General features: G+C 34.9%; 113 protein-coding genes and 4 pseudogenes (1 of these 117 running past the window's edge). 46 read left to right on the top strand and 71 right to left on the bottom strand.

The window, feature by feature from the left end:
* Positions 1–125: cold-shock protein (locus tag AC1DEF_RS23315; RefSeq protein WP_251532221.1), on the bottom strand; the 125-nt coding region annotated here is incomplete at its 3' end.
* Between the two features lie 857 nt (positions 126–982).
* Here AC1DEF_RS23315 and AC1DEF_RS23310 point away from each other — a divergent pair.
* A pseudogene (locus tag AC1DEF_RS23310) lies at positions 983–1,180 on the top strand (MerR family transcriptional regulator); the annotation flags it as partial.
* Positions 1,181–1,810: 630 nt separating this feature from the next.
* Here the strand turns inward: AC1DEF_RS23310 and AC1DEF_RS23305 are convergent.
* Entirely contained in the window at positions 1,811–2,239 is a 429-nt protein-coding gene (locus AC1DEF_RS23305) for an ArsI/CadI family heavy metal resistance metalloenzyme (RefSeq protein WP_097823746.1), read from the bottom strand.
* A 50-nt stretch (positions 2,240–2,289) separates the two neighbouring features.
* Entirely contained in the window at positions 2,290–2,619 is a 330-nt protein-coding gene (locus AC1DEF_RS23300) for an ArsR/SmtB family transcription factor (RefSeq protein ID WP_043981853.1), read from the bottom strand.
* 407 nt (positions 2,620–3,026) lie between these two features.
* Between AC1DEF_RS23300 and AC1DEF_RS23295 the strand changes: the two genes are divergently transcribed.
* From AC1DEF_RS23295 to recA, 5 genes are all read left to right on the top strand, one after another.
* On the top strand, positions 3,027–3,374 hold the full coding sequence (locus AC1DEF_RS23295) for an ArsR/SmtB family transcription factor (protein ID WP_028410070.1): 348 nt from the start codon (positions 3,027–3,029) through the stop codon (positions 3,372–3,374).
* 18 nt (positions 3,375–3,392) lie between these two features.
* Positions 3,393–4,691, top strand: a complete 1,299-nt coding sequence (locus AC1DEF_RS23290) for an arsenic transporter (protein ID WP_097823747.1) — start codon at positions 3,393–3,395, stop codon at positions 4,689–4,691.
* 24 nt (positions 4,692–4,715) lie between these two features.
* The gene (arsC, locus tag AC1DEF_RS23285) at positions 4,716–5,138 is read left to right on the top strand and encodes an arsenate reductase (thioredoxin) (RefSeq protein ID WP_097823748.1); all 423 of its coding nucleotides are present in this window, start codon (positions 4,716–4,718) and stop codon (positions 5,136–5,138) included.
* Between the two features lie 300 nt (positions 5,139–5,438).
* A complete protein-coding gene (locus AC1DEF_RS23280; RefSeq protein ID WP_141425872.1) occupies positions 5,439–5,633 on the top strand; it encodes a hypothetical protein in 195 nt (64 codons plus the stop codon).
* Entirely contained in the window at positions 5,630–6,667 is a 1,038-nt protein-coding gene (recA, locus tag AC1DEF_RS23275; protein ID WP_097823749.1) for a recombinase RecA, read from the top strand. The genes AC1DEF_RS23280 and recA overlap by 4 nt, the downstream gene beginning before the upstream one ends.
* A 302-nt stretch (positions 6,668–6,969) precedes the next feature.
* On the opposite strand, the gene AC1DEF_RS23270 is transcribed toward recA, so the two are convergent.
* On the bottom strand, positions 6,970–8,292 hold the full coding sequence (locus tag AC1DEF_RS23270; protein WP_097823750.1) for a DUF1565 domain-containing protein: 1,323 nt from the start codon (positions 8,290–8,292) through the stop codon (positions 6,970–6,972).
* A gap of 175 nt (positions 8,293–8,467) precedes the next feature.
* On the opposite strand from AC1DEF_RS23270, the gene speG reads away from it, so the two are divergent.
* Entirely contained in the window at positions 8,468–8,992 is a 525-nt protein-coding gene (speG, locus tag AC1DEF_RS23265) for a spermidine N1-acetyltransferase (RefSeq protein ID WP_013056444.1), read from the top strand.
* 300 nt (positions 8,993–9,292) lie between these two features.
* On the opposite strand, the gene AC1DEF_RS23260 is transcribed toward speG, so the two are convergent.
* From AC1DEF_RS23260 to AC1DEF_RS23250, 3 genes are all read right to left on the bottom strand, one after another.
* On the bottom strand, positions 9,293–9,886 hold the full coding sequence (locus tag AC1DEF_RS23260; RefSeq protein WP_097823751.1) for a hypothetical protein: 594 nt from the start codon (positions 9,884–9,886) through the stop codon (positions 9,293–9,295).
* Positions 9,887–10,264: 378 nt separating this feature from the next.
* A complete protein-coding gene (locus tag AC1DEF_RS23255; RefSeq protein ID WP_097823752.1) occupies positions 10,265–11,071 on the bottom strand; it encodes a carbon-nitrogen family hydrolase in 807 nt (268 codons plus the stop codon).
* A gap of 11 nt (positions 11,072–11,082) precedes the next feature.
* A complete protein-coding gene (locus tag AC1DEF_RS23250) occupies positions 11,083–11,742 on the bottom strand; it encodes an MBL fold metallo-hydrolase (RefSeq protein ID WP_097823753.1) in 660 nt (219 codons plus the stop codon).
* Positions 11,743–11,844: 102 nt separating this feature from the next.
* On the opposite strand from AC1DEF_RS23250, the gene AC1DEF_RS23245 reads away from it, so the two are divergent.
* Entirely contained in the window at positions 11,845–12,228 is a 384-nt protein-coding gene (locus AC1DEF_RS23245) for a winged helix-turn-helix transcriptional regulator (protein WP_097823754.1), read from the top strand.
* 206 nt (positions 12,229–12,434) lie between these two features.
* On the opposite strand, the gene AC1DEF_RS23240 is transcribed toward AC1DEF_RS23245, so the two are convergent.
* From AC1DEF_RS23240 to AC1DEF_RS23225, 4 genes and pseudogenes are all read right to left on the bottom strand, one after another.
* Positions 12,435–12,908, bottom strand: a complete 474-nt coding sequence (locus AC1DEF_RS23240) for a stress protein (protein ID WP_097823755.1) — start codon at positions 12,906–12,908, stop codon at positions 12,435–12,437.
* 138 nt (positions 12,909–13,046) lie between these two features.
* Positions 13,047–13,169 (bottom strand): annotated as a pseudogene (locus AC1DEF_RS23235) (TetR-like C-terminal domain-containing protein); the annotation flags it as partial.
* Between the two features lie 201 nt (positions 13,170–13,370).
* A complete protein-coding gene (locus AC1DEF_RS23230) occupies positions 13,371–13,766 on the bottom strand; it encodes a cupin domain-containing protein (protein ID WP_097823756.1) in 396 nt (131 codons plus the stop codon).
* A 17-nt stretch (positions 13,767–13,783) separates the two neighbouring features.
* Entirely contained in the window at positions 13,784–14,104 is a 321-nt protein-coding gene (locus AC1DEF_RS23225) for a carboxymuconolactone decarboxylase family protein (protein ID WP_097823757.1), read from the bottom strand.
* Positions 14,105–14,348: 244 nt separating this feature from the next.
* On the opposite strand from AC1DEF_RS23225, the gene AC1DEF_RS23220 reads away from it, so the two are divergent.
* Positions 14,349–14,753, top strand: a complete 405-nt coding sequence (locus tag AC1DEF_RS23220; protein WP_176521243.1) for a MerR family transcriptional regulator — start codon at positions 14,349–14,351, stop codon at positions 14,751–14,753.
* A 173-nt stretch (positions 14,754–14,926) separates the two neighbouring features.
* Here AC1DEF_RS23220 and AC1DEF_RS23215 read toward each other — a convergent pair whose 3' ends face one another.
* From AC1DEF_RS23215 to AC1DEF_RS23200, 4 genes are all read right to left on the bottom strand, one after another.
* Complete coding sequence (locus AC1DEF_RS23215; protein ID WP_097823759.1) at positions 14,927–15,688, bottom strand: class I SAM-dependent methyltransferase; 762 nt, start codon at positions 15,686–15,688, stop codon at positions 14,927–14,929.
* Positions 15,689–15,914: 226 nt separating this feature from the next.
* Positions 15,915–16,742 carry a mechanosensitive ion channel family protein gene (locus tag AC1DEF_RS23210; RefSeq protein WP_230184391.1) on the bottom strand — a complete coding sequence of 276 codons (828 nt, stop codon included), beginning with the start codon at positions 16,740–16,742 and terminating at the stop codon, positions 15,915–15,917.
* Between the two features lie 220 nt (positions 16,743–16,962).
* Positions 16,963–17,991: a serine hydrolase domain-containing protein gene (locus AC1DEF_RS23205; protein WP_097823760.1), complete on the bottom strand. Its 1,029-nt coding sequence runs from the start codon at positions 17,989–17,991 to the stop codon at positions 16,963–16,965.
* An 87-nt stretch (positions 17,992–18,078) separates the two neighbouring features.
* Entirely contained in the window at positions 18,079–18,648 is a 570-nt protein-coding gene (locus tag AC1DEF_RS23200; RefSeq protein ID WP_097823761.1) for a MarR family winged helix-turn-helix transcriptional regulator, read from the bottom strand.
* Positions 18,649–18,908: 260 nt separating this feature from the next.
* Between AC1DEF_RS23200 and lgt the strand changes: the two genes are divergently transcribed.
* The 3 genes from lgt to AC1DEF_RS23185 all read left to right on the top strand — a co-directional run bounded on the left by lgt (position 18,909) and on the right by AC1DEF_RS23185 (position 22,488).
* Positions 18,909–19,724: a prolipoprotein diacylglyceryl transferase gene (gene lgt / locus AC1DEF_RS23195; protein WP_034653022.1), complete on the top strand. Its 816-nt coding sequence runs from the start codon at positions 18,909–18,911 to the stop codon at positions 19,722–19,724.
* A 281-nt stretch (positions 19,725–20,005) separates the two neighbouring features.
* Positions 20,006–21,052 carry a YeiH family protein gene (locus AC1DEF_RS23190; RefSeq protein ID WP_318331384.1) on the top strand — a complete coding sequence of 349 codons (1,047 nt, stop codon included), beginning with the start codon at positions 20,006–20,008 and terminating at the stop codon, positions 21,050–21,052.
* 476 nt (positions 21,053–21,528) lie between these two features.
* Positions 21,529–22,488 (top strand): aldolase catalytic domain-containing protein, encoded by a 960-nt coding sequence (locus tag AC1DEF_RS23185; protein WP_097823763.1) that lies wholly within the window; start codon positions 21,529–21,531, stop codon positions 22,486–22,488.
* A gap of 147 nt (positions 22,489–22,635) precedes the next feature.
* On the opposite strand, the gene AC1DEF_RS23180 is transcribed toward AC1DEF_RS23185, so the two are convergent.
* The 20 genes from AC1DEF_RS23180 to nikA form a co-directional block, all read right to left on the bottom strand.
* Positions 22,636–22,971 carry a L,D-transpeptidase gene (locus AC1DEF_RS23180; protein WP_097823764.1) on the bottom strand — a complete coding sequence of 112 codons (336 nt, stop codon included), beginning with the start codon at positions 22,969–22,971 and terminating at the stop codon, positions 22,636–22,638.
* Between the two features lie 119 nt (positions 22,972–23,090).
* Positions 23,091–24,353, bottom strand: coding sequence for a glycoside hydrolase family 18 protein (locus AC1DEF_RS23175; protein WP_097823765.1), 1,263 nt, complete (start codon positions 24,351–24,353; stop codon positions 23,091–23,093).
* Positions 24,354–24,695: 342 nt separating this feature from the next.
* Positions 24,696–26,150: a GntP family permease gene (locus AC1DEF_RS23170; protein ID WP_097823766.1), complete on the bottom strand. Its 1,455-nt coding sequence runs from the start codon at positions 26,148–26,150 to the stop codon at positions 24,696–24,698.
* 201 nt (positions 26,151–26,351) lie between these two features.
* Positions 26,352–28,340 carry a YjhG/YagF family D-xylonate dehydratase gene (locus AC1DEF_RS23165; RefSeq protein ID WP_097823767.1) on the bottom strand — a complete coding sequence of 663 codons (1,989 nt, stop codon included), beginning with the start codon at positions 28,338–28,340 and terminating at the stop codon, positions 26,352–26,354.
* 277 nt (positions 28,341–28,617) lie between these two features.
* Positions 28,618–29,544 (bottom strand): MFS transporter, encoded by a 927-nt coding sequence (locus AC1DEF_RS23160; RefSeq protein ID WP_255255757.1) that lies wholly within the window; start codon positions 29,542–29,544, stop codon positions 28,618–28,620.
* A 182-nt stretch (positions 29,545–29,726) separates the two neighbouring features.
* Entirely contained in the window at positions 29,727–31,193 is a 1,467-nt protein-coding gene (gene gucD / locus AC1DEF_RS23155) for an alpha-ketoglutaric semialdehyde dehydrogenase GucD (RefSeq protein ID WP_097823769.1), read from the bottom strand.
* A gap of 110 nt (positions 31,194–31,303) precedes the next feature.
* Positions 31,304–32,197 (bottom strand): fumarylacetoacetate hydrolase family protein, encoded by an 894-nt coding sequence (locus tag AC1DEF_RS23150; RefSeq protein ID WP_097823770.1) that lies wholly within the window; start codon positions 32,195–32,197, stop codon positions 31,304–31,306.
* 75 nt (positions 32,198–32,272) lie between these two features.
* A complete protein-coding gene (locus AC1DEF_RS23145) occupies positions 32,273–33,037 on the bottom strand; it encodes an IclR family transcriptional regulator (protein WP_034653033.1) in 765 nt (254 codons plus the stop codon).
* Positions 33,038–33,688: 651 nt separating this feature from the next.
* Positions 33,689–35,017 carry an MFS transporter gene (locus AC1DEF_RS23140; protein WP_230184381.1) on the bottom strand — a complete coding sequence of 443 codons (1,329 nt, stop codon included), beginning with the start codon at positions 35,015–35,017 and terminating at the stop codon, positions 33,689–33,691.
* Between the two features lie 112 nt (positions 35,018–35,129).
* Entirely contained in the window at positions 35,130–36,518 is a 1,389-nt protein-coding gene (locus tag AC1DEF_RS23135; protein ID WP_097823772.1) for an aminotransferase-like domain-containing protein, read from the bottom strand.
* A gap of 504 nt (positions 36,519–37,022) precedes the next feature.
* Positions 37,023–37,454 carry an anti-sigma regulatory factor gene (locus tag AC1DEF_RS23130; RefSeq protein WP_043981829.1) on the bottom strand — a complete coding sequence of 144 codons (432 nt, stop codon included), beginning with the start codon at positions 37,452–37,454 and terminating at the stop codon, positions 37,023–37,025.
* A 117-nt stretch (positions 37,455–37,571) separates the two neighbouring features.
* The gene (locus tag AC1DEF_RS23125) at positions 37,572–38,261 is read right to left on the bottom strand and encodes a Na-translocating system protein MpsC family protein (protein ID WP_043981828.1); all 690 of its coding nucleotides are present in this window, start codon (positions 38,259–38,261) and stop codon (positions 37,572–37,574) included.
* A 141-nt stretch (positions 38,262–38,402) separates the two neighbouring features.
* Positions 38,403–38,618 carry a hypothetical protein gene (locus AC1DEF_RS23120; RefSeq protein WP_097823773.1) on the bottom strand — a complete coding sequence of 72 codons (216 nt, stop codon included), beginning with the start codon at positions 38,616–38,618 and terminating at the stop codon, positions 38,403–38,405.
* 177 nt (positions 38,619–38,795) lie between these two features.
* Positions 38,796–39,491: a Na-translocating system protein MpsC family protein gene (locus tag AC1DEF_RS23115; RefSeq protein ID WP_043981826.1), complete on the bottom strand. Its 696-nt coding sequence runs from the start codon at positions 39,489–39,491 to the stop codon at positions 38,796–38,798.
* Positions 39,492–40,068: 577 nt separating this feature from the next.
* Complete coding sequence (locus tag AC1DEF_RS23110; protein ID WP_013056426.1) at positions 40,069–41,385, bottom strand: MATE family efflux transporter; 1,317 nt, start codon at positions 41,383–41,385, stop codon at positions 40,069–40,071.
* Positions 41,386–41,492: 107 nt separating this feature from the next.
* The gene (gene nikE, locus AC1DEF_RS23105; RefSeq protein WP_013056425.1) at positions 41,493–42,314 is read right to left on the bottom strand and encodes a nickel import ATP-binding protein NikE; all 822 of its coding nucleotides are present in this window, start codon (positions 42,312–42,314) and stop codon (positions 41,493–41,495) included.
* A 32-nt stretch (positions 42,315–42,346) separates the two neighbouring features.
* Positions 42,347–43,174 (bottom strand): nickel import ATP-binding protein NikD, encoded by an 828-nt coding sequence (nikD, locus tag AC1DEF_RS23100; protein ID WP_013056424.1) that lies wholly within the window; start codon positions 43,172–43,174, stop codon positions 42,347–42,349.
* A 16-nt stretch (positions 43,175–43,190) separates the two neighbouring features.
* On the bottom strand, positions 43,191–44,024 hold the full coding sequence (gene nikC / locus AC1DEF_RS23095; protein ID WP_013056423.1) for a nickel ABC transporter permease subunit NikC: 834 nt from the start codon (positions 44,022–44,024) through the stop codon (positions 43,191–43,193).
* A complete protein-coding gene (gene nikB, locus AC1DEF_RS23090) occupies positions 44,021–44,965 on the bottom strand; it encodes a nickel ABC transporter permease subunit NikB (RefSeq protein WP_013056422.1) in 945 nt (314 codons plus the stop codon). Before nikB ends, nikC begins: the two co-directional genes overlap by 4 nt.
* Before the next feature lie 16 nt (positions 44,966–44,981).
* Positions 44,982–46,607 (bottom strand): nickel ABC transporter substrate-binding protein, encoded by a 1,626-nt coding sequence (gene nikA / locus AC1DEF_RS23085; protein ID WP_097823775.1) that lies wholly within the window; start codon positions 46,605–46,607, stop codon positions 44,982–44,984.
* Positions 46,608–47,272: 665 nt separating this feature from the next.
* Here nikA and AC1DEF_RS23080 point away from each other — a divergent pair.
* Together AC1DEF_RS23080 and AC1DEF_RS23075 are read left to right on the top strand one after the other, a co-directional pair.
* A complete protein-coding gene (locus AC1DEF_RS23080) occupies positions 47,273–47,452 on the top strand; it encodes an H-type small acid-soluble spore protein (RefSeq protein WP_013056420.1) in 180 nt (59 codons plus the stop codon).
* Positions 47,453–47,569: 117 nt separating this feature from the next.
* Positions 47,570–47,740, top strand: coding sequence for a hypothetical protein (locus AC1DEF_RS23075; RefSeq protein ID WP_176521245.1), 171 nt, complete (start codon positions 47,570–47,572; stop codon positions 47,738–47,740).
* A 242-nt stretch (positions 47,741–47,982) separates the two neighbouring features.
* On the opposite strand, the gene AC1DEF_RS23070 is transcribed toward AC1DEF_RS23075, so the two are convergent.
* From AC1DEF_RS23070 to AC1DEF_RS23060, 3 genes are all read right to left on the bottom strand, one after another.
* A complete protein-coding gene (locus tag AC1DEF_RS23070) occupies positions 47,983–48,300 on the bottom strand; it encodes a DUF3243 domain-containing protein (RefSeq protein WP_053487096.1) in 318 nt (105 codons plus the stop codon).
* A 453-nt stretch (positions 48,301–48,753) separates the two neighbouring features.
* Positions 48,754–48,942, bottom strand: coding sequence for a hypothetical protein (locus AC1DEF_RS23065; RefSeq protein ID WP_013056416.1), 189 nt, complete (start codon positions 48,940–48,942; stop codon positions 48,754–48,756).
* Between the two features lie 258 nt (positions 48,943–49,200).
* Positions 49,201–49,575: a cupredoxin domain-containing protein gene (locus AC1DEF_RS23060; protein WP_013056415.1), complete on the bottom strand. Its 375-nt coding sequence runs from the start codon at positions 49,573–49,575 to the stop codon at positions 49,201–49,203.
* 317 nt (positions 49,576–49,892) lie between these two features.
* Here AC1DEF_RS23060 and AC1DEF_RS23055 point away from each other — a divergent pair, with 317 nt between their 5' ends.
* Positions 49,893–51,323 (top strand): PQQ-dependent sugar dehydrogenase, encoded by a 1,431-nt coding sequence (locus AC1DEF_RS23055; RefSeq protein WP_097823776.1) that lies wholly within the window; start codon positions 49,893–49,895, stop codon positions 51,321–51,323.
* Positions 51,324–51,663: 340 nt separating this feature from the next.
* Positions 51,664–52,224: a hypothetical protein gene (locus tag AC1DEF_RS23050; protein WP_057274718.1), complete on the top strand. Its 561-nt coding sequence runs from the start codon at positions 51,664–51,666 to the stop codon at positions 52,222–52,224.
* Between the two features lie 60 nt (positions 52,225–52,284).
* Here AC1DEF_RS23050 and AC1DEF_RS23045 read toward each other — a convergent pair whose 3' ends face one another.
* Complete coding sequence (locus tag AC1DEF_RS23045; protein WP_063671193.1) at positions 52,285–53,880, bottom strand: acetolactate synthase large subunit; 1,596 nt, start codon at positions 53,878–53,880, stop codon at positions 52,285–52,287.
* A 336-nt stretch (positions 53,881–54,216) separates the two neighbouring features.
* Positions 54,217–55,011 (bottom strand): DUF2935 domain-containing protein, encoded by a 795-nt coding sequence (locus tag AC1DEF_RS23040; protein ID WP_097823777.1) that lies wholly within the window; start codon positions 55,009–55,011, stop codon positions 54,217–54,219.
* Positions 55,012–55,538: 527 nt separating this feature from the next.
* Here AC1DEF_RS23040 and AC1DEF_RS23035 point away from each other — a divergent pair.
* Together AC1DEF_RS23035 and AC1DEF_RS23030 are read left to right on the top strand one after the other, a co-directional pair.
* Positions 55,539–56,183: a glycosyltransferase gene (locus AC1DEF_RS23035; RefSeq protein ID WP_097823778.1), complete on the top strand. Its 645-nt coding sequence runs from the start codon at positions 55,539–55,541 to the stop codon at positions 56,181–56,183.
* 744 nt (positions 56,184–56,927) lie between these two features.
* Positions 56,928–57,128 carry a cold-shock protein gene (locus tag AC1DEF_RS23030; protein ID WP_097823779.1) on the top strand — a complete coding sequence of 67 codons (201 nt, stop codon included), beginning with the start codon at positions 56,928–56,930 and terminating at the stop codon, positions 57,126–57,128.
* Between the two features lie 295 nt (positions 57,129–57,423).
* Here AC1DEF_RS23030 and cshA read toward each other — a convergent pair whose 3' ends face one another.
* Complete coding sequence (gene cshA / locus AC1DEF_RS23025; protein ID WP_097823780.1) at positions 57,424–58,824, bottom strand: degradosome RNA helicase CshA; 1,401 nt, start codon at positions 58,822–58,824, stop codon at positions 57,424–57,426.
* Positions 58,825–59,108: 284 nt separating this feature from the next.
* Here cshA and AC1DEF_RS23020 point away from each other — a divergent pair, with 284 nt between their 5' ends.
* Positions 59,109–59,312 carry a cold-shock protein gene (locus tag AC1DEF_RS23020; protein ID WP_043981801.1) on the top strand — a complete coding sequence of 68 codons (204 nt, stop codon included), beginning with the start codon at positions 59,109–59,111 and terminating at the stop codon, positions 59,310–59,312.
* 283 nt (positions 59,313–59,595) lie between these two features.
* Here AC1DEF_RS23020 and AC1DEF_RS23015 read toward each other — a convergent pair whose 3' ends face one another.
* Positions 59,596–59,799 carry a cold-shock protein gene (locus AC1DEF_RS23015; RefSeq protein ID WP_013056405.1) on the bottom strand — a complete coding sequence of 68 codons (204 nt, stop codon included), beginning with the start codon at positions 59,797–59,799 and terminating at the stop codon, positions 59,596–59,598.
* Positions 59,800–60,747: 948 nt separating this feature from the next.
* On the opposite strand from AC1DEF_RS23015, the gene AC1DEF_RS23010 reads away from it, so the two are divergent.
* Entirely contained in the window at positions 60,748–60,894 is a 147-nt protein-coding gene (locus AC1DEF_RS23010; RefSeq protein ID WP_013056404.1) for a BH0509 family protein, read from the top strand.
* A 298-nt stretch (positions 60,895–61,192) separates the two neighbouring features.
* Here AC1DEF_RS23010 and AC1DEF_RS23005 read toward each other — a convergent pair whose 3' ends face one another.
* Entirely contained in the window at positions 61,193–62,086 is an 894-nt protein-coding gene (locus AC1DEF_RS23005) for a LysR family transcriptional regulator (protein ID WP_097823781.1), read from the bottom strand.
* A gap of 184 nt (positions 62,087–62,270) precedes the next feature.
* Between AC1DEF_RS23005 and AC1DEF_RS23000 the strand changes: the two genes are divergently transcribed.
* Positions 62,271–62,609, top strand: a complete 339-nt coding sequence (locus AC1DEF_RS23000) for a DMT family transporter (RefSeq protein WP_016766376.1) — start codon at positions 62,271–62,273, stop codon at positions 62,607–62,609.
* On the top strand, positions 62,609–62,920 hold the full coding sequence (locus AC1DEF_RS22995) for a DMT family transporter (protein ID WP_047932960.1): 312 nt from the start codon (positions 62,609–62,611) through the stop codon (positions 62,918–62,920). Before AC1DEF_RS23000 ends, AC1DEF_RS22995 begins: the two co-directional genes overlap by 1 nt.
* Before the next feature lie 237 nt (positions 62,921–63,157).
* Here AC1DEF_RS22995 and AC1DEF_RS22990 read toward each other — a convergent pair whose 3' ends face one another.
* Together AC1DEF_RS22990 and AC1DEF_RS22985 are read right to left on the bottom strand one after the other, a co-directional pair.
* Positions 63,158–63,670, bottom strand: coding sequence for a DIP1984 family protein (locus AC1DEF_RS22990; RefSeq protein ID WP_097823782.1), 513 nt, complete (start codon positions 63,668–63,670; stop codon positions 63,158–63,160).
* A gap of 41 nt (positions 63,671–63,711) precedes the next feature.
* A complete protein-coding gene (locus tag AC1DEF_RS22985) occupies positions 63,712–64,506 on the bottom strand; it encodes a hypothetical protein (RefSeq protein ID WP_097823783.1) in 795 nt (264 codons plus the stop codon).
* Positions 64,507–64,720: 214 nt separating this feature from the next.
* Here AC1DEF_RS22985 and AC1DEF_RS22980 point away from each other — a divergent pair, with 214 nt between their 5' ends.
* Positions 64,721–65,218: a DinB family protein gene (locus AC1DEF_RS22980; RefSeq protein WP_097823784.1), complete on the top strand. Its 498-nt coding sequence runs from the start codon at positions 64,721–64,723 to the stop codon at positions 65,216–65,218.
* Positions 65,219–65,609: 391 nt separating this feature from the next.
* Here AC1DEF_RS22980 and AC1DEF_RS22975 read toward each other — a convergent pair whose 3' ends face one another.
* Entirely contained in the window at positions 65,610–65,816 is a 207-nt protein-coding gene (locus AC1DEF_RS22975) for a DUF1272 domain-containing protein (protein ID WP_080781682.1), read from the bottom strand.
* 144 nt (positions 65,817–65,960) lie between these two features.
* Here AC1DEF_RS22975 and AC1DEF_RS22970 point away from each other — a divergent pair, with 144 nt between their 5' ends.
* Entirely contained in the window at positions 65,961–66,383 is a 423-nt protein-coding gene (locus AC1DEF_RS22970; RefSeq protein WP_016766370.1) for an Lrp/AsnC family transcriptional regulator, read from the top strand.
* Between the two features lie 266 nt (positions 66,384–66,649).
* On the top strand, positions 66,650–66,862 hold the full coding sequence (locus AC1DEF_RS22965) for a hypothetical protein (protein WP_016766369.1): 213 nt from the start codon (positions 66,650–66,652) through the stop codon (positions 66,860–66,862).
* A gap of 305 nt (positions 66,863–67,167) precedes the next feature.
* On the opposite strand, the gene AC1DEF_RS22960 is transcribed toward AC1DEF_RS22965, so the two are convergent.
* The 4 genes from AC1DEF_RS22960 to AC1DEF_RS22945 all read right to left on the bottom strand — a co-directional run bounded on the left by AC1DEF_RS22960 (position 67,168) and on the right by AC1DEF_RS22945 (position 69,748).
* Positions 67,168–67,929, bottom strand: coding sequence for a PAS domain S-box protein (locus AC1DEF_RS22960; protein ID WP_097823785.1), 762 nt, complete (start codon positions 67,927–67,929; stop codon positions 67,168–67,170).
* Positions 67,930–68,638: 709 nt separating this feature from the next.
* Entirely contained in the window at positions 68,639–68,983 is a 345-nt protein-coding gene (locus AC1DEF_RS22955) for a YflT domain-containing protein (RefSeq protein ID WP_097823786.1), read from the bottom strand.
* A 259-nt stretch (positions 68,984–69,242) separates the two neighbouring features.
* Positions 69,243–69,533 carry a spore coat protein gene (locus AC1DEF_RS22950; RefSeq protein ID WP_013056394.1) on the bottom strand — a complete coding sequence of 97 codons (291 nt, stop codon included), beginning with the start codon at positions 69,531–69,533 and terminating at the stop codon, positions 69,243–69,245.
* A 17-nt stretch (positions 69,534–69,550) separates the two neighbouring features.
* Positions 69,551–69,748: a hypothetical protein gene (locus tag AC1DEF_RS22945; RefSeq protein ID WP_016766364.1), complete on the bottom strand. Its 198-nt coding sequence runs from the start codon at positions 69,746–69,748 to the stop codon at positions 69,551–69,553.
* A gap of 271 nt (positions 69,749–70,019) precedes the next feature.
* Here AC1DEF_RS22945 and AC1DEF_RS22940 point away from each other — a divergent pair, with 271 nt between their 5' ends.
* A complete protein-coding gene (locus AC1DEF_RS22940) occupies positions 70,020–70,232 on the top strand; it encodes a hypothetical protein (protein WP_141425873.1) in 213 nt (70 codons plus the stop codon).
* Positions 70,233–70,446: 214 nt separating this feature from the next.
* On the opposite strand, the gene AC1DEF_RS22935 is transcribed toward AC1DEF_RS22940, so the two are convergent.
* Together AC1DEF_RS22935 and AC1DEF_RS22930 are read right to left on the bottom strand one after the other, a co-directional pair.
* On the bottom strand, positions 70,447–71,220 hold the full coding sequence (locus tag AC1DEF_RS22935) for a TerC family protein (protein ID WP_097823787.1): 774 nt from the start codon (positions 71,218–71,220) through the stop codon (positions 70,447–70,449).
* Between the two features lie 330 nt (positions 71,221–71,550).
* Positions 71,551–72,171 (bottom strand): TetR/AcrR family transcriptional regulator, encoded by a 621-nt coding sequence (locus AC1DEF_RS22930; protein ID WP_043980773.1) that lies wholly within the window; start codon positions 72,169–72,171, stop codon positions 71,551–71,553.
* A 135-nt stretch (positions 72,172–72,306) separates the two neighbouring features.
* Here AC1DEF_RS22930 and AC1DEF_RS22925 point away from each other — a divergent pair, with 135 nt between their 5' ends.
* Both AC1DEF_RS22925 and AC1DEF_RS22920 read left to right on the top strand, forming a co-directional pair.
* Positions 72,307–74,529 (top strand): MMPL family transporter, encoded by a 2,223-nt coding sequence (locus AC1DEF_RS22925; RefSeq protein WP_097823788.1) that lies wholly within the window; start codon positions 72,307–72,309, stop codon positions 74,527–74,529.
* Between the two features lie 150 nt (positions 74,530–74,679).
* On the top strand, positions 74,680–74,901 hold the full coding sequence (locus AC1DEF_RS22920) for a hypothetical protein (RefSeq protein WP_043980769.1): 222 nt from the start codon (positions 74,680–74,682) through the stop codon (positions 74,899–74,901).
* Positions 74,902–74,993: 92 nt separating this feature from the next.
* Here the strand turns inward: AC1DEF_RS22920 and AC1DEF_RS22915 are convergent, their stop codons facing one another.
* On the bottom strand, positions 74,994–76,490 hold the full coding sequence (locus tag AC1DEF_RS22915; protein ID WP_097823789.1) for a class I adenylate-forming enzyme family protein: 1,497 nt from the start codon (positions 76,488–76,490) through the stop codon (positions 74,994–74,996).
* Positions 76,491–76,923: 433 nt separating this feature from the next.
* Between AC1DEF_RS22915 and cax the strand changes: the two genes are divergently transcribed.
* The 6 genes from cax (at position 76,924) to AC1DEF_RS22885 (ending at position 85,625) form a co-directional block, all read left to right on the top strand.
* The gene (cax, locus tag AC1DEF_RS22910) at positions 76,924–77,967 is read left to right on the top strand and encodes a calcium/proton exchanger (RefSeq protein WP_097823790.1); all 1,044 of its coding nucleotides are present in this window, start codon (positions 76,924–76,926) and stop codon (positions 77,965–77,967) included.
* A gap of 434 nt (positions 77,968–78,401) precedes the next feature.
* Positions 78,402–79,916 carry an arylsulfotransferase family protein gene (locus tag AC1DEF_RS22905; RefSeq protein ID WP_097824370.1) on the top strand — a complete coding sequence of 505 codons (1,515 nt, stop codon included), beginning with the start codon at positions 78,402–78,404 and terminating at the stop codon, positions 79,914–79,916.
* Between the two features lie 492 nt (positions 79,917–80,408).
* Positions 80,409–81,302: an AraC family transcriptional regulator gene (locus AC1DEF_RS22900; protein ID WP_477727562.1), complete on the top strand. Its 894-nt coding sequence runs from the start codon at positions 80,409–80,411 to the stop codon at positions 81,300–81,302.
* Between the two features lie 473 nt (positions 81,303–81,775).
* Complete coding sequence (locus tag AC1DEF_RS22895) at positions 81,776–83,278, top strand: spore germination protein (RefSeq protein ID WP_097823792.1); 1,503 nt, start codon at positions 81,776–81,778, stop codon at positions 83,276–83,278.
* Positions 83,279–83,308: 30 nt separating this feature from the next.
* Positions 83,309–84,502 (top strand): Ger(x)C family spore germination protein, encoded by a 1,194-nt coding sequence (locus AC1DEF_RS22890; protein ID WP_477727561.1) that lies wholly within the window; start codon positions 83,309–83,311, stop codon positions 84,500–84,502.
* Positions 84,503–84,521: 19 nt separating this feature from the next.
* Complete coding sequence (locus tag AC1DEF_RS22885; RefSeq protein ID WP_477727560.1) at positions 84,522–85,625, top strand: GerAB/ArcD/ProY family transporter; 1,104 nt, start codon at positions 84,522–84,524, stop codon at positions 85,623–85,625.
* A 9-nt stretch (positions 85,626–85,634) separates the two neighbouring features.
* Here the strand turns inward: AC1DEF_RS22885 and AC1DEF_RS22880 are convergent, their stop codons facing one another.
* From AC1DEF_RS22880 to AC1DEF_RS22865, 4 genes are all read right to left on the bottom strand, one after another.
* Positions 85,635–86,030 carry a YczF family membrane protein gene (locus AC1DEF_RS22880; protein ID WP_477727559.1) on the bottom strand — a complete coding sequence of 132 codons (396 nt, stop codon included), beginning with the start codon at positions 86,028–86,030 and terminating at the stop codon, positions 85,635–85,637.
* 521 nt (positions 86,031–86,551) lie between these two features.
* On the bottom strand, positions 86,552–86,674 hold the full coding sequence (locus tag AC1DEF_RS22875; protein WP_280559401.1) for a hypothetical protein: 123 nt from the start codon (positions 86,672–86,674) through the stop codon (positions 86,552–86,554).
* 315 nt (positions 86,675–86,989) lie between these two features.
* Positions 86,990–87,688 (bottom strand): polysaccharide deacetylase family protein, encoded by a 699-nt coding sequence (locus AC1DEF_RS22870; protein ID WP_477727558.1) that lies wholly within the window; start codon positions 87,686–87,688, stop codon positions 86,990–86,992.
* A 1-nt stretch (position 87,689) separates the two neighbouring features.
* The gene (locus AC1DEF_RS22865) at positions 87,690–88,892 is read right to left on the bottom strand and encodes an MGDG synthase family glycosyltransferase (RefSeq protein ID WP_097823797.1); all 1,203 of its coding nucleotides are present in this window, start codon (positions 88,890–88,892) and stop codon (positions 87,690–87,692) included.
* Positions 88,893–89,376: 484 nt separating this feature from the next.
* Between AC1DEF_RS22865 and AC1DEF_RS22860 the strand changes: the two genes are divergently transcribed.
* The 3 genes from AC1DEF_RS22860 to AC1DEF_RS22850 all read left to right on the top strand — a co-directional run bounded on the left by AC1DEF_RS22860 (position 89,377) and on the right by AC1DEF_RS22850 (position 92,811).
* Entirely contained in the window at positions 89,377–90,669 is a 1,293-nt protein-coding gene (locus AC1DEF_RS22860) for a VTT domain-containing protein (RefSeq protein WP_176521247.1), read from the top strand.
* 92 nt (positions 90,670–90,761) lie between these two features.
* On the top strand, positions 90,762–91,481 hold the full coding sequence (locus tag AC1DEF_RS22855; protein WP_097823799.1) for a response regulator transcription factor: 720 nt from the start codon (positions 90,762–90,764) through the stop codon (positions 91,479–91,481).
* A complete protein-coding gene (locus tag AC1DEF_RS22850) occupies positions 91,459–92,811 on the top strand; it encodes a sensor histidine kinase (RefSeq protein ID WP_097823800.1) in 1,353 nt (450 codons plus the stop codon). Before AC1DEF_RS22855 ends, AC1DEF_RS22850 begins: the two co-directional genes overlap by 23 nt.
* A 217-nt stretch (positions 92,812–93,028) precedes the next feature.
* Here AC1DEF_RS22850 and AC1DEF_RS22845 read toward each other — a convergent pair whose 3' ends face one another.
* The 3 genes from AC1DEF_RS22845 to AC1DEF_RS22835 form a co-directional block, all read right to left on the bottom strand.
* On the bottom strand, positions 93,029–93,268 hold the full coding sequence (locus AC1DEF_RS22845; RefSeq protein ID WP_025749171.1) for a hypothetical protein: 240 nt from the start codon (positions 93,266–93,268) through the stop codon (positions 93,029–93,031).
* A gap of 704 nt (positions 93,269–93,972) precedes the next feature.
* Positions 93,973–94,764 (bottom strand): aminoglycoside phosphotransferase family protein, encoded by a 792-nt coding sequence (locus tag AC1DEF_RS22840; protein WP_097823801.1) that lies wholly within the window; start codon positions 94,762–94,764, stop codon positions 93,973–93,975.
* 284 nt (positions 94,765–95,048) lie between these two features.
* Positions 95,049–95,825, bottom strand: a complete 777-nt coding sequence (locus AC1DEF_RS22835; RefSeq protein WP_097823802.1) for an SDR family oxidoreductase — start codon at positions 95,823–95,825, stop codon at positions 95,049–95,051.
* A gap of 441 nt (positions 95,826–96,266) precedes the next feature.
* On the opposite strand from AC1DEF_RS22835, the gene mle reads away from it, so the two are divergent.
* Entirely contained in the window at positions 96,267–97,106 is an 840-nt protein-coding gene (mle, locus tag AC1DEF_RS22830) for an alpha/beta fold macrolide esterase (protein WP_043980736.1), read from the top strand.
* A 230-nt stretch (positions 97,107–97,336) separates the two neighbouring features.
* Positions 97,337–97,924 carry a DUF4825 domain-containing protein gene (locus tag AC1DEF_RS22825; RefSeq protein WP_097823803.1) on the top strand — a complete coding sequence of 196 codons (588 nt, stop codon included), beginning with the start codon at positions 97,337–97,339 and terminating at the stop codon, positions 97,922–97,924.
* An 87-nt stretch (positions 97,925–98,011) separates the two neighbouring features.
* Here the strand turns inward: AC1DEF_RS22825 and AC1DEF_RS22820 are convergent, their stop codons facing one another.
* From AC1DEF_RS22820 to AC1DEF_RS22805, 4 genes are all read right to left on the bottom strand, one after another.
* Positions 98,012–98,701, bottom strand: a complete 690-nt coding sequence (locus tag AC1DEF_RS22820; protein ID WP_097823804.1) for an alpha/beta fold hydrolase — start codon at positions 98,699–98,701, stop codon at positions 98,012–98,014.
* Between the two features lie 165 nt (positions 98,702–98,866).
* Positions 98,867–99,790: a LysR family transcriptional regulator gene (locus AC1DEF_RS22815; RefSeq protein WP_176521284.1), complete on the bottom strand. Its 924-nt coding sequence runs from the start codon at positions 99,788–99,790 to the stop codon at positions 98,867–98,869.
* A 391-nt stretch (positions 99,791–100,181) separates the two neighbouring features.
* A complete protein-coding gene (locus AC1DEF_RS22810; RefSeq protein ID WP_097823806.1) occupies positions 100,182–100,757 on the bottom strand; it encodes a hypothetical protein in 576 nt (191 codons plus the stop codon).
* An 11-nt stretch (positions 100,758–100,768) separates the two neighbouring features.
* Positions 100,769–101,074: a hypothetical protein gene (locus AC1DEF_RS22805; protein ID WP_097823807.1), complete on the bottom strand. Its 306-nt coding sequence runs from the start codon at positions 101,072–101,074 to the stop codon at positions 100,769–100,771.
* A gap of 130 nt (positions 101,075–101,204) precedes the next feature.
* Here AC1DEF_RS22805 and AC1DEF_RS22800 point away from each other — a divergent pair.
* A pseudogene (locus AC1DEF_RS22800) lies at positions 101,205–101,309 on the top strand (GNAT family acetyltransferase); the annotation flags it as partial.
* Between the two features lie 199 nt (positions 101,310–101,508).
* Here AC1DEF_RS22800 and AC1DEF_RS22795 read toward each other — a convergent pair.
* Entirely contained in the window at positions 101,509–102,012 is a 504-nt protein-coding gene (locus AC1DEF_RS22795; RefSeq protein WP_162213981.1) for a DinB family protein, read from the bottom strand.
* Positions 102,013–102,108: 96 nt separating this feature from the next.
* On the opposite strand from AC1DEF_RS22795, the gene AC1DEF_RS22790 reads away from it, so the two are divergent.
* The 3 genes from AC1DEF_RS22790 (at position 102,109) to AC1DEF_RS22780 (ending at position 103,420) form a co-directional block, all read left to right on the top strand.
* Positions 102,109–102,384 (top strand): hypothetical protein, encoded by a 276-nt coding sequence (locus AC1DEF_RS22790; protein WP_477727557.1) that lies wholly within the window; start codon positions 102,109–102,111, stop codon positions 102,382–102,384.
* 6 nt (positions 102,385–102,390) lie between these two features.
* Positions 102,391–102,543 (top strand): hypothetical protein, encoded by a 153-nt coding sequence (locus tag AC1DEF_RS22785; protein WP_477727556.1) that lies wholly within the window; start codon positions 102,391–102,393, stop codon positions 102,541–102,543.
* Between the two features lie 262 nt (positions 102,544–102,805).
* On the top strand, positions 102,806–103,420 hold the full coding sequence (locus AC1DEF_RS22780) for a DUF998 domain-containing protein (protein WP_043980720.1): 615 nt from the start codon (positions 102,806–102,808) through the stop codon (positions 103,418–103,420).
* Positions 103,421–103,532: 112 nt separating this feature from the next.
* On the opposite strand, the gene AC1DEF_RS22775 is transcribed toward AC1DEF_RS22780, so the two are convergent.
* Entirely contained in the window at positions 103,533–104,129 is a 597-nt protein-coding gene (locus AC1DEF_RS22775) for a YdcF family protein (RefSeq protein ID WP_043980719.1), read from the bottom strand.
* Between the two features lie 845 nt (positions 104,130–104,974).
* Between AC1DEF_RS22775 and AC1DEF_RS22770 the strand changes: the two genes are divergently transcribed.
* A complete protein-coding gene (locus AC1DEF_RS22770) occupies positions 104,975–106,144 on the top strand; it encodes an FtsW/RodA/SpoVE family cell cycle protein (protein WP_097823811.1) in 1,170 nt (389 codons plus the stop codon).
* A gap of 75 nt (positions 106,145–106,219) precedes the next feature.
* Positions 106,220–107,329, top strand: coding sequence for an FtsW/RodA/SpoVE family cell cycle protein (locus AC1DEF_RS22765; RefSeq protein WP_318331396.1), 1,110 nt, complete (start codon positions 106,220–106,222; stop codon positions 107,327–107,329).
* A 228-nt stretch (positions 107,330–107,557) separates the two neighbouring features.
* On the opposite strand, the gene AC1DEF_RS22760 is transcribed toward AC1DEF_RS22765, so the two are convergent.
* A complete protein-coding gene (locus AC1DEF_RS22760; protein ID WP_318331397.1) occupies positions 107,558–108,469 on the bottom strand; it encodes a C40 family peptidase in 912 nt (303 codons plus the stop codon).
* Positions 108,470–108,784: 315 nt separating this feature from the next.
* Here AC1DEF_RS22760 and AC1DEF_RS22755 point away from each other — a divergent pair, with 315 nt between their 5' ends.
* Positions 108,785–109,297 (top strand): DUF2062 domain-containing protein, encoded by a 513-nt coding sequence (locus AC1DEF_RS22755; protein ID WP_162213978.1) that lies wholly within the window; start codon positions 108,785–108,787, stop codon positions 109,295–109,297.
* Positions 109,298–109,462: 165 nt separating this feature from the next.
* On the opposite strand, the pseudogene AC1DEF_RS22750 reads toward AC1DEF_RS22755, so the two are convergent.
* The 4 genes and pseudogenes from AC1DEF_RS22750 to rpiB form a co-directional block, all read right to left on the bottom strand.
* Positions 109,463–109,789: pseudogene (locus tag AC1DEF_RS22750) on the bottom strand (hypothetical protein); the annotation flags it as partial.
* The gene (locus AC1DEF_RS22745) at positions 109,785–110,174 is read right to left on the bottom strand and encodes a YkvA family protein (protein WP_318331398.1); all 390 of its coding nucleotides are present in this window, start codon (positions 110,172–110,174) and stop codon (positions 109,785–109,787) included. The gene AC1DEF_RS22745 and the pseudogene AC1DEF_RS22750, both read right to left, overlap by 5 nt.
* Before the next feature lie 104 nt (positions 110,175–110,278).
* Complete coding sequence (locus tag AC1DEF_RS22740) at positions 110,279–110,716, bottom strand: NUDIX hydrolase (protein ID WP_477727555.1); 438 nt, start codon at positions 110,714–110,716, stop codon at positions 110,279–110,281.
* A 284-nt stretch (positions 110,717–111,000) separates the two neighbouring features.
* A protein-coding gene (gene rpiB, locus AC1DEF_RS22735) for a ribose 5-phosphate isomerase B (protein WP_280559387.1) crosses the window boundary here: on the bottom strand, positions 111,001–111,073 show its 3' end. 392 nt of this gene lie beyond the right edge of the window; only the last 73 of its 465 coding nucleotides appear in the window; its start codon lies beyond the right edge, outside the window; its stop codon occupies positions 111,001–111,003.

The following is a 111,073-nucleotide window of genomic DNA, read 5'->3' as shown; positions in this document are numbered from 1 at the left end:
TCTAATGATTTGAAACCTTCACCTTGAATAGCACTGAAATGAACGAATACATCGTCTCCGCCTTCGATTTCAATGAAACCGAAACCTTTGTCTGCATTAAACCATTTTACTGTACCTTGTGTCATAATGTTGCCTCCTGCTGTGGAATATTCCACAAATGTATTACCTTTCTTGCCCAATCATACTATTTCAAGATAAAAACTTCTGTTTAAGGTTTTTTCTTCTCTCAATCTTATACCGAACAAAAACAAGTTAAACATAGTGTAACACATAGAGATATTGATAGCAAATAATTGCTTTTTTCCTTTCTTCACTAAAAACAGTATTATGAGAAACGCTCAGAATTGGAACGAGTGGACAATCACCCGCGAAATAAAGAATATCTTCTTCTGATAGCTTCTCAGTACAACATTTCAACACTTATGCACCAGAATCCCCTTAACTATGTATAGTTAATTTATGGTTAAGTTTTTCCAATATAGATAGTCTTAAAAAGTACACTTTTTGGGATTGTAAAAAAATGACTTAAAAAACAGCTATCCCATTCGAAAAAATATACTTTTACGGACTCCTAATTTTTAACTTTATTCAAACACTAAAGGAATAAAGTTAAAAAATTTATTGGAATTAATAAAATTGCTTTAACGAAACTCAAACAAAAGGTTAATTAATACTTTTAATGAATTAATTTACTTTTAATTTATTTTTAACCATATTTTAATGATTCACTATAATTATTGGATTATAATGGAATCACCAAAGTGATTATCCTTCTTTCAACTTGCTTTTTGAAATTAGTTAACCTAATGTCACTCTCAATAACTACAAACGCCTTTCATCAAGAAGTGTTTATAATGTGGTATTTTTAATAAACTTCATTTCTATATACAAACCAAAAGTTAATAACATATATACTGATAAAGAATGGAAATAGGAGAGGATAATCTTGACTAAAAATCATCCATATTTAGATGAGAAAGTTATGACTATAAAAATCGTTACTGAAATGACAGGTTTATCAGAAAGACAAGTTCGTTATTATGAAGAGCGAGAGCTTATTTTTCCAAAACGAAACTCTTCAGGTACCCGAATGTATTCCTTTTCCGACATTGAAAGGTTAATGGACATTGCAGAAAAAATTGAAGATGGTGTTAGAACACGGGAAATGCGTAAGGATTTATTTTAAAGTAGGTGAATTTGATTTGTTCTTTTAGTCTTTGTTCATGCTTACTCAATCTCTATATTCAATATTTACTGGGTTATTTTTATTCGGATTTTTTATAAATGTATATAAGATAAGACTTTTATGCACTCCATTATTATTTAGCCTAGAGAAAAACATTGATACATAAGGGACGTATAAAGATGTCTATATTTTATAAAAATCATTCTGTTAGAACCCTTATTCCCATAAAGGTTCTCTTTTTCATATGTTCCTGAAAGAGTGATTATGGTAACTAGCATATTAAGTAAGCCCCTTTGTGTTAAACTGTACACAGAAACATGTATGAGTCTGGGGGCAATATAATGAAATGTGCAATAGGGATAGTTCTTATTGCTCAATCTTTATTAACGTACTTAACTATTAAGACAGCATATACTCCTTACACCGTTAGAATATTAGATAGAAATACTGGAGTTATGAAAGTTTCCTATAGTTTCCCTTTAACGTACTGGTTAATCTTTATAGGTTTGGGCATCATGTTTTTAGTGGGAACATATTTAGTCTTTGCTAAAGAAAAGAAGCAGATCTTTAATTAAAGGTCTGCTTTTTATTTTTACCAATAAATGGTTTTATGTTAACTAATGATTAACAACAAGCATTAGTTACAGGTAGCTTTTCATTTGGCCCATCGCTGTTCTTGTGAACCTCACTATCAGATTTCGTATAAAAGAATTCCCATTCGTTTCCGTCCGGATCTGTTACCCAAAACTTATCTTGCACAGCATAGCAGCAAGTTGTATCCATTTCTTCACGAGCAAAGAAGCCTTCTTTTTCTAATCGTGATTTATGAGAATGAATTTCTTCAGGAGTTTCTACTTGGAAGCCGAAATGATTCACTTGATTACCTTTTACTTCGTCTCGTACGTTTAAAGTAAAATTTAATCCTGCCTCATCTACTAAGAATTTAGCGTAATCTACTTTCGTTTTCACAGGTTGAACGCCAAATACCTTTTGATAAAACTCCATGGACGCCTCTAGATTCGTTACATTAATTCCTACGTGAACATATTTCATTTACACTTCCTCCTTCGCATTATAAACAATATTATTTTAAATATATTAATTTAAGAGCAGGAGCCGCTTTTACTTGTATCTTTTCTAAACAAGCAGCAAAGCTCCTCAGATAACAGGTGATTTACCTCTTTATCATGTAAATCATAATAGCTCCATGTCCCTTTTGTTTCTTTTGTGATAAGGTTTGCTTCTAATAAAATTTTTAAATGATAGGAAAGTTTAGATTGAGACATCCCAAAGAATTCAGTTAGGTCACATACGCATGTCTGTCCCCGCTGGCAGAGCTCATACATAATTTCTAATCTCTTTTGATCAGCAAGTGCTTTAAATTTTTGTTCGTACTGTTTAAATGGGTGCTTTCCTTCCTTAACTGTTTCCATTGTCATTCTCCTTCATCAACTTTTTTTGATTTAATGATCGAAGCTTTCGGCAGCTTTTTTAAAGTTACTATATGTAGTTTCCCCTCTTAGCATAGGATCTTGATGAAAAAAACGCTGAAAGATTAGGTTTTGTGCTTCCTTCTGGTCCATCCCTTGGGTGTTCATAACTAAATGAAAATAGGCTCGAAAGTACGTAACAGATAAGTTTCCAGAGTTGTTGACTCTCACTGCTTTCATCCTCACTTTCATAAATCAATTTTTTTTGATGTATTCATCATATCTGGAAAATTCAGATAAATCAAGACATTAATCAACTTTTTTTGATTAATGTTTAAAATGTATATTTTCGTTGAATATATAATAAAATACTTATATAATTATATTTGAAAATAAGGAGGTGAGTCATAATGGATGTAAAAGCGCAGGTAGAAGTGGAAAAAGCAGTACAGATACTGAAGCTGCTTGGAGATAAGACAAGATTGTCAATGATGAAGCTGCTCCAAAATAACGAGTGCTGTGTTTGTGAGCTAGTTGAAATTTATAAAGCAAGTCAACCGGCTATTAGCCAACACTTGCGGAAGTTAAGAGCTATCGAACTCGTAAGTGAAAGACGAAAAGGACATTGGATCTTCTATTCCTTAAATAAAGAAAACAGCTATTATCAGTTTGTCCTTGATATACTCGATTCTTTACCAAGCGAAGATGAACGATTAAAAGAACTAGAAAAGCAAGGTTTACGTATTAATTGTTGCTAATAATAGGAGGTCTGTAAAGTGATATCAGTTATAGTAGCCTCCCTCATCTTCTTAGTGACATTGATTTTTGTCATTTGGCAGCCAAAGAACTTGTCTATTGGTTGGTCAGCATGTGGAGGCGCAGTATTAGCTCTTTTAGCAGGTGTGGTTGATTTCCATGACGTGCTGGATGTAACTCAAATTGTATGGAATGCAACATTAACGTTTATTGCAGTTATTATTATTTCCTTAATTTTAGATGAAATTGGATTTTTCGAGTGGGCAGCTTTACATATGGCGCGTACTGCAGGAGGCAATGGCGTTCGCATGTTCGTTTATGTATCCCTCCTTGGAGCTGTAGTAGCAGCATTATTCGCAAACGATGGAGCAGCCTTAATTCTAACACCTATTGTACTTGCCATGGTACGAGCACTTAAATTTGAAGATAAAATGATCTTCCCTTTTATTATCGCCAGTGGATTCATTGCAGATACAACATCGTTACCTCTTGTAGTAAGTAACTTGGTCAACATTGTATCAGCTGATTTCTTTGGTATTCGCTTTTCTGAATTTGCATCACGTATGATTGTGCCAGATCTGTTCTCACTTTTGGCAAGTATTGTTGTCTTATATTTGTACTTTCGTAAAAGCATCCCTAAGAAATACAATCTAGATGATTTACAGAAACCGGTTGAAGCCATTAAAGATAAGAAAATGTTCCGTTTATCAGGAATCGTTTTATTCATTTTAGTTCTTGGTTACTTTATTGGTGAGTTTTTCGATATTCCTGTTTCTATTATCGCAGGTATTATTGCGATTTTATTCTTAGGAATAGCAAGAAAGAGTCCCGCTGTTCACACTAAAAAAGTGCTAGCAGGAGCTCCGTGGGCGATTGTTTTCTTTTCGATTGGTATGTATGTTGTTGTCTATGGATTACGTAATGTAGGGCTAACTAAAGTATTAGCAAGCCTCATTCAAGCAACGGCTGACCATGGATTATTTGCTGCAACCATTGGCATGGGATTCATTGCAGCCATACTTTCATCGATTATGAACAACATGCCAACCGTGATGATTGATGCTTTGGCCATTGATGCAACTTCTGCAACAGGTACAATTAAAGAAGCCTTGATTTATGCAAATGTCATTGGTTCGGACTTAGGACCAAAAATTACACCTATTGGCTCTCTAGCCACTCTCTTATGGCTCCACGTTCTTTCGACAAAAGGAGTTAAGATTTCTTGGGGAACCTATTTTAAAACAGGTATTATCTTAACCATCCCAACATTGTTTATTACGCTTGTTGGTTTATATATTTGGTTATCAATTATTTCTTAACACATCACAAAGGAGATTTTACACATGTCTAAAAAAACACTTTATTTCTTATGTACAGGTAACTCTTGCCGTAGCCAAATGGCTGAAGGATGGGCAAAAAAATATCTAAATAATAATGAATGGGATGTACGCAGTGCAGGGTTAGAAGCTCATGGATTAAATCCCAATGCTGTAAAAGCAATGAAAGAAGCTGGTGTTGATATCTCAAACCAAACATCTGATGTCATTGACCCTGAAATTTTAAATAATGCGGATTTGGTCGTTACATTATGTGGCCATGCAGCAGATCACTGCCCAGTAACGCCTCCCCATGTGAAACGTGAACACTGGGGATTTGACGATCCTGCAAAAGCTGAAGGAACAAATGAAGAGAAATGGGCGTTCTTCCAGCGTGTACGTGATGAAATCGCTGAACGTATTCAGCGTTTTGCTGAAACAGGTAAATAATTAATCAAAAAGCAGTCTATTTGTGTAGACTGCTTTATTTCTTCTTAAAATCTGTTTTATAGTAACTAGGAATATCAGGAATGCGTTATTAGTCTAACCAGATTTATAGATTCATATATATCCAAATTTAAAAATGTAGATGGTAATCGATTCTACTTATATAAAAAGCTACCTTTCCCCTAATTTCTATCATTTGATAAGTAAATGCTAAAGTATAAACTTACTTTTTATAAATATAAGATATTCTTTTAGCTAGTTTGCAGAAAAACTTTCGCCTTTACAATTAGATGCGTTTATTGTATGATTACACAACAGGAACATTTGTTCGACACTAAGGGTTTAGAGATGAATAAAGGAACGCCAGAGCAAACTAAGACAGTTAAACACAAAATTTTCTCGCACGGAGCAAAAACATTTGAGCCAACTCTTATTCTTTATCGAAATACCTGGGCGTTTATTGTAAACGTAATAACAATCGGAGGTTTCAAATTATGAATGATAAAAAAGCAGCACTAGATATGGCTCTAAAACAAATTGAAAAACAATTCGGTACAGGATCAATTATTAAAATGGGAGAAGGCACACATACAAAAGTTGAGGCATCTAGCTCAGGCTCATTAGCTTTAGATATAGCTCTTGGAATTAATGGTTATCCCAAAGGAAGAATTATGGAAGTTTACGGGCCCGAAAGTTCAGGTAAAACAACCGTTTCCTTACACGCAATTGCAGAAGTACAAAAAAATGGAGGTCGAGCTGCCTTTATTGATGCTGAACACGCACTGGATCCAGTTTATGCAAGAAAACTAGGCGTAGATATTGATGAGTTACTGTTATCTCAACCAGATACTGGTGAACAGGCACTTGAAATTGCTGAAGCATTAGTTAGAAGTGGTGCTGTAGATATTATTGTTGTTGACTCAGTAGCAGCATTAGTTCCACAAAAAGAAATTGAAGGAGAAATGGGAGATTCTCACGTCGGTTTACAAGCTCGTTTGATGTCTCAAGCTCTTCGTAAACTATCTGGAGCAATCAATAAGTCTAAAACCATTGCCATCTTCATCAACCAAATCAGGGAGAAAGTAGGCGTTATGTTTGGAAATCCAGAAACAACGCCAGGTGGAAGAGCACTAAAATTCTATTCTTCCCTTCGTCTTGAGGTTCGCCGTGCTGAACAACTTAAACTAGGAAATGACATAGTTGGTAATAAAACAAGAATTAAAGTAGTCAAAAATAAAATGGCACCTCCTTTCCGCATTGCTGAAGTAGATATTATGTATGGAGAAGGTATCTCGAGAGAAGGAGAAATCTTAGATATCGGTTCTGAAGTAGATATTGTTCAAAAGTCTGGATCTTGGTTTTCATATAATGAGGAGCGTTTAGGACAGGGACGAGAAAACGCTAAGATTTTCTTAAAAGAAAACCCTGAAATTAGAGAAGAAATTAGAAAAAGAATTATTGATTTCAAATATAGCGATAATATTAACAACGATAATGTTATAGATAACGATAGCGAAAACGAAAACAAATAAAGGCATAAAACACCTTTCCCACGGCTTGAACTGCACCCCATTATTAGATAAAAAAACTCTAATAATGGGGGTGTTTTTATGTCAAGGCTATTGATTTGTACCTAAATAAACACTACTCATATAGAGAAACAGCATGAATCTTCTTGCAATCCATTTGTATATTTACAATGAACGCACCTTTCTCTTTGTTTCAATGAAATAAAAAGTATAACCAGCAGATAGTGAAGTGAATAATTTTTTGGCCTTAAATAGAATCCCAGCGAGCAACTAAATAAAGAATATCTTCTAAAAAGAAATTTTCATTAAAAAAGCCTAGGTGATACGATAGTAGAACTTTCTATTTCTTTCCCCTTCCATATCCATCGATCCGCTTTATCTCTACTTTTATTTAGGTACACATTATGATTAAGTTGATTATATTTATTTGAGTAATGAAGATTGGCCAGAAGCAAATTAGATTTTACTGAAACCATAACATTATTGTTAATAGCGTTATGAGTTGCATGATATTGCATCAGTAATTGGCCACCATCCATGTTCATCGTATCATTTCCATATAAAATATTATGTTCAATAAGAGTATTTATCGTCCCTCCACGTTTTTTATCATAGCCTCCAATTGAAATTCCTGTAAAACGATTCTTATAAATCATATTCCGTATAACTTGAACATTGCTAGTTTGTTTACCATAGTGTTCACTTGCGATTTCTATTCCTAGATCGTTATGACTTGAAACGTTATGCTCAATAATAACATCTTTTCCTCCGTCTACGTAGATTCCCCCAGCGGAGTATTCATGTTTGTAAGCAGGATTTGAATAACTGCTGACGTTGTAAATATGGTTTTCACTAATGAGTCCTTCACGAGCTCGGTCATATTTCTCAATAGGAGCTACTTTTTCAAAGCCAATTACGTCAATCCCCATATTATCAACGTTTCGAATTGTATTGGCATTGACGATAAAATCTTTAACATTTCCATTTAGAGTTAGTGCTTCACTAAAACCTAAGGTCAGGTTTTCAAGTAGGTTTCGCGATATTTCAATGTTTTCTAACGAACGCGGCGCTTTGGATCCATAAAAAGCTATTCCATGAGCGTTTCCATTTTTATGTGCAGTCTTAATATCGAAAATATGATTATTAATAATTCGAAGGTTCTTTCCACTTCCTTCTACTAAAATACCACATGGTGTATTTTGTTCCTTAGAAGTAGACGAATGACCTATATTCAAACCTTGAATTGTTATGTAGCTCTTATTTTTTATGCTAACTAGCCCTCCATCTGTAGAACGGCTTTTTATTTTTTCTCCACTAATAAGAGGCTTTTCACTTTTATAGTTCCTGAAGATAATAGGCTTTTGTTTAGTACCTGAACGGCTAATAATTAATTGTTCATAGTAGATACCGCCTCTGATGTAAACGGTAGTTCCGGGCTGAGCTACTTCACTTGCCTTTCTTAATGTTCTAAAAGGTTTGCTTTTAGTACCCAGGTTTTTGTCATCCCCTGTAGGAGAAACATAAATTTCATGATGTATTATAGGAGCTGCTGAAGGTTGATTAGCTGCCTCAACCCTTTGGTTTATACAGCATAGTAAAATAAGAAGAATACCAACTGCTTTTTTCATAAGATCCTCCTTAAAGTTAATGAATTTTACTTGCGAGATTTTTAAATTATACTATGGTTCTTTTCATAAGGATGTAAATAATTGCACTATGTCTTATTATTTTTTAAAACTACAGCAATTTTTACATTTAAAACGGAAAGTGCTAAAGTAATGCTAGAATGTGGAGGTTTGAGAAATGAATAAGGAACTTAAGTTACGTCCTTTGGAAAGAGAAGATTTAAAATTTGTCCATGAACTCAATAATGATGCAAACATTATGTCTTATTGGTTTGAAGAGCCTTATGAAGCTTTTGTAGAGCTACAGGACTTATATGATAAACATATTCACGATCAAGGTGAGCGTCGTTTCATCCTTGAAAAGGACGGGGATATGCTGGGATTAGTGGAATTAGTCGAAATTGATTATATTCATCGTAGAGCAGAGTTTCAAATTATCATCGACCCTACGTATCAAGGTCATGGCTACGCCATGGTTGCCACAAACCTAGCAATGAATTATGCCTTTTCGGTATTGAATATGCATAAACTTTACTTAATTGTAGACAAGGAAAATGAAAAAGCAATTCATATCTATAAGAAGGTTGGTTTTTCTATTGAAGGTGAGTTAAAAGATGAATTTTTTGTTGATGGAAGCTATCATAATGCTATAAGAATGTGTATGTTTCAAAAAGAATATTTACAAACCAAAAATAAAAACTAAGGTTGAACTAGTATAAGAGTCCTGGTCACCAAAAAAAGAAGAAAGAATGAAATTGGGCTTCTATTATAGGAGTAAAAAATCCTGAAGGAGAAATGTGCAAACCATTTAAATATGATAACATTGTAAATTGTAAATTATAGAAACCATAAGGATGGTATTATGAGTACATTTAATCCAACAGGATTGCTATTATTCTTAATAATTATTGGTTTAATAGGATTCCTAGCTTTTAAAGTTGTTAAAAGGTTAAAAAAGAAATAAGTAACAAAAAGAACCTGCTATCAAAACAGCAGGTTCTTTTTAATAAGAAGATACATAATACCAGTTTTTATGTACTTTTTTTATTTGTTTAAAATCCCCGTTAAAATCGCTTTTTGAAGGTTTGTTATCGTATGGGTTATATACAAACCCCGAAAAATTGTCTAGCATCCCACGGTATGTAAAGAAAAGAATTGATTTAGCCTTTCCTTTTGTTTCTACTACGATGTCGCCCCCACCTTTAGACAATTGAGTATACTTTTTAGGTAATTGAATAAGTGATGGACTATCAGATACATTAGGTTTAATAACACCATTTTCTATTTGAGTTGCAACCTCTTCTCTCTTATCTTGATGGATTTTAAAGTTGAGATCTAAGTTGACTTGATTGAATGGAAAGAAAAACCATAATGAGATAGTAATGAGCTGAATAACAAACGGCTGCCACTTTCTCTTTTTAAAAAGATGAATTAATGTCCATATAGTCATTATGATAAAGAAAGCATATACAAATAACCAAATAGGTAACATTAAAAATTCTGTTATCATATCAACCAGATCCCACTGGAACAAGGACACTAAAATAACGAACAAACTACTAATTAGCGATAAAAGCAACAATCGACTACGTTTCACACATTTTCCTCTTCCTAAAATAATTCTTTTTTACCTTAAGTATAATTATATATTAAACTCCTTATAAAAGCGTATGTATAATTCATACATAATTTGTTAACACAATCACTCTTCCAGAAAACATTATAAAAAAGGACCCTTGACGAAGGATAGTTCTTCCAAGGATCCTTTTTCCGGAGTATGCAGCTTTTTATACATTGTTGACTGATCAACGTTTTCTCAGTAGGTGGATGAGAAACTAATGTATAAGAAGTGCACCTTTTATACATATGTTAATTTTAAAAAATATAGTATTTTCAGGTGAAACTGCCTCTTTTTTTTAGTAAACCTTCATAAGATATTCTGATAACATCCAAATTTAAGATGATATACAAATTTCTATTCTGCATGCTTATAAACATCCGGTCTCAGGCTTTCAAATATTGGAATGTATGTTTGTTGTTCTGTAACTTTCTGTATATCAATTTCCGCTGTTATAATCTCTTCTTGATCTCCCCCCTCTTCTACGATGTTTCCATTGGGATCAATGACCATTGAATGCCCCGCGTATGTGTTGCCGACATGATTTTCATTACTCACTTTTCCCACGCTGTTACATGCAATGACATAAACACAATTTTCTATAGCTCTTGCCCTCAATAGTGTTCTCCAATGGTCTATATTTCTGGTAGTCCATTGTGCAACGTAGAATATGACTTTTGCACCTTGAGACGTTGGGTAGCGTGTGATTTCTGGAAAACGTAAATCATAGCATATAATTTGACTGGCTTTGATATTGTTAATCTCAAAGACATCTGGGACTTCATCTCCCCCTGTTAAATAATGATGTTCATCCAACATCGGCACGAGATGTATCTTATCTTTTTGATAGAGGAGCTTACCCGTTTTTGATACAGCAAAGGCTGTATTATAAATATTTTCATTTCTTTTATTTGAAACTGAACCTGCAATGATATTCACTTGATGGTTGATTGCTAAACGTTGAATAAAGGGAAAAGCTCTCTTTAAATCAATATCTGCTTTTTCTGCTACATTTTTTAAATCATAACCTGTATTCCACATTTCAGGTATCACAACAATCTCAGTATCTATATGCAGCTTTTCTTCAAATAAGGACTCAATGCGGTTTTCGTTTTGCTTAACTTCACCTTCTATAATCTCTGTTTGAAATAATTGTATTTTCATTTTTCTCCCTCTTATTCATATATAAATTTATAAATAGGATATAAATCACAGTTGTATTTGACATCTTCGCCATGTGATGAAGAAATAATAGAAGGTTTAATTTCATCTATAATTCGTCCGCTATTAATATTTTCACCCATATCAACTGTAAACTTTCGAATCGGCGGATGTAAGGATTCAGCATTAGAAAAGAATAAGTCTCCAGTTAGCAGCACATTGTCATCTTTATGGTGGTATATCACATGTCCTGGTGTATGACCGGGTGTTAAATACACATCTAAAGGTAACTTTTTAATGATGTTGTTACTTAGACTTTCAACTTGATGTTCCACCCCTGTTGTTTCCTTTTCTGCCTTATTTGGATATGGTTTTTCGCCATTGATAAAAGGCGCTTCAACTTCGTGGGCGTAAATAGGAATATTTAAATTATCTCTTAAATACTTGGCGCCATTAATGTGATCTAAATGGCCATGTGTGAGTAAAATACTTTTGGGGATACCTAAAGATTTTGCTATATTTAACTGAGTATGTGCATAGTCTTTCATTCCTGTATCAATGATATGAACACTCTCACCATCTAGCACGTACCATGTATTAATTTTGACAGGAATTCCTACAACAGTTTTGTAAGTAAGTTTGTAAATATGTCTAGAAATTTGGACAAATTCCAATTGATGCACCTTCTTTTGTTTTATTTGATAATATAAGTTTAGTAAGAAAAAATAGACGTAACAAGAAGGCACAATTTTGTTACTAGCCATTGAGGTGAAAAAATGTCAGACTTTAAAAGTGATCAATACGGTCCTTGTACGTTAACTGTAAAGCGCGCTTGTCCAATTGAGTTAACGATGCATATGATGGGTGGTAAATGGAAAGGTATTATTTTATCTTTGTTATCAAAATCACCCATGTATTATAATGCAATGCGCCGTGAAATACCGGGTATTACCCAGCGTATCCTTACACTGCAGCTTAGAGATATGGAAAAAAACGGATTGATTGAAAGAGAAGAAACAAACGATAACCCTAAAAGGGTTTTATATTATTTAACAGATCTTGGAGAAAGTTTTGTTCCAATACTAAAATCTTTAGAGAAGTGGGGCAATGTTTATATAAGTCAGCAGGAAGAGGAATTAAAAAAAATTGTAACGTTTTAAATAAACTCCTTAAATATATTTTACTTCTTTTTAATGACGCCTTGTTTTTTTATAATGTAAGTACTTAATTAAGTAGTATCCGCGAAACTATATTAACTTGAAAATGCAAACTTATTCAATGAGAAAAGCCTTTACCATGGCGGTAAAGGCTTTTCCTATGCTCTTCCCTAATGGGAATCTCTTGTTATCTTTATCTCTATTTTTCATTAAGGTCTATGAAAATTGACTGTTTTCTCGTCATCTCCTGTTCGTTCAAACCATCCTCTAAAAGCCCAGTTATCATAACCTCCATCGCCTTCATTAATAAATGTTCCTTCTTCAAATACCCAGAAACCATAGGTAATACCATCATAATCTACGGTGTCAAAATATTGAACACCTTGTAATTGATCTGAATTATACCCTTGGCTCAAATTCATAACCATTACATTGTATCGTTGACCTGATTCAAAGAATGCTTTTTCCATTGCTCCCTTGACGAAACCACTTCGATTGTCGGCTGTTTTAGCCGCATCTGCAATCGCTTGTCCTATGGCTACGGGATCAACTGTTACGTCTCCTCCAACTTCTGCAGCCTCTGCAGAGCCTGCAGAACCTCCTAAATTCGGTAGAGCTAATGGCGTCGCTAACACAGCTAAACCTACGGCAGAAGCTACAACAGCTTGTTTCGCTTTTCTCATTTGATCTCCTCCTATTTTTAGGTGATTCTTAGAACATTTACCCTTTATTACCAAATTAAAACAAAAAAGATATTATAATTAAGAATGGGAGATGGATAATTTTATTCTTCTAAAGCTTTTGTCCAACCAAACCTAAGTTTATAAGTTTCTTTCTAAAAGCTCTCTTGCTTTTTCTGCCATTTCTCTCGGTGAATATGGCTTTTCATTTTTGAGCCACCACTCAACTACGCTGACGTACGCATTAGCAACAAATTCAGCAAGTAATAATTCATTTAGTTTTACATACAGCTTTTCTCTTTATAAATCTTTTTTGATCTTTACTCACGGGTGTTACCAATCGATTTGTTTCTTATCTCTGAAAAGCTTTTCATTGGGTTCTTCAGAGCCAATTGCTGCTAGCCATAAAATGAAAAGCGAGTAATCATGTGATCAGTTTCTTAAAACGGCATATATACGTTATGCTTATAACTTATTAAACCATTCATCATCAACAGGTTCTAGCCATTCTGTTTCTCCTGGTGTCATTGCTAAGTGCACAAACCAGCTATCCTTTGTGGCGCCATGCCAATGTTTCACATTTGGTGGGATGTTCACGACATCACCTTTTTTTATTAACTGTGCTGCTTTACCTTCTTCTTGATACCAGCCTTCTCCACCTGTTACTAATAATACTTGTCCAACTTTATGAGAATGCCAGTTATTACGAGATCCTGGAGCAAAAGTTACATTTCCAATAGATGTGTTAAGCGGCTTTTCGTCTGTAAATACCATTTTTAAATAGGCGTCTCCACTAAAGTTGGCTTCCACTTTTTGTCCTAGTGGAAAGATTGTGCTATTACTTAATTCTTCATGCTTCATATTTCTTCTCTCTCCTTTTAAGCGTTATAAATTTTTTTAGCAATATTAAAAGCAGACCATGCTTTGAGCCACCCTGTATAAAACGAAAGATGAGTAATCACTTCTACAATTTCGTCTTTGGTTACTCCGTTTTTCTTTGCTTTTTGAAGATGCGGCGTTAATTGCTCAAAGTTTCCACCCGCAATTAAGGCAGAAACTGTAATCATACTTCGATCACGCGGAGATAACTCTTTCTCTCGCGCCCATACTTCGCCAAACAAAACATCATCATTAAGCTCAGCAAACTTTGGAGCAAATTCCCCTAACAGCTCTCGTCCTGCGGTTTGTTTTTCCGGCATCTCTCTCTCATCCTTTCTTTCTATTTTGATCGTTACAACAGGTGTAGTATAAGACTTAAACTTAGGTTTAAGTCAACAAGAGAATGTCGATGTTTTAAGAAGAAATTCATTATTGACTTAAAGTCGACTTTAAATGATAAGTTCAATAGATATAAGGAGACAATACTAAAGAAAAAACAATTATATATAACTGACTTTAAGCATTCAGTATTAGTTCAAATAAATGATAGAAAAGGTGAATACGATGGCTTATTCAATTGGAGAATTTGCAAAAATCCTTGGCGTAACAGCAAGTTCACTCAGATATTATGAAAGACAAGGTTTGCTTACACCTAATCGGGATGAGAATAATTTACGAAGATATACGGATGATGATATTGAATGGGCGAAGTTTCTCCTCCATTTAAAAGGTTCAGGTATGTTAATAACAGAGTTAAAACAATACACTAAATGGCGTGCAATAGGTGATAAAACAATCCAAGAGAGATTACATCTACTTGAAAACCGCAAACACCTTGTACAACAGGAAATACAAACTTTACAACAGAGTCTAGACATTTTAAATCGTAAAATTGAATTTTATAACGATCGGTTAAGAGGCGAATTATATGATTTTGTTCTTTATCCAAATGAAGAATCAAACTCATAACATAAGACAATAGAAAAAGTTTTCTATTGTCTTATGTTTAGGTGGAAATCTCTTTTCTAAAATGTATTTTTTTAATCTATTCGGCTAGTATAGGAATGAACAAAATTGCTTGTCCCCTTTTGATCGTCTGTTAGAAAAAGTTGAGGTAACTCATTCAACATGATAACCAACTATTATTTAATGGATTTAGTTGCCAGATAACAAGGCATATATTCAGTGATTTTCCCTTTGTGGTGATGATCTTCATAAAGAGCTTGTAGAGTGAATCCAGCTTTTAGCTGTCCTCCAATTTGAGTTTCTAAAGAATGACTAAACTGTACACCGCCGTTCTTTATAAGTTCTTCATCATTTTCTATCGTACTTTTAGTTCCGTCATAAGGTAATTTATGAACTACTTGTAATTCTTTCTCATCTTCTCCAAATAAATAGAGAGCAGGGTTTGCAAAGCCAGATAGCAGAACGCCACCTTTTTTAAGAACTCTAAAACATTCTTGCCAAACGTGTTCAACATCTTGAATATAGCAGTTTGATACGGGATTAAAAATCATATCGAACGTCTCATCTTCAAAGGGAAATGTCTTACTCATATCGCCTTTAACTAAATCAATAGAATAGCCTTCTCTAGCGGACACCATTTTTTCTAATTCTAATTGTTTATCAGAGTAGTCAAACACTGTAACTTCTGCATGCTGCGCTGCAAAGACTGGGCATTGCTGTCCTCCTCCACTAGCAAGTCCCAATATTTTTGCTTTTTTAAATGGAATAAACCAGTTATGTGGAACAGGCTTACAAGGTGTTAAGTAAATATCAAAAATACCTTGAGTTGCATCTGCAAAATCTTGATGATTAATAGCTAATGACCATTCTCCTCCAGCTGAAGCCCACTCATCCCACATTTTGGAGTTGATTTTTGTATAATTAGCTTTTTGTGACATAGTTACTCCCCCTTTACCTCTTTTAGTATTTTGTTTAATTTTACCATATCGCTAGAAGAATAATTTAGATGTACTAATTAATTTTTTCTGTTTCAGATAATTAATCTGTACTGGAGAAGTACTTAATAGATATTTTTAAAAATAAAAACACCCTTTTAAAAAATTAAAAGGGTGTTTTTATCTTAAGTATAAAAGCTTGTATATAAATAAGATACGAGTTTTATTTTTAATGGCTTGTCTCGAAGCTTTCAGCCATCATTAGATCATTTTTGTAGGCAGCCATTGCGAGTTCATATCTCACCTTTTGACCCGCTTCTACAAAATCAGCTTCCTTCACAAGGCCTGATACTGAATATTGGTGACCTTTAAAATCTACGTTCAGTTCAGTAATTTGATTGAATTGAAAGCTCTCTATAGGAATTCCATTCACATCTTTCAACAAATACTGGCCATATTTCTCGTTACATGTTTGTGCTACTTGCTCCATTACTTTGAAGGCATCTTCCGGATTTTGTCTATAGTTGAGAATAAGACTTTCATTTACCCGGCGTCTTCCTCGGGTTCCATTCTGAAGTTCCGTAATGTTGCTATATGAGACGGTATAGAGGTAGCCGTCATACTGACGAATCTTTAAGTAGCGCATGGTGATTTCTTCTATTTTTCCTTGGCGGTTTCCGTTGAGAATAACATAATCTCCGTGATGGATCTGACGTTCAAACAGGTAAGTCAGTCCCATTATATAATCACGGATAATATGCTGGAGGATTATTGCCAGGGCACTGGCCAACACTACTGAACTAGTGAGTATCTTTCCAAAGTCAAAGAAATGGCTAAGCACATAAATAAAGAAAAAAGCCAGGCCTACTACTCTTGTCACCTGATTAGAAAAATGCATTAAGGTTTCTTCTCGTTTTTCATCTAAAAAGCTCGTTTTATCAAAGAAAAGCTTAATGAATTTGCGAATAAAATAAACGATAAGTATAATCAGCAGCGCTACCGTTAAAACCTTTACGGGAAACTGCTGGAAGAATTCAGTGAAAACCAACTTACCCACTCCTTATTTCTAACACTATACCAAAAGAATGTACGTAAAGACAAAAATCTTCTGTTCTTCATAAACCTTAATGATAATAGCACGGTTTCATCAAAAAAAGAAGCGGTATCTATGCTTCTTGAAGGTCGGTATATTGATGATAATCTCTCAATTAATTGAAATTAAAGGAGTAAGGTGAACTGTAATAGACTAATTTTCTTCGTTTTTTTGTAGACTATTCTTATATATCTTTTGACTTTTGCAGACTTTCTAATAAAGACATCCCTATATGTTCATCATTATTTTTACCTAGTCTATAATTAGCTAAAACGACGGACGCAACTTTATTTTCCTTATCAATCCCTAAAAATGAGCTGAAGCATCCTGTTCCACCGCCGTGCAACACTACATTATTATTTTTCTTTAAAAGCAACCATCCAAGACCCATATCAAATTTCTTTGTTCCATTACCGTGTTTTTTATGACAAAAAGAAAGATATGGTTTATCTTCGTACATATTTATTTTTGCGTATTTAAGTAAATCTTCAGCGGTTAAGGATACTGCCCCGGCAGGTGATATAAAGTTTTCTTTGTCCCACTGCCAGTTGCCGCAACCATTATTTTTGCGGTCATAGCCCTGTAAATTATTGTGTGAAGTGCCTAAACAAGTATCCTTTAGTCCAAGCTCATTATGAAGAAAGTCATTCATAGTGTCCCAATATCCTTTGCCTGAGACAGTTCCTAACACATACCCAATAAGTGAAATACCGAAATTAGAATATTTCCATGAATAATCTACTTCTTTCAATTTAGTTCTTTCAATTAGCATTTTCATTTTGTTAAAATCCATATGCAACGGATTATTTTTGTTCAAATCACTTTCGCCAAAAATCAAACCTAAAATTATTTTAAAATCTTCTCGTTTATTTAAAGGTAAGCTTCCTGAATATCCAGAAGAGTGAGTAGCGAGGCGGAGCAATGTAGGATAATACGTATCTTCTTTAAGTTCTTTTATGTATTTTTGTATAGAGTCGTTTAACGACACCTTGTTTTCAAATATGTATTTTGATAACAGCGATACAGTGAAAGTTTTCGTAATAGAACCAATTTCATAATGATATCTTTTTGCCGAGTCAATTTCACCGCTTTCATTATAGACTTTTATAATAGACTGATTGTCCGTTAAGTAGCCAACGGTTAGTTTCAAGTGCTTTTTTCCTTTACAGGTTTTATTAATTAATCGTAATGTTTCATCGCTGATTTCAAACATAATGATTGCTCTCCCTTATCCTTTATTTTTAAAATTTTAAAAGGATTAATCGATATGCTTTAAGTTAGATTAGCCTATCGAGTTTTTTTATATATTCTTTCTTATATTATCAATTGCTTGAACTCTTCGACTTTCAAGCTCCCTTATTACTCTCAACTGTAATTCATTGTGATCATCATCCATTTTGATGTTGCCTTCTTCTTCAAATCCATCATGTTCTTCCCCATCGAAGCTATAGAGTTTCTTTAAAAGCTTCCACATTATTTCCAACTCTTCAGTTGAGAACTTTTTAAAAAGTTCTTCCAAAAAGAAAATTCCTTTTTCTGAGACAACAAGCAGTGCTTCTTTTCCCGCTTTCGTAATTTTTACGTTAACTGCACGCTTGTCTTTACTGCTAGGAACTACGTCAACATAACCCTTCTTTTCCATAATGGTAATCAACTGTTTGACGCTTTGTTTTGTAGTTCCTAATTTTCTAGCAATATTATTCAACGTTGTTTCATCTTCAGGTAAATGTGCAATTGCCACCATCGCCATATGCTGTCTTGATGTTAAAAGTTCAAGAGATTTATCACCTTTTACTTGAATTTTATTTGCCAGAGAAAATAAGGTAGCGTAAGTTTGCTGCATCAAGAAAAGCTCTTTATAAATATCCATATTCACCCTCCATTTTAGACAGTATATTGTCTAAAACAAGAATAGTATATCTTGGTAATTAAGTCAATATACTGTCTATTTTAATTTTGACAATTCTAAGGAGATTATTCTGTTACACTAAAATAGGCAAAGAAATCATGATCGTTCGTAAGCAAAAGTTGTCCTTTCTTTATCCAATTAGATATACTAAAAAGGCACTCCAATTTAATACTGCTCTTAAAAAATGTAAGAAAATCGATATGAAGTAAAGGAGAAAAAACATGAACCAACACACACAACCTTTAAGCCCTATCGCCTTCCATCTTGGTCCACTTGAAGTCCATTGGTATGGAATTATCATAGGAATAGGAGCTTTCTTAGGCTTCTTGTTAGCCTCGAAAGAAGGAAAGAAACGAGGGATCTCTTCAGAAACCATCTCTGATTTACTTCTGCTAGCACTACCCATTGCTATCATTACTGCTCGAATTTACTACGTACTTTTTGAATGGAGTTATTATAAAGACCACCCAGGCGAAATTATAGCAATTTGGCATGGAGGCATAGCTATTCACGGTGGAATTATTGGCTCTGTATTAACAGCTATATGGTTTTGCAGAAAAAAGAATCTTTCTTTTTGGAAAATGGCTGATGTTTTAGCTCCTAGCTTATTATTAGGCCAAGCTATTGGCCGGTGGGGAAACTTCATGAATCAAGAAGCACACGGCGGACCTGTTACACGTCAGTTCTTAGAAGCTTTACATTTGCCTGATTTTATTATTAACCAAATGTATATAAATGGAACTTACTATCATCCTACGTTTCTCTATGAATCACTTTGGAACATAATAGGTGTGCTTGTCCTAATCGTACTAAGAAAATCCTTGTTAAAAAGAGGCGAAGTCTTTCTTACTTACCTGCTATGGTATTCGATAGGAAGATTTTTTATAGAAGGACTGCGTACAGATAGCTTAATGTTAACCTCTCATATCAGAATAGCTCAATTAGTTTCTTTCCTTTGTGTGCTAGGCAGCTTGATTCTGCTATGGTATAGACGCAAAAAAGGCTTGGCAACTAGTAAGGCTGTCTTTCTCTCATAAGAACCGATATTTTTATGCAGTTTTGTAAAATTAGTAGTTGATGGACTATGTTTCAGATATCAAAACGTGTAATGAGAAATAAAAAACCAATAAAAGCAGCAAGTTGATTTTCAGTGAATTTGAAGATCAACTTGCTGCTTTTACGCATTAGTTATTAATATTTTTAATTGAAACTATGATTTATATATATTTTACTAATAATAAACCGTCTTTTATAGTTAAGGTATACACTTCTTGTGTGAAGCTGCACTTGATAAGAATTCATATTGGAGATGAAATGTATGATAAATATAAATAAAGTCCAAAAACGGACTCTATTCCCACGAACAAATGCCCAGACGTCACCTAATGTTTTTTTATGGGCTGAAGGAATTGCTTTTACTTTTCTTTTTGCTTTACTTGCTTATGGCTTAGCGAAAGTCCCGGGGTTTAATCATATCGGTCCACTAGCCTGTTCAATTATAATGGCAGTCATTTATCGTCAAATTTTGGGGTACCCTGAAAAAATAAGATCTGGAATTGAATTTTCTTCTAAAAAGCTGTTACGCTATGCCATCATTTTATATGGCCTAAAGCTTAATATTGATGTTGTTATTCATCACGGATTAGGATTGTTGCTTCACGATGTGGGAACGGCTGTATTTGCGATTGTTTTGACGGTTTTTCTAGCCAAATGGATGAAAGCTGATAGCGGTTTATCCCTTCTTTTAGCGATAGGAACAGGAATATGCGGTGCTGCAGCTATTGCGGCTGTTTCTCCGATTGTAAAAGCAAGAGAAGAAGATACAGCTATCGGAGCTGGTGTTATTGCTTTAGTGGGAACTCTATTTGCGATTGGATATACCATTTTAAGACCTTATATACATTTAACAAATATTCAATATGGAATTTGGTCAGGCGTAGGTCTCCATGAAATTGCCCATGTAGCTCTAGCTGCAGCACCGTCTGGACGCGATGCTCTAGCTATTGGACTGTTGGCTAAGTTAGGCAGAGTGCTCTTACTTGTGCCATTAAGCTTTATCTTAATGTACTGGATGAAGCGAACAGGAAAAATTGAAAAGGATACTAAGATTGAATTCCCTTGGTTTTTAATAGGTTTTATAATCATGAGTATTTTTGGGAGTTATGTCGTTGGTAAGCACCTTATAATACCTAAAACGATCATGGATGATATTTCAACTCTAACTACCTTTCTTTTAACAATGGCTATGGTCGGGCTAGGGTTAAATGTAAGTTTGAAGGCTCTTCGAACAAAAGCATTAAAGCCGTTGATTGCGATGTTTATTACCTCTATACTCTTATCATTTCTTACGTTTTGGACGATGTAAAGACAAGTAAATTAAAATGATTAAGTAACAGCTACTACTTCCTATACAACTGTTAATGCGAAAAAAGTTTCTTATTTCTCAGGTTTTAAATCTCTTCCTAAATTTATGGATTAATTATAGAGAAATCTAAACCTATAACCTAGATACTAATGGCAGTTCCCTCCCTAATAAACGTTTTCAATTAAAAAACAATCTTTATTGCAGTAAGTAGTGATGTAATAAAGGTTGTGTTTGTATATACTAGGGGTTGTAGTGCTGAACTTGGTGTTGTTTTAAGAGCATCAAGCGGATAAAAAGCCGAAGCATCACCTACCATGAAATGCAGTAAAGCGATGAAACATTTAGAAAATACATTGACGCCCCTGAATCAGTCATGGTATAAACACAATAGGAGAGTTTAGCACTTAAAAGCATAAAAGCGATAAAGTTTAAAACAACATTTATATAAATAGAATACATAGGAGGAAACAACTACCATGGGACATAATAGCAAAATTATAGACTGTACCATTCGTGACGGAGGTTTAATTAATAATTGGGATTTTAGCGTTGGATTTGTGCAAGACTTATATAACGGCCTAAGCGCAGCCGGCGTTGAATACATGGAGATCGGTTATAAAAATTCACCTAAGCTTCTTCAAGCAACTGAGCCCAATCCATGGAGATTTCTTGACGATAACTTTCTCAAAGAAATTATCCCTGAGAAAAAGTTCACGAAGCTATCTGCCTTAGTAGATATTGGGCGTGTAGATCCAAATGACATTCTGCCACGTGAACAAAGTATGTTAGATATGATTCGAGTGGCATGCTATATTCGCGAAGTAGATAAAGGCTTAGAGCTTATAAAAATGTTTCATGATTTGGGCTATGAGACCTCACTTAACATTATGGCACTATCTAGCGTACCGGAAAATCAGCTTATTGAAGCATTTGAAATGGTAAAGAAAAGCCCTGTAGATGTTGTATATATCGTTGACTCCTTTGGAAGCCTAGACCCTGCGGATATTGAGCATCAAGTGAAAAAGTTTCAAGCCATGATTCCTAGCAAACAGCTTGGGATCCATACCCATAACAACATGCAGCTAGCTTTTGCTAATACATTAACTGCAATGCGCAGTGGCGTTACATTCCTTGATTCATCTGTTTATGGTATGGGCCGTGCAGCTGGTAACTGTAACACAGAGCTGCTTGTTAGCTACATACCAAAACCACGCTATGAGATGAAGCCGATTCTTGGCGTAATTGAAAAGCATATGCTTGAAATGCGTCAAAAGTGGGAATGGGGCTATATCATTCCTTACATGATTTCTGGTGTGCTGAATGAACATCCACGTGTTGCTATGGCTTACCGTGATAGCGAGGATCGTGACAAATTCGTAGATTTTTATGACAAAGTGACGTCTCCAGAAGTTACTACGTCTCCATCATCAAAATAAGTTAAAATGCTAAAAGTACCTCTGTTAATCGGGGTACTTTTTTGTTTTTGTACAAAGAGCTCATGATTGTATAGCATCTACTTAAACTTTGATACCCTCGATCTCGACAATTAGCTAAATGTAAACAGTCGTGCTCTTCTTAAACTATTATTTATGTATGTAAACCGGCGTTCCAATGGGAACTACAGAGGAAAGTTCTAGAATATCTTCATTGTCCATTCTGACACATCCATGTGACATATCTCTGCCAATAGAAGCTGGATCATTAGTCCCGTGTATTCCATATGTAGGTTTTGATAGTCCCATCCATAAGGGACCAAATACAGCTGGAGGGGTAGTATCTTTATTAATGATTTTAAATTTTCCAGTTGGAGTTGGCGTAATCATTTTCCCTGCAGCAATAGGATATGTCTTTACTAATTTAGCTCCATCATATAGTTTTAATTGATGCTGCTTTATTGAGACATCTATCCTTTTTGCCATGGCAGTACCTCCAACTTCTTATAAGTTACTATAAATAGAATTTTTTTATTGTTAACAACGTATATCGAATAACTGTTAACTGAAAAATATCTAAATTAATCCATAAAAACTAATGCTATTTATACCGTTCTAATAGTGAAAAATTTTTTTAAAAGCCAAGGCCCTGGCGTAAATCCAAGTGTTAATTGCCAAGCTCCTATTGCTTGCAAACCAAATTTACGAACTAACACCATTTTTTCACTCATGCTTCTTACATCTTCAAACCATACTTCATGCATCTGTCCCGCTTGATCTCTATACTGAAAAAATGGCGATTTGTACTCTTTTGAATATTGGATAGGCGACTGATATCTCATCGCTGTTTTAATCGCATCTTGATTGGATATAGCAGATGCTACTGTGCCGGGCTTGTAAGGAATTGACCAGTTATATCCATACAAAGGGACTCCAATGATAAGCTTTCTTCGCGGAACACTTTTTATCGCAAATTCTATTGTTTTTTTTACTTCAGTAATAGGTGCAACAGGCCCTGGTTCGCTGCCTGCATGATGCCAATCATATGCCATAATGAACATATAGTTAACAACGGCACCTATTCCACCGTAATCATATCCTTTTAACCAAGGAATATCTTCGCTTGTCTTCGCTGGAACCGCTATGGTCAGCACGTATCCGGCAGGTTTTAAACGTTCACCCAGCTGACGTAAAAATCCTGTAAAAAGATCTCTATCCTCGGCCTTTACACGTTCAAAATCAATATTCACCCCGCCGTAGCCTTTTCTAGATACTAAATAAAAAATATTATTAACAAGATTGTTTCTTGCCTGAGGATTATTTAAAACTTGATGGGCAAGATCCGAACTAAACCCTTCAGAAGTTAGATTAGTAATCGTAACTAACGGTGTAACTCGGTTTTTCCAAGTCGTTTCAATTGCTACTAAATCGTTTAAATCATTCATAATATCTCCATTGCTGCCAAAATGATATTCAAAGATAGAAATGGACGAGGAATAAGTTGCAAAATCAGTAATTAAATCGCGATCTAATTCTGGATTTCGAACGGCATAATACTCCAGTGTACCTGCAATATAGTCTGATATATTAGGGATTTTCATTTTCATTCCCACCTGCAAATAATTATAATGGACTGAAGGATTAGCTCTTTTTAATTGTTCTAAGGATACATAAGCTTTTTTAGCAATACTCCTCATCGTATCACCAGGTTGAACTGTGTATACATAAGAAGCTATAAGTAAGGCTTGACCTGGAACAACATTTGTTTCTTCTAACCCATTTACCCTCCTAAGCTGCGCAATGGGATAATCATATCTACTGCTTATTGAAGACAGGGTATCACGAGGTTGAACTATATGAACAAACATGTTTTCTCCTCCTATGTACTCTTTATTGAATTATGTTTTATTTCGTGACAAGTTTAAAGAAGCCATTCAATAAATGTATATGAGTATTGTTTGTTTATATAACATAAAGAGGCAGGCATTTATAAAACAATCCAAATGGTTTCCTTACCTACAAGAAAACGATGGATTATTCCTTCTACACAGAGAAATATTGAATATGAGCAAAGCTAGTATAACAACTGATATTGGATCATAAAGTAAAGGTAATTAAAAGTATAGTCTAGTTGTACAATTCTGCTGAAAAGGCAGCCACATATGTGGCTGCCTTTTTTAGCCTTTTATTTTCTTGAAGACTCTATGCCTTTATACATCCAAAACATCGTTTTTATCTTTGGGTTGCTTGAAAGGTTGGTAAAAAATACTGAAATATATTGCTACTATGCTAATAAAAACTGTTAATATCATTGAGATAATTAAGGATGCGTCTAATAACAAAATGAACCCTAATCCGGCTATGGAAGTAATAGTGGAAAGTATTGTCCATGTTGAAAATGTTTCTTTCATACTTAATCCAAAATATTCTTTAATCATCCAAAATCCTGCATCATTAACGTGTGAGCAAATTGCACTTCCCGCTCCCGTTGCAAGAGTGACTAGGGCTAAATTAGCATCGTATTGAGACAGCATTGGAATAACTAATCCTGCAGTGGATATAGCCGCAACTGTGGCTGATCCTAAAGAGATACGTAATAACGCAGCAACTACCCAAGCAAGTATGATAGGTGACATTGAAGTTCCTTTAAACAATTCTGCTACATAATCTCCTACACCACCATCAATTAGTACTTGCTTGAAGGCACCCCCACCTCCAATAATTAATAGCATCATACCAATTGCAGCAATTGATGATGTACAAGAGTTCATAACTTCTTTTATAGGAGTATTTCTTGCTATTCCCATTGTATAAAATGCAAGAATTAAAGATATTAACATTGCAGATGAAGGGTTTCCTATAAGACGAATTATTTCAATCGTTGTATCATCTTCAAATCCTACTGATTTTTGAATCATATCTAGAATTGTAGATATAGACATTAATGAAACAGGAAACATTGCAGTTAATACGCTTATGCCGAAACCTGGTGTTTCGTTAAGTTTGAATGTTTTTTGTTCACCTAAAGAAGCTATATTACCCGTCTTCTTGAATGCATCAGGTACAATTTTTTTAGCCATCTTAGTATATAAAGGACCTGCTATAATGACGGTTGGTATTGCAACAATAATACCGTAGAGTAAAACTAATCCAATGTCAGCACCATACTCACCAGCTATGACTGTTGGTCCTGGGTGTGGGGGAAGGAAACTATGAGTTGCTAATAAAGCTGCAGCCATAGGAATACCTAAGTGCAAGATAGAGGCTCTTAATTCTTTCGCAATCGAAAATACAATTGGGATTAATAAAACTAATCCTACTTCAAAAAATAAAGCTATACCTACAATAAACGAAGCAACTACAACAGCCCACTGAATTCTTTTTTCTCCAAATTTGTTAATTAGAGTCATGGCGATACGCTGAGCTCCCCCTGCGTCAGCAATTAATCTCCCAAGCATTGCACCAAGCCCAAATATTAAAGCTATATGACCAAGTGTACCTCCTAATCCAGCTTCAATGGATGTGACAACCTTTTCCATAGGCATTCCAAGTGCTAAAGATACAACAAAAGATACAATTATCAATGAAACAAATGTATTTAATTTAAATCCAGTAATCAAAATTAGTAACAGAATAATCCCAATCGCTACTATAAATAATGGCATGATATACCTCCAAAAAATAATTAAAATATTTTTACTTGCTCCACTTATTGAAACACTAACTTTATATTTTAATTAGTAAGTAACTCTAGGACGCTTATGCTATTTTGTTTACTAGTCATAGAGTACAATTATTCGAAAAAACGCCCTTTGGTAAACGCTTTCAATTGAGGCCATAAATATTTTTAAATTAATATTAATAGGTTAATTCTGTACTAATGTTTTTTCTTTGTCTAATGCTTCTACGCCTGCTTTTAGAACCTCAATAATTCGATCTGTGTCATAGATATTTCCACGCCACGTTCCTCCACTAACCGATTGAAGCGCAGCCCACAAACGAGTATCATCTGGAAGACCCGGATCCGGTTTTAGTTCTGGATGAAGGTCACGTTCTTGCAGGACTTTAGTTGCTTTTTCTAAAGAAAGTCTCGTATTCTCAGTTCCAACAAAATTAACTGAACCCACTAATTGATTACGGTCAATAATGATTTCAATTATGTCTCCATCACGCAATTTTCCAATTGGTCCCCCAGCTAATGCCTCAGGTCCAATATGTCCGATACATGCACCAGTAGAGACACCAGAGAAACGCGCGTCTGTAAGTAAGGAGACATGTTTTCCAAAAGACAAATGTTTTAGTGCCGATGTTAATTGATATGTTTCCTCCATTCCGGTTCCTGAAGGACCACCGCCCATAACCACCATTATATCTCCTGCTTCTATGCCTCCTGTTTTAATCGATTTTATGGCTGCTTTTTCTGAAGTAAAGACCTTTGCTTTTCCTATATGTCGATATACCCCATCTTCTCCTACCACAGATGGATCAATAGAAGTTGATTTAATTACTGATCCTTCAGGGGCAATATTTCCTTTCGGGAATGTAACTGTGGAAGTTAGACCTTTTTCTTTTGCTTTGGCTGGATCCATAATAATATCATCAGGATTGATTCCATCAGCTTCTAACAATTGTTTTTTCATAATTGCACGTCTTTCTGATTTTTCCCACCAATCGAGGTTTGAACCAAGAGTTTCTCCAGTAACTGTTAGTACATCTTCATGCAAGACACCTAATTTTCTCAAATGAAGCATCACCTCCGGTACTCCCCCTGCTAAGAATACCTTAACAGTTGTATGGCCTACAGGACCATTTGGTAGTACATCGACCAAACGAGGAACTTTTTTATTGATTCTAGTCCAATCTTCAACGGTAGGTATCTTACAATTAGCTGCATGAGCAATTGCTGGAATATGAAGTAATAAATTTGTTGAACCCCCGAAAGCTGCATGAATGACCATAGCATTCTCTATAGCTTTATCTGTAATTATATCTTTGGTGAAAATCTTTTTCTTCTCCATTTCTAAAGCCGCACGTGCTGATTGCTTAGCCATCTCCATCCATACTGACTGGCCTGAAGGTGCTAGCGCTGAGTGGGGTAAAGCCATTCCAATTGCTTCCGCCACAACTTGAGAGGTACCAGCTGTCCCAAGAAATTGGCATCCTCCTCCCGGTGTAGCACAAGCACGACATCCAAGGTCAGCAGCTTCTTGCAAAGTAATTTCGTTGTTTGCGTACCTTGCCCCAATTGTTTGAATCTTTCCTGCATCTTCTCCATTTGTAGGTGGAAGAGTAACACCTCCAGGGACAATGATAGTTGGCAAGTCATGCATTGATGCCAGAGCTACCATCATTGCTGGAAGACCTTTATCACATGTAGCTACTCCAATAACTGCTCTGCGAGTAGGCAATGAGCGAATTAATCTTCGATAAACTATAGCCGCGTCATTTCGAAAAGGAAGGGAATCAAACATACCAGCAGTTCCTTGGGAGCGCCCATCACATGGATCGCTTACGAATCCTGCGAAGGGCACGCCACCTTGTCTACTGATCTCTTGGGCTGATGCCTTCATTAATAAACCTATTTCCCAATGCCCAGTATGATAGCCTAATGCAATTGGAGTACCATCATGATTCCTGATTCCACCTTGAGTACCGAGAATTAGAACTTGTTTTCCAAGTAGATTTGAAGGTGCCCAGCCCATACCAACATTTTGTGATAATCCAAAAAGGTCACCACTTGGTGAATCTAGCAACATTTCGGGTGTAAGTGGGAGTGAACCATCTGCTCCCTTCGAATGAGTTTGAATTTTATAAAGAGATACATCCTCTTCGCCAAATATGGATTGCAATGACATATGTATTCCTCCGTTAATAAGATTTTTTATAAAAAAAGATATATTTTTATGTTGCTCATACTATCTTCTATTAATTGGAGAATATAGGTTCCTCGAAAACAACATCTTTCATTAATAATTTATGAAAATTTTTCTGTCCCTAGTGCCTGGCCTAGTATTTGTTTTACTTGTTCCTTCTTTCTTTCACTAAGTTCGCGAGCTGGAGCGATCATGTTTGTAGAAACTTTTATCCCCCTTAAAGAAAGAGCTTCTTTAATTACACTTACAAAAGGCTTATCTATTTGATATAAGGAACAAAAATCACCACAATAGCAGCTAATATAGCACAGATACTAATTAGGGCACGTTTTGCCTTAACTGGAGACGTTATGCCCTTATCTACTAGTTTTTTTGTAAGATACCCTCCAAAAATAGCTCCAAATATTCCACCCACCCACGGGATACTTGCATAAATGCCTAGCTCTTGAAGCGTAACCCCATGCACTTCAACGAGATATAGAGGAAGGAAGACTAAGAAGATATTCCAAATCCAAATGGTACAGAAGAATCCTAAAATCATTCCCCAAACAGTTTTGTATTTAAATAACGATCTCCATTTAATTTTTGAATTTACTAGGTTTTCCTCAAAGCCAGCACCTTCTGATTGAATATATTCAAATTCTTCTTTAGAAAGTTTTCTGCTATGTTCTGGGTTTTTATAAAAAATCCAAAAAGCAATACTAAATAACACTCCTGCAATACCGGTAATATAGAATAATGATCTCCATCCAAAAGCCAACATGATTGCGACTAAAAGAGGAGGAGCAATAGCAGGACCCCATTTCGATGACGAATCCCAGAGGCCTGTTGCAAATCCTCTTTCTTTTTTTGGAAACCAATAAGATGTTATTTTTGCACCTGTTGGCCAGCAAGGTGCTTCACCAGCCCCTAGTAGTAACCTTACAATAATAAATGAAGGTAGCTTATTAAAGAGTCCCATCATAAATGTAGCTCCACTCCACCACAAAACTGCAATTGAATATATCTTTTTTGTACCAAAACGATCAATTAGCCAACCAGCGGGAAGTTGCATTAAAGCATAAGACCATGAAAAAACTGTACCTAAAAGTCCTATATCTGTTTTTGTTAAATGTAACTCTTTCATCATTTGCGGAGCAGCAATGGATAGATTTGCCCTATCTAGGTAGTTGATAAACCCACCTATAATTAACCAGATTACAACCGTCCATCTCCAATTTTTTTTGGTGCAGTAGAAAGCACGGGCTCTTTAGTTTCAATTTGCATTTGTTTATCTCCTAATCAATTAAAATAGATGAAAACAAACGAAGTGATAGTTATGCGCCTCCTTATCATTATTTAATTTCATACAATGATTAAAGAATGGAGTTACGGTTTTACAAATACTGTTTTAATAGAAGTAAAGAATTCAATTGCAGCTTGACCTTGTTCACGAGAGTGAGAGCTAGATTGTTTCATTCCTCCGAATGGTGCTTGTAATTCTACCCCGGCAGATTCTGCATTGATACGCACAAGACCAGCATCCATCTCATTTACGAATGAAAGCATACGCCCAATTGATTTCGTGAAAATGGAAGCACTCAGTCCAAACTTTACATCATTTGCAACATTCAGTGCTTCTTCTAACGTTTCAACTTTCATAAGGGCAAGTACTGGACCAAAGATTTCCTCTTGAGCGATAGTCATACCACTAGTCACGTTTTCGAATATAGTAGGCTCCATATAGAAACCATCAGCCAAATTCCCTTCATCTAGACGTTTACCACCATAAACTAACGAAGCTCCTTCTTCAACACCTTTTTCTACGTAGGCAAGTACCGTGTTAAGCTGGTCTTCACTTGCACAAGGCCCCATCCAAACATCTTTTTCAAGGCCATTTCCAACTTTTATTTCTTTCACTTGTTCAATCAGCTTTTCTTTAAACTCATCATAAATTTTACTTTGTACAATTACACGACTTGTAGCTGTACATTTTTGTCCAGTGGAACGCAATCCTCCACTAATAGTTGCCTCTACTGCTTGTTCAATATCGGCATCGTTAGCAACGATAACTGGATTTTTCCCGCCCATCTCTAATTGATATTTTGCACCACGTTTTAGTGCGCCTAAACCAACTTGTTTACCGACTGCATCAGACCCTGTAAACGTAATCCCATTAATATCTGGATGATCAATAATGCCTTGTCCGATAACAGAACCAGAACCCGTTACCATATTAATCACACCACGTGGCAAACCTGCCTCTGCAAAACATTCCATAACTTTTGCAGCAGTAACTGCTGCTTCTCGAGCTGGCTTCAAAATAACAGTATTTCCATAAATAAGAGCAGGAGCAATCTTCCAAATAGGAATAGCTACTGGGAAATTCCAAGGTGTAATAACACCCACTACCCCAAGAGGAGCACGGGTTGTGTACATAAATGCTTCAGAGTCTGTTGAAGGTAGGACATCTCCCACTTTTCTTAGACCTTCTCCTGCATAGTAGCGAAGAATTGCGACCCCTCTTGCAGTTTCACCTTTTGCTTCTGGAAATGTTTTTCCCATCTCGCGGGTCATTGTCTTTGCTATTTCATCTAGGCGCTGCTCAAGCATATTTGCTACTTTATACAAATATTCACCACGAGCAGCCCCGGACAGTTTATTCCAGGAAACCTGAGCTTTTTTAGCAGAAGCAACAGCGCGATCTAAATCTTCTTTTTCAGAATGCTGTACATAACCGACTACATCATGTCGATTAGCAGGATTGGTGCTGCTATCCACTTGCTCCACAGAACCCGTTACCCATTCTCCATCAATATAGTTTAAATACATTTTCTCTTCTGTTGTTATATTCATCATATTTCCCTCCATATTATCTGAATCAAAAGTTAATAAATTCATAAATTTCTGATATTTAAAATCAAAAAAATAATTTGAGTTTAATAATTAAGTTTGAAATCATTTAATTAGACCGAAATTTTGCTTGGTAACCTTACACTATTTTTTAATATACCAATGCTAGGAATTTCAATTTCAATCTGATCACCTTCTAATAATGTAAAGTCATTTGGCGGTACAATACATGTGCCAGTTAATAATACGGTGCCATCAAAAATTTCATTATCACGTACTAAGAACGAAACCAATTCTTCAAATTTTCTTTTTAATTGACGTGTACTAGCTGTTCCCTCTACTGCAAGGTTTCCATGACGATAAATACGGCATATGATATCAAAGTCATATGGATCTTTTACGGATTCGGTGAGAAGAATGGCTGGTCCAATAGAACAAGAATGCTTCCACATTTTTGCCTGTGGTAGATAAAGGGGATTTTCTCCCTCAATATCACGGCAGCTCATATCATTTCCAATTGTATAACCAAGGATTTCACCTTCCTGACTAATAATCAAACCTAGTTCTGGTTCAGGGATTTGCCATTTAGAGTCACTACGAATATAAACTTCCTGATTGGGTCCAACTGTGCGAGCAGCTGTAGATTTAAAGAAAATTTCTGGACGTTCTGCGTCATATACTTTGTCGTAAAATGTGGTAGCGTCTAATTTTCCATCTGTAGCTTCATAATTTCGAGCATCGCGGCTACGTTCGTAAGTAACTCCGGAAGCCCATACTTCTTGAGCAATAATAGGTACAAGTAATGAAAGTTCTTCAATAGATTGTGGGATAGGCTTAGACTTAGAAATCATATTTTGAACAAAAGAAAGAGGAGAGATCTTTTGTACGTTCGCTTGATGAATTAGTTCTATAAACCCTTCCTGCTCAAGAGGGTAAACTGTTTCTTCTAATGTAAGGGCTGCTAAAACAGGTTTTGAATCTTCACTTAAATATCGAATAATACGCATATAAATAACCTCCATTTGTTTTATAATATAAAACTCAGTTTTTTAATATAGACAAAAGAGAAGGGAACCTCTTTATTAAATCGGTATCCCATACCCCATCTGCTCTGATAATTCGGAAGCTGCTTGTTTCAGTTGCTGAACAAAGATTCCTAACTGAATGTCATCTACTCCTGCGATAAGTGTCGAAAGACTTATAGCGGCAATAACCTTATTTTCGTGATTTCTAATAGGTGCTGCAATGCAACGGACACCAGGTTCATTCTCTTGATTATCGACGGCATAACCCTGACTTTGAACTTTTTCAAGTTCCTGCAAAAATTCAATTTCATTTGTAATGGTGAATTCGGTTTGCTCAGTATACTCATACCCAGATAAAATTTTCTCTAGTTCATCCTTTTCTTTAAAAGCAATCAAAGCTTTTCCTACTGCAGAACAGTGAAGTGGAATTCTTTTTCCTATTCGAGAATAAAGAATAACAGCCATAGGACCTTCAACTTTATCAATATACGTTCCTTCTTTACCATCTAAGATGACTAAATGTGTAGTTTGTCCTGTTTTTGCTGATAAATCCATCAGATATTTTTTAGCTAATTGTCTAATATCTAAAGACTGAATAACATAGTTTCCTCTTTCAAAAAGTTTCATCCCTAGTCCATACTTTCCATTCTCGAGGTTCTGATGAATGTAGCCACGTTGTTGAAGCGTTTTCAATAATGAATGAACAGTGCTTTTGTGAAGACCAATTTGATCACTTATATCTGTTATTTTCAATTCTGTCGTATGTTCATCAAATAGGTCAAGGATACGAAGGGCGCGATCTACTGATTGAATAATAGGCATGGAGTTTCACCCTTTTGTTTTATATTATAAAACTTGTTTTTATTATTACAAACAATTTTATAATATAACTATAATACTAATTATTCTGAAAAGTCAACCGCTTTTTTATTCAAATGTAGAAGACTATATTACAAGTCATGATTTTTGAGAATTGATTATAATCAATTCTTTTCCTTCATAATCATATCTTATTCCTGTTTTAAAACTTATTCAAAATCTATGTATCATAAATGTGCGTTTTTGGTGTACTTGAAAAAGATCGTTTTTTGTCAAACAGGATTTATATATTAGGAAGTAAAAAGAGCAAGCTCTCTAGCATGAGAGTTTGCTTTTCACAATTATAGCGAGTGTACGTTTGCCTGAGTAAAAGAGAACATTAAACTTAGTCTTAAAACAGTTTTACATGGAGGGATTCATCAAACATCTCTTAAAAAAACACCTATTTTCAATGAATAATTGAAACCGAAAAACCTTCTACTCTGTTAGGTAGAAGGTTTTTCGTGTGATTGAAATGTTAGTGTATTGTCTGTAAGAAAGGTAACAAATTTATTGATTGCCAATAAGTTTATTATTTAAACGAAAGTGGAAGAATACAAGTAAATTTGAGTGACATGATTTATTTCAGAGCCGGGCTTCCATACCGCAGATAAATTAAAGTCCTTGACCTACTTTCACTTTATTTTCACCTGTACTCCTATAAGCCCATATGATAACCGGAATTAATATCAAAGATAGAATTCCTCCACTTAATGATAAAACGGCATAACTTGATTGAGCCACAACCATTCCGGATAAAGCTCCTCCGGAAGCTCCCGCTAAAGCGATTAAAACGTCTATAGTACCTTGTGTTTTCGCACGTGTTAATGGTTCTGTAGCATCCACTATTTGAGCTGTCCCGCTAATTAAACCTAAGTTCCATCCTAATCCAAGTAACGATAGAGCAACCACTAGAAGAACCATTGAATCACTCGGTGCCATAGCTGCTACCAGCCCAGCTAAAAGAAGGATAATTCCTGAAGTAATTGTCATCGCCGTTCGTCCAATTTTATCAATTAAGACCCCTGTAAATAATGAAGGAAAATACATAGAACCAATATGAAAGCCAATTACAACTCCTACTTCAGTTAGCCCGTGGCCATGATGTTTCATGTGCACAGGTGTCATGGTCATGATAGCAACCATTACAATTTGAGTAAGGACCATAACTGTGGCGCCAACAGCCACTCCTTTTTTGTTCGTTGATCGCTCAGTATTTATTAAATTTCTTTGAGCATCACGTTCTTGTTCATTCGCTTCTATTGCTCTTGCAATCAGTAACGGATCCGGACGCAGCATAATATAAAATACAAGACCAGCTACTATATATGCAACTGCTGCTAAAATGAAAGGTCCCGCAAGTGCTGGGGCACCAATAGAAAGAGCAAAATCTCCCATTACATTAACTAAATTCGGACCTGCAACGGCTCCAAATGTAGTGAAAACCATGGCCATACTAACAGCGGTCCCCCGTTGTTTTGCTTTGGCTAAATCTGTTCCTGCATAACGCGCTTGTAGATTAGTAGCTGTTCCTGATCCATAAACGAGGAGCGAAAGAAAAAGAAGAAAAACACTATTAAGAATGGCAGAAAAAATAACACCAATTGCTCCAACTCCCCCTAGAATAAAACCCGTTGTAAGTCCTGCACGACGCCCTTTTTTTTGAGAAAGCTTTCCTACTAACCAAGCAGCTCCTGCAGATCCTAAAGTAAATAGAGCCGTCGGTACTCCTGCATAGGCATCTGTACCAAGCATTTGCTGTGCAATAAGTGCACCGACAGTAACTCCTGCTGCCAATCCTGCACCGCCAAAGATTTGAGAAACACTTACAACAAATAAGGTTCGTTTATATAAAGCTTTTTGTTTCTCTGGTGAATTAACATATTCTTGTAAACAAGTTGATTGGGTGTCTGAAGCTTTTACATGATCCTCGTTTACCATCATAACCTTCCTTTCAGAAAACTCATTTTATTTTTGAAAATATTCTCCCTAGATTTGGATTATCATAACACGCATAAAAAAACCATACAATATTATAATTGTATGGCAAACAATATTATAAATAGTCGTTAAGTAAACGTTTAAGGATAATCAATCCTTGCTCAAGCTCTCCAATCGTTTTCGGTGCACAGACAGCGATCCTTACAGCTCTGTCTGGACAACTGTTTCCCACTACAAAGCGTTCTGCTGCATACACTTGTACGCCCTGCTGCGCAGCTAATGTTTCAAATTCAGCACCTGTAATCTTTTCTGGTAATAGTAACCAACGAAATATACCAGTTTCCAGACCTAAACACGTGTAATTTTCTAAATGTTGATTTGCAATTCGATTTCTGAGAATAGCTTGTTGACGATGATTCTCTACTAAGGGTTCAAATTGATTTGACACAATAATACGTGCTGTTAGCTCTGCTAATAATGGTGAAACTGATATATTTAAATTATAAAATGCTTTTGAAATAGGCTCTTTAAATCGACTAGGCGCTGCTACATATGCTAGTCGTAACCCTGGTGCTATTGATTTTGATAAACTCGCAATATAGATGACTTGTTCTGGTGCATATGCTGCCACTGCTGGCATTGGTTGCTCATGATGGAGATGATACGTTGCATCTTCAATAATAAATTGGTTATATTTTTTTGCAATCACGGCAAGCCTTTCTCGGTTTTCAACGGACATACAGCAAGCAGTTGGATTATGGTAGTCTGGTATCAAGTAAATGCCTTTAATATTATCATTTTTACATGCATATTCAAAAGCAGTTGGACTCATTTCGTAATTCTTTGATTTTATCGGTACTAATTGTACACTAAGCATAGCTGCAACCGTTTTTAAACCTGGATAAGTGTGATGATCAACCCCGATGCGATCTCCAGGCTGACAAAGACTCGCTAGTATTGCAGCAATTGCATTTTGTCCTCCATTTGCAAATAAAATGTGATCAACTGTTGTTTTGAATCCGCCTCTTCTCATCAGCTTTACAGCTGCATCTTTTTGCCAAAGACTTTCACCTGGCCTCCCATAACTAAACCACTTTTCGTAATCAGTCTCTTGTAGCATATCTTTTAGTTGAAGGAGAAGCGGCTCGTATGAATCATTGTCTGGCAGTGTCGCGCCCATTTCAATTAAGTGGCTAGGCTTTATATCTTCGAGTAAATACGCATTCGATAACGCATCATACGATACGAATGTACCGCTTCCAACAGTAGCACTTAATAAACCCTTTAGCTCGCACACTTTAAATGCTTTTGAAATCGTACTCAAATTTAAATCTAAATAATCGGCTAGCTCTCTCTGTGGAGGAAGTTTTGTTCCAGGTAATAAAACTCCCTTGATAATATCCTGTTCCAATTGTCCTGCAATGGCTTGGTAAATAGGCTTTCTTGTTTTATCAACAGATGGTTTCCAGCTCATCGGATAGTTTTCAAACGAATTAATCGGCATAGTATCCATCCTTTTTTCACACAATTATATACTTGTACTGTTTATATCACAATTATCATTATTAATAATTTCCAAGAATCTATGGTTTTTGAGACTTGATTATGATCAATTATTTTAACGATTAAATATAATTGATCATAATTTTCTACACCTTTTTCTCATGTTTCTAAGCCTCTTGTGACACTGCGAAGAAACATTTTTGTCCTACTGCTAAGAGTTAATAGAGGAGAAGCACATGCTGAAGGTACCAATTCACGCATGTGAAATATCTTAACCTTATCCTAGAGCCGGATCATCAGGGGATGATGTTTTTAGAAGCTATCTTCTATTCAATAAAGGAGTCTTTTGTAAAGAGGAAGTCCGTTCTTTCTTAAACTTTTTAAAATTTCTTGACCTTAATAGTGCTTAATGAAAAATAGATTTTTCAGTCTAGCTACTCATAAATCTATACAAATCTTTACCTACTGTTGTAGATAAACGTTTACAGTTTAACTTGTCTTCCTTTTACTTATTTCTTTTTTTCCATTTTATAACCTGGATGTTAACGCCATGGTCTTCTTGAGATGATATGGTGAATTCGTCCATTAATTTTTTCACCCCTGATAAACCAACGCCTAACCCTCCTGACGTTGTATAGCCACTTTCCAGCGCTTTTTGAATATTTTTAATGCCAGGTCCTTTATCTATAGCTATTATTTTGAGTCCTATTTCAGGTTTTTTCTCTATTATTTCCATTGTAATTTTTCCGGTAGTGGCATATTTATATATATTTCTGGATAATTCTGAAATAGTCGTAATAATTCGGGCCTGATCAAGTGTGCTGAAGCCTAAGCAGTTAGAAAACATTCGCCCTTTCTGACGCGCTTCTACTATATCCACTTCAGTGTGTATCTCAACAGTTAAAGGTTCCTTTCCTTCATCCGATTGAAATAGCATAATTATCACCACTTTCTTTATTTTAATAGTAGTAAAAAAACAATAGGCCAAAAAGAAAGGTTATATAACCTTTCTTTTTGGCCTACATCTAGTTCAGTGCCTAGCTTATCAATGCCGTTATGAAGTTGGGTTTAAAATCAGAAGAATTGTACTTTTATCTTTATGAAAGTCCCATGCTACTAGTATATCTGTTACCTTTGAATCTAAAATTACTTCTAATGATTGACTATGTTCATGAAGTAGCCTTTTTTCGAGATTTCTTTTAGCCAATGTAAGGTTTTCTTCAAATCCTAATTGAACTAATTCTTTCTCTATATTTACCATAATACCTTCCCTGATTATAAGAAGTGTTCTCTGATCTAATAAATAAGAAGAAACATCGTGAGGGAATTTTTCTGCTTTTTGAGTTACTTCCTCAACTTCTTTATGTAGCAATTTCTGATTTTTATAGGAATGATTAGCTATGTTTTCTTTATCAGAATGGATCATGATAAACATCCCAGACTGCAGCTCTAAATTCCAATCATAATAAAATTCTTTAATATCTAAATGTATATTTAATTGTATATATCCTTTTATCTCTTCAATTAAAGTCTCCATTAACAAATCACGTGTTTTTTGAACATAGATAACTTGTTCCTTGTCTAACAAAACCTTTTCTAAAGGTAATAAAAAGGCTTTAAAATAAACGGTTATAAAAGGAGGAGAAATGACGGTGAATACACCTCCAGGACCTCTTCCAAAGTTTTCACGAAGTAACCTTCCCATATAGCTACTTAATTCTTTTTCCAGTTTCGTTTTATCCATAGATGGTGCACCTAGTTTCTAGTTTCATAAGGTATACTATTCGTGATGTTTTATGAAAAATCCTTCTTCCTTATAAGATCATTTTCGGTAATAAGAATTCACTTTTTATAAAGTGTAAACGAAAGGCATACTAGTATATCTTTAATAGATTGGTTTCTGTTTACCTTTGTATTTCCTGTGTTTCAAGATTCTTCTTTTATTTAAAATTCCAATTTTACTTCCATAGATAATGGTACTTAAAAGTAGTATATCCTTGCTAATTTCTTCTTTGTATAATTCATTGTCATACTTTTGGTAATCCTGCAACAATCGACGAAGCTCTTTTATAAACAATACAATCTCATGATTATCAGCCATCCCGACCAAATCCTTTCTGTTGGCACATCCTATTTTTAGGTGCTGTTTTAGGGAATTATTCCGTTACAAAAGGACTTACTCTTTTTAGACAACAAAAATAAGCCGAAAAAGAAAAGGTATGTCCTTTGCTTCCTCGGCTTATGTTTGGCACAGTGTGTCCAATTCATTACTGCCTCATTACTTTTTTGGTTTTAGGATAAGCGTAATAATACTATTATCCTTTTCAAAATCCCAATCTACAAAAATATCAAGAATGTCTGCATTTAATATCTCATCATAGTCATCGTTTTGTCGTAAGATTCCTTTTTCCAAAGGACGTTTAGAGATGCGTAAGGTGTCATCAAAACCCAACGAAATTAGCTGTTTTTCAATAGCCACCAGTATTCCCTCGCGTACGATGACCAATGTACGATCGCTTAATTTATATGAAGAAATTTTTTCAGGTCCTTTTTGGGCAATCTCACTCATCTTTATAATTCGATCATGAATTGCTTGTTTTCCTGGGTAAGGGTCACCCTCAGTCAAATCGGCTTTCAAATCGTCCAGACACACTCCCACAAAAATTCCGGAGTGGTGATCTAAATTCCAATCATAATATAAGTGCTGTATGTCGAGGTCTGTAATCCCTTTAATTTGACCAGTGATTTGAGGTTCAAGAGTTTTTACCAACAGCTCTCTTGTAGTCATCACTTGAAGTTCTTCATTCTGATTTAACAGTACTTGCTCCATAGGTGATACGAAGCCACTGACATAAATAACAACATAAGGTTCATAAATCGTAACATGAACAGCCTCAGGGCCTTTTCCAAAGTTATCTCGTAACAATTTGCCCAAATTATTCGCCAGCTTTGTTTGCTGAGCTTTAATATCCATATTTCTTCATCCTTTATTAAGAAAGAAGCATCATATCCTCTTTCCATCATTTTATTGTACCATCACGAACGAATAATTTAAATATAAAGAATAAATAAAAAATAATTATTACAATCTGTTTAACCTAATTATAGACGTTCAAAACCTCTTCTTTCTATTGCTTAGGAAGTATTTTGAATGTCACCGGAAAATACGAATCCATTAGATTCGTATTGCTGTTTTCAATAAAGAAATTTATTATACGATGATGAACAAAATTTTTTTATTTCTTAGTAGAAATCTATATATTTTTGAAGGAAAGACCAATTGTTTGTAAAAGAGAATTAAGCTTTGGAAACGTGCAAAAAAGCCAAAGCTTTCTTAAAAAGCATTTGGCTGCTTGCTTATTTCTTTCTTGCTTTACTTAAATAAAAATCTACTCATCATTTAACAGACCTTTATTAAGAAAGAAGGCCGTCCTCCCTGACCGATTTCTTTCTTAATAACCCTCTATTTAAGAGAGTAGCAGCACCGGCAGTAGATCGGCGTTTGATGGATACCTCCATAATTGAACCGGAACTATTTTGTTATAATTTTTTCAGCCTTCTCCCTTTAGCTCTACCAATTTTTTGTTTAATCGCGGAGTGTACATAACTAGGAACCCTGATCGCCCGATAGTATAGATGATGAAAGCCAGCCATAGGCCATGATTATGCCAGATAGGAGTTGCTGTAATCTGTATAATGATATAGACAACCATCGCGTAAATCATAGAATTTCGAACGGGAGCAATTTCAGTTGCTCCTGTAAAAACCCCATAAAGGACAAGGCCAAAACAAGCAACAAAGGGGTAGATGATAAGCCATACTCCATACGTAAGTGAAAGTTCAATCACATCAGGCAAATTTGTAAATAGCCCTACAACCTGCTTTTGAAAAAGTGCATATAAACTAGCTATAATAACAGCTGTTATTATCGACCACTGTCTAGACAAAGTAAGTGTTTTTTTAAATAATTCTTTATCATTTGACCCTACTGCTTTGCCAACTAGGATACTAGAAGCATTAGCAAATCCATCAAAGAAATAAGCCATTATATAGTGAATTTGAAATAATACAGCATTTGCAGCTAGAAATTCTGTGCCAAACGAAGCACCTTTTGCTGTGAACATATTAATAACGACTAATAAACAAATAGTTCGAATAAACAAATCCTTGTTAACATTAAACATCCTCTTCGTAGAATTTGTATCTATAAGTGCCTGAATGGATGGCATTTTCCATTTAAATGGAGATACTTTCAAAATAATGAATAATCCTAATATGAAGGCTGTAACTTCAGCAATCAAGGTTGCTGTAGCAACTCCTTGTACGTCAAAAGAAAAAACATGGACAAAAAGAATAGCTAAAAGCATATTTAAAACATTTGTTAGTATCTGTAAACATAAAGATTCTTTAATCTTAGCCATCCCCATTAACCAACCAAGAATCACATAGTTCATCAGTATAAAGGGTGCTCCCCATATTCTAATTCTAAAATATTCTACTGCAAACCTACTTACATCAGCATCGGGAGAAATCACTAGGAGAGCCGCATGTTCAATCGGCCATTGTAAAAGAATAAAAAGCATCCCTACTATTAAAGCTAATAAAAACGGGCGGGATAAAGCAAGTACTCCCTGATCTGGATCGCTTGCCCCATTTGCTTGTGCAGCAAAGGCGGATGTACTAACTCTTAAAAAGCCAAATACCCAATATAACGTATTAAAAATAAGAGTTCCTACCGCAACTCCTGCAATATAAGCTGGAGCTGAAAGTTGCCCGACAACCGCGGTATCCACCGCACCTAATAAGGGCGTAGTCATCGTTGAGATTGTCAGGGGAATCGCCAAAGTAAGATACGTACGATGATTCATCCAACTGGCCTCCTTCTATCGTTTCGAGTTAAACATAACAGCAATAGCCTCGATTACGTGGATGAAATCGAGGCCTTAAAATGCATGAGTATAGTAATATCTTTAAATTAAATATAATTGCTCTTTGTTCTAATCGAGCGAAAACGTGGATGCTCGGCAAGTATAGAACCTCTCATCTCTTTTACCACAGGATTTTCTGAACTAAAGAACTCATTTTTCGAATTATAATGTTCAATTAATTCTCCTTTTTCTAATACACCTAATGTATCGCTAATCATGCAAGCGGCTTTGATATCATGTGTAATAAAAAAATACGATAAGCCAAAGTCTTCTTTTAACTCTCTTAATAGTTCTAGAATAAGAGTTTGCGTAACCATGTCTAGACTGCTTACAGATTCGTCTAAGACAATGAGCTTCGGCTTAAGAGAGACTGCCCTTGCAATATTGATTCTTTGCAGCTGACCACCACTAAATTGATGTGGATATTTTTTTAAGTCCTTTTCACCGAGTCCTACTTTTTCTAATAATTCAATTACGGTTCGTTTTTGTTCAGCTAATGTTAATTTCTCATAGTTTTCTAACGGCTCTGCAATAATACGTTCAGCGGTCATTCGGGGATTAACTGCTGAGTATGAATCTTGAAAAACAACTTGAAGATCACGCCGAATTTTTTGGCGAGTGTACTTATCTACCGTATAGATATCATGTCCTTGAAAAAGAATCTGTCCATGCTTTGGCTTTTCCAAACCAAGGATTACTTTTCCTAACGTACTTTTACCGGCTCCACTCGTACCCAACATTCCTAAACATGTCCCTTCTTCAATAGAGAAGGAGATATCAGAAAGTACTTTCTTAGAACGATTTTGCCATTTGAAAAAAGTTCGATTTCCGTAGCTATGAGTGACTTCATTTACTTGTAATAAACTCACTTGTTCACCTCTTATAAAATGCTTTCCACATATCAAATTAAGTTGGTCATAGGTTCTTCTAAATATAATGTTGGTCTTGCATTTAACAGCTTCTTTGTATACTCATGCTTGGGTGAATCAAACAGCTGAAATACACCTGCTTTTTCTACTATTTTTCCATGCTGCATAACGGCTACTTCATCTGCCATTTCAGAGACAACTCCTAGATCGTGTGATATTAATAAAATTGCTGAACCATATTCGGAACGAATTTTATCCAAATGACGTAGTACATTCTTCTGATTATTTACATCTAACGCGGTGGTCGGTTCATCAGCGATAATAACAGCTGGATGCAAGCTTGCTGCAATAGCAATCATTACTCGTTGAAGCATACCCCCACTTAGTTGAAAAGGATAGTATTTCAAAAGCTTGCCAGGGTCAGGTAAGTTTACTTGTTTCATTGACTCAATAGCAAGCTCTGTTGCCTGTTTTTTATTCAAGCTCGTATGAGAGCGAATAGTCTCAACAAATTGGTGCCCAATAGTAAAAACTGGTGTAAAAGCATTCATCGGGTTTTGCATAATAAACGCTATGTCCTTGCCACGAATCTTACGCATTTCTTTCTCAGCTAAACCGTTTAATTCTTGCCCTTTTAGCATTATGCTCCCTTCAATTGTTGTTTCCTTACGATTAAGGAGCTGAAGAATAGACATACTTGTGACGGTTTTACCACAACCGCTTTCACCAATAAGACCAAGAATCTCCCCAGGCTTCAGTTCAAAATTGATATCTTGAACGAGAGTTGTAATACCGTTTTTTGCTTTTATTTGAACATGTAAATCTCTAACTTGTAATACTTTTGACTTGTCTGTTCCCAACTTTCTTCATTCCTTTTTAAAATCGACGTTTGACACCGTAACGCTCTGATAATGCTTCGCCTAATAGATTGAATGTAACAATAACAAGCATAATAGACAAACCTGGATAAAGCATCAGTTCCGGATTCGTCCGAATATATGATTTTCCTTCGTGAATCATTGCTCCCCATTCAGGTGTAGGAGACTGAACGCCTAATCCCAGAAAAGACATAGCAGATATATCCATGATTGCCCAGCCCATTTCCAGTGTACCCATTACGACAAGCGGGGGTAACACATTGGGGATAATATGATTTTTAATGATCTTCCATTGAGAAGAACCACTGATCTTCGCAGCAGGGATAAAGTTCTGCTCTTTCAAACTAAGGGCCATTCCTCGGAACATTCTCGCGTAATAAACCCATTGTACAAGCATCAGCGCTAAGATTACTTGTGACAGTCCAGGACCAAATATACCAACCAATCCTAATACAAGAATAAGGCTTGGAAAAGCCATAACAGCATCGCAAAATCTCATTAAAACATGATCGACCCAGCCACCTTTATAACCTGAAAAAGTTCCAATAATTAAACCAATGGCTAATGATGAAATGAAAATAAGTATAGCAAAACCTAATGAGATGCGTGCTCCATATAGAATACGTGACAAGTTACATCTTCCTAAATGATCGGTTCCTAATGGGAAATTCCAGCTTGGAGGCTGCAATTTATAAGCCAAATTGACGGCAACGGGATCATTTGGTGTAATCCAAGGGGCCAAAATGGCGATGATAAAAAGAATACCTAATATCGTTGAACATATGGGAATTACTTTTTCATTTTTAAATATCGTACGTATACTTGTTATCATCGATGTTGCCCTTCTTTCCTGGAAATACGTGGGTCGATATACATTTGAACTATATCTACAATTAAGTTACTCAAAATAAATAAACTAGCCGCTATTAGTACATAGCATTGTATAACAGGTATATCACGATTAAAAATAGCTTCAATGAAATAACGTCCAAATCCAGGCCAAGAAAAAACCGATTCAACGATAATTGTGCCCGTAAGTAATTTCCCAAGATTCATTCCAAGCCCAGTTATCATTGGAGAAATAGCAATTCTCAGCACATGCTTTGTCATAATCGTTTTTTCTTTAAGTCCTCTAGTTCGAGCAAATAGCACATATGGTTGCTGCAAGTTTTCAAGAACACTGGCACGTAATAATCTTGTATACATTGCTATTAAAGGAAGAGCTAGCGTAATGGAAGGCAGTACAAGATGCTGCCATGTCCCAATCCCTTCAACTGGAAAAAGGTTAAGCTTAACAGAAAAGAAAAAGACCAATATATAGCCCAGCCAAAAACTTGGAATAGATGCACCAAAAAAGGAAAGTAAACGACTAAAATGATCAATAGCGCTACCTTTCTTTACTCCCGCCAGAAATCCAAGAGGCACGCTGACGAACACGGCTATTAATATACTTACTATAGCTAGTTGGATGGTCGCTGGTATTCGATATATAACCTCATCCCAAACCGGCTTATTCGAAACATAAGATATGCCAAAATCAAGTTGGCATATCTTCATAATAGAGTTTGCATATTGAATAAAGAATGGTTGATCTAAACCAAACTCATGTCTTTTTTGAGCTAAAATCTCATCAGTCGGCTGGATATGGGCTGCTGTTAAATAAGCTTCAGCTGGATCCACCGATGAAAGGTGAACCATTCCAGTCGTGAGAAGTGTGGCCAAAAGAAAAACTGGAATGATGGACATAATTCGTTTCAGTATATAATTGCCCATGAAAACCTCCTGCTAGTTACTGTTTGATGCTAATTCCTGTGAATGGATTCTCGTCACGATTAGCAGGGAAATTAAAATTCGTTACATTCTTTTGATAAATGGCTGTTTTCTTCATATACGAAATAGGAATAATAGCTCCTTGGTCTTGTATTGACTTTAAAATAGATGAATAGAGCTGTTGGCGCTCTTTTTCATCTGTTGTTTGAGGAACCTTCGCCATTTGTTTAATTAATTCATCTTTATTTGGATATGCTGAAATAGCTTCATTAAACCCATACCCTTTTGATGAGACAATGTTTAAAAATGTATGAGGATCATAAGGAGCACCAAAATTACTATAGAAATTAATATCAAATTTATTATCTTTAAATCTTTGAACTTGGTCTGGTAGTTCAACTCCCTCAATGTTTAATTTCACACCAATTGCCGCCCATTCAGATTGAAGAGTTTCGGCCATTGCTTTTTGAATTGATTCTGCTGAATCATACATTAGGTCAATTTCAAGTAACTTTCCATCTTTTTCACGAACTGTTTTTCCTTTAGGGAGTTTCCATCCTGCTTTGTCTAATAGTGCCTTTGCTTTTTCTACATTATACTTTACCAACTTCACATCAACATCTTTCGTGTAAGGTAAATTTGCAGGTAAGATATGGTCTGCTTTTTCTTCTAAACCTGAAGTCACTCCTTTAACCAAAGCTTCTTTATTAAAACCATAATGAAGGGCTTGTCTTACACGTTCATCTGAAAGCTGTTCTGTTTTTGTATTCATAACAAGCTGTCTTGTGGCAATTGGTTCAGAAACCCTAGTTTCATATTTTCCAGTAGACTTTAATTGCTTAAACGTGTCTAGACTGACAACTCCTTCTCCATAAATCATGTCCAAATCACCTTTTTCAAATGCGAGTACTCTCGTTTCCGCATCTGGAATAACTTTCACTTTGATTTTTTCTACTTTTGGAATCTCTCCCCAATAATTTTCATTTCGTTTATAAATAGCATATTCGTCTACTTTATACTTTTCTAAAATCCATGGACCTGTACCTACCGGTTTAACGATACCTTTTGAAGTATCACCATCTTTAGGAAAACCAGCTTCACCCAAGAAACGAACTGGTCGAACTACAGCTAGCTCTTGAATTGTTGGGTAATATGGTTCAGTCAATGTTAATTTAAAAGTATTTTTATCCACTACTTCTGTTTGAGCTATTTTTGTAATGAAACCCAACCAACTATGTAATTCTTTATTATTCAAAATAGTGTCAAAATTCTTTTTAACAATTTCTGCATTAAAATCTGTTCCATCGGAAAATTTTACACCTTCACGCAAATGAAACGTGTATACTTTACCATCCTCAGAAATTTCCCATGACTTAGCTAGATTTGGTTTTATCTTACCGCCGGCTTGATAGCTTACTAACGGTTCATATACCATAGATTGAGCAAATAATTGTGAAGGATTGTAGACATGTGGATTCATTTCTCCTACATCTCTCGGCCAAGCAATCGTAAGCATGTTATCATGATTGCCTTTCGATGTTGATTCCTCATTATTAGCGTTTGAACAACCAACTAATAATGTCGACAAAATTAAAATAAACATAAAAGCTAACTTAATTTTCAGACTAATTTTACCCTTAGACATAACGGTGTCTCCTCCTACTTGATGTTGATAATCGTTTTCAATTGTAAGCAGGATTGGCATTCTTGTCAATGTAATATTAAAAACTTTATTTTCAATATTGTTATCCCGTTTGTGAAAGTAACTTTCTAATAAAATAAGCTAATCCTTATTTATATGTATGATATAAACTTAATTATTGCTTAATATATAGAATTAATGCTATATCTTCTTTGTGTAAATAGATATTTCCTACTTTTTTTGGAATTTACTGCTTTTTTATTTACGTTTGTTTGTATAAAAAGGTGTAGATCTTTAAATTGTCTGCTTTAGATATTCTCAATTATGGCTTATGTATTATGTCCTCTTTTAACATATTATATTGGGGTAAAATTCCTTTTATCACCCACTTTGTTTATACAGGTTTGTTGTTGAAAACCTTGTTTTTGACAAATAATATATTTACTTTGACTTAAATGATGGGAAAATATGAAGATTTTCGGAATAAATATATTGGCTCTTTTATTGACAACTGCAAACCTCCTATAATGGATGGTTTGTTAGATTAGAGCGTAGATTCATTTTTGAGGGAATGAGTTATAGCATGTAGTCAAATTATTGTTGGGGAAATATAGCTTTATCTTTTAATTGATGTATCGCAGGGACATACTAAAAAATGAGGTGATACTATGGAAATAAATCGAGCTAAGCAAATTCTTTCTTCACCCAAGGAAATTGATGTTCATTACCACGGAGTTCCTATTTGGATTAAAAGTGTAGATGAAACATCAAGTATGGCTACCGTTCATGCGAGAGGAACACATGATGAAGACCGTATGGTTCCAGTCCTTGATTTAGAAGAAAAATAAAAAGTCAGAAAGGAAGAATGTGGAATTTTAACATTCTTTTCTTCCATCTTCAAATAGAACCGAATAACTGATACCATATTTCTCTAAGCTTTATTTATAAGAAAAAAGAGGTGCAGCATGAAAGAGAAAAAAGAACCACAATTCAGAAGTGGCGAGCTAGAAAATGAGGAACTAAAAGGCTATTATGGAATGGATCCTGAAACTAGCCTTCAATCTGTTAATTTTGCTACGACAGAGAACCTATACTTAAATGAACATTACCAGGAAGATTCTAAAGAAAATGAATAAAGAGAGAAGAGAATAACTGATCTTTATTTCTTTAGTTATACATTTTTAATAAGTTGTCAATAAAGGGGTTGTAGATACCATATTTCAATCTTGGCTTATTCTTACTTCTGCAAAGATATTACCTAACACATAACGAATATAAAGAGCCAATTGCTTTACGCAAGTGGCTCTTTGCTACGTTAATTGAATACACTTGAATCCCTAATAAATAATGGCAGATAGCAATCTATAAGTGATTTAGATTATTCTTTAACTAATTTAACAAGCATATGAGCAAGATGATGTTGTTCTTCCTCATTTCCAACTTTCCATAACTCATGTAACAAGTATTGCTCTTCATTTTGTGGCTCCTCATGCGTTGCGAGATAATCAGCTGTTTTTTTAGCTGCTAGAGCTAATTGATTATCATTTAACCCTAGTTTCTCACCTTTTGTGACTTTATCTCCTAAGTAACTTTTAAATTCGTTAAAACTAGAAAGGATGTTGTCTTTCTTCTCTTGACTCATTTCATTTAGTTTATCCTCTACTTTATTTTCAACGGTTTCAGTATTATTGTTCATTTTTCATTCTCCTTCCAATTAAGTATTAATGTTCTTATATGGTAAATCCCCCATTTACAAGTATGTAAACATTTCGTAGCCTACTCATATATTAAGTAGAATAGTTAACGGGCTTCAAAATAGTGAACACTTCTTTTTTGACGAGTTTGAATAGAAGATATTGGATATTAAAAAAGAAAAACTCCCCTAGTGCGTTAAAGGAGTTTTTCTTTTTTTTTAATATTAAGGGTGTAATTGCTTGTTACTTACATATCATTTAATATTTTTGTAGATATTTATTATAACCTATCAAATGATTTCGAGAAAGCAAAAAATGAAAGCGATTACTTTAAATTTAAAATAATAAATGAAACATAACTGTTTTTTATGAGATGTATTTTGGTTTTGAAAAAATACAGAGCTTAAGCTTAAATGCTCTAAAGTTTCTCTTATATATTAATATATAAGAAACTTTTATTCTTTATCGTTTCGTGGCACAGCATTAGAAACCATAGAAGTATCTCCAGTATAATATTTATGCGGATAAGGATCAGAAGACTTAGCAGGCTTTGTTACAAACTCTTTCTCAAGATCATCTAATTTGGTTTCATCTGTATTGTTCTCTGATACCTGTTCTAAATTATTTGATTGATTATCGCCCATATAAAATTCCTCCTTTTAATTAAACAATGCTCATTCTCATTGCTCATTAAGGATACATTTTTTAATAACCTGGATATAAATACTGTTTTTATTCTATACTTTCCCGTGCTTTTTCTTCATTTAGTATATATTTGAAATAAATATTTATTACTTTTTTGAAATTGTGAACGATTTATTTATACCTTTAAAATTCATTATGTTAATTAAGAAAGTATGTTATATTCACTTCAAAAAGCAGAGACCGATTGGCCCTGCTTGTTATTTGACTATCACTTTCCCCACCATTCCACTATTAAAATGATACCTACATATCAGTTCATATGTACCGGGGTTTTGTGGTTTCACGGTAATGGTTTTTTCTTTTCCAGGCTGGACTTCAGCGTCAATTCCGAGTTTTTCTACTGTGAAGGTATGCTCTTTCTGACCTTCATTTTTCAATATCAATGTTGTCGTTTTTCCACTCGGGATAGTGATGGTTTCTGGATTAAAGTAATCATCGTTCAACTGAACCTCTATGGCTTTCTGTCTTACCACGTCGGATTCGGCCAAAACGCCGAGTGATCCTGAAGTCATCACACCGATAACCATCGCACACAAAACGACTAATCCCATTAACCACTTTTTCATAGACATTTGCATTCACTCCTTTCATAAGCCATATTCTTTTCCAATTCATAAAATAATATCACTATTTTTTTGTGAATGAAGTATTATTTTTCCTTAATTTCAATTTCTGGAAAGCACAAATAGTTATGAACGTTGAGAGAAGCGTGAGTGCTAAGAGAAGAAAATAGCAGGCGTAATTAGGAATGGATAATTTTTATAAAAAGAGCCTCTCAATTAGGTCTCTTAGTTAAATTACCTAACTTTATAAAATAGTATTGATACTAATAGAACAGTTACAATCATATTCTTATAAAAGAAAACAATAAAAAGGAGTGTCAAGTTAGTTGATAAAAGCTAAGGTTAGTTTACGGCCTATTGTTAGTAAGATAAATTTACCTACCGTGTTGAAAACAGCTATACTTCCTGGTGACTCATTTGAAAGCTTATTTATTGCAGCCCAAGTAGGAGAGATCTTTTACATAAGAGACGAAGCTATACAGACTTTTTTAGATATTCGCTCACGAATCATAAAATTAGGTACGTCTGAACCAGGTGTTTCTCGCGGAGGATATGATGAACGAGGATTGCTAGGGCTAGCGTTTCATCCAGAATTTTATTATAACGGTCTGTTTTATCTTCATTACTCAGTAGCTGGAACACAAGGCCCAGGTGCACTTTCCGAACATTATAGGCCTAACCCGTGTGATCCTAAAACTTCAAACTTAAGGTGGATAAATAGAGAAACTAACTATGATCATATTGATACAGTGGAAGAATGGGTTTTCCAACCAAATGCTCAGCCTCAAAAAAGACGGACGTTACTTAACTTAAGAAGACCATTTTTTAATCATAATGGTGTCAACAGCTTAAACTTTTCACCTGAAACTGGAAAACTTATCTTAACAATCGGAGATGGTGGATCAGGCTATGACCCCTTTAACTTAAGTCAGGATGATATGGAAATTTACGGGAAAATAATTGAAATTGATGTAGGTAAGAATACATTTATCCATAATCCACCCGTAGTCACACGTTTTAGTGAACTCCCCTCACCTATTCAGGAAACTCTTACGCTCATTGCTAAGGGTGTTCGCAATATAACGGGCATTTCATTTCAAAAATTTTATAATCAGTACATCAAATATGTGGGAAATGTTGGACAAGACGTGGTAGAGTCGATTTTTTCATTTGTTCATTATAAGCCAATACCTGTTCCTCAACTTGTTCAAGCTTCTTTAATGAGAGCTAAACCCAGTCAAGAAGGATTTATTAACCTTGGCTGGCGGGGATGGGAAGGAGATTTTCCAACTTCGTTTATAAAAAGGTGTTCTGAAAATCCGGCCTTGGATGAGAAAATAATTGCTTATTACAATGAAGCGGTAAAAACTTCAGTGAGACGTCTTCAGCCTTTAACTAGTTATTTTCACAAAGATCCCCGCCCCAATAAATTTGGAGGGACCTCCCTTACAGGAGTTCAGCCATATATGGGGAATAAAATCCCTAGCTTAACAGGAAGCGTTATTTTTACGGATATTGCACAGGTTAAAGAATCTCAATCCCCAGTTAGAGGAGTTTTAGCTTATACCAAGGCAGGTACATATTGTAAGCTAAATGATTTTAGTGTTGTGGAAATTGATTATAATTTTGGTTCCCAATCAGCTTACTACGTTAGTTTGGGAACGAACCTGGATCAAACCAGGCTTTATTTAGGAGTTTATGGCTCTATGAAAGTGTCTGACTTTAATCAAGGTACTGTTTTTGAAATTGTTCCATGATTTATATTTATAAAATTCGACTGGGTATTGATTTTCTCCCAAAAATTATAGCTTAATTTTTTCACCAGCTATTTTGTAAGAATGAGCAAATGAACTTTCTAGAAAATAAAAAAGCCTTTAATCAATAAAGCCCATAAAAGATTCATTTTATGGGCTACAGTACATACCTTTAGAAAGATAAAGAAATTTATCTTAACGGATATGACCTATTCCTGTAAAAGTAAATGCGACTTATTAGTCCTCCCTCTTAATTTCTTTATATATTACATGTAAGAGTTGACATATCAGGCAATGATCTAAATCTCTTACAATGTAAAAACAGTTAACCGAGGTGAAATTCATGTACTTTTTAAAGTCTCTTTCAAATGAAGTAAACTCTGCGCGGCTTTTTTTTAATAGACTATCTAAAACTAAGCAGCTTGTATCAGGCGCTCTTTTCGCCAGCTTAGCAGCCTTTTTTCAATCAGCAGGAGGTTTCTTACCAGGAATAGGAATTTTTATTAGTCCATTCTCTACTGCACCCATTCTTTTTTGTTTTACACTTTCGCTCCCTTTAGGATTTATTACCTATATACTAACGAATCTGCTTCTTCTGATTACCCAGCCAAGTGAACTTATTATTTTTCCTTTTACCACAGGAATATTGGGAATGGGCATAGGAGCTGCTTTTTACTTTTTTAAAAAGAGATTGTACATTATTATAAGTGGGGCCACCCTATTAACTGTTGGGATTATTACCCTATTGTACGGTTTCAAATTCCCAGTACTAGGTCCCGTGATTTCTAAAAATTTTTCTCTTTCTACTACTGGTTTAATTTTTGTATTTACTTTCCTTTATAGTTGGATTTGGGTTGAACTCAGCTTAGCTTATTTTAAAAAATTAAAAACCTTTATTTCCTAGTGAATCTACAAATTAATCCCTTAACAGAGATAACTCGTTAAAATAATGGAGAAATCCCAATCAGCTTTTTAGAAGAACGTCAATTAGGACAATCTCATCTAAACTTTGTAAGGCTCTTTTCATTATATTTTCAAATTCAACTAAACTATTTGCCTGTTCCCCTTTAATTCCAAAGCTTTTTGCCAGTTGAACAAAATCTGGGTTTGTAAAAGTTACTCCATAGCTCTTACCAAACTTTTTGTTCATCATTTCCTGCTCTATTTTTAATGTAGAGTCGTTTAAAACAATAATGATGAATGAAAGCCCTAAGCGCTTTGCCGTCTCTATTTCAGCAAAATTCATTAAAGCTCCTCCATCTCCAGTAATACAAATAGCTGGATCATTAGGGCAGGCTAGTTTAGCTCCAATTGAGCCTGGTAGAGCAATACCCATGGAAGCTAGACCATTTGATATAATGAGCCTGTTAGGGTTTTTAGGTTGATAAGTTCGGGCTATAGATACTTTATGAGCTCCCACATCTGAAATCACAATTGTTTTCTCTGAAGAGAGCTTGTCAATAATATGCAAGATATTCTCGATTGTCAAAGGCAGCAAATTGCTATCTATCTCTTTCTCTTCAATGTGATAAGATTGCTTAATTTGTTCCTGGAGATTACCAGAGGGAATCCATGGTTTAGAAGGAATATCAAGCTGATTGAATACTCGTAAAGTTTGCTTTATATCTCCAACCAATTCGACCTCTATAGGGTAATATTCATCTACTTCTGCCGGTAAAGTATCTATATGTAAAATTGGTGTTTTTTCCGTGTTCCATTCTTTGGGTAACCTTTCGACAAAATCAAACCCAATTACAATAAGTAGATCAGCTTCCTTTAAGCCTGCGAGCACTTCATCTTTTTCATTAAATCCAAACGTAAAGAAGTTTTGTGGATGATCTTTAGACAATACACCTTTAGCCATATAACTATGGGTAACCGGTGATTGAAGGCGTTCAATAAATGGTTGAAGCTCATCCACGGCTCCCTGTCTAACAGCGCCGTTACCGATAATAACAAAAGGTTTCTTATACTGCTTAATAAGAGTATTGGCAGCCTGAATGGACTCCAATATAGGTATGCTTACGGGTATAGATGTAGGTAAAATAGGTTTAATGGGAACGATTTGAGTTGCTAAGTCTTCTGGCAATTCTACTACTACGGGTCCTGGCTTTTCCATTTGTGCAATTTTAAATGCTTTTCGAATAATCTCAGGAAGCGTTTGTGCATCTTTTATCTGAACACCCCACTTCGTTGCCGGTTCCACCATTTTGATAATGTCCATATACTGATGCGAATCTTTATGCTGCCTTCCCAAAGCAGCTTGTCCTGTTAAAGCAACAACAGGGGAATGGTCTAGCTTTGCGCTAGATATACCTGTCAATAAATTAGTAGCTCCAGGGCCTAATGTTGATAAGCATACCCCTACTTTGTTTGTTAACCTTCCGTATACATCTGCCATAAAAGCAGCTCCTTGCTCATGCCTCACATTCACGAATTGAATCTGTTTAGAGTTGGATAAAGAATCAACAAAATCCAATGTCTCTTTACCAGGTATTGCGAAAATATATTCAACTCCCTCATTTTCTAAACATTGAACAAGTGTGTCGGTCACTTTCATATTGTTCGACCTCTCTTTAGATAGTATTGTGACAAGCTTATGTGAAAGGAATAGCTCATTAATCTTTATCTCATTTTTTTAGTTTTAACTCGCAAAAATCCCAAATATATGCAAGGAAATCCTATTCACTAACTATTGTTTATAGTGTTGCCATTAGGTTCTTATGTTAAATACATTTTTTAGAGAATGTATAAATAATTGGATGAGTCAAAAAAATTGGAATGAAATTAAACCTCAATGACTGTTTCTTTGTTAGTGAACAAAAAAAGGCTCCCTCAAAAGCTGAAGCCTTTTAAATTAAGTCATTAAGATTTGTAAAGAGGAAACATCAATGTATTATTTTTGTGTTTGAAGATTCTTTTCAAACATATCGATAATATGAAGGAACCTTTCAGCCTCTCGAAAAACATGATCAGCTAAAAGAGGATGAATAATACTTTTAATTCTACATTCCTCAATTAAATCTCTTGCTGTTTTTTTAAAGTCTCTAAGGGAAGCCACGGAAACACGATTCTGATCAAGAAATTGATCCAAAAGAGGTACCGTTTGAGATTGAGGCTTCATAGACTCTAAATCTCTTGCTTGAAAAACTAATTGATCAAAATCGTGACTGAAGTTTCTCGCCATATCTACAAGTTTTCTTTCTGATGGATCAAGAAGATGGCCTATAAATTGGGCATGATCAGCCATAATTCTTAAAAAGAAGACATTTTCCTTTATAATTGCATCAGCTAGCGGCTTCAATTTCCCTTCGTTTAATTCAATTAATCGTTTTCTAAAATAGTTGGCTTCTCTACTAGTATGATCAACCAAAAGAGGAAAGTTATTTGAGCCCGGTAGTTGACAGGTTAAGATTAAACCTAAAATTTTTCTCTTAAATGCAAATATACCTGTGGCTGCTTGTTGGACTTCCGAATTAAATCTTCTCATTTGCTCCGGATCTGTTTGATTAATAAATGAATGAGAGCGTTGTTCAATATCTTCAAACAAACGATAAAATTGATTCGCTTCCTGTATTAATTGTGTATCCTCACATCTAAAACCTAATCGAAGAAACAATGAGTGTTCCTTCATAATCCTTGACCAAAAACGAATTTCATCTAAGGATTGTGCAACAAATGCATTAGTCATTATTAATCCTCCTATAATTGTAAATTAGTTTCATTCTAAGTTATTCTGTTTTATGTCTGGACATGCTTAAGCTCACATAAAAATTGGTTTTACTATATTTTTAAGGAATGGAATAAAAGATTTTGATTTTAGCCCTTCTCTCACAAAAAGAACAGGTACATGTAGAGTAGGGAATCTTCTTTACATGGGGGGGGTTAAGACCAATAAGTCCCTTCTTCACATGCTGATTACATACCATTAGCATATGCTTCACATTTTTCACCTCTTTTTCTTCTAGAGTTTTATATAAACATATGAGACAAGCAATAATATTTATGAATGTATAAATACAAGAGCCTAAAATTTCGAATTCTCTACTATCACCTTATAGAAAGGTATCCTCTGTAACCCTTCATCCGTGTGAGCTGATTGGGAGTGTGGTAGTACTCTATAAAGAATTATTATTAGAAAATAACATTTTGAGGAATGTGAAAAATGCCATATACAAATAATAAGACGGATCATTTAAATTGGAAGGAGCAGCTTTTATGAAAAAATTGTTAGGGATGGGACTTATTTTGTTATTTTCGCTAAACATGCTGGTTGACCCAAGTAGTACTCGTGCTCAAACACAAGAACATCGTGTTAGTCAATCTCAGGTAAAGTTTGAAAATGAATTCAGAAGTCTTTGGATGGATCATGTATTGTGGACAAGCAATTATATTACAAGTGCAACAACAGCAGGATCAGAAGACCAAAAACAGGTGTTGGCAAGGTTATTAAAAAATCAAGAAGATATCGGGAATGCTGTGAAGCCGATATACGGAGAGAAAGCTGGGAATAAACTTACGGATTTGCTCAAGGAACATATTGTGATTGCTGGCAAGATTGTAGATGCAGCTAAAACGGGAAAGAAAGCCTTGGTGAATCAATTAAACAAAGAATGGTATAGAAATGCTGATGATATAGCAGCGTTCCTTAGCCAGGCTAACCCTTATTTGAAAAATGAAGATTTGAAAAAATTACTGTATATGCATCTAAAATTAGTGACAAATGATTTATCTGCAAGCTTAGAAAAAGATTGGGAAGCAAGAATCGTTGCAATTGATGAGGGAGTCTCACATATCATCTTAATGGCAGATACTATATCTGCGGGAGTTGTGAAGCAGTTTCCAGAGAAATTTAATAAATAATCTCCAGTAGAACGCTTGAGATTATTTGAAATTTCTTCATGAAAAACTGTACTTGTAAGAACTCTTTTGATTGATGCCTCCAGAAAACCTTATGTTCACTAAAAAGGTACATGTAGATATTCTCCATAAATCATCATACCAAAAAAAGGTTTATTAAATTTAAACACTGGGTATTATCAAATCAAGACGATGTGTTAAGAGTACCGCCCGTGCATAGGGTGTGTCCTTCTCTGTTCTATAAAAAATGGCGCCTCCAACGGCGTCATTTTTTATTTGTAAACAAGTTTAGGGATGCTCGTGCGAAGGTTGTATTTATATGAAAAAGGTACATAGATTTTTATCTAATAGAATCTATTTTTACACCACTATTTTTTAAAAATTTTGAGTGAACTTCCCTTTCTTTTGGATAGACGGGTCTCATAATGCTCTCTCACCTAATTTAGGTTCATATTTATGAATACAATGCCTATAACGATTGCATGGGCATTGGCTAATTTTTCACTTCTATCATTTCCGTGTGTAAAAGATCACTTATAAATATTTTAAAGTTTTTGCACGAGAACCTCATGATGATGTAGATCGTCATCCCCCAATCACCTTTTTTAATGAAGTGAGTAATGATAAAGAAAGTTAGAAAGATCACATTAATTTAAGTTTAAGATGTCTCTATTGGGATAATATAATAAATAAGCTAGATTTAATGATAATCTGGTTTATTTTCTATATTTTAGGAGGCAAGAAAAAATGGAACAAGGTAAAGTGAAATGGTTTAATGCTGACAAAGGTTTTGGATTTATCGAGCGTGAAGGTGGAGAAGATGTATTTGTTCACTTCTCAGCTATTCAAGGTGAAGGCTTTAAATCCTTGGATGAAGGTCAAGAAGTGACTTTTGATATCGAACAGGGGCAACGCGGACCACAAGCGACAAACGTAAATAAAGCATAAGAAACCATACTAAAAAACAGACTCTATTTTCAGAGTCTGTTTTTACTTAAAAAGATTTTTATATCAAAACTTATTCATCAATAATTATAGTTCGTGTTTTTTTAATTCTTCTTCAAAGAAAAAGGTACTTGGGTATTTATCGACTGTATAAGAGTATCTTTTCATATTTTTTACATAATGACTTTTTAAGATTGTCACTAATTCATTCGATACTCTTATAGTTACTACTTCTCCATTACTAAATATTTTCTCACTCATAGCCATTATCCTTTCTCGCATCAAAAATAATCAGGGATTATTTTCTATATGTTTTTTTACGGCCTACTGTTTCTTTTCTCCCTCTATTTCTCTTACGTTCTGTTTTTGCCTTTTTATTACGAAGTGGTGCCACTTCAGACAATTGGACAGAGGTCATATTTGATTCTTTTGTTAAAAGCTTTAAAGTGGCTGACAGTAAAGAAACAGAATCCACTTCTTCTAATAACTTTTCCGCCAGTGGCTTATATTCCACAAACTCCCCCTTGTCGATAGCGGTCAAAACCTGGTGAATGATTGCTTCCTGATGCCCTGCCATTACCTCACTAGAAGTAGGAGCTGATTGTCTAGACATTTTGGTTTTCGTGACATCTTCGATTACTTTTAAGTGATTACGTTCTCTTGGAGTTATAAAGGTAACTGCCAATCCCTTAGTACCTGCCCGTCCTGTTCGGCCAATACGATGAACATAGCTTTCAGGGTCCTGAGGAATATCAAAATTGTAGACATGGCTAACACCTGTAATATCAAGTCCTCTTGCTGCAACGTCGGTTGCAACCATAATCTCAATCGTATGATTCTTGAATTGACGAATTACATCGGCACGTTTGGATTGCGTCAGATCTCCATGAATGCCTTCTGCTGCATATCCACGCTTTTTTAGCCCTTCAGCAAGTTCATCCACACGTTTTTTTGTGCGTCCAAACACAATAGCAAGGTCTGGTGATTGAAGATCTACGAGATTACAAAGAACATCAAATTTTCGATTCTCTGGAATTTCCATATATTGCTGCTCGATGTTCTTTACCGTTAACTCCTTCGCTTTTACTTTTACGAGTTCAGGATCGTTCATAAATTTCTGGGCTAGACTTTGTACTTGCTTCGACATGGTTGCTGAAAATAGTAAAGTTTGATGGGGAGAAGAGATTCCACCAAGAATCGTTTGGATATCTTCAATAAAGCCCATATTTAACATCTCATCTGCTTCATCCAGAACAGCTGTACGAATATGATTTAAACGAATGGTTCTTCTTTTCATATGGTCCTTAAGGCGTCCTGGGGTTGCTGAAATAATATGCGGTCTGTTTTTAAGGGCTTTGATCTGACGATTAATATCCTGACCTCCATAAATGGGCAGCGTTTTAACTCCTTTTACCTGCCCAATTCGGTTTAACTCCTCTGCTACTTGAATAGCCAGTTCGCGTGTCGGTGCTAAGACTATTCCCTGAATCCCTTCTTCACTAAGCTCAACCCGCTCTATAAGGGGAATGCCAAAAGCTGTTGTCTTTCCAGTACCGGTTTGAGCTTGTCCAATTAGATCTTTACCCGTCATAGCTATCGGAATGGATTCAGCCTGAATCGGCGTAGCCTCTTCAAAACCCAAGTTATGAACTGCCTTTTCAATGGCCTTGCTTAAATTAAAATCAGAAAATTTTTTCATTTTTTCGTGCTCCTTCTCTTACTTAAATTCAGAAATGAGAAAAGTACTCTTTAACGAGAGATATTATTTATTCATTTCTGCGTATTGGAAATCAGAGTTATTATTCACAAACATCTTATTTTAGCGTATCTATACAAGGCGAATTCATGCCTTATTTTATCCGCGCTTCCGTGTATTTATAAATTTTTATAGGATCTATAAAGTGTGGTTTAATTTAGAAAGATATGGTTCTCACTATTTCTTTTTTAAAAGGTATACTATTTAGGAGGAGGGATGATGTAGTTATGTATTATAACCATAGGAAGAAAAATCAAGAGCCCTTACCTAAAGAACAAATAGAGATTTGGGAATGTGAATCAGAAGAATGTAATGGTTGGATGAGAAAAAATTTCTCTTATCAAAAACATCAAAAGTGTCCTTTATGTGGCCATAAAATGAGAACAGGAGAACGGCTTTTAGATGCGTCTCCTAATCCCCATCAAAAATAATTCATGTCCGTCTGTTGTATAAATCTATAAAAAACTTACGGCACTTCTTTAACTGAAAGTAAACTTCTTACCAAACAAACATGCCATATTTGCTTTATATTTCTAGTGTATGGTTAACTAGTTCATACCTTGTACCCTTCGTATGACCCAGAAACCAGACTTAAAACGCTGGTTTTTCTATTATAACGGGATTTTAAGATCAGATATAATATGTCTTTTGCTAGCTAGTGAAACCAAAAGTAAAAAAAAGACTCCTAGGTGGAGTCTTTTTTACTCATTTTAATTATGCTACTTTATGAACGTTAGCAGCTTGTGCTCCACGTTGACCTTGTTCGATGTCAAACGTTACTTTTTGACCTTCTTCTAATGATTTAAAGCCTTCACCTTGAATAGAGCTGAAATGTACGAATACATCGTCTCCGCCTTCAATTTCGATAAAACCGAAGCCTTTGTCTGCATTAAACCATTTTACTGTACCTTGTTCCATAATAGTGCCTCCTGGTGTGGAATACTCCACACTTGTATTACTACCCTTGTCCAACCATACTATCTTAAGATGAAAATTTCTATGGAAGAGATTTCTCTTCTCTCAATCCTACACCGAACAAAAATAATTAACCTAAGCGTAACACACAGAACCGAAGATAGCAAATACAGAAAAATAGATAAAATTTTAAAATGAAAATATAGGTATCATAATAAGAACTAATTTAAGGTTTACTAGCAGTACATAAATTTAATGGACTTTCACCATTTTTGCACCTCTATAGATTACTTACAAAATAATAACCGCATTAAGAAACCTGCTGTTTTTGTGTATATGAAATTTTTCATAAAATTGATATCTTGGGCATAATACAGGATAGACACTTGGTAGAGGGGGGATTGTGTGAGACTTAAGGATGGAAACTTTTATACAGATAGTAGAACCAATAAGGTATATAGATTAAATGAAGATAACAAAGGAAGCTGGTACCTGAGTACTCATGATGATGAAGATAATAATCAAATGTCAAGAACTTCAGGACGTAACATGATGAAAATGTTAAAGAGTTTTTATAACAAAGTGAACGACAGTTGAAAATTTACGGCTCTGGAAAACAGCATAAAAAATATAAAGCTAGCTTAACACAGCTAGCTTTATTTCTAATTTATAGAGCTAGTTATCACAATGTTTTTTAGGGATTAAGCAACGATACTAACAAAAAATTTTTAGCCTTGCCATTGGAAATCACCCATTATTTAATTTCGATTGCAGAAGCCTTGTTGTCCCCATCCGACGCCATGATACCATTTCTATATTGTTTTTTGAAAAATCATCTATAATTGATATTGTTTTAATCTCATATTGAGATATATAATAAAAGCAAGAAAAAGAAAACGCTTTCTATATTTAAATACATGGTTACTTCTCAAACTATAAGGAGGATTTAAAATGAGCCAAGTGGAAAGAAATTCTAAAGTGCAGAAATTAGTTGAGTATCAAAAATTCAATGAAGAAGAAGTTTCGAAGATGACAGATCCGCAGGTTGAATATTATCACTGGCTCTATTTTGATGATTCCGCTTATGATTATATGTAACTCAATTATAAAATAAGAAAAAAGCACAAAAACGTTTGGTTCCAACGGGTTTGTGCTTTTTTCGTTTCTTTAATTATAGGATTACTCGTTTTTAACACCATTTCCTGTGACAACAAAGTGAGGGGTGTCTTCCTTCCGGTTGAAAAGTCTCCAGAACTCACTATATTCATCGTCTTCTGACGTATCTGGAAATACCTCCAATAAATAACCTTGAGATAAAAAGATCTTTAGCCCTCCTACTTCGTCCGAGTCAACTCTTTCTACAATCGTGTGTTCGTTTATATCTTTTATAAAAGATTCAATTCGTTCTCTGATTTTTCCCTTCTCTTACTTCGCTGATTGTCTTTATAAATTCACCCTCAGTTACTCCTAGATAGGAGTCGGAGCGACGAACGTACACAATCCTGAGGTTTCTGTAAGGTTCAGGTATTGAAAAGAGTTGTACTAACCCTTCCCGCTCATATCTTTCCGCTAATGACCGGGCTATAAGTGTCACACCAAGACCAGAAACTACTGTCTCCATAATCGTCTCAAGTGTAGCAAATTCCATGATTTTTGGTGATACTATTTGTTCGTCTTTTAACCACTGCTGTAGTCTTTCTCTATATTGGCAGCCTTCATTAAATAAAATGAATGGTAAGTGCAGTAACTCTTTGGCAGACTGAATCTGCCTCTTCCTTTTTTCATTTGCACTGCATACAAGTACAATTTCTTCATCAAAAGCTGGAATTTGATCAAGCGTTGACACATTTACTGGTTCTGCTACAAATGCCCCGTCTAACTGAAACTTAAGAACTTTCTCTATTAATTGTGTACTTACTCCTGATACTAGAGAAATATCCACATTTTTGTGCTTATTATGATAGGAAGAAATGATTTCAGGAAACCCTACTACCGTTTCAACTAATCCAATACATAATGATCCAACAAGGTTACGCTCATCTTGAAATGCTTTCTGTATTTCATCCATCAGCCGCATCATTTGTTCTCCATATGTTAAAAGTTTTCGACCTTCTACATTTAATGTCATTCCTCGTCTGTGACGATGAAACAATGGGTGTCCAATTTTTCGTTCAAGAGACCGAATACGTGCTGTTACATTGGGTTGGACATAACCTAGCTTATCAGCGGCAAGGCTTACACTGCCGTATTCTGCTACAGCCATAAATATGCGTATATCTTCTACTTCCATAAACATCCTCCTTTCCACTTACATTCATTTAGGTATTAATAATAGTGATGTCTATAATCATTTATCATTATTTTACAAGATATCAAGCTCTAGATAAAATAATGACATCCGAGTGCTACTGCAATTATTTAGTAGCAATTACGTAAAGTTCTTAAAATGAGGCGACTGAAAGGAAGAGATCTAATTGTTTTATTTACTATTGTTTCTTGCCATCATCTTGGAGGTAATCGCAGTATTTTTTCTTAATCTTACAAATGGATTCACAAACTTTGTTCCTACTGTTCTCGCCATACTATTTTATTGTTCTTCAATTGCTGCTTATATGCTACTTAACGCCAAAGGTGAAGTAGGAGTAGCAAGTGCTTTGTATGCAGGAGGAGCAACCGTACTTGTTGTTGTCACAGGTATTATCTTTTTTGATGAAACTATTTCTTTATCTAAAATTTTAGGAGTTTCTCTTATTATAATCGGTGCAGTTTCTCTTAACATTAAAGGGAGCTCTAAAGAAAGAAGGACAGCGTAATGGGATACGTATTTTTAACGATGGGCTTAGTTTTAGGCATTGCAGGCCAAATGTGTGTAAAACTATCTAAAGGCTTTAGACAAACTGTTCCCACGATAGGCGCATTTCTACTCTTCATTGCTTGTATTTATTTTATTTCTCTAACGACGCACTATTTTGAAATGGGAATTGTTTTTGCTATATGGGCAGGGCTGACGATTGTTAGTACAACGCTGTTAGGTATTTATATATTTAAGGAATCAAAAAACAAAAGAAAGATTATCTCGGTTACTCTTATTATTACAGGTGTTATTATACTGAAAGCTTTCTAATAAAAATAAGATAAATAAGGCCCTTACTTAACTTACAAGTAAGGGCACCATAGAAGGAGTTAAAAACAAGGAGGCATTGGTCATCGACCGTCCATTGCTATAGTTGGTTATTGGTAAATAGTAACAGTGTAATGGGTCATTGGATTATTGGTTTTATCACTTGCCATCACAATAGTACTTTGAGTACACTAAACATTCTCCTTCTATGCCTTGAAGGGAGTCTCACCTCTTCAAGGGTTAAAAATATTTATCTCCATCAAACTCTAACTCTATTTGATAGTTTTTAGCGTTAATTAAATTTGATAATCTATTTGCTTTCTTTTCAACCTCTAGCCCTCTTAGACGATATTCTTCAGGATCAAATGTAGCCACTTTAATAATGGATACCCCTTCTCCATAGTAAGGATATTCTTCTTTAGATGATGAACCAAACTCCTTATATTTTCTTGCTTTAGCACGTAATTGAGTGGCATATTCAATCGCTTCTACAATTGTTAGTTTGTGTTCATTATAAGTAATATTATTTTGAATATTGGCTTGATACATTAATTTATCAAGTAGACGCAAATCCTTTCGAATGTCCTCTAAATCCTGTTCAACATCAGATAGTGATCGAGCCTGAGAAGGAATCTTCTCCCCTTTTTCAATCTCTACAAATGCAACTCGGTCCATCTCTTCTTCTAATTCATGTATTCGTTTTGATAATACACTTTTCAATTTCACAGCCTCTGCTAGAGAAATCTTAGACATAGATCAAAGCTCCTTTATTCATAAACTTAATTTTTACTATTTTATTGTTCTAATACCTTTTCATAATAAGGAGGTGTTGTGCCACTTCCGCCATCCCCTGAGACACTGCTGCGATCTACTTTATAAGACATTACATAGCGTCCTTTTTGTTTACCTTTAGTCCAGTTTTCTTCAAACGTCACTAGATAAAACTCTTTATTTAATTTTTTAGCACGAGTTTTTCTTTCGATTTGATACCCTCCAAAAGTTCCTTTCCATGTTCCAACTTTAACAGGAAATAAATCAATATCTGTTCCTTCACCACTTGTCGCAAACTCTATGGCATCTTCTTTCGTAAATGGCGGAAGGCTAGGTGATAGCACTTCTAATATACTCCAACTGAGAAGTAAAAGAATAAGAGGTATAATTAGCAATACTTTTGTACTTTTTTCCCTGTCAATTCTTCTTTCTACCCACCAATCTATACATGCATATAACATAGCAGCTGCCATCCCGTAATAAGCCAAATATGTATCTTGAAAAAACAAACCGTTAATTAAGCCTAATATGCCGTGGAAGAAGACAAATAGCCACCTCATGTTGGGAAGCCATTTCTTTCGAATAGCGTGCAGTATAACTGAGACAAAATTTCCGTATACAGCAATAACGGCCCCTACATAAAAAAGATATACAAGGAACCACCCTGCCATGTCATTTCCAGTATGATACGATAGTTCTTCTCCGTCAGTTAGCTGTTGAATCAGACCTGTTATTGTCAAAAGGTAAGCTAAAATAAAGCTTGTAGAAAGAGTTGTTATCGTCTTTCTCAAAATCACATAATCTTTTTCACTTTCCATAAAGAGTACCTTTTTCTACTTATTTCTATATATTTTATATTAAACCATATTTCTTCATATAAAGGTGACTTACAAACAAAAAATCGTGATTGATACTAATTGTTTTAGTGGCTTTGTTATAGTAAGTCGTTAATCACAGAAGTACATATATTAAACTGATTTGTGTTAGACTGTTACAAGCTTAATACTTTGAAAAAGAAAGGCTGAAAAAAACATGCCACAAACGAATACAGCATTTCGTGATGCGCTTATCAAATCACTGCGAGGTGAAAGAGGCCATCTTCCGACGATTAACGCAATAACTGATATTAATATGGAGCTTGCTTCACATAAACAAGAGGAATTACCTTATTCTATTTATCAATTAGTGAAGCATATGAGCTATTGGCAAGACTTTTTACTTGCCCTTGCTAAAGGAGAAAACCCTGAAAGACCGAAAAGTGTAAGTGAAAGCTGGCCTGAACACCCTGCTCCGGTTGATGAGGAAGAATGGAAAAAGACAATCCAGCATTTTTGTAATGGAATTGACGAAGCATGTCACTTAGCTGATACATTAGCAATCGAAGAACCTCTGGATGCTTGGCCAAGTGAAACCCCAGGGGGATTACTGCGTAATATTGCTTCTCACAACAGCTATCATCTAGGTGAAATTGTCATTATGAGAAGGTTAAACGGCGCATGGCCACCGCCAACAGGAGGCTTTCCTGCTTAATAAAAACCGATTGAGCCCCAATGATTGGCAGAAACAAAGCCCTAACAATCGTCGATTAGACACTTTTAGGGCTTTATTTTAGTTATGTGCTATTACCTTTTGTTTTATCTATAAATCAATTGATTACTGAATTCGATTTTCAGTACTCCAAAAATATTTGTCTTTGTGCAATTAGTTACCTATAAGAATAATGTGTCGGACGAAACAAGTCTTCTTCTGCATTTCTGACAATTGAAAAGTGTCCAACATTGCAATGACCATGTAGACTTTCACCACAATGATGCTTTATAATTTGTTCCGTACTTAAACCTGTTGCGGTTCGCTGTTGAATGCCCACCCCATTGACCATAGCTGTTTTGACTGCACTATTTATAGAATGTTGTGTCTAAATTTACGATAAGCTCAGTGAGCAACTTAACGAATGTTCTTTACCCCTTGGTCTTTTAACTAGTTCTCCTCCACAGTTAGGACAAATATACATCTCGCTTTCACTACATTTATCACAAAATGTACATTCATGTGTACAGATATAAGCAACAGAGCTATTATGGAGTTTCTTATTGCACTTTTCGCATGTATTTCTCATTTCTAAAGCCATTAAATCCCTCCTTTTGATATAATCAAATTGTATTCTATAAATTTCTATTTTTACATATGTTTCTTATTGTATTACTAAGTAATAACTTTAATATTGACGGAAAACCTATTATTTTAATTTATAATTTAAAGCGGGGTATGTTTTATGGATGAAATTGATAAAAATATATTACTACATCTACAAGAGAATGCTCGTTTGTCCGTTACACAGTTGGGAAAGTTGGTTGGTTTATCTACCCCTGCTGTTAATGAAAGAGTAAAAAAACTTGAAGAAAAAAATATAATAGATGGATATAGAGCAATAATTAATCCTGAAAATTTTAACAAACCTGTAACTGCTTTTATTTTATACAGCAATACAAACTGCAGACAATTTGTAGAATATTGCAAAGAACACCCTGAAGTTATCGAATGTCATCGTCTGGCAGGTCAATACAACTACTTAGTAAAAGTTTTAACTAATTCCGTTCAATCTCTTGAAACATTCATTGATGAATCTATGGCTTTTGGGCAGCCATCTACATTGATTAAACTTTCCTCACCAGTTGTTTATAAAGCAATAAAGTAGGTTAATAATCTACTCTTTTTTATTACTGAATCTATTCAAGGTAATTCTATTATAAGAAGAACATGTTCTGCTAGCTGGTCACCTTTTTAACTGACCAGCTAGCAGAATTAGAAGTGCATAGAATTTACAATTGCAGTTACCATACTGTCTGTTCTCGGCAGGTATTTTTCTATACGTTCATATGTTACAATAGAGAAAGAACATAAATTAAAATTATATGGTCTCTTTGTACCCTTGGTTTCCTTATAATGGAAAGAGGTACTTTTATGAATATACTTGAAATAAAAAAAACGCTTTATACTCTTATTCAATATGAGGATAGTGCTATTACTCATACCATTCCTCAAGTACTGGAACTGTCGTATTGTAAAACATCTAAGATTTTTCAAATCACTACACTTACGGATCAAAAAACCTTAAATTATAACGATTATGATATAGATAACGCTTCTGAAGCTTTATACAAGATCTTAAACTGAAGAAAGCGATTCAATGATTCTTCTATCTTTTATTTAACAAACGTGCGATTGCACAATATGTTATTTTAAACAAAAGAAACTCCTGATATATGTTCAGGAGTTTCTTTTGTTTTTCTAATGTATACAAGATACAAATCTAATTTTAAAAAACCATCTAAAAATATTTAAAACAGCACGAAATCGTAAAGACGATGCCACTATTTCTTTAATTAGAAACTTTCTCTGAAAGTAGTACCATCTAAAGATTCATATCATATGTATCTTTAAAAACGTAGAAATTGCTTTAGTTATTTTCATTTTACAGATTATTTACTAGAAGTAATTCCTAAAAAATGAAGTGCATTTTTTACAGTAGCCATTGTCGGGGTAGAATCTAAATTAATACCTAGCTGTACGGCAGAGCGAGATAATTCGGGTCTTAACCCTGTTAAGATACATTGCACTCCAAGTAGTGACATAACGCTATTAATTTTAAAAAGATGCTCCGTTACAATTGAATTCAATGTATAAATACCGGAAAAATCTATAATTAAACAATTTATATTTTGCGTCTGCACTTTTACTGGAACAGCCATTAAAAGTTGGTTTGCTCTTTCCTCATCTATGGATCCTACTAAGGGAAGTACAGCGATTCCCTCTAAAAGAGGAACAAGGGTTGTAGACAGTTCATTTATTTGCTTTATTATTTCTTTTTGTCTTGTTTCACTCTCTTTTTTTACCGTAATATCTCTCACATAGGTTTGGATTACTTTTTTATCTCCCAGCAGCAAGGGATGACAATATAATTCAACATTAACAGTTGTCCCGTCCAATCTAAATATGGTTTCCTCAATAAGCTCTGCTGGACGTTCATAAGCAGATTGGATTCTTTTCCTTATTGCTGCTTTAGATGTTTCTTGAAATATATCTAAAGGACTGGCACCTATGATATCTTCCCTTTTTCCTCTAAAAAAATGTTCAGCTGCGTGGTTAACATATATAATCTTATGATTTGAATGAATAATGAGTGGATCTAACGCATATTCAATGACTTCCTGATAATCAATAACCGAAATGTTTTCATTCATAATTTTCACTCCTTAATATGAAGGTTAGACTACTATTTCAAATTTATCAAGGGTTCAATTGCTTGTTTAAGATCTTAAAAAATGATAATAAAGTTTCTTTTGAAGTTATAAATAAGAAATAGTAAGAAAATAGAAGATTAAAAGGTCGTCTGTCCTTTACAGAACAAAAATAAAAACAGCCCTTAGAAATGAATTCAAGGGCCCTCTCTGCATTTATTTAAATCATACTTTCTCAGGAGTTAAATCATGGTGTAAGCCTGTATCAGGAACTGTAGGATTAGGATGATTTTTTTTTCATTTCAAACGAGAATTCTTTTTGATGACGAAATATATTAATTCTTCTTTTAGATCATTTACAGAGTTTTATCTTTTCCTCTTTTGCCCTTTACCCTATTCTCATTTGAATGAATCGTTTGATCTCTATTTCTTTTTCTTCTACTAAGAAAATAGATAATAAAACCTACTAAAACTAATAAAGTAATTAGAAGGATACTTGTAGGAAAGTATAACGTCCCTATGTGGATACCAAAAAATTGAATCATTACCCTTTCACCTCCCTATGAGAGTAGTAAACGACTCAAGTAATATACTTTTCGTTCAGTATCTTTCCGATTTATAAAACATTCGTACAGAAAAATAAATATTATATATAAAGCAACATGCTAGTATGATTTACTAATACTTCTCGATCACTTAGTTTCTTCGAAAGCTATTGCAAAGGATAACCATTACACATCTTTTTTGCAATAATGATTATACGTTCTTGTTTCATTTCACCGACACACTGTTTAGCTTCTTCTTGGGTTAAACCTAACGAGGCCATTTTAGAATGAAGTTCATCTTCACGAGAAAATAACTTATTAACTGCAGATTCAAAAACTCCTTGTTCAGAAGCTCGATATTCTTTTGTATTTGTTGTATTTGTTAAATATTCCGAGCGCTCTTTATTATAGGTCAATAAATAAATTTCGTTTTTACGAAACCCGTTAGCAAAAAACTCTTCAATAAACTTATTTGCCTGACCACTATTTTCTGCTACTTTAATTTCCTTCACTATTTTCTCCTCCTCTATCCCTATAGAATATGTCGTTCTACTAATAGGTGTATCCTTCAGCAGCCAATTAAAACCAATTTATTCGGATATGGGATAAAAGACTATAAAATATCATCTAAATATTGTATAAAATGGGGTAAACTATCTACTTCTAAGAGAATAAAATATAGACTTCTTTTCCTTTGTAGAAATATCAAAAGAGAACTTTTTATGTAACCTTAAAAAAATTCCCCCTCTATTGTCAGAGGGAGAATTTTAGTTAACCTTTCGCTAAATCTAACGCTTTATCTGCCTTTTTTAAATCGTGATTTACTTGTTCTTCTACATCATAGGCGTGATACATTTCATTATCAATCATATATTGAGCAATCTTTTCATGAAGCTCGATGGCTTTATCTAATTGCTTTTTTAATACCTTTCGAACTTCGGGCGTCGCCGTTTCTGTAAGCGCTACCGCATATGTTCGTACACCATTCTTAGCTGATAATAATAAATCAGTCGCAATAGCAAGATCATCTAACGTTTTAGTAAGAGTACTCTTAGTGGCCATTTTTCTACCCCTCCTATTTATTGAGCTTTCTTTAAGATTTTTTTCAATTCTTTAATCGCTTCAGTAGATGTTTGAACATCTTCTTCAAGAATCTTTTTTAATTCCTCATCCTCTACCAATTCCAACATCGCTGTTCCTTTTGTTACACATGATGTTTTAAGCGTTAAGATTTCATGAACTTCTAGCGTTTCGTGCATAGCTAGTCCCTTTGCCATGTTTGCATCCTCCTTGTCATTTTTTTGACTTGTGAATTATATTCCCAAATCATTTCCATTTAAACAAGTATTCGTTATTTTTTAAAAATTCCAGAAAAAGAAACAGGAATACTAAAACTAACAAAAATAATCACCTGTTTTTGCAATTGACCTTCTATTGTATTGCAGAATAAATCCCTTTAGGTGTAATATGTAACCCTTAAATGAACCTTAAATTGTAAGTCTTTCTTTCTAGAACTTTTTAATCGTTTAAAATCGGGTACTATATTTTGTGAAAAGGTGTGATTTTATTAATTTTTTACATATTACCATCAAGGCTGTTGTTCTCTCTTTCGTTGGTGTTATATTCAGGGTAATTTACGGTCAAATAATTGGAGAAAAAGATGTTCAAATAGAAAGTCTTATCGGTCTTTTTATTGGTTTTTTTATTGGGATTTTCTTAATTTCCTGCTTTACTGATTATCAAAAGGCACAAAAATCATAAATAAAATAACCAAGTTCATTTGCGCAGCCATTTCAATTAAAAAGTGCGTTAACCCAGCTTGGATTAACGCACTTGATGGTTACACTTGAATCAACATAACTCACTTTTCTATAAAATCTAAACATGCTTTTAAATATTAAAGCGAGGATCCGTTTGGAAGGAAAGAGTACGGTTAATTGATGAATTCAGGGTGATTATCACACTCGATTACCTTCTAGGCCGATGATTTTTCTGATGACTTATTGCCCGGTGCAAACCAACCTAATAGAGCAATACCAACTAATACTCCATAGAAAATTAGAGTCCAGATGGTGCTATGAGGAAAATGGGGATCTAAGACACCAATATCTTTATGTGCAAAAGTAATAACAGCAAGTTTCACCCCTACCCAGGCAACAATGGCGTATGCTGTCGTTTCTAGGGCAGGTCGCTTTTCAAGGAGTTTTACAAACCAGGTCGCTGCAAACTTGATTAAAATAAGACCTGCAATCCCTCCAAGAACTACAACTGCAAACTGCCCTCCGTCCATACCACCGATTTCTCCAAACTGTGAATCCGGAAGTCCAAGTGCTATAGCAACCGCAGCTAAAATAGAATCAATGGCAAAAGCTAGGTCGGCTAACGCAATTTTGCCCACCGTCGGCCAGAACCCTTTGCCAGCAGACTCCTTTTCATCATCATTATGAATATTCTCATTGTCTTTCCCAAACCGTGCCTTAATGACATGCTTTAAACCTAAATACAGAAGATAAGCTGCTCCTATCGCCTGTATCCACCAAACGTTGGCGATAAATGAAATGACAAAAAGAGCTCCAAATCGAAAAATAAACGCCATAAGAATTCCGTAATTAATCGCTCTTTTCTTCTGATCCTCGGGTAAATGTTTAGCTATAACTGCTAGTACAAGAGCATTATCAGCTGATAATAATCCTTCTAACCCGATTAGAATCAATAATGCCCATACATATTCGAGCCAAATAGATTCCATCCGCTTCTCCCCTTTCCAAAATATAAGCTGTTATGCTAAAGGTTTTGTTTACAATAGAATAACCATATATGCTGCAGTAAACTCTAAAAGATAAAATTTTCATTTTTTTAACACTAATCAACAATTGAACATCTCTTAAGATAAACATAAATACAAATTCCAGTATGTCAGTAAATAGTTTATGTCAACATACTTACATAGGTTAGAAAGTCACCCTATTATTGTTATGCCCTTCCCCTTTTCTCAAGAAGTACCTGTGAACAATAAAAAAACCGGCTGTAACATATTAACCAATATATTACAGCCGGTTTTTATAGTGGAATAAGAAAATTAATTAGGACTAATCCCTACCCAAAAAAGATCTACTAGAGCCTGAGCCGTTTTTTCAGGGCCTCCTAATTCTGCAATTAATTCTTTCTTGTTCCGAATCATTGTTACCGTGGAAAATGTATGCGCAAGCAATCTGGGACTTGCTACGACGATTTCTCCGCTGTTTGCAGCTTGCTTGAATACGTTCTCTAATGCCTCATGTATCGCTTTCTCTGCTTCACGAATTTCATGAATATGACCTTCTGTAAGCGAAGAAGTCGCTTCTTGCAATAATGTTTCAAAATCAATATGCGGTCTTTTTAAATGATCCAAGGTTACCTCATATAATCTGTGTTTCAGTCCTTTGGAGTTTTGTAATAATTTCTCTGTCTGTTTTGTGATACGTTGGAACATACTTGATACCGAAACGGTAAACAAAGTTGCCTTATTTTTAAAATAGTAGTAAACGCTGGCCTTGGTCACATCGCTTGCTTCAGCCACTTGCTCCATTGAAACTTTTTCGTATCCATATGCCATAAAGAGATGGGCAGCTGTTTTTAAAATTTGCTCTCTTGTTATATTATTTTCAGTTGTTATTTTAGGTCTGCCAGGCTTTTTTTTCGGTGTCTGGTTCGTATTCATAAGGGCCCTCCTTCTAGTTCAAGAAATTGGCACATTTAAACTAGTTGATTAATTAACCTTCTGGTATATATAATTATTGAAGGTTCTATATATATTGTAATAGAAACAAACAGATTTGGAAATGAGGGAGAATTAATGAAAGAATCACCTTTAGCAACATTCAGTCGATTGATGACTGGAAAAGTGAGTCGTTGGGTTGTTATTGCAGTATGGATTCTAGCAACTGCAGTTCTAACAATTGCTTGGCCTGCCGTTAATAAAACGGAAGTGAACAATGCACCAAACTTAAGTGAGAATTCACCTTCCGTAGAGGCTGAAAATCTTATAAAGAAAGAATTCCCTAACTCTTCAGGGGTTCCTGCCTTACTTACATGGCATAAAGAATCCGGTTTGAATACCGATGACTTAAAATCTATTCAGCAAGTGGCGGCAGATTTAGAAAAGAAACCATTAGAAAAACAAACGTCTACTCCGCCTTTGCAAAAATTACCGTTAGCAGCTTTACAAAAAATGATTTCAAAGGACGGTACAACGCTTGTACAGCCCATTTTCTTTAAAGAAAACGTTGAAACAGATGTACTAGAAAAAAATCTAGACAAGATTAAAAAACAAGTAAAAGAACAGGTTTCATATGATTCTTTTGCTACAGATATCGATGCAAAAGATAAGCTAAGCACGCGCGTTACCGGACCTGTAGGAATTCAAGTAGATGCAACCAGCTTATTTGAAGGAGCAGACGTTTCCTTACTAATCGCGACAGTTTTATTAGTCTTAATTTTACTTCTTGTCATTTATCGTTCCCCAATTTTAGCGATTATTCCTTTAATCGGTGTGGGTTTTGCCTATGGGGTTCTGAGTCCGATTCTCGGTATTTTGGCAGATAAAGAATGGATTACGGTTGACTCGCAGTCCATATCCATTATGACGGTCTTGTTATTTGGAGCAGGAACAGACTATTGTTTATTTTTAATTTCTCATTATCGTGATGAGCTTCGTAAAGTAAAAGATAAGAGACAAGCCCTTATCAATGCCTTTAAAGGTGCTTCAGGTGCTATAGCTATGAGTGGATTTACAGTTGTCATCTCTCTTCTGGCCTTGATTGTAGCAAAATACGGTGCTTACCACCGTTTTGCAATCCCGTTTAGCTTATCTATTCTAATTATGGGATTAGCAAGTTTAACACTTATTCCCGCCCTGCTTTCGGTTATGGGAAGAGGTTCTTTTTATCCTTTCGTCCCTCGTACTCCTGAAATGGAAGAAGAATTGGCGAAAAAGAAAGGAAAACCGGTGCGTGACCGAAAAGCGAAAAACCGTTTCGGGAATTGGATTGGTAATGTGGTTACGACGAAACCATGGACAATCATTGTAGCTTGTCTAGTCTTTTTTGGAGCTTTATCCATTTACTCTAGTCAAATCAAGTACACATATGATTTATTGTCTTCTTTCCCTGAAGATATGCCTTCTCGTGAAGGATTTACGATTATTTCTGATGCTTACTCTCCTGGTGAACTAGCACCAGCACAAGTAGTCATTGATAAGGAAGGAAAATCGGTTGACCTTGAAAAAGCATTAAAGAAAAATGACCTTATTAGTACTGTTTCTGCACCTCAAAGTGGTACAAATAATGAGGATCTAAAAGTATATGACGTTACGTTTAATGTGAATCCATATAGTATAGAAGCAATGAAAGCTATTCCAGACTTGAGAGATGCAGCTGAAAAGGCGCTGTCACAGTCCGGAGTTTCTGCAGTCAAATCCAAAGTATGGATCGGCGGTCAAACAGCAACACAGTATGACACAATGACCACGAGTGATAAAGACGACAGTATCATTGTCCCATTAATTATTATTTTTATATCGCTCCTGCTATTAGCTTACTTGCGTTCCATTGTAGCCATGCTTTACTTGGTTGGAACGGTTATCTTATCCTACAGTGCAGCCTTAGGATTAGGCTGGCTCATTATTCACAACATCATGGGGGCAGATGCTATCCAAGGAGCGATCCCTTTATACGCATTTGTATTTTTAGTGGCGCTTGGTGAGGATTATAATATCTTTATGATCTCAAGCATCTGGCAGAAAAAGAAGCATATGCCATTAAAGCAAGCAATTAAAGAAGGTGTAAGCGAAACAAGCGGTGTTATTACATCAGCTGGAATCATCTTAGCTGCTACCTTCGCGGTTCTAGCAACACTGCCTATTCAAGTTCTGGTTCAGTTTGGAATTATCACGGCTTTAGGTGTTCTGTTAGATACATTTATTGTGCGACCGTTCCTTGTACCTGCGATTACTACGGTTTTAGGAAGATTTGCTTTTTGGCCAGGTAAAGTTGAAATGGTACCAGAAAAAGAGCAGTAAATATTAAAACCAAGAAAAAAGCAAACCCAGGTCATAACATAGGGTGATACTTCTTACTATTATTAGTGAGAAATACAAAGGTAAGAAGAACAATTCCTCAGCAGAAACATGTGGCTTTCTACACTTCTTTTAATACCAAGTTCATTTAATTTGTTAATCAGTGAGATTGTTCAAAAACTAAATAATGGTGCTACTTATGAAGATATTGCTTCTTCCATTAAAATTAGTGAAGATATATTGAGAAATGATTTAAAAAACTTCGGATTTCACTATGATAATAAAGAAAAAAAGGTGTTATTTACAGGCTATGAATCTGAATATGAGAATACCCTTCGTATTTGTTACACTGATATCAAGAAGCTTTCCACTTAACATTTTTGCGTTAAAATAATGAAGCTTTTGTTATGTAGGATCTCCCCCATCTTAAAAGCGTGGACTGCATTCAGTCCACGCTTTAACTATCTTCATTTCAGTTCTCTTTTTAATACTTTACCGAGCTGATTTTTAGGAAGTTTATCAATAAAATAAACTTCGGGAATTTTGTAGCTTGCTAGACGATCTCTACAATATTTTAAGATATCTTCTTTTGTTAAAGAAGAATGAGGATCTTTTACCACATACGCTCTAGGTTTTTCTTCATAAACTGGGTCTTCTACTCCTACTACAGCAGCTTCTATAACCGTATCTATTTGCTCAATTATTTCTTCTACCTGATCAGGATAGATATTATCACCGCCATATACGATAACATCTTTAAAGCGTCCCATAATATATAAAAAGCCGTCTTGATCTACCTTTCCAGCGTCCCCCATATAGAACCAGCCATCTCTAAGGACTTTGTCAGTCGCCTCTTGATTATGCCAATAGCCTTTAAAACAATAGGGGCTTTTTATGATAATTTCTCCAACTTCTCCTGTTTTCACTTCTTGTCCTGACTCGGGATCAATAATTTTCACTTCTACACCAGAAAGAGGCTTACCTGCTGATTCAATTTTTTCATTTCCCATATTTGGTGTCCATACACTGACTGTCCATGCTTCTGTACTTCCATAACCTTGTATCATGCTGATGTCTAATTTTTCATATTCCTTAATAAGATAAGCAGGAACTTTTGCCCCTCCTGCAATAGCAACCTTTAGTGAAGATTTCTTTGCCCCTTCATTTTTCACCGCTTCGAGCATTTGTATGTACATAGAGGGAAACGCTAATATCATAGTGATCTTATGAGTTTCAATCGTTTCCCAAATGATTTCCGGTGTAGGATCTGACAACAAAAATAACCCCATCCCGTTGGAAACAGATTTCAAAATATTATTAATAGAACTCATATGATAAAAAGGATGCGAGGCAAGAAAACGACCATCCTTTTCATAATCGATTCGTTGACTAGATGGTTGTATATAAGAATACACATGACCATGCTCAATCATACAGCCTTTTGCATTGCCAGTTGTTCCGGAAGTAAAAAGAAGCATAGCTATGTCATCTTGAGAGACCTGTATATTGGGATTTAGTATAGAATACGCAGAAAAAATTTCATTATATTCTTCAACTGTCTCCACACTATTTTTTCTTCCTACTTGTAAAGTAATCACGTCATTTAATATTTCAGAATCAAAAGGAATAACCTCATGAAATTTTTGGTCGTAGAAAATAATTTTAGGTTGTGCACTATCTAAAATATCGATAATTTCATACTTCGTAAGCTGCCAGCTAATAGGAACCGCTACGGCTCCGATTCTTAATGCGGCTAGCAGAATCGTAGGAAACGGATGATTGTTTTGACAGAGAATTGCAATTCGATCCCCTTTTTTAATGTTATGGCTTAACAGGTAATGAGCGAGTTGATTGACACGTTCATTATATTCTTTAAATGTATGGTAAGATGTACTCCAAATTAAAGCCTCCTTTTCAGCAGATTGTGTAGCCCTTTGCTCTAATAGTTCTCCAAGTGTATACATAATAGCTCTCTCCTTTAATGATAATGACCAGTTTGAATCATATTTAAATGGTGCTTCATTCTAATTATTTTTAAATCTATAAACTACATTACCCATAATTAACGTTAACGCAAACGTTAATTATGGGCGTTTGAAAAATTCATATCTTTTTAGCATGTAAAAGATACATATTGGTTATTCAGAGCAGACTATTCAATATACTTTGAAGCTTATCTTGAGGAGTTCATAGCGCCTTATCTTGTACGATTCTTTTCTTTTTTAACTTTACACCAGCTATTATTAAGTATGTTCTCTTTCTATGCGTCGAGTTGATTGCTAGTTGCACTCTCCATGTGAATAACAAAAGTCTTAAGAGTTATATTAATAAAAACGCTAAGATAATATAGAGCTTCTCTTCTTGCTATAGGATCTATAAATGACCATGGAGGAAAATATGAATAAAGTCTTTTTCATTTTTATGATTATTGGTGTACCTCTTTCAATTATTGGCAGCATTTTTAATTGGAATTATATTTTAATGTTCTTTATTTATTGTGTGACATTAATTAGTTTGGCTAATTACATCAGACGTTCTACTGAAAGCCTTAGCGTTGTAGTAGGTCCAACAGCAGGGGGATTACTTAATGCTACGTTTGGCAACGCTGCAGAAATTATTATTTCGTTTTTTGCATTAAGTAAAGGACTAAATACAATCGTCATTTCCTCTATTACTGGAGCAGTTCTCGTTAATCTACTTTTTGCGAGCGGAATATCAATGATTGTTGGAGGAATTCGATTTAAAAAGCAAAAATTTAGTGTGTTTAAAACACGACATAATACCTCTCTCTTAATGTTTGCTATTATCGTAACTTTTGTATTGCCATTTATCTTTGCAAAACGCTTGGATGATAAAGATATGCAGGTTCTATCAACTTCTTTTGCTATTGTGATGCTGACCATTTACCTGCTTGCTCTTCTTTTTAAACTTGTCACGCATAAGGGGATTTTTACTGGAAACGCAGAAGAAAATGGAGAGGAACCAGAATGGGAAAAAAAGAAAGCAATCGTTGTACTTGGACTGGCCACAATTGTACTAGCTTATATTAGTGAAAAACTTGTTGGCACCATTGAGCCAGTAGGTGCTGCCTTAGGATGGAGTCACGTTTTTATTGGAATTATTGTTGTGGCCATAGTCGGAAGTGCTGCAGAGTACGTGTCAGCAATTGCAATGGCCTATAATAACAGAATGGACGTAATGGTGGAGATTTCCATTGGTTCAACCGTCCAAACGGCCATGTTTGTTGCTCCTATACTCGTTCTGTTTTCATACTTGTATGATTTCTTGCCTCTTGTATTTAATACAGCGGAAATGATTGCGATGATCCTTGCCGCTCTCATGACGGTGACCGTTGTGAACGACGGTGATTCCAACTGGTTCGAAGGTGTTTTACTTGTTGGTACCTACATTGCGATAGGCTTTAGTTTTTACCTTTTATAGAATCACTCTCGCAACAAAGCAGAAATTTTTAAACATAATCAAAGTCTTTCTACACCAATGATGCATAAACGAGCCCTTCATAAACAAGAGCTCGTTTTTCAAGTATGTTTTATCTATATATAAGTATTTAAAATATACTAAACTCTTCTATTTATTAAATTGTTTTTAACTTTTTCGTCCAAGATCCTTCCGTATTAATATTCTTTCACCTAGAAAATTCTCTATCTTTTCCTCTTCCCTTCCGTTTGCGGCTTTAGTTTTATTTATAAAGTCTCCGCTACTTTTCGTTTTACACTTCTCTTGACCTGCTAATCACGAGCAAACAAAAGACACAACTAAACCTAAACAGCACCTACATATTTTGAAGCAAATGACATATTAATAGCTCAAGAGACAGTGTTTAATAATAAAAGTTAGAGGGGATGAGAGTGGGAATGAATAATTTTAATTCACAATCATTCACTAGTCATTCAAACCCGCAAGTATGGAATTTTGTTTCAGCTCCTAATTTACATCCCATGAAGGTTACCGTTAATGTTGATAAGCCTGGAACAGCTCCCGGCCTATTATTTGTTGCGCCCTATACGGTATATGAAGCAGCGATGATTGGGCAAACTGGGGCACTAATTATGAATCAGACGGGTAATCCAGTGTGGTTTAGACCGCTTGCTAGTAGGTATATCCAAAACACAGACTTTCGAGTACAAATGTACCATGAAAACCCTGTTCTTACGATGTGGCAAGGAACAGTTTCAGGAACTCAAACTGCAAACCCTAACCTTCCAGTAGGTGAACCTGAGCCTGGTGCTCATTTTCAAATTATCAATCAGCATTATGAGGTCATTAAAAAGTTATTTGCTAAAAAAGGGTTTACCTCTGATTTGCACGAGTTTACAATCACCAAACGGAATACGGCTTTGTTTACAGGGGTAAAACAAGTACCTGCAGATTTATCTAAGTATGGAGGGCCATTACACGGGTATTTTAGTAATTACTCTATTCAAGAAATAGACATTGAGACGGGAGAGCTTCTCTTCTTTTGGGATGTACTTAAACATATTAATCCAGCTGATTCGATGGTACCTGCTTCATCCGCCACAAGCTCTAATAATATATGGGATTGTTACCACGTAAATTCAGTCGAAGAAGGTCCAAACAACACACTTTTAGTGAGCATGCGTAGTATGTGGGCTATTTATAACATTGACAAAGATACGGGAAAGGTAATTTGGCAACTTGGTGGAAAGCAAAGTGATTTTAAGCTTGGGCCGAACGCTACATTTTCTTGGCAGCATGATGCACGATACAGGTCCGAAAACAGGATAAGCTTGTTTGACAATGCCTGCTGTGCTTCTCCTGATTCTCCACCTCAAGAGCAAGCGCGTGGTTTAATTCTTCACTTAGATTATAAACACAAGATCGCCAATGTAGATCGAACGTATTATCATGACCCAGCTTTATATGTTCCAAGTCAAGGAAATGCGCAAAAGCTTTCTAATGGAAATCAACTCATTGGGTGGGGGCAAGAACCGTACCTTTCGGAATTTAGGAACGCTGGCAATACAAGGAGAAACCCTTCATTTAACTTGTTATATGATATGCAGTATCCAAATCAGAATCTTTCGTATCGAGCGTTTAAAAATAAGTGGGTAGGTCTACCACTTTATCCGCCTAGCATAACTGTAGACTTATTGCATGACGGTGAAGCTACAGTTTACGCATCATGGAATGGTTCAACAGAAACGGTCGCTTGGCAGGTACTGGCAGGCCCAACACCTTTTAAATTAGCAGTAGTGGTATTTAGTACCCCTTGTACTGGATTCGAAACAGATATTCATGCTCAGGCAGTTGGCCCCTATTTTCAAGTAAAAGCATTAGACTCCTGCGGGAACGTCATTGGTACATCATCGACTACTTACGTAAAAATAAGACGAAATAGACGAAAGTGAGCATTCATAATCCTCTATTAGATTTTTAAAAATATTCTTATACTGGATTCTCCCTACTTAGCAAGCCTAAGGTGGGGGAATTTTTAATTCTTGAAGAATATATTTAAAACATATTATAAATTGTATTCATAATTAGTACCAGAATCCCCTTTTTCAAATAATAAGCTTATGATGAAAAAGGCAATAAAATTTAAAATTCAGCGTTCTTAAGCATTTTTTTAAGGTTAGATAAGATAATTCACTAGGTAACTTTTGATTTATAGTTTCATAATAATTAAATGGACTTCCTCATAAAATCAATTCAAACTTTCCCTTTAAATATGTATCAATATCATTAATTTACATAAAAAAATTCACTATCTGCATCCCTTTAAAACTATACCTCTAGAGGCGTATATTGCAAAACTATCCTCATCTAATTGAATATAGCAAAAAATGTTAAGAACAACGATTTGTTTGCTGTTATAGTGAACGTAAGGTAGGTGAATGTAAATGAATTATGTAACTTGTATACAAAGAACGCTAGATTACATTGAGGAGAATTTGGAGACACAAATTACTTTAGAAAAGTTAGCAGAAATTGCTTGCTTTTCTCCTTTTCATTATCACCGTGTCTTCCAAGCCATGGTTGGAGAATCGGTGATGGATTATGTGAGGAAACGAAGACTCACACGCGCAGCAGAACGCTTATTTTTCAAAGATGAAAAAGTCATTGATATCGCACTTGATGTTGGTTTCCAATACCAAGAATCATTTAACAGAGCGTTCAAAAAGTTTTATGATGTTTCACCGAAGCAATACCGTAACGCAAGGAGAATATCTGGACCGCTGCGGGGAAAAGCCTACCTAACTATCACACTTTTGTCAGGAGGAAATAAGATGGAACCAAAGCTAGTCACTAAACCTGCTTTTTATGTCATTGGATATGAGCTAAAAACAAAAAACGAAGGTGGCCAGAATAATAAAGACATTCCTGAATTTTGGCAACAGTACATGCAAAATGGATTAGGCTCTAAAATCCCCAATCCCCTAAACGAAAACGCGGAGCTTGGCATTTGCACTGATTTTAATCCTGAAACGGGTGAATTTGTTTATGTAATTGGCATGGAAGTAGAGGAAGGCACTCCAGCGCCTGAAGGAACAGTTTACAGAAGCTTCCCTGAACTAGAATATGCTGTATTTACTACACCAAAATCAAATGAAGAATCTTTTACTTCTTCCATTCAGTCCACATGGAATTATGTTTTTACAGAATGGTTCCCTGAATCAGGTTATGAGCACTACGGATCAATGGAATTTGAATTGTATGACAAAAGATGCTATGGTTCGGAAAACAAAGAGATTGATATCTATATTCCTGTGAAAAAACAGACCGTTAAAGCATAAAAGAGAGTACCCTTTCTTAATAGAGAAGTAATGTGAATAGAAATTTATCTATCATATTAAAAATATTTCTATACAAAAGCCCAATCTCTAAGCAATTAAATTTAGGATAGGGCTTTTTGTTATTTCACATTAGAAATTTTGAAATTCATCAACGTGGATATTTGCTTCCTTTACAATACCGATATAAAAAGCTCCAAGTATACAAAGCAATATGGGCTGCTTTTTATATCGAATTACTTAACTTTTTTTAAAATACCTCCTGATTTGTCACTGAATATAAAGTCATATTAGCTGACTAGCTTTGTCTTTCACCTAAACGCTCTAAAAGATCCTTAGCATTACTTTGATACCCAACTAATGCGAAAAAAGAAGATACTAAAGTTCCTACATGTACATATTTTTCACAAATTATAGAGACAATAACAGTGCTCATTGCATACACAAATATTCATTCATATAAAAGGTGGTAAAAAGTGCGACAAAGACATCTTCTAAGAGAATCTAAGGAAAAAAAGACAATAAATTATTCGGTAACTCCTCTATATGATGATGTAAATAAAAATATAGAGCGGTTATTGAACGAACTAGGAAATAGTTCTGATGTGTCATTTCGAATAGTGGAGTCTCCATACCAAAAAACGGCAAAAGCAGCTGTTGTCCACCTTGATGGATTAGCAGATGAAAACATTATAAATGAGAATATCATGACTCCTCTTATTCAGTGGCTTAAGGAAAGTAATCAAGTAGTAACCGTCAAAGAGATAGAAGAACAAATATCCCAGATATTAACTGTATCTCAATTGACTATAAAAGAGAATTGGCATGAATTTATGTCAGCCGTTTTAACTGGTGATACGGTCATACTACTGAATGGAAGTTCTAAAATTTTTATTGGCAATACAAAAAAACTTCAGTCCCGCGCAGTAACAGAACCAACCAGTCAAACTGTTGTTAGAGGACCTAAAGATAGCTTTACAGAGAATTTAAGAACTAATACTTCTTTAATACGAGCTAGAATTCAGGATTCTAATTTACGTTTAGACAGCATGAAAATTGGAAGCGTAACCCAAACAGATATAGGGATCATGTATATTCAAGGGAATGCAGATGAACGTATTGTAGAGGAACTCAAAGAACGTTTAAAAGAGATTAAGGTAGATGGGGTCCTTGAGTCGAACTATATTGAGGAATTTATCCGGGATGATAGGACCACTATTTTTCCACTTCTATTAAATACGGAACGACCTGATGCCGTTGTAGGAAATTTATTAGAAGGTCGAATTGCTATTATTGTACAAGGAACACCTTTTGTATTAATTGCGCCTGCTATTTTTTCTCAATTTTTCCAGTCTCCCGAAGATTATTATCAAAATGACTATATTTCTTCCTTTTTAAGGATCTTGAGATTTGGTTCTTTTTTTCTTTCTATGTATGCGTCTGCTATCTATTTAGCATTGATTACGCATCATCAGGGACTTATTCCAAACACATTAATGGTCAGCTTAATGGCTCAACGAGAAAGGGTTCCTTTTCCTGCCATTGTAGAAATAGTAGTGATGGAACTAGCCTTTGAGATGTTACGAGAAGCAGGAATTCGAATGCCTAGAGCAATTGGACCAGCAGTCTCCATTGTAGGAGCACTGATTTTAGGACAAGCAGCTGTAGAAGCAGGTTTCGTATCAGCAGCTGTTGTGATCATTGTTGCTATTTCTGCCATCAGCAATTTTACACTGCCATCTACTAGCATTGTCAATGCGGCCCGTGGTTTTCGGTTTATCTTGATTCTAATTTCAGCATTTATTGGCTTATATGGAATTTTGCTTATGACCTTATGTATATGGCTTCATATAAGTAGTCTAAGATCTTTCGGTATCCCCTACTTTTCACCTTTTGCTCCCTTGGATTTTAAAAAGCAACAGGATACTTTAGTTCGATTCTCTTTGCCATCTCTTTTAAAAAAACATCAAAATAAATAGAAGTCATATAAAGATGAATGAGGATAAAAAATGAAAACATACCTTTCACTTTTTTTGATCACGGCCATTTGTTTATGCATTTCAGGATGTTCAAATTATCGAGAATTAAACCAAATAGGAGTTATTATAGGATTGGGAATTGATGAGAACGAAAACTTGGAACAACCTTATAAAGTAACCTATCAGATCATTAATCCAAGTGGTTTATCACAGGGCAGTTCGTCAGGAGGACAGGGTCTTCCTGTCATTAACTACACAGTAACTGCCAAAACACTAGTAGAGGCATTAAAAAAAGCCTCCATCGTCATTCCAAGAGAACATATTACTTCACATCTTTCGCTTATCATTATAGGTGAAAAATTAGCAAGAAATGACCTTAGCTTATTATTTGATGCTTTGGATCGAGGCAAACAAGCTCGTACAAGTATTCCAGTTTTTATTGCACGTGATGGGACTGCTGAGAAATTGCTCGGTGTGATTGAACCTTTTGAGGTTACTCCAGTCAAAAGTATCCTAAGTACCAGTCAGAACAATCAAAAAATGTACGGAATAGTTAGTAATGTACAAGCATATGAAGTTATTTCTATGCTTTTGAGTGAGGGAAAAGATCTATCTCTTCCTGGAATCAGCATTAACAAGCCCTCTCAGAAGGCAGAAGAAGCAGGCAATTTAGAGAATACCAGCCCAAGTGCTATGCAGGTAAAAGGATTAGCCATGTTTAGAAAAGGAAAATTAGTTCGATGGCTAGATGGCGATGAAGCTCGATCTGTCCAGCTTGTTACTTCTGAAGTAAAGAGTACAGCCCTCGTTTTCCCTTGCAGTATAAATGAGAATATCACAGTTACAGCGACCGGAATAAAAAGCCAAATGAAAACAGCAATCCGCCATAGGCAACCTTTCATTCATACAGATTTGAACGTCATGGGAGAAATTACGGAAACAACATGCCAAAAAGATTTAAGCAACCCTAAGGTATTAAAAGAATTGGAAAAAGAAGTACAAAAGGAATTGCAAAAGGAAATCACAAAAACTATTCGCATCGCACAAAAAGAAAAGACAGATATATTTGGCTTTGGTGATAGCTTGTCTCGAACCAACCCTAGTTATTGGCGTCAGCATAAACAGAATTGGGAGAATCTATTTTCAAGCGCTAAAATATCGATGAATGTGAACGTCAGTATTGTAAATACCGGAATGCGGACAAATCCTTATGAGGTAAATTAGATGAGGAGCTGAAAAAGCATTGACTAAAATAAAAATCGATGGGTTTCAATTATTTTGTATGATGTTTATCTTTATATTAGGCAGTACGTTACTTTTAGATATCGGAAAGGCTGCTAGGCAAGATGCATGGATAGTCCCCCTGCTGTCTACTTTTTTTGGATGTGTACTGTATTTAGTCTATATCTCCTTATATAAGAGATACCCTAATATGCCTTTGACTGGCTACCTCATTAAAATCTGGGGTAAATACGTAGGCGGTGCTATCAGCTTTTGTTATATTATATATTTTGTTTATATTGCTTCCAGAGTATTGCGTGATTTTGAAGAATTACTAATTAGCTCTTCTTACTATGTTACATCGATTATTACGCTGGGCATATGCATGACCTTTGTGTTAATTTATAGTGTTCACTTAGGAATAGAAGCATTCGCACGAGTTACATGCTTATGTTTTGTTGTTATTTTACTGACTCTTTTTATATTAAATGTTTTGTATGTAGTAGGAGGCTACATCAAGGTGGAGAATCTTCAACCCGTATTAGCGAATGGATGGGGAAACATAGGAAAAGAGTTAGTCCCCCTTGGCATTACTGTACCTTTCGGGGAATTGATTACCTTTACTATGATTCTTCCTTATTTAAATAAAAAAAGTCAGGCCGCAACAATTGGGTTATCCGCCATCATAATAGGAGGAATGGTCTTAACCATTAATTCAATTATTCTTTTGTGTGTACTCGGACCAGAGACTGTTTTAAGATCCTCTTTCCCGGCTCTTACAGCTGTGAGTTACATTAACATAGCTAGTTTTATTCAAAGACTGGATACCTTTATTCTCATTCTCATGGTCATTTTAGGTTTTGTTAAAATAACCATCTATTTCTTTTGTGCAGTGATTGGCGCGGCTGATTTGTTTCGAATGAAACCTTCTGTTACAAACATTTATTTAATTGGCGGTGTTATTTTTTTCTCCTCACTGATGATTGCTCCTAGTTACCAAGCTCATATAAATGAAGGACTCAAAATTGTTCCTTATTTATTGCACCTCCCTTTTCATATAGCAATTCCCATCCTATTGCTGATTACAGCATATATAAAACAAAAAATAAAGCCTACCCTTTCATGAGAAGGGAGGCTATTGTTTTTTAAAAACAGGAAAAATGCTAACAGTAAGGAATAGTAAAGCAAATAAAATAACCAAAAAATAATCTTCCCCACGGGCAATTACAAAATATTGTTTTAGGTTATAAAACGATTGAAACATATAGCTTCCCTGAAAAACGTCGATGAATACAATAAGAACATAAGCCCCAAGCAAAATGCATAAGGATGGAATTATTTTAGCCATTATATCAGCCTCACCTTTTTCTTTTAAAGTGCGGTAAATAATATAAAAATATACAAGGCGTCCATGAGATTTAATAATATTTATTAAATGATGAAAAATAATTGATTTTCTGCAAAGCAATCTGTTATAAAAATTTAACGCCACAAGAATTGCGGACATTGATCTCCAAAGAGCTTTTTTCATTCTAATGCACGGTTCTATTTTTATAGACTCTTAAGAAATAGTACAAGCCAAGCAGAAGTAATCCTACATTTGTATAAAAATAAAAGATAAATCCATACAAAAAGTTCTTTTGAGCCAATGAATCAAAAACATAATGCAAAGAGTGGTATAGCGCTACATAGATTAAACAAAGATTCCAGAAAATATTTTCTTCTCTAGAGTAAATCTCTCTTAGCAATAAAAGGATAATCCACCAAAGCACAAGTATGGATAATGTACTGAGTAAGTTAATTGGATAAGTCTTATAGTAAAAGAAATACGCGCTGCTATAAAATAAAAGCATCGATAGTAACAACATGAATAGTGGCTTTCTGGAGTGTTTATTGGTGATAAAAAAGTACAAGCCAACTAAAATGGCAACAAAAAAATAAATGTAATTCAACAAATTTCCCATCTCAAACCTCAAAATTTTTATAATTTAATACTATGATATTTAAGTTTCTAATAAAATCTTTTATGTATTGGGTGAAAAATACTGCACCTTATGCTACCTTGCCTTTTTTATGTATATAATACTCAAAGATAGCAATCCCAAAGGAAACTCCAAAAGCGGTTGAAAATGCTGTTAAAAGATCAAAATTAGAGGTAAACAGAATATTAATCATTAAGTTTCCTCCAAAGAAGATTAAAAAATATACAAAGAATTTCAAAATAACTTTTTTCAAGAACTACCCTACTTTCATAGATTTCGTTTAAATTGACTGTTGATTCAACACAGATTTTAAAAATCACGAAATTATAAATATAACCAATATATGATTATATTACCATATATTTTTACTGACCATAAAAAAGAACCTCTTTAAAATAGAGGTTCTTTTTTTATAACAGACAAGATATTTAGTTACAGTAATAAATAACAAGAATTAAAATTTCATTCGCAAGTTTTAATAAAGACAATCCTCTAATCCTCTTACTATCTATAGCTTCTCTACCAATTCATCAACACGGACACAAGTGAATCCTTTTGTTTGCACTGTTTTTAATACATCTTTTAACGCATTAATTGTGTTTCTTGGGGCGTCGGATTCAGCCCCGAGCGTATCTCCGCAGTCGTGCAGCAAAATGACGTCCCCGCCTTTTATGTTGGCCAGGCTTTGTTTAATCTTTTCGCTTCCGCCAGAGGTTCGCCAATCTTCCGCCATGATTGACCATAGAATAATCTTATATTTACCTCTTCTCATAAAATCGAAAAGGTTGAGCATTCCCCAAGGCGGGCGATAATAAATAGGTGTGACTCCAGCGATAGATTTAATCACCTTGGCTGTATTCTTAAGTCCATTTCTAACTTTCCAAGGCGACATAAACCAGTTGGAGTGATGTACATAGTTATGAATTCCGATTAAGTGGCCTTCATTATGCATACGCTGAATGAGTTCAGGGTACTTTTCTGCTTTAGTACCGACCACAAAAAAGGTTGCCTTCACCTCATTTTTCTTCAATAAATCAAGAAGTATCGGCGTATAAACAGGGTTCGGACCATCATCAAACGTAAAAGCAATTTTAGATAAATCCCTTCCTCTTTTAACTACGTTCACTCCTAGACCACGTGATAAGAAATACGGAATAACGGTGTATAATAAAATAAAAAAAATAATAGCAGAAATCATGAACTCCATATTATATGCTCACCTCTATCTCCTTTTGCTTTTGTATCGTTCTACTATCTGTTACGTTACGTAATGGACCGCGTCTTGCTGCTTCAATAATGACATGGAGAGCGTCTATGGATGATGTTTTGGTTTGATATTTTTTCATTCTTTGTTTCATCCATCTTAAAGGTGCTGAATCGTGGACAAGATTTTCAATTTGCGCAATTAACTCTTTTTCTGACTGTGCAGACAGTGCGAATCCCGAACGGCATAAATACTCTGCATTGTCTTCTTCTTGTCCTGGTAACGAATGATAAAGCAGTATTGGTAGATCCATCGCCAGTGCCTCAGAGGTTGTTACTCCCCCCGGCTTGCTGATCATTAAATCTGCAATAGACATTAATTCTTCAACCTTTTCACAGTATCCAAAAATTCTCACGTCATGCTTCGAGTCTTTTAATTCCCACTCTAATTGTGTTTTTAATTTCTTATTTTTACCACATACTATAAAAAGTTGAATCGGTGTGGAAATGGTTTCTAATGCCTTAAAGGTTGAAATCCCTTTTCCAAAAAATCCGTCTCCCCCTCCCATGATGAGCAGGGTGAACATATTTGGATTAATCATATATTTATCTAGGAGAAGGTCTTTTGGAAGAACATCCATAAATCTTTTCCGTACAGGTATTCCAGTGTTTTTAATTTTGTCTGCCTCTACCCCTAACGCAATTAATTGATCACGCAATCGAGCAGACCCTACCACATATTGGTCTGTAGAGGGATGAATCCAATAAGAATGATCCGTATAATCTGTGATGATGGTTACCGCTGGAATATCAATTAACCCTTGCTCTTTTAATCTTGATATAATCCCGGCGGCAAATGGATAGGTACTAACCACTACTTTCGGTTTTATTTCCTGTATGATTTTAAGCACGGTTTGCATGCCCGACAAAAAGATCGAATTTAGCTTAATGGAAAATGAATTTTTTACACGAGTTTTTTTATACAAAAAGCTATACAATTGAGGAAACTTCTTAATGCTTTTTTTATAAATATAGTGGCTGATTGGATAGAGGGTGGGATGAATCCACTCCATGATATCCATGGTAATGGGCTCAGCATCAGCAGCGATCTCATTTACTGCCTCGCTTATCGCATTAGCCACTTGTTTATGTCCCTCTCCAAATGTAGCGGAAAGAATGAGGTATTTATCCTTCTCACGATTATTCATGACTTTCCCTCCTTATAGTTTTTATTCTTTCGTCATATGATGGAACCTGAAATATTCACCACATCTTTTTGTTCTTTTGTTTATGCAAGTAAAGATTTACTCTACTGATAAAAGAGTAAACATGATAAAAAAATTAATACCGGGTATTTAGCCTTTTTAATCAATTTGTGTGGTGTATCTTTTCTTCTTTTTCGTTACATAGATTGTTTAGGAATTTCTTACACTATTTATTAGAAACACATACAGTCTTAAGTTGAGCTTTCAAATAGCACATTTTCAGTCTACGGTTTGTAGTTAAAAATAGGCTAAAAATAACATTAAAAATCAATGAAAAAGAAAGTTTTTTTTATAAATAGTGCTACATTAAAAGAAAAGCAAAGGTGAAATTAACCTTTTCCCTTAGCTTATTTTCAATCAAATTCAAGCATATTTGAGTTATTCACTGTGCTTTAGGCAAATACATATTATGAAAGAAGGACAAACCATGGATTTTATCACATCTTATATAAATCAATACGGATATATCGTGCTGTTTCTAGCATTGATGCTGGAACTGCTCGCTCTTCCTCTTCCAGGGGAGCTGCTCATGGGCTACGCCGGGGTTCTTGCCTTTCAAGGACATTTGAGCTGGATGGGAAGTATCTTGGTGGCTGGTATGGGGAGTATGGTTGGAATGACCATAGCCTACGGAGTTGGTTATAAGTTAGGGACTCCTTTTTTTGATAAATACGGAAAAACCCTTCATATGGGGCCAGAGCGAATTGAAAGAATGTCAAAATGGTTTAGTGTGCATGGAAACAAACTGTTGATTATTGCTTATTTCCTCCCTGTTATTAGACATATTACAGGATATTTTTCAGGAATTACTCGGCTTCCTTTTCGTACGTATGCACTGTACGCCTATAGCGGATCATTTCTTTGGGTCACCACATTTATTACTCTAGGAAAGTTATTAGGACCTCAGTGGGAACAGTTTCATAATTCTATCAAGAAGTACTTTATCATTGGGATGATTGTAGCTGTAAGTTTGTTCGTTGCTATTTACATTTATAAAAAGTTCAAAGTAACGATTAAAAAGATAGCAATTAATTGTCTCAAGTGGATAGTAAATGTGTTTCATACGCGGAAACGGGCAGGGCTTGTTTTTATATTTACAGCATTAGTAACATTAGGGTTTATTCTGCTTATGATTGGAATGACGCAAGACTTTATCGCAAACGAGTTTGGAGATTTTAACAAAATAACGAGTCTATTAATAACAGCCCTTTTTAATAAAGATTGGAATGTACCAATGCGGATATTTTTCATGCTGGGATCCAGGCAAGTTCTGGTGGCATTAATTTCCTTTACACTTGTGTGGATTTTATGGAAAGGCAGAGATAAAAAAATCGAATTATTATCTCTGGTAGCTGTTGCAGGCGGCGGAGAGCTATACGAAGAAAGCCTAAGACGAATTTTCCACCATTTCTCTCCTATTAGAAAATCGTTGATAGAACAGCTTTCATACACCTTTCCAAGCGAGCAGTCTTTGATGGCTTTTGTTATTTATGGGTTTGCTGTATTTATGCTGGTTCGACACTCTAAAAGATTATGGACTCCTACATTAGCACCAATAGCAGCCATTCTTATTTTATTGCTTATTGCGATTAGTCGTTTGTACCTGAGCATACAATATCCCAGCGATATTGCAGCAGGATATGTATTTGGAGGAGTATGGCTAGGGTTAAACGTTTTACTTCTTGAAACCTTCCGCCTTATGAAAGGTATTAGTCTATAGCGGTTCACTAAAAAGAAAGTCAAACTAAACAGGAACTTATCTTGTCCAAATGGCATTTATTATATTTTGAACGACGGGAAAGGAGAAGCTGCATGCAAAACCGTATTTTAATCGTTGAAGATGAAGAAATGATTGCACGAGCTCTTCAAATTGAGCTTGAACATGAAGGATACAAAGTATTCGTAGAGCATGAAGGAAAAAGCGGCCTTGAAGCTGCTTTACATAATAGCATTGATCTAGTTTTATTAGACGTTATGCTTCCAGAACTTAGCGGTATCGAAGTCCTTCGAAGAATTAGAAAAAAGAACGCCTGCCTCCCTGTTATTCTTTTGACAGCCCGTGACACTACGCTAGATAAAGTGATGGGACTAGATCATGGAGCAAATGATTACATCACCAAGCCCTTCGAAATAGAAGAAGTATTAGCTAGGGTGCGCAATAGTCTTCGCCATGGAGCTATCATTCAAGAAGTTACTGAAAAAAAAGATGTTCATTTATCAATAGAAGATTTATCTGTGAATTTAGAGGCCAGAGAAGTGATAAGAAAAAACAAAACGATTATACTAACCCCGAAAGAATATGATTTGCTTGTTTATTTACTAAAAAATCAAAATATCGTACTGAGCAGAGAAAATATCCTCTTGACCGTTTGGGGCTACGATTATGAAGGAGAAACAAACGTAGTAGATGTGTATATTGGACATTTGAGAAAGAAAATAGAAGAAGAGATTAACTCTCCCTTGATTCGCACCGTCAGAGGAGTAGGATATGTGATAAGAAAGGAACCATATGAAAATTACTACCAAGGTTAACTTGTTTATTACAGTTTCTCTGTTAGTCAGCTTGCTCATTGTAAATACGATTGTATTTTTCTTATTTATGAAAACGACCGTTAATATGGAAGCACACTTAGTCTTTAAAAATGCGAGTGAAATGTTGAAAAAATACCCCATTTCCAAATCCTTAACACTAGACAAAAACCTTTTAAACTCTTACATGCCTAGTCACTCTTTTATTCGAATCGTTGGGCCGAACTCTACAACTATTAATCAAGTCACTAACGACAAAGTCCTTGTTCAGAAAATCTCCCCTACTTTTTCAACAGAAAAGAACTTTGAACTTAGACCTTTTCAAGAACATCAAAATTTAGTAGTTCACGTACCGATTCATCAGAATCACAAAGTAATCGGCACGTTAGAAATAAGTGAGCGGTTATCAGGACTAGAAAGCCGCAAAGATATTATTTTGTCCATAATGGGGACTGTTACCATGGTTTCTGTTCTTCTCTCTTTTCTAGCTGGCAGATGGCTATCAGCTATCATTATGAAGCCTATTGTATCAATGATCTCTACAATGGAAGATATTGAACAAAGTGGAACGCTGAAAAAGATTGGTATACAATCTGAAACAAAAGATGAAGTGTACAAAATGGCAGCTACATTTAACCGTATGATTAGTAAACTGAAGGAAAACTCAGAGAAACAAAGGCAATTTATTTCCGATGCCTCTCATGAGTTAAAAACACCTGTGACTGTTATTAGCAGTTTTATTACGATTCTTAGAAGGCATGGAACACAAGACGAAACAATAGCAAAAGAAGCAATTGAGGCTATTTATTTAGAAACAAATAGAATGAAAAATTTGACTAAAACACTATTAAGTTTAGCTGAATTAGAGGACTCCGAACCTGTTGATATAAAATCAGTTGACCTTGTCTCTCTCAGCACAGCCCTTGTAACTCAGTTCATGCAAGTTTATGATCGACCTATTATTCTGCATAAAAATTCCCCCTCCATTTTCATCAAGGGAGATGAATTGAAGCTGAAACAAGTAATCATTATCTTTTTAGATAATGCTATAAAGTATAGTACTGATGTAATTGAGGTCTTTTTGGAAAGTAATCAGCATAAAGCGATTCTCCGAATAAAAGATTATGGCATTGGCATACCAGAAGAAGAACAATCTCATGTTTTTGAAAGGTTTTATCGAGTAGACAAAGCCCGCAAACGGGATTCAAGAGGAAGTGGACTCGGATTAGCTATTGCTAAAAATATTGTGAACCTCCATAAAGGAGAAATTGATATACAAAGCAAAGAACATGCTGGAACAGAGATTAAAGTTACTTTTTCCCTTACACACTGAGTAAGTCGCTTTTATATAAATTAGCTCATGTACCACTAGTGAGGAAGCAACTATCAATATTTAATTTCTAAAAATGCTACCTACTGGATGCATCCAAAACAGAATCCCCAGTTTTTCATGAGAAAAAACACCTCCAAGTGATTACTCGGTACTCCATACCCTGTTATCAGCTTGAAGGTGCTTTTTATTTATATAAAATCAGAGCCTGTCCAAATTATTAGCAACTACGTTTTCTTAATCTGCGAACGCTGATGCTTTCTAAACTAGTCGTATTTCTATTACCTGAATTATCTTCCCATACTAAAAATCCGCCTTCTGCTCGAATAAACGTACCATTTCCATCAAGCTGTCTTCCAGCAGAAAAAACTTGAATTTTATCTCCTCTTCGAAAATTATCTACTATAGAACGAGATTGAGATTGAGATGTACGGCGATCTCCACTACGACGTCCTGGCATAACTTCACCTCCCTATACATTTATAGTACATACTATGAAAAAAACAAAAATTGGCATAAGCAAAACGCGTAAAAGCAAAAAAAATATTTTACAAATTGAAAATTTGGCCATCCCTGTCCATAGTATTTCTGTAATACTTCTTACATTCGCCCCTAGTCAACATGATGCTCTTTCGAGGGCACATATAAAAAGCTAGCTCTTATTGCATAACGATTGTTTTTGTTGCTACAACTTACAAACACCCTGAATCTCTTTCATCTTATATTGCTGTTGTTGCATTGATTTATTGAGTATAAAATACATATATGTTAAAGAGTTTGATATATATAATTAAAAAAGTTATATCTCTTAGACGCAAAAAAAAAGAACCCTCCATAAAAAGAGGATTCAAACAGGGTAAGTAAGAAAAAGAAATATACATGCATGTTCCTGGGGGGCACTACGCTTGTATAATCAATTTATACCCGCTATTCACTGATTGAAACAGTAAAAAACATTTCAAATAAAAATTAATAGTTAATCTATTAAATACAATCTCTGAATATATTCAATAGCTTTATCTTTGTACTATACCTGTTCTCTAATATTAATAATTCGCATAACAAGTGCTCCTCTACCAGGAATAACAGCCATCATTTACATAAAGGATGTTATAGACATGCTTTTTAATAAAAGTGTGTTGCTTCTTCAATTAAAACTTATCCTTAAACCCATTCTTTCCTATGTTCACGAATAAATTTAATATCATTTTGATAATGTTCAAGATGCCCTTGGTGTATCATTTTCTGGAACGCACTGTCGCCTTCGCTGGCTTTTCTTGTAATTGTTTTACATAACCCCTCTAATCTCAGCAATACCAATTCCAAATAACCTTCTTGTACTTCTTCGCCGTAAGATTCAAAAAATAATTTCACTCTTTGGTTTATATGTTGAGCGTGCTGCAATGAATTATAATAAATCCTCTCACCTGTGTCAGAAAGATAAAATCTACTTAAGGGGACGCACGTATAAAGAGTATAAGCAATGTCCCAAATTCTTGGACCAGGCCCAGCAACATCAAAATCAATGACGCCTACTGGTCTTTTGTGCTTAAAAATGATGTTGTATATGGCAAAATCATTATGACATAGTACCTCAAATGGTTTAGGAGTGTTATCTATTGATTTCCAGCTGTCATCAAATGAAAAATCGCTCACTGAATCATGATAAAGACGGAGCATTTTCCCTATTTCTATTAAAACATCGTCAGACCACATATATTTCTTCAAGGGATAATTACCAGCTTCACCTTCAATAAATGACAAGACCTCTCTCCCTTTTTCATCAATGCCTAAAAATTTTGGCGCATAACTAAAACCTTTGTTCTCTAAATGCTTTAATAGTTTATGAAATTTATGACTATCTGATTTTAATTCTCGTCGTACAGTATCTCCCAAGCGATAAACGTTAGAGACATTCCCTCCTGTTAGCACTTCTTCGTCCTCAAAGCTTGACATATAAACATTCCCCCTGAATATATCCTATTTGTCGTCAATAAGTGAAAATGATAAAGCATTCGTCATAAATGAAATATCTCCATTTTACTACTGATTTAGAAAAGCCCGTACTTTTTCTTTTGTAGCCCATCAACAATCCTTTGGGACTGACTAATAAAGTGGAGAAAATCGGTTATCGTCATATTACGTTACATTATAAAAAAGAATCTTCATTCGAAGATCCTTTTAACTGCTCGTTTCATACAAAAATCCGCTAAAAAGTGGAAGACCGCTATTATGTTAAATCACCAAAAGCCTCCATCTGAGTGAATAATTTGTCCAGTAATCCATTCTGATTCTTCACTTGCTAAAAAGATAACTAATTTTGCGGCATCACGGGGCTCACCAAGTCGACCCATTGGGAACTTTGGCAGTAGCTCTTCCTTTAACTCACTGCTCATCCAGCCAGTGTTAGTTGGTCCAGGATCTACAGCATTAACAGTAATTTTAAGAGGTGCTAATTCAATAGAAACTGATTTAGTAAACGTAGAAACAGCCCCTTTTGTTGCAACATAAGCCAAATTCCCAGGCTCAGGTGACTTATCTTGACCTGAAACCATATTAATAATTCGACCGCCATGCTTACCTTCGATTAGACGTGCAAACTCAACAGTCAAAAGACACGTTCCTCTAACATTCACGTTATAATGAGCATCAAGCATATCAGCATCTATAGAACGAAAATCTACGTCCACGGAATGTGTTGCATTATTTACAAGGATTGATGGAGAACCTAGTTTGTTTTGAACTTCACCAAGCAGCTTTCTTGGTGCATCGGGTTGCGATAAATCCAATTCCATTGATTCACATTGCACTCCCAGACTGCGAATCTCTTCCATAAGATGTTTCGACCATTTAAAATCATCCTCATTGCAATAATCCATTAAACGATCATACTTTGACCAATGAGTGAAAAAAATATCTGCGCCTTCTCTAGCTAATTCCCTGCATATTTCAGTACCAATACCTTTTGCCCGACTAGCACCAGTAACAATCGCAATTTTATTTATTAACCGCTTCATAAAGCATCTCCTCATGAGAACGTTGAATTCATATGCTCACCAATAGCACACGAACTCAGCAATCCTGTATATGTATATTAATCTATCAAGTTGTAATAAATGAAAAAATGTAATTAAAGTTTAAAAGGTATTTTCTCCATAGTAATCATTCATTTTTATTTCACCTCACATAAGTATTTTTCCATACATGCATTCAACTTTCCTGCCTTATCAACATGTTTCAGACAGCAAAAGCTGAATCCCCCTAGTCTCCAACAAGTTTAGGCTCTTTCCTTAGTTACATTTTCAAGAACGTTATATTTTACTTTTTAGTAAAAAGGTAAAGAGATAGGTAGAATAATGGATTTCCTAAATAAAATTCTAAAAGGAAATATCCCTATGTTAGAGAACTGAATAAAGGACTGCTTTTCATTTCTCTAACACTTAAAAGGAGGTACACGAATGAATGAAGAGATAATAAAAATTGATAACGTTGAGATTTGTACAGAAAGTTTTGGAAACCCCAAGAATCCTGCTGTACTTTTAATAATGGGAGCAATGTCTTCGTTAGATTGGTGGGATGAAGACTTCTGTCTTCGCCTCGCTGAACATGAGAGATTTGTTATTCGTTACGACCATCGTGATTTAGGGCGATCTACCACTTATCCACCCGGTACGTCTAACTATACAATAACGGATATGGCTGACGATGCAATTGGTGTTTTAGATGCTTACTCTATAGACAAAGCTCATATTGTGGGAATGTCTTTGGGCGGGATGATAGGACAAATCCTTGCTCTTAGATATCCGGATCGCATAGACTCCCTTACTTTAATTGCATCAAGCGTATTTGGAACGGAGGCGGAAAAATTGCCCCCAATGGATCAGCGAATACTTGATTACCACACGAAGAGCGCTTCCATAGACTGGTCAAATCAAGAGGAGACTGTTCCCTACCTTGCAGGTGGATGGAAAATTTTAAGTGGAACAAAACCTTATGAAGAGAAAAGAATGTATAAGCTAGCAGAAAGAGAAGCTGCCCGCGCCAAACAGCTGCCGAGTAGATTTAACCATGCTTTGCTTCAAGGAGGAGGCCAATATTATGACAGATTGAGTGAAATTACTATACCTACACTGATTATTCATGGAACAGAAGATCCGGCACTCCCATACGAACATGGACTTGCTCTTGCAAAAGCTATTGCTCATGCTAATTTAATAGCTCTTGATCGTACGGGACATGAAGTCCATAGTGAAGACTGGGAACAAATCATCAAATCAATTGTAAGGATTAGCTCCTAAAATCAAAACATGAGATATGAAGACTTCAAAGCGTTTTTTTAAGAAAGCTTTGGGGTCTTTTCATGTTTCAAAGTTCCTTCCTTCTACTTACAGTAGACAAAACGTTTCCTATAGCAAAGGGTGTTTTGTACAAAAGTACCTACAACTTTTCAAAACATCACATTTACGATACACTGATAATTCGCTAAATATCCACATAAGGGTATTAAAGTAAGAAAATGGAGGTTATTATGAAATATTTTAAGGTACTTTTCTGTTTAATCTTATTAATCCTTGTAGGTATAACCGGCTGTTCTTCAAAAGAAGAAGTCACAAGCATTAACACTGTTGATGTAAAAGATCTTAAAGACCACAGTGGAACTTATGTTGGAGATAATTCTAACGTAGTAGCTATCGTAAGAGCATTGCCTGGAGGGGAAACATTTAAAGAAATTGATTTACATAATAAAACACCAAAAATAATGTATGGTACTAAAGAGGGATCTTTATCAAAAGATGAAATGTTAAAATATTGGTTTGACGGTAAGAATACATTAGAGAAAAATTTTCTTTACAATGCTATTTATTTAACAATATTAGTACCTAATGCTGAAGGTTACAGCTTTAGAGTAGACAATCAAAAACTTTCAGCGTCTAGAGAAGAAATGAAACAATTCATTTCCAAAAACATTCAAACTTTACCAAGTAGCAATGAGTTATTTGATAAAGAAAACGCACAGCAATTTATAGATAATAATAAAGAGAAGATTAATAAAGCAGTTAAATCGGCAACTATTCGAGAACAATTTTTTAAGAATGTTCCTATCGTAAAAGAATAAGAACAAATAAAGAGCCTTAAATAAGGCTCTTTATTTGTTTTCTATTTACTTAACCAATCTTTCAAATTAAATAAAAGTTCCAGAAAGTCACGAATCAAGGAAGCTTTTCACAGCAGTTAAAAAAGCGGATAAGTTTCCTGCATGCACCTCATGTCCAGCCCCTTCTATCGTTACTAATTTACAATTTGGAATGCGCTTAGAAACTTCTTGCAATTTATCTTGAGGAATATGGCTGGATCCTCCTCCTATGATGAGAGTAGGTGCAATTATCTCTGTAAGACTTCCCCACCATTTAGGACTGGGGTTGTTTAACTGTTGAAGAATTGAAGGTACAACCTCCCAGTCAAATGGTAAAGAACCAGACGGTTTGGGAGGAATTTCGAAATTTTCTCCTGTAAAAGGTGGAGGAGTATCTTCAACAATTAATTGATCTACCCTTTCTGGAAATGTTTCAGAAAAAAGATAGGACACCGTACCGCCCATAGAATGCCCAATTAACGTAAAGCGCTCCAAATTCATCGCATTTACAAACTGAAGTAAATCATCGCACATAAGTTCAAACGTATAGGTTCCGGTTCTCTCACTTCCACCGTGTCCTCGCTGATCTAAAGCTAAAAACCGATATTTCTTTCCTAATACAGCTGCTACTTCATCCCAAGACTCTGCACTCATTCCCAAAGCGTGAAGTGCAATAATAGCGGGTGCCGAAGCTTCGCCTGCCTCTCGATATTGAAATGTTAAACCATTTAGTTCAATTTGATTTACTCGCATTTTCAAATTAGATCAACTCCTAACTCAGATTTCACCAATTAAAATCTAGTTTATTAAGGTTCATCTATATATTAGCGAAGGAATGAAGATTTCCTTCACCTCTTATCTTATTAGGAAAGATATTAGATTATTTTATGTATCCAGTGTAATTCTTTAGTCAGCATAATGCACCTAGAGTTTTTCACTTTCGATACCTATATAATTTAAACCAAAAGTACTGTAAGCCAATTGAATAAAAGATTGTAAAGGAAGAGACATAAATTTATCTTTATGCCAAAACATTTGTGTATAAAGAGGCGTATCAATTTTAGTACAAGCCAATTCTTTTAACACGCCTTTCTCAAGCTCTCCTTTTACTACTACTTCGGGCAATATCGCAATACCTAAATCTAGCATGACGCATTGCTTAATAGCTTCCACGCTTGCAAATTCAAATTTAGTTGATGTACAAATACCCGCCTCGCGAAACAAATTTTCCGATACTACCCGGTATGAACACCCCGACTCAGTATACAAAAGAGTCTCATTTTCAAGCTCTTCTAAGTAGATATCCGTTTTATCAGCTAAAGGATGCTGAGGAGCAGCAATAATTTTCAAGTCTTCTGCAACAAGACATTGTGTATGTAGATTTGCATCATGATGCTGGATAGGCTCCATCGTAAAGGCGATATCAAGAGTGCCGTCTAGTAGCTGCGCTCTTGTTTGTGCTTGAGAGTAAGTGGGCTTAAAGATCATTTTAACCTTTGGAAATTGATCCTTGAACTCTTTTAATATTGGAGGCAATCTATACGTGCACTGGCTTTCAGAAGATCCAATAATAAGTGTACCCGCAGGCTCTTCCACTCCACTTACAGCGTTTTTTGCTTCCTTAGTCAATTGAATCATTTTATCGGCGTACCTTTTAAATTCTCGACCTGCCTCTGTTAAAACCAAGCGCTTTCCGAGACGTTCAAATAAAGGAGTTTCAAGTTCATTTTCAAGAGCTTTTATTTGAGCGGTAACGCTTGATTGAGCAAAGTTCAAAATTTTAGCCGTATAGGTAAAATTTAAATTTTCTGCAGCTGTTTTAAACGTAATCAGTTGTTTTATTTCGATTTTCCTCACCTCTTTATAATCGGATATTTCGATTGATTCAATCGTAATGTTCATCTGTAACGATTGCTAATTTCATTATAAAATATGGTAAATCAAACCACAACATACTAAATATAAAGAGATAAGGGGAAATCATAATGTCTATAAAAAAAGAGAATACAAAGGAACCAACCGTTCTAATGCAAAAAAATACAAGTGACAAAAACTTCAAATACTATTGGAATGAAATTATTCGAGCGCTTATCGTAACCAAATAAGGAAGGCTAATCAATTTTATTTTTTGGAAAAGTAGATCCACATACAAGCGTATAAATATAAAAATAATAGCTCGCTAACGCTGACGATATACAGAGTTAGCGAGCTATTAACCTATTTAAACTTATAATTATGTTTATTGGCTTGAATCTAACCTAAACTTTGCAATATCCTTGTCATCTTGGGAGATAATGAGTGTACCCTTTAACGCATTAGCTTGTAGCTTTTTTAGTTTTTCTTCAGTTGGCAAAAGAGGTAATTCATTATTTTTTTCCTTTGCTCCTAAGGTATAACTAAGAGTAAATTTACTTGTTCCTTTAGATGGAATTTCTCCTATACTCATACCAATACCTAACTTATTGTTATCCATATTATAAATATTTGAACCAATTGATTCCTTTACAGCTGATACCAACTCCTTATCTGGTTCTATGCGAATGTTTGTTTTAGCAAAATCAGAGAGAGCCATAATATTGTTAGACGTATTTTCCATCGTAAATGTATAGCGTAACTCCGTTGGAACGATATGTTTACTTTTATTCTTTTTATCAGGAACTATCATTTCCCCAACGATTTTTTTATCATTTGTTAATAGTACCTCTGCTTTTTGTAATTTTAAGTACTCAACATTGTTTACATATTCGGTTTTTGAACAAGCGGAAATGATAAACATCAAACACATAATAAACAAACCAAGATAAAACTTTTTCATATTTCTCCTCCTTAGACTTTTCCCTGCACCTGATCCTTTATCATAAGTCCAAATATAGCGAAGAAGTTTAATACAACCAGCAATCCATAATAAAAGCCAATCCCTTCAAAAAACAAAGAGAGAATGGGGAATATTATAGATCCAAAGCCAAATAACATAATAATAAGGCCAATCCCTTTAGCGAGCTGTTTTTCATCCTTAGGTGTAAATATCTTTCCATATCCAGCAATGAAATTAGTATTACCTTTTTTCCATACACGTTTCCCAATATAAATAATGAAGCAGCTTACTAAACATATAAATAATACGTTCAACATCAGATATTACCCCTTCTTCGCACACTCTAATTTAACATATATAGTATATTTTACCATAAAATTTTACAAATATTATGTATTAAAGGTGGACTCATAAAATATAACACTATAAAATATATACATACTAATTATGGATATCTTAATTAAACAAGAACTCACTGAAGAATATAATAAAACTGAAGAAGTTGTGAAAAGCGCTTTTTTAAATGAAGAATACAGCGATAAGAAAGAACATTTTGACTTTCCTGAAGAATTCTTTATGACCTTAGAGTTAACAGAGGGATTATTAAAAAATATGCAAGGTGTTGTGCAGTGCTCAAAAGCTTTTTCAGAGTAAGTACTAACTGATTAATTAGGTTTTACCTAAAGGCTGCCTAGAAAAAAATTTTATAGTATTTTCTATGGGCAGCCTCTTTTTTATTTACCTGATATTATTAAAGCGGTGAGTTTTCCACACCTAAATGAACCCAATCTTCTTTTGGAGGCCCATAAACTCCAGGCGGTTTTAGTCCTGCTTGACGCATCAGAATGGTAATTTGACCTCGGTGATGAACAATATGCTTGATTAGTCCCATTAAGATTGTGGCATTTGATTGGGTTCTTCCGAATGCTTCTTGCGTATGTTCTAAAGATTCATCTGTCCATTGCTGTTCAATGATTTTAGCAGCGTGAGAACTTACATTTTTAAAGGTTATAGCGATTTCCTGGGCAGAAGATGGAACGCTTGCTGTACTTTCTATTCTGTCTATGCTCAGTCCAAATTCAGTTAGATAATCTGGAATATTGGTTGTAAAATGCCAAGCAATTCTTCCTAACGTACGTCCTTCAGGGTAAACTTGTTGTTTCAATGAATCATCTGTTAAGCTATCCAAAACTTTTTGAGTTAGCATAGCTTCGTTGTTCCATTCTTTGATAAAATCTGAAATGGTATTATACATGTAAAAGACCTCCCAATATAAATCTAATCTAAATTAACACTTAAATAATATCATAGAAAAAACCAGTTGGCTTATTTACTAAAGAAAGGAGATTCTATGTTATTTAAAGCTACTGCTCAAAAAACTATTATTTTCACTCTATTACCTTTAAATGCTTTATTATGCATTCAAGCAGTTCAATATAAAGCATTTGATTTTTTACTTCTTTTTGCTATCCTTTGTTCGTTTCTTTCCCTGTGCCTCAGATATGAATTTCAAATAGAAAAAGACACTTTAACCTATAGAACATATATATTATGGTTTAAAGTATATGCAAAAACCGTTAAACCAATGGACATTAAAAGAATTGTATTTAAACGGTTAAGTTGGTAAACAAAATTGGCAGTAGTAAAAGTAGAAAACGGGTGGAATATGCGAATAGCATTATTTAATCCACCAAATGTTTTTAAGGAATTAGAAACATTTGCACATGAATATGATGTAGATATTCAAAAAACATCAGATTATAAAATTCTAGAGAAAATGTCTTGAATGTCACCGCGTTTGGAATACATTAACTTTACGTATGGGGGTGCATAATCAGCCGTTATTCATTTCTAATTAAGCAGCTTTTGGACCTCTTTACCGCTACAAAACATTAGTAAAGAGGTGTTTTCCTAAGCACCTTCAAGTTTAAACACTTTGTCCTCCTTCCTCGCATCGACCTCAAGCCCTACTTAAAAATAGGCTTCAAGACCATTCTGTTTAACATTATTTGGATATACAATTCGTATATAACACTTTTTAAGAGGTGATGATTCTGTATATATCGAAAAAGCTTGGCATTTTAAGCTGGTTTGCTACTTGCTTGTATTTTTTAGTTGAACCTTTTTTTATTTTGACTTCAACTGCTCCCTACAGTTTTTTACATCACGCAATGAGTGATCTTGGCGTAACTTCTTGTGGAACCTATACCTATTCAATTGCACCTCATGAAATTTGCTCTCCTCACCATTTCTGGATGAACGTATTGTTTATTATAAACGGATTAACACTTTCAATTGGTGTTCTGTACATTTCACAAAACCTAAAGAAAACAAAAATAACCCAACTAGCAACAGCTTTTATTCTTATATTAGCTTTGGGTAACATTGTTTCAGGCTTTATACCGGCTGATATAAATTTATTTTGGCATTCAATATTCGCTCAACTTGGCATGATCACTGTTTTAGCTGGTCTTTGGATGTATGCGTCATCTTTAACCAGCGGCAAGTATTGGACTTATGGCTGTTTAGTCTCCTTACTAGTCATCCTCATACTCATTATGTTTGTATTTTTTGTTCCTATGCCTACCGGTCTGCTGCAAAGATTATTCTATTTAGTAATCTTTATATGGGGCACCGTGCTTTCCTTTATGTTAAACAAGTAATCCATTATCATTCCGTTTCATATGAGCTTACAAGATTACGTTCAACTACTCGCAATTTTAAATAGCAAAAAGTCCATAGAGACATCCCCTATGGACTTTTTATACGATTTTGTTAGATAAATTCTCTTAATAATTCTTTAGATTTCTTTCCGCTAAAACCAAAATAATTGCCAATAAGCTTGACGTATTCTGTGTAGGTAACTTTTCTATTTAAAGCAGTTTCCCACCATCTCTGTGGATTATAATAGCGACTTCCACTAGAACAATAGGTTAATTGTATTTGGGTATCCTTAAATTCTTTATTAAAGTTTTTTTCTACCCTTTTCATATGATAGTTGGAAGAAACAACGATAGCGGATTGAAAATGATAGTTCATCATTAGCCTTTTTGTGAATTTAGCGTTTTCCGTAGTACTTGTAGCGTGATTTTCTAATATAATTGAATTCTCAGGTATCCCTGATTCCTTGGCTTGATGATAAAAATTATTCTCTTGACCATTCGAAAGGATTAAATGAGCGGCATAGCCTTTTTTATATAATTCAATTCCTTTCTCCAGTCGATCATTATCACCACTTAACACAATAATCACGTCAGATTTTACCGGCTTTTCGTTTACCACAAGCTCTTTCCCGGCAAACAGAAAAAAAACAATCCCTAATCCCAGCATAAATATACTGATTTTTATTCTTTTACCTTTAATTTTTTGCATATAGACCCTCATTTAAAAAGTTCACTTCATATCGTATCATAAAGCTCAATATTCATAAAAATAAAAAGGTGCTTTCAAAAGAACTTTGCATTCTGTAAGCAATCACAGCTTTTATATAAAAGTTAACATTAAAAATTTCAACGAACGTTCTTTCTCAATATTTTTGTGAATCACATGAATTTTATACAAAATTAAATATTTTTTAACTTATTTGTATTAATATTGTTTTTTTCACTTATTTTTCATTTTTCAATGATAAAATTACAAACGATATGAGAAGTGAGCAAAATAACTTATTTATTAACCTTAAAAAACTGACCATAATGGTCAGTTTTTTAGTGTAAAGAGAGTTAGTTACATCATTAGTTTTCTATACTGATTTAACGAAAGTAATTCGGTTTTTAGTTAAATTTTAAGGTTTTTATTAGACAAATATTTTTCCTTAATGTTAAACTGTTTCCCTAAGGAAAAATGAATTAGCATTTAAATATATGAATTGTTAATACCTATAGGCATTTCAGTCTGTTCTAAGTCAAAATTTTATTTCCAAAGGGTTTCTTATGCCCAAAAAGTTTCCTTTAGGCAAATTTATAGTATTTAACAAAAAAAATAAGCTGAAGTCAAGAAAATATCTTTTTCACTAAATTAGGGCTAATACACGTTTTGATTATACAGGCTATCGTATGGTAGACCTTTTATATAAAACATTACGGGTAAAACAGATTGGAGGTTTGTGATAGATCATGAGAAGAAATCTATTTTATTGATATTTTTCTAGCATATATTAGAGAAACTTATATTCAGTAATTGGAATGGAAATTTAATAAAGAAAAGGTGTTTTAAAGATGGAACGCAAGAAGTCAGAAAGCTTTAATTATGGTCTTGCTTTTACAATGCTGCTGTTTTTTATCATTAGCTGTATAGCTATTTATAACGCGCAAAAAACAGGACAGTATTCTACAAACTTCGTAATTAAACAAGTTGAATGGTACGCAGTAGGTATTGGGATTATCTTCATCACCATGAGGCCCGATGAGGAACAATGGGACCGATTCACATGGTTCTTTTATGGGCTAAATATTTTTATCCTTATTTTACTCATCGTTTCTCCCCAAAGTATTGCTCCTGTCAAAAATGGTGCAAAAAGCTGGTTCGTCCTTCCTGGTATTGGATCGATACAGCCGTCAGAGTTCACAAAAATCTCTTTAATCTTAGCATTTAGTAAAGTGATACGAAATCATAACGAAAAATTTCGCGTAAGAGATATAAGAAGCGACGTTTTACTCGTTGGAAAGCTAGGAGCTACGTTAGCGGTCCCTATTCTTCTTATTATGCAGCAGCCCGATTTAGGAACGGCACTTGTGATGATCTTTTTATTCTTTGTCATGATATTCGTTTCAGGAGTAAGTTTTAAGCTCATTCTTCCTACCTTTACTTCAATTATAGGAATCGCTTCAGGTATTTTATATATGGTTTTAAACCACCCAAAAATATTGGAAAAATATTTGCACGTTCAATCCTATCAGTTTGATCGTATCTATGCGTGGTTTGATCCAGAATCTTATGCAGGCAGCTTGTCTTACAACTATATGCAAGTGTTAAAAGCAATAGGTGCCGGATCCATTTCAGGAAGAGATACATCAAAATTTTCAGTATATGTGCCCGAAAAACATTCAGACTTTATTTTTAGTGCAATTGGAGAAAGTTACGGCTTCTTAGGAACTAGCCTTATTCTTTTCTTATTTATGGTGCTGATTCACCAAATTATTACCGTCGCATTTCATACGAAAGATCAATTCTCTACATACATTTGTACCGGCGTTATTTCAATTGTTTTCTTTCATGTTTTAGAAAATGTGGGCATGTGTATAGGACTTCTTCCGATAACGGGAATACCACTGCCGTTTATAAGCTACGGGGGAAGTGCGTTAATGAGTACGATGTTTTTGATGGGACTAGTATTAAATATAAGCTTTCGATCAAAAGCTTATATGTTTGATCAGGATGTGAGGTAATACAATGACTAATAAAAAAATGGCTAAAGAGATAAATTTAGACCTAAAGATTCGTATAAAAGTATTGAAATATATGTGTATTTTTTTATTTTCTCTCTTATATATAGCCGTTATGGTGTATCTGGGGATTATTTTTATAAAAAACAAAAGCTTGCTCTTATAGCAGGCTTTACCCTTTTCACATTAGCAGCTATCGTACCATATAAAATTTATCAAGAAAAAGCAGTATTAAAATTTTTATTAGGTGTCACTATTTCACTCCTTATTTTAGTTTTAGCTTTTGGACATACAGCAGGTAATGCACAAAGTTGGTTTAAAATAGGGCCTATTGCTATTCAGCCGTTAGAAATAACAAAATTAACGCTTATTATCTATTTAGCCGCTGTTTTTGCAAACAAACAAGAGTATATCAATGATTTAAAAAGGTCGATTCTTCCACCTATGGTGGTTGTGCTTTTTATTTGTTTCTTAATTATCTTGCAGCCTGACTATGGCGGAGCCTTGCTTATTTTAGGAACAGTTGCAGCTATTGTGTTATGTTCAGGGATTTCAAAGAAATCTATTTTAAAAATTAGTTTATTAGGCCTAATTGGAACACTTGTTATGTTAACCGTTTTATTAGTAACCGGAAACATGGATCTTTTGTTTTCTCCGGGGCGTTTGGCTCGTTTTACCGGATTCTTGCATCCTTTTGAAAATCAACAAGGCGATGGATATCAACTTGTTAATTCTTATGTGGCTATAGGAAACGGAGGAATATTAGGTATGGGATTAGGACAAGGCGTTCAAAAAACGGGCTACTTGCCTGAATCACATACGGATTTTATTATGGCCATTATTGCAGAAGAGCTGGGATTTTGGGGTGTACTTCTTGTATTGGGGCTACTGTTTTTTATTATTTTTAAAGGGTTAAAAACATCTATTAAGTGTCGTGATCCTTTTGGAGCACTGTTAGCTATCGGTATTTCCGTTATGATTGCTGTTCAAGTATTTGTAAACCTTGGGGCTGTCACGGGCCTTCTTCCTATTACTGGTGTCACCCTTCCTTTTATAAGCTTTGGAGGTTCTTCGCTTACATTGTTAATGCTTGCTGCAGGAATACTTACCAATGTTTCGATGTTTAACACGTACACTCAAACATTCAAAAGCCATTCAATGGAACAAGCTTATATAAGGAGTGTTTAACGTCTGAATGGCTAAATGGTGTATGTTAGCTAGCGTTATTGTTATTAACAAGCTGCTACAGGAGACATACATCTCATTCTTTCAAGCAAGCTCACCCTTTATATTAAGACCATTGTTCGCTGCTATAACAAAAAGTCCTGACTATATATCAGGACTTTTCACTTTATTTACACAAATAATAATAAAACTGCTTAGTTTCAATTGCTATATTTTTTTACTAGTAATCTATTAGAGAATAGATTTACTTCCTAAATAACGAGGTGCCCAGTAAGAATTGCTTAACGATGCAATAGTTACACCAGTTGAACTGCCAGCATGAATAAACTGCCCGTTTCCAATATAAATTCCAGCATGTGAAGGACCTCCAGTAGTATCAAAGAACACAATATCTCCTACATTTGGAGTAGATGTACTTTTTCCTGACTGATACAAGGTAGCTACTGTTCGCGGTACAGTTACTCCACCTCCATTTTTAAATACATAATAAATGAAACCGCTGCAATCGAAACCACTCGGAGATGTTCCTCCCCACACATATGGTACGCCTATGAATTTTTTGGAATAAGCAACAGTATCACTAGCTGTCGCTTGCGTTGAACTATTGACAGTTGAAGAACCAGTGGAGCCGTTAGATGCGTTATTTAAGGCATTTAAAGTAGCCGGACCTACTATTCCATCCACGGCTAAGCCATGATCCCGTTGAAAATTCATAACAGCAGTTTGAGTAACTGTACCAAAATATCCTGTTGGTGTGGCATTAAAGTAACCTTTTCCCTTTAACAATTGCTGTACTTTTTCAACTTCATTGCTAGTCATTCCATATTTTAAAAGTGTACCGTTTGTAACCGTACTTGTTGAATTACCTATTAACGCTTGATATGTATTAGATCCTACAATTCCATCAGCGGTTAAACTATGAGAACGCTGAAAGCTTAAAACTGAATCTTTTGTAATTGAACCAAAATAGCCAGTCGAAGTAGCTGAAAATATCCCCTTCTGTCTTAAAACATCCTGTAATTCTTTTACGTCTGGATCTGTCATACCTTCTTTTAATAGCTTGTCTCCTAAAGCTGCCTGGCTTATTGTTGGTAACACAATCAATGACGAGCATAGAGCTAATGAAGAAATTATCTTTTTCACTAAGTATATCCCCCGATGTTATATTTTTCTTGTTCTTGACTATAAAATTTTAGCAGGGAGAAAGAGAAAAGAAACAACCTATTTGTGAATTTTTTGTGACATTTTCAAAAATCACTTGATTTATTAGGAGGTAACTATTTATTTTGTCATATAAAGTATAAATATACTTATAATGGTTAAATCTGTTGTTCTTGAACCTCATTTTTCTTTTTACTTATGTGACGCTAAATCTTGAATACAATAAAAAACCTTTCTGTAATGGTGGACACCAAAAGGAAAGATAGGATGCCAGCGCGAAGAGATAGGAGGAATAATGTGAGCAAATTAGTGTTTTTGAAGCGCCGGTTTAAATACTTACTTATTAAACTATTAAGATTAAAAGATCATTCACATAAAGTTGCGCTAGGTTTTAGTCTAGGTTCTGTTGTGAACTTTGTTCCTACCTTTGGATTGGGCCTTATAATATCCGTAGGTTTAGCTAAATTATGTAAAGGAAATAGCATAGCAGGCCTTATTGGTGGAATGTTTTTTATGTGGGCCTTTCCGTTGATGTTTTACTTGAATACAGTAGTGGGAGGATATATATTTCCAATCGACCTTAATCAAACTTTGCTTCAGAATGCAGATGAAGATTTGGATAATCGACTAGAACTAGGAGCGAAAGTAGGAAAGAATTTTTTAACAGGAATGGTTCTTAATAGCTTTTTGTTTGGAAGTATACTTTATATTGTTAGTTACTATATTATAAATCAGTACAGAGGCTTCCTCTTACACTACATCTATAAGAAATGGACAGTAAAAAAACACACTAAAAAAACGGATAATTAGCTTAATTTCAACATTTATCTTTAATTGTAAAGCGATATAGCTGAACATTTTTTAAAAAGGCATAGAGATAAATTAGCCCATAATTGATAACCATAGGTATCAATTATGGGCTTACGATCTTTGTTTCTGTTTTAAGATAAATATGGAGGAAATAAAGGACTGCTCTCATTCCTTTGTTGAAGATAATACAGTTTGTTTCACCCATTTTTTTCGATTTCTTTGGTCAATGATCCATTGATATAAACTTTGTATGCCTAGTATCAGAGAAATTATAACACCGCTCGCTGCCAGGATTAATGCAAAATATTCTACAGGATTGTACGCAAGTATATTTCTCCATTTGATTCTTCCAATAAAATCATTTACTACAAGCCCCATTCCAAGCATTTGACCTACTACGGAATAAAGAGTCAAAATCAGTAATAACAGGCTGTCTTTTTTCGCATTAACGTTTTCCTGGTATCTAAATAAACTCTCTAGAGATTGTTTAGCTTCCTTTTAATAATTTAAAAACAGTAAAACAGCTCCACATAAAAATAAGTAGCCATACTACGATAATAATTGAACCCGCAACCCAATTTTTAGGTCGTTCATTTTGAATGAGCTCTTCTGCTTTGATTGTGCAGTCCTCTATAACACTTGCAGGTAGCATTTTCAAAGCAAGCATAATTCCTAAAGGAACAATGATTATATCGTCAATATAGCCTAAAACCGGTATAAAATCAGGAATTAAATCGATTGGACTGAAGGCATATGCAACAACACAAGCAGTAAATAATTTGGTATACCAAGATACTCGTTCATCTTTATAAGCTAAATATAAGATAAATAGCTGCTTTTTTAACTTTTTAGCCCACAGCTTTAATTGATTAAGCATGTTTCCTATTCTCCTTTGCTATATATCTGGACGGTTTGATGTAATATAAAATTACTTTTATTCTTTTTGATACCTACATATTTCTCTTATTAATAAATTTAGAACTATAAAAATAACTGATTAATGCAATCATCTTGATTTACAGCTAGTTTGGGAAGAGCTTGAATAGGAGCCCAATAGTATGAAAAGATTAATCCTGCATCTTCCCCTTTAGAATTAACCTTATATTCCCACCGTTCTGCAGTTTTTTCTTTAATTTCCAAATGAAAAACATGTCGTTCATGATACTGGCTTTTACCTTCATGATGATAAATATATGTTTTCAATTTTGTTACCGATAAAAACTCCATTAATCCAGATTCTTCTTTGACCTCCCTATATAAAGCTTCTTCAATTGTTTCTCCCTGTTCTACAGTACCTGCTGGAACTTGAACTCCTGCTTCTGGATAATCTTTGTGTTTGTAAACTAATAACTCTGTATGATGACCATTAAACCTAGTTATGTAAGCCATAACTTTTGTTATCAACGTTTTACCCTGCATATTCGCTTCCTCCTATATATAGATACTAACCGTACAGATTTTTTCATCAGCAAACAAACTTCTTTAACTCCCAAGCATAAATCAGGCATATTTTATTACATCTATTTTAATTGCAAAAATAATTAGTCTCATTGTTCTCATAATAAGCTGCTTTTACGGAAGGTTAACTGGTATGGGAATTGGAATGGTTAGTTTTGCTATTCTGATAGGATCTATAATCATCATATCAGTAAGTGAAATAATAGGAAAAGGCAAGAATCAAATTGATTCTTGCCTTTTTATCTTTATTTTCTTTCAAGAGAAGGTTGTGATACATTTTCGTATTCTGTAATTTTACAGATACGATTTTCATGACGG

The sequence above is a fragment of the Priestia sp. 10L35 genome (assembly GCF_056395685.1).
Note: the sequence above shows the minus strand (reverse complement) of the source record. Positions and strands in the feature narration are given on the sequence as shown.

Excerpts from the sequence above, each read along its gene's own strand:
- AC1DEF_RS23150 (WP_097823770.1), bottom strand. The coding sequence starts at position 32,197 with ATGCGTATTATTCGATATTTAAGTGAAGATTCAAAACCTGTTTTAGCA.
- AC1DEF_RS23045 (WP_063671193.1), bottom strand. The coding sequence starts at position 53,880 with ATGAAAGTGACCGACACACTTGTTCAATGTTTAGAAAATGAGGGAGTT.
- nikA (WP_097823775.1), bottom strand. The coding sequence starts at position 46,607 with ATGTCTAAGGGTAAAATTAGTCTGAAAATTAAGTTAGCTTTTATGTTT.
- AC1DEF_RS23060 (WP_013056415.1), bottom strand. The coding sequence starts at position 49,575 with ATGTCTATGAAAAAGTGGTTAATGGGATTAGTCGTTTTGTGTGCGATG.
- AC1DEF_RS22990 (WP_097823782.1), bottom strand. The coding sequence starts at position 63,670 with ATGTCTAAGATTTCTCTAGCAGAGGCTGTGAAATTGAAAAGTGTATTA.
- AC1DEF_RS23170 (WP_097823766.1), bottom strand. The coding sequence starts at position 26,150 with ATGCCATTATTTATAGTAGCGATTGGGATTATTCTGTTACTAATTTTG.
- AC1DEF_RS22850 (WP_097823800.1), top strand. The coding sequence starts at position 91,459 with ATGAAAATTACTACCAAGGTTAACTTGTTTATTACAGTTTCTCTGTTA.
- AC1DEF_RS22740 (WP_477727555.1), bottom strand. The coding sequence starts at position 110,716 with ATGCAGGGTAAAACGTTGATAACAAAAGTTATGGCTTACATAACTAGG.
- AC1DEF_RS22845 (WP_025749171.1), bottom strand. The coding sequence starts at position 93,268 with ATGCCAGGACGTCGTAGTGGAGATCGCCGTACATCTCAATCTCAATCT.
- AC1DEF_RS23220 (WP_176521243.1), top strand. The coding sequence starts at position 14,349 with ATGGCTTATTCAATTGGAGAATTTGCAAAAATCCTTGGCGTAACAGCA.
- AC1DEF_RS23180 (WP_097823764.1), bottom strand. The coding sequence starts at position 22,971 with ATGGCAAAAAGGATAGATGTCTCAATAAAGCAGCATCAATTAAAACTA.
- AC1DEF_RS23050 (WP_057274718.1), top strand. The coding sequence starts at position 51,664 with ATGTACTTTTTAAAGTCTCTTTCAAATGAAGTAAACTCTGCGCGGCTT.
- cax (WP_097823790.1), top strand. The coding sequence starts at position 76,924 with ATGAATAAAGTCTTTTTCATTTTTATGATTATTGGTGTACCTCTTTCA.
- AC1DEF_RS22790 (WP_477727557.1), top strand. The coding sequence starts at position 102,109 with ATGTTATTTAAAGCTACTGCTCAAAAAACTATTATTTTCACTCTATTA.
- AC1DEF_RS22875 (WP_280559401.1), bottom strand. The coding sequence starts at position 86,674 with ATGATTAATATTCTGTTTACCTCTAATTTTGATCTTTTAACAGCATTT.
- AC1DEF_RS22900 (WP_477727562.1), top strand. The coding sequence starts at position 80,409 with ATGAATTATGTAACTTGTATACAAAGAACGCTAGATTACATTGAGGAG.
- AC1DEF_RS22985 (WP_097823783.1), bottom strand. The coding sequence starts at position 64,506 with ATGGAAAGTGAAAAAGATTATGTGATTTTGAGAAAGACGATAACAACT.
- arsC (WP_097823748.1), top strand. The coding sequence starts at position 4,716 with ATGTCTAAAAAAACACTTTATTTCTTATGTACAGGTAACTCTTGCCGT.
- AC1DEF_RS23015 (WP_013056405.1), bottom strand. The coding sequence starts at position 59,799 with ATGGAACAAGGTACAGTAAAATGGTTTAATGCAGACAAAGGCTTCGGT.
- AC1DEF_RS23135 (WP_097823772.1), bottom strand. The coding sequence starts at position 36,518 with ATGCCGATTAATTCGTTTGAAAACTATCCGATGAGCTGGAAACCATCT.
- AC1DEF_RS22825 (WP_097823803.1), top strand. The coding sequence starts at position 97,337 with ATGAAATATTTTAAGGTACTTTTCTGTTTAATCTTATTAATCCTTGTA.
- AC1DEF_RS23040 (WP_097823777.1), bottom strand. The coding sequence starts at position 55,011 with ATGACTAATGCATTTGTTGCACAATCCTTAGATGAAATTCGTTTTTGG.
- AC1DEF_RS23075 (WP_176521245.1), top strand. The coding sequence starts at position 47,570 with ATGAAAGAGAAAAAAGAACCACAATTCAGAAGTGGCGAGCTAGAAAAT.
- AC1DEF_RS23110 (WP_013056426.1), bottom strand. The coding sequence starts at position 41,385 with ATGAATCATCGTACGTATCTTACTTTGGCGATTCCCCTGACAATCTCA.
- AC1DEF_RS22960 (WP_097823785.1), bottom strand. The coding sequence starts at position 67,929 with ATGAATGAAAACATTTCGGTTATTGATTATCAGGAAGTCATTGAATAT.
- AC1DEF_RS23140 (WP_230184381.1), bottom strand. The coding sequence starts at position 35,017 with ATGATGGTAAACGAGGATCATGTAAAAGCTTCAGACACCCAATCAACT.
- AC1DEF_RS23255 (WP_097823752.1), bottom strand. The coding sequence starts at position 11,071 with ATGAAAATACAATTATTTCAAACAGAGATTATAGAAGGTGAAGTTAAG.
- gucD (WP_097823769.1), bottom strand. The coding sequence starts at position 31,193 with ATGAATATAACAACAGAAGAGAAAATGTATTTAAACTATATTGATGGA.
- AC1DEF_RS23245 (WP_097823754.1), top strand. The coding sequence starts at position 11,845 with ATGTCAGACTTTAAAAGTGATCAATACGGTCCTTGTACGTTAACTGTA.
- AC1DEF_RS23020 (WP_043981801.1), top strand. The coding sequence starts at position 59,109 with ATGTATTATAACCATAGGAAGAAAAATCAAGAGCCCTTACCTAAAGAA.
- AC1DEF_RS23295 (WP_028410070.1), top strand. The coding sequence starts at position 3,027 with ATGGATGTAAAAGCGCAGGTAGAAGTGGAAAAAGCAGTACAGATACTG.
- AC1DEF_RS22980 (WP_097823784.1), top strand. The coding sequence starts at position 64,721 with ATGCCACAAACGAATACAGCATTTCGTGATGCGCTTATCAAATCACTG.
- AC1DEF_RS23305 (WP_097823746.1), bottom strand. The coding sequence starts at position 2,239 with ATGAAATATGTTCACGTAGGAATTAATGTAACGAATCTAGAGGCGTCC.
- AC1DEF_RS23200 (WP_097823761.1), bottom strand. The coding sequence starts at position 18,648 with ATGGATATTTATAAAGAGCTTTTCTTGATGCAGCAAACTTACGCTACC.
- AC1DEF_RS22970 (WP_016766370.1), top strand. The coding sequence starts at position 65,961 with ATGGATGAAATTGATAAAAATATATTACTACATCTACAAGAGAATGCT.
- AC1DEF_RS23035 (WP_097823778.1), top strand. The coding sequence starts at position 55,539 with ATGAAAAAATTGTTAGGGATGGGACTTATTTTGTTATTTTCGCTAAAC.
- AC1DEF_RS23225 (WP_097823757.1), bottom strand. The coding sequence starts at position 14,104 with ATGCCGGAAAAACAAACCGCAGGACGAGAGCTGTTAGGGGAATTTGCT.
- AC1DEF_RS23120 (WP_097823773.1), bottom strand. The coding sequence starts at position 38,618 with ATGGCTGATAATCATGAGATTGTATTGTTTATAAAAGAGCTTCGTCGA.
- AC1DEF_RS22925 (WP_097823788.1), top strand. The coding sequence starts at position 72,307 with ATGAAAGAATCACCTTTAGCAACATTCAGTCGATTGATGACTGGAAAA.
- AC1DEF_RS22840 (WP_097823801.1), bottom strand. The coding sequence starts at position 94,764 with ATGTCAAGCTTTGAGGACGAAGAAGTGCTAACAGGAGGGAATGTCTCT.
- AC1DEF_RS22965 (WP_016766369.1), top strand. The coding sequence starts at position 66,650 with ATGAATATACTTGAAATAAAAAAAACGCTTTATACTCTTATTCAATAT.
- recA (WP_097823749.1), top strand. The coding sequence starts at position 5,630 with ATGAATGATAAAAAAGCAGCACTAGATATGGCTCTAAAACAAATTGAA.
- AC1DEF_RS23115 (WP_043981826.1), bottom strand. The coding sequence starts at position 39,491 with ATGGATATTAAAGCTCAGCAAACAAAGCTGGCGAATAATTTGGGCAAA.
- AC1DEF_RS23240 (WP_097823755.1), bottom strand. The coding sequence starts at position 12,908 with ATGAGAAAAGCGAAACAAGCTGTTGTAGCTTCTGCCGTAGGTTTAGCT.
- AC1DEF_RS22795 (WP_162213981.1), bottom strand. The coding sequence starts at position 102,012 with ATGTATAATACCATTTCAGATTTTATCAAAGAATGGAACAACGAAGCT.
- AC1DEF_RS22880 (WP_477727559.1), bottom strand. The coding sequence starts at position 86,030 with ATGAAAAAAGCTCTTTGGAGATCAATGTCCGCAATTCTTGTGGCGTTA.
- AC1DEF_RS23185 (WP_097823763.1), top strand. The coding sequence starts at position 21,529 with ATGGGACATAATAGCAAAATTATAGACTGTACCATTCGTGACGGAGGT.
- AC1DEF_RS23125 (WP_043981828.1), bottom strand. The coding sequence starts at position 38,261 with ATGGATAAAACGAAACTGGAAAAAGAATTAAGTAGCTATATGGGAAGG.
- lgt (WP_034653022.1), top strand. The coding sequence starts at position 18,909 with ATGAACCAACACACACAACCTTTAAGCCCTATCGCCTTCCATCTTGGT.
- cshA (WP_097823780.1), bottom strand. The coding sequence starts at position 58,824 with ATGAAAAAATTTTCTGATTTTAATTTAAGCAAGGCCATTGAAAAGGCA.
- AC1DEF_RS23230 (WP_097823756.1), bottom strand. The coding sequence starts at position 13,766 with ATGAAGCATGAAGAATTAAGTAATAGCACAATCTTTCCACTAGGACAA.
- AC1DEF_RS22780 (WP_043980720.1), top strand. The coding sequence starts at position 102,806 with ATGATTCTGTATATATCGAAAAAGCTTGGCATTTTAAGCTGGTTTGCT.
- nikB (WP_013056422.1), bottom strand. The coding sequence starts at position 44,965 with ATGGGCAATTATATACTGAAACGAATTATGTCCATCATTCCAGTTTTT.
- AC1DEF_RS22935 (WP_097823787.1), bottom strand. The coding sequence starts at position 71,220 with ATGGAATCTATTTGGCTCGAATATGTATGGGCATTATTGATTCTAATC.
- AC1DEF_RS22865 (WP_097823797.1), bottom strand. The coding sequence starts at position 88,892 with ATGAATAATCGTGAGAAGGATAAATACCTCATTCTTTCCGCTACATTT.
- AC1DEF_RS23280 (WP_141425872.1), top strand. The coding sequence starts at position 5,439 with ATGATTACACAACAGGAACATTTGTTCGACACTAAGGGTTTAGAGATG.
- AC1DEF_RS23300 (WP_043981853.1), bottom strand. The coding sequence starts at position 2,619 with ATGGAAACAGTTAAGGAAGGAAAGCACCCATTTAAACAGTACGAACAA.
- AC1DEF_RS23165 (WP_097823767.1), bottom strand. The coding sequence starts at position 28,340 with ATGTCATTGCAATCCATATTTGGCGAAGAGGATGTATCTCTTTATAAA.
- speG (WP_013056444.1), top strand. The coding sequence starts at position 8,468 with ATGAATAAGGAACTTAAGTTACGTCCTTTGGAAAGAGAAGATTTAAAA.
- AC1DEF_RS23175 (WP_097823765.1), bottom strand. The coding sequence starts at position 24,353 with ATGTTTGTTCATATAGTTCAACCTCGTGATACCCTGTCTTCAATAAGC.
- AC1DEF_RS23080 (WP_013056420.1), top strand. The coding sequence starts at position 47,273 with ATGGAAATAAATCGAGCTAAGCAAATTCTTTCTTCACCCAAGGAAATT.
- AC1DEF_RS22975 (WP_080781682.1), bottom strand. The coding sequence starts at position 65,816 with ATGGCTTTAGAAATGAGAAATACATGCGAAAAGTGCAATAAGAAACTC.
- AC1DEF_RS22890 (WP_477727561.1), top strand. The coding sequence starts at position 83,309 with ATGAAAACATACCTTTCACTTTTTTTGATCACGGCCATTTGTTTATGC.
- AC1DEF_RS22945 (WP_016766364.1), bottom strand. The coding sequence starts at position 69,748 with ATGGCAAAGGGACTAGCTATGCACGAAACGCTAGAAGTTCATGAAATC.
- AC1DEF_RS22810 (WP_097823806.1), bottom strand. The coding sequence starts at position 100,757 with ATGAAAAAGTTTTATCTTGGTTTGTTTATTATGTGTTTGATGTTTATC.
- AC1DEF_RS23070 (WP_053487096.1), bottom strand. The coding sequence starts at position 48,300 with ATGAACAATAATACTGAAACCGTTGAAAATAAAGTAGAGGATAAACTA.
- AC1DEF_RS22950 (WP_013056394.1), bottom strand. The coding sequence starts at position 69,533 with ATGGCCACTAAGAGTACTCTTACTAAAACGTTAGATGATCTTGCTATT.
- AC1DEF_RS22835 (WP_097823802.1), bottom strand. The coding sequence starts at position 95,825 with ATGAAGCGGTTAATAAATAAAATTGCGATTGTTACTGGTGCTAGTCGG.
- AC1DEF_RS22805 (WP_097823807.1), bottom strand. The coding sequence starts at position 101,074 with ATGTTGAACGTATTATTTATATGTTTAGTAAGCTGCTTCATTATTTAT.
- AC1DEF_RS22770 (WP_097823811.1), top strand. The coding sequence starts at position 104,975 with ATGGAACGCAAGAAGTCAGAAAGCTTTAATTATGGTCTTGCTTTTACA.
- AC1DEF_RS23030 (WP_097823779.1), top strand. The coding sequence starts at position 56,928 with ATGGAACAAGGTAAAGTGAAATGGTTTAATGCTGACAAAGGTTTTGGA.
- AC1DEF_RS22905 (WP_097824370.1), top strand. The coding sequence starts at position 78,402 with ATGAATAATTTTAATTCACAATCATTCACTAGTCATTCAAACCCGCAA.
- nikC (WP_013056423.1), bottom strand. The coding sequence starts at position 44,024 with ATGATAACAAGTATACGTACGATATTTAAAAATGAAAAAGTAATTCCC.
- AC1DEF_RS23005 (WP_097823781.1), bottom strand. The coding sequence starts at position 62,086 with ATGGAAGTAGAAGATATACGCATATTTATGGCTGTAGCAGAATACGGC.
- AC1DEF_RS23010 (WP_013056404.1), top strand. The coding sequence starts at position 60,748 with ATGAGCCAAGTGGAAAGAAATTCTAAAGTGCAGAAATTAGTTGAGTAT.
- AC1DEF_RS22860 (WP_176521247.1), top strand. The coding sequence starts at position 89,377 with ATGGATTTTATCACATCTTATATAAATCAATACGGATATATCGTGCTG.
- AC1DEF_RS22915 (WP_097823789.1), bottom strand. The coding sequence starts at position 76,490 with ATGTATACACTTGGAGAACTATTAGAGCAAAGGGCTACACAATCTGCT.
- AC1DEF_RS23205 (WP_097823760.1), bottom strand. The coding sequence starts at position 17,991 with ATGTTTGAAATCAGCGATGAAACATTACGATTAATTAATAAAACCTGT.
- AC1DEF_RS23065 (WP_013056416.1), bottom strand. The coding sequence starts at position 48,942 with ATGGGCGATAATCAATCAAATAATTTAGAACAGGTATCAGAGAACAAT.
- AC1DEF_RS22930 (WP_043980773.1), bottom strand. The coding sequence starts at position 72,171 with ATGAATACGAACCAGACACCGAAAAAAAAGCCTGGCAGACCTAAAATA.
- mle (WP_043980736.1), top strand. The coding sequence starts at position 96,267 with ATGAATGAAGAGATAATAAAAATTGATAACGTTGAGATTTGTACAGAA.
- AC1DEF_RS23270 (WP_097823750.1), bottom strand. The coding sequence starts at position 8,292 with ATGAAAAAAGCAGTTGGTATTCTTCTTATTTTACTATGCTGTATAAAC.
- AC1DEF_RS23145 (WP_034653033.1), bottom strand. The coding sequence starts at position 33,037 with ATGCCTATTATTCAATCAGTAGATCGCGCCCTTCGTATCCTTGACCTA.
- AC1DEF_RS23190 (WP_318331384.1), top strand. The coding sequence starts at position 20,006 with ATGATAAATATAAATAAAGTCCAAAAACGGACTCTATTCCCACGAACA.
- AC1DEF_RS23130 (WP_043981829.1), bottom strand. The coding sequence starts at position 37,454 with ATGCTATTTCAATCGGATGAAGGAAAGGAACCTTTAACTGTTGAGATA.
- AC1DEF_RS23215 (WP_097823759.1), bottom strand. The coding sequence starts at position 15,688 with ATGTCACAAAAAGCTAATTATACAAAAATCAACTCCAAAATGTGGGAT.
- AC1DEF_RS22775 (WP_043980719.1), bottom strand. The coding sequence starts at position 104,129 with ATGCAAAAAATTAAAGGTAAAAGAATAAAAATCAGTATATTTATGCTG.
- AC1DEF_RS22745 (WP_318331398.1), bottom strand. The coding sequence starts at position 110,174 with ATGCTTAATCAATTAAAGCTGTGGGCTAAAAAGTTAAAAAAGCAGCTA.
- AC1DEF_RS22870 (WP_477727558.1), bottom strand. The coding sequence starts at position 87,688 with ATGGAGTTCATGATTTCTGCTATTATTTTTTTTATTTTATTATACACC.
- AC1DEF_RS22995 (WP_047932960.1), top strand. The coding sequence starts at position 62,609 with ATGGGATACGTATTTTTAACGATGGGCTTAGTTTTAGGCATTGCAGGC.
- AC1DEF_RS22855 (WP_097823799.1), top strand. The coding sequence starts at position 90,762 with ATGCAAAACCGTATTTTAATCGTTGAAGATGAAGAAATGATTGCACGA.